The 113046-nt window shown below is 65.3% G+C and carries 113 protein-coding genes and 4 tRNA genes (2 of these 117 running past the window's edge); 92 read left to right on the top strand and 25 right to left on the bottom strand.

Going from position 1 to position 113046, the window contains the following annotated elements:
* The 6 genes from alaS to O6P39_RS18930 form a co-directional block, all read left to right on the top strand.
* On the top strand, positions 1-2267 hold the 3' portion of the coding sequence (alaS, locus tag O6P39_RS18955; RefSeq protein WP_275607990.1) for an alanine--tRNA ligase. 358 nt of this gene lie to the left of the window's left edge; only the last 2267 of its 2625 coding nucleotides appear in the window; its start codon lies off the left edge, out of view; it ends in the stop codon at positions 2265-2267.
* A 245-nt stretch (positions 2268-2512) separates the two neighbouring features.
* On the top strand, positions 2513-3748 hold the full coding sequence (locus tag O6P39_RS18950) for an aspartate kinase (protein ID WP_275607989.1): 1236 nt from the start codon (positions 2513-2515) through the stop codon (positions 3746-3748).
* Positions 3749-3933: 185 nt separating this feature from the next.
* Positions 3934-4119 carry a carbon storage regulator CsrA gene (gene csrA, locus O6P39_RS18945; protein WP_003085981.1) on the top strand — a complete coding sequence of 62 codons (186 nt, stop codon included), beginning with the start codon at positions 3934-3936 and terminating at the stop codon, positions 4117-4119.
* Positions 4120-4179: 60 nt separating this feature from the next.
* Positions 4180-4270 (top strand) — tRNA-Ser (locus O6P39_RS18940).
* 109 nt (positions 4271-4379) lie between these two features.
* Positions 4380-4456 (top strand) — tRNA-Arg (locus O6P39_RS18935).
* Positions 4457-4554: 98 nt separating this feature from the next.
* Positions 4555-4631: transfer RNA gene (locus O6P39_RS18930), tRNA-Arg, on the top strand.
* A 70-nt stretch (positions 4632-4701) separates the two neighbouring features.
* On the opposite strand, the gene bamE is transcribed toward O6P39_RS18930, so the two are convergent.
* Positions 4702-5214: an outer membrane protein assembly factor BamE gene (gene bamE / locus O6P39_RS18925; protein ID WP_275607988.1), complete on the bottom strand. Its 513-nt coding sequence runs from the start codon at positions 5212-5214 to the stop codon at positions 4702-4704.
* Positions 5215-5538: 324 nt separating this feature from the next.
* On the opposite strand from bamE, the gene mgtE reads away from it, so the two are divergent.
* On the top strand, positions 5539-6981 hold the full coding sequence (gene mgtE / locus O6P39_RS18920; protein ID WP_275607987.1) for a magnesium transporter: 1443 nt from the start codon (positions 5539-5541) through the stop codon (positions 6979-6981).
* A 117-nt stretch (positions 6982-7098) separates the two neighbouring features.
* Here the strand turns inward: mgtE and amrZ are convergent, their stop codons facing one another.
* Entirely contained in the window at positions 7099-7431 is a 333-nt protein-coding gene (amrZ, locus tag O6P39_RS18915; protein WP_015476477.1) for a transcriptional regulator AmrZ, read from the bottom strand.
* A gap of 482 nt (positions 7432-7913) precedes the next feature.
* Between amrZ and phnN the strand changes: the two genes are divergently transcribed.
* On the top strand, positions 7914-8477 hold the full coding sequence (gene phnN, locus O6P39_RS18910; protein ID WP_275607986.1) for a phosphonate metabolism protein/1,5-bisphosphokinase (PRPP-forming) PhnN: 564 nt from the start codon (positions 7914-7916) through the stop codon (positions 8475-8477).
* Positions 8478-8480: 3 nt separating this feature from the next.
* Here phnN and O6P39_RS18905 read toward each other — a convergent pair whose 3' ends face one another.
* Positions 8481-8966, bottom strand: a complete 486-nt coding sequence (locus tag O6P39_RS18905; RefSeq protein WP_275607985.1) for a GNAT family N-acetyltransferase — start codon at positions 8964-8966, stop codon at positions 8481-8483.
* Positions 8967-9059: 93 nt separating this feature from the next.
* Between O6P39_RS18905 and O6P39_RS18900 the strand changes: the two genes are divergently transcribed.
* Positions 9060-9136, top strand: a tRNA-Arg gene (locus O6P39_RS18900).
* A 113-nt stretch (positions 9137-9249) separates the two neighbouring features.
* Here the strand turns inward: O6P39_RS18900 and O6P39_RS18895 are convergent.
* On the bottom strand, positions 9250-10320 hold the full coding sequence (locus tag O6P39_RS18895) for a GGDEF domain-containing protein (protein ID WP_275607984.1): 1071 nt from the start codon (positions 10318-10320) through the stop codon (positions 9250-9252).
* A 196-nt stretch (positions 10321-10516) separates the two neighbouring features.
* On the opposite strand from O6P39_RS18895, the gene O6P39_RS18890 reads away from it, so the two are divergent.
* The 8 genes from O6P39_RS18890 (at position 10517) to O6P39_RS18855 (ending at position 21769) form a co-directional block, all read left to right on the top strand.
* Positions 10517-11368 carry a LysR family transcriptional regulator gene (locus O6P39_RS18890; protein WP_275607983.1) on the top strand — a complete coding sequence of 284 codons (852 nt, stop codon included), beginning with the start codon at positions 10517-10519 and terminating at the stop codon, positions 11366-11368.
* 681 nt (positions 11369-12049) lie between these two features.
* On the top strand, positions 12050-13105 hold the full coding sequence (locus O6P39_RS18885; protein WP_275607982.1) for a putative 2-aminoethylphosphonate ABC transporter ATP-binding protein: 1056 nt from the start codon (positions 12050-12052) through the stop codon (positions 13103-13105).
* A gap of 1 nt (position 13106) precedes the next feature.
* Entirely contained in the window at positions 13107-14822 is a 1716-nt protein-coding gene (locus tag O6P39_RS18880) for a putative 2-aminoethylphosphonate ABC transporter permease subunit (RefSeq protein WP_275607981.1), read from the top strand.
* A 95-nt stretch (positions 14823-14917) separates the two neighbouring features.
* Complete coding sequence (locus tag O6P39_RS18875; protein ID WP_275607980.1) at positions 14918-15943, top strand: putative 2-aminoethylphosphonate ABC transporter substrate-binding protein; 1026 nt, start codon at positions 14918-14920, stop codon at positions 15941-15943.
* A gap of 205 nt (positions 15944-16148) precedes the next feature.
* A complete protein-coding gene (locus tag O6P39_RS18870; protein WP_275607979.1) occupies positions 16149-17279 on the top strand; it encodes a TIGR03364 family FAD-dependent oxidoreductase in 1131 nt (376 codons plus the stop codon).
* A gap of 176 nt (positions 17280-17455) precedes the next feature.
* Positions 17456-18478: a transporter gene (locus tag O6P39_RS18865; protein WP_275607978.1), complete on the top strand. Its 1023-nt coding sequence runs from the start codon at positions 17456-17458 to the stop codon at positions 18476-18478.
* 465 nt (positions 18479-18943) lie between these two features.
* Positions 18944-20182, top strand: a complete 1239-nt coding sequence (locus tag O6P39_RS18860; RefSeq protein WP_275611986.1) for a glutamine synthetase family protein — start codon at positions 18944-18946, stop codon at positions 20180-20182.
* Positions 20183-20434: 252 nt separating this feature from the next.
* Positions 20435-21769 carry an MFS transporter gene (locus tag O6P39_RS18855; RefSeq protein ID WP_275607977.1) on the top strand — a complete coding sequence of 445 codons (1335 nt, stop codon included), beginning with the start codon at positions 20435-20437 and terminating at the stop codon, positions 21767-21769.
* A gap of 43 nt (positions 21770-21812) precedes the next feature.
* On the opposite strand, the gene O6P39_RS18850 is transcribed toward O6P39_RS18855, so the two are convergent.
* The 4 genes from O6P39_RS18850 to flgA form a co-directional block, all read right to left on the bottom strand.
* The gene (locus tag O6P39_RS18850; protein ID WP_275607976.1) at positions 21813-22562 is read right to left on the bottom strand and encodes a flagellar brake protein; all 750 of its coding nucleotides are present in this window, start codon (positions 22560-22562) and stop codon (positions 21813-21815) included.
* 99 nt (positions 22563-22661) lie between these two features.
* Positions 22662-23123: a flagellar export chaperone FlgN gene (gene flgN, locus O6P39_RS18845; protein WP_275607975.1), complete on the bottom strand. Its 462-nt coding sequence runs from the start codon at positions 23121-23123 to the stop codon at positions 22662-22664.
* Between the two features lie 47 nt (positions 23124-23170).
* Positions 23171-23485: a flagellar biosynthesis anti-sigma factor FlgM gene (flgM, locus tag O6P39_RS18840; RefSeq protein WP_275607974.1), complete on the bottom strand. Its 315-nt coding sequence runs from the start codon at positions 23483-23485 to the stop codon at positions 23171-23173.
* 132 nt (positions 23486-23617) lie between these two features.
* Positions 23618-24376, bottom strand: a complete 759-nt coding sequence (gene flgA / locus O6P39_RS18835; protein ID WP_275607973.1) for a flagellar basal body P-ring formation chaperone FlgA — start codon at positions 24374-24376, stop codon at positions 23618-23620.
* 66 nt (positions 24377-24442) lie between these two features.
* On the opposite strand from flgA, the gene O6P39_RS18830 reads away from it, so the two are divergent.
* The 28 genes from O6P39_RS18830 (at position 24443) to O6P39_RS18695 (ending at position 55698) form a co-directional block, all read left to right on the top strand.
* The gene (locus tag O6P39_RS18830; protein ID WP_275607972.1) at positions 24443-25381 is read left to right on the top strand and encodes a chemotaxis protein CheV; all 939 of its coding nucleotides are present in this window, start codon (positions 24443-24445) and stop codon (positions 25379-25381) included.
* A gap of 128 nt (positions 25382-25509) precedes the next feature.
* Positions 25510-26331 (top strand): protein-glutamate O-methyltransferase CheR, encoded by an 822-nt coding sequence (gene cheR, locus O6P39_RS18825; protein ID WP_275607971.1) that lies wholly within the window; start codon positions 25510-25512, stop codon positions 26329-26331.
* Positions 26332-27430: 1099 nt separating this feature from the next.
* Positions 27431-27838 carry a flagellar basal body rod protein FlgB gene (gene flgB / locus O6P39_RS18820; protein ID WP_275607970.1) on the top strand — a complete coding sequence of 136 codons (408 nt, stop codon included), beginning with the start codon at positions 27431-27433 and terminating at the stop codon, positions 27836-27838.
* Positions 27839-27843: 5 nt separating this feature from the next.
* Entirely contained in the window at positions 27844-28287 is a 444-nt protein-coding gene (flgC, locus tag O6P39_RS18815; RefSeq protein ID WP_275607969.1) for a flagellar basal body rod protein FlgC, read from the top strand.
* Between the two features lie 16 nt (positions 28288-28303).
* Positions 28304-28996: a flagellar hook assembly protein FlgD gene (gene flgD / locus O6P39_RS18810; RefSeq protein ID WP_275607968.1), complete on the top strand. Its 693-nt coding sequence runs from the start codon at positions 28304-28306 to the stop codon at positions 28994-28996.
* Positions 28997-29062: 66 nt separating this feature from the next.
* Positions 29063-30568 (top strand): flagellar hook protein FlgE, encoded by a 1506-nt coding sequence (locus O6P39_RS18805; protein WP_275607967.1) that lies wholly within the window; start codon positions 29063-29065, stop codon positions 30566-30568.
* A 220-nt stretch (positions 30569-30788) separates the two neighbouring features.
* On the top strand, positions 30789-31538 hold the full coding sequence (locus tag O6P39_RS18800; protein WP_275607966.1) for a flagellar basal body rod protein FlgF: 750 nt from the start codon (positions 30789-30791) through the stop codon (positions 31536-31538).
* Positions 31539-31584: 46 nt separating this feature from the next.
* On the top strand, positions 31585-32370 hold the full coding sequence (gene flgG, locus O6P39_RS18795) for a flagellar basal-body rod protein FlgG (RefSeq protein WP_275607965.1): 786 nt from the start codon (positions 31585-31587) through the stop codon (positions 32368-32370).
* A gap of 62 nt (positions 32371-32432) precedes the next feature.
* Complete coding sequence (gene flgH / locus O6P39_RS18790) at positions 32433-33125, top strand: flagellar basal body L-ring protein FlgH (protein ID WP_275607964.1); 693 nt, start codon at positions 32433-32435, stop codon at positions 33123-33125.
* Between the two features lie 95 nt (positions 33126-33220).
* Positions 33221-34303 (top strand): flagellar basal body P-ring protein FlgI, encoded by a 1083-nt coding sequence (locus O6P39_RS18785; RefSeq protein ID WP_275611985.1) that lies wholly within the window; start codon positions 33221-33223, stop codon positions 34301-34303.
* Positions 34304-34313: 10 nt separating this feature from the next.
* A complete protein-coding gene (flgJ, locus tag O6P39_RS18780) occupies positions 34314-35513 on the top strand; it encodes a flagellar assembly peptidoglycan hydrolase FlgJ (RefSeq protein WP_275607963.1) in 1200 nt (399 codons plus the stop codon).
* 12 nt (positions 35514-35525) lie between these two features.
* Complete coding sequence (gene flgK / locus O6P39_RS18775) at positions 35526-37553, top strand: flagellar hook-associated protein FlgK (RefSeq protein ID WP_275607962.1); 2028 nt, start codon at positions 35526-35528, stop codon at positions 37551-37553.
* A gap of 15 nt (positions 37554-37568) precedes the next feature.
* Positions 37569-38840, top strand: coding sequence for a flagellar hook-associated protein FlgL (gene flgL / locus O6P39_RS18770; protein WP_275607961.1), 1272 nt, complete (start codon positions 37569-37571; stop codon positions 38838-38840).
* Between the two features lie 268 nt (positions 38841-39108).
* Positions 39109-40611 carry a flagellin gene (locus O6P39_RS18765; RefSeq protein WP_275607960.1) on the top strand — a complete coding sequence of 501 codons (1503 nt, stop codon included), beginning with the start codon at positions 39109-39111 and terminating at the stop codon, positions 40609-40611.
* Positions 40612-40689: 78 nt separating this feature from the next.
* Entirely contained in the window at positions 40690-41025 is a 336-nt protein-coding gene (locus tag O6P39_RS18760; RefSeq protein WP_275607959.1) for a flagellar protein FlaG, read from the top strand.
* 85 nt (positions 41026-41110) lie between these two features.
* Entirely contained in the window at positions 41111-42562 is a 1452-nt protein-coding gene (gene fliD / locus O6P39_RS18755) for a flagellar filament capping protein FliD (protein WP_275607958.1), read from the top strand.
* A 128-nt stretch (positions 42563-42690) separates the two neighbouring features.
* Complete coding sequence (fliS, locus tag O6P39_RS18750; RefSeq protein WP_275607957.1) at positions 42691-43071, top strand: flagellar export chaperone FliS; 381 nt, start codon at positions 42691-42693, stop codon at positions 43069-43071.
* Positions 43072-43085: 14 nt separating this feature from the next.
* On the top strand, positions 43086-43382 hold the full coding sequence (locus O6P39_RS18745) for a flagellar protein FliT (RefSeq protein WP_275607956.1): 297 nt from the start codon (positions 43086-43088) through the stop codon (positions 43380-43382).
* A gap of 259 nt (positions 43383-43641) precedes the next feature.
* Positions 43642-45117, top strand: coding sequence for a sigma-54 dependent transcriptional regulator (locus tag O6P39_RS18740; protein ID WP_275607955.1), 1476 nt, complete (start codon positions 43642-43644; stop codon positions 45115-45117).
* Positions 45118-45240: 123 nt separating this feature from the next.
* Positions 45241-46464, top strand: coding sequence for an ATP-binding protein (locus tag O6P39_RS18735; protein ID WP_275611984.1), 1224 nt, complete (start codon positions 45241-45243; stop codon positions 46462-46464).
* A 5-nt stretch (positions 46465-46469) separates the two neighbouring features.
* Positions 46470-47888, top strand: a complete 1419-nt coding sequence (gene fleR / locus O6P39_RS18730) for a sigma-54-dependent response regulator transcription factor FleR (protein ID WP_275607954.1) — start codon at positions 46470-46472, stop codon at positions 47886-47888.
* A 1200-nt stretch (positions 47889-49088) separates the two neighbouring features.
* Positions 49089-49421 carry a flagellar hook-basal body complex protein FliE gene (gene fliE, locus O6P39_RS18725; protein WP_207888497.1) on the top strand — a complete coding sequence of 111 codons (333 nt, stop codon included), beginning with the start codon at positions 49089-49091 and terminating at the stop codon, positions 49419-49421.
* A gap of 11 nt (positions 49422-49432) precedes the next feature.
* Positions 49433-51214 (top strand): flagellar basal-body MS-ring/collar protein FliF, encoded by a 1782-nt coding sequence (fliF, locus tag O6P39_RS18720; protein WP_275607953.1) that lies wholly within the window; start codon positions 49433-49435, stop codon positions 51212-51214.
* A 6-nt stretch (positions 51215-51220) separates the two neighbouring features.
* Positions 51221-52237, top strand: a complete 1017-nt coding sequence (fliG, locus tag O6P39_RS18715; RefSeq protein ID WP_275607952.1) for a flagellar motor switch protein FliG — start codon at positions 51221-51223, stop codon at positions 52235-52237.
* Entirely contained in the window at positions 52238-53020 is a 783-nt protein-coding gene (fliH, locus tag O6P39_RS18710) for a flagellar assembly protein FliH (protein WP_275607951.1), read from the top strand.
* A complete protein-coding gene (gene fliI, locus O6P39_RS18705) occupies positions 53010-54365 on the top strand; it encodes a flagellar protein export ATPase FliI (RefSeq protein ID WP_275607950.1) in 1356 nt (451 codons plus the stop codon). Before fliH ends, fliI begins: the two co-directional genes overlap by 11 nt.
* Before the next feature lie 88 nt (positions 54366-54453).
* A complete protein-coding gene (gene fliJ, locus O6P39_RS18700) occupies positions 54454-54897 on the top strand; it encodes a flagellar export protein FliJ (protein WP_275607949.1) in 444 nt (147 codons plus the stop codon).
* Between the two features lie 147 nt (positions 54898-55044).
* A complete protein-coding gene (locus tag O6P39_RS18695; protein WP_275607948.1) occupies positions 55045-55698 on the top strand; it encodes a DUF1345 domain-containing protein in 654 nt (217 codons plus the stop codon).
* A 16-nt stretch (positions 55699-55714) separates the two neighbouring features.
* On the opposite strand, the gene O6P39_RS18690 is transcribed toward O6P39_RS18695, so the two are convergent.
* Positions 55715-56431 carry a TorF family putative porin gene (locus tag O6P39_RS18690; protein ID WP_275607947.1) on the bottom strand — a complete coding sequence of 239 codons (717 nt, stop codon included), beginning with the start codon at positions 56429-56431 and terminating at the stop codon, positions 55715-55717.
* 225 nt (positions 56432-56656) lie between these two features.
* On the opposite strand from O6P39_RS18690, the gene O6P39_RS18685 reads away from it, so the two are divergent.
* From O6P39_RS18685 to O6P39_RS18545, 29 genes are all read left to right on the top strand, one after another.
* Positions 56657-56962 (top strand): STAS domain-containing protein, encoded by a 306-nt coding sequence (locus O6P39_RS18685; protein ID WP_275607946.1) that lies wholly within the window; start codon positions 56657-56659, stop codon positions 56960-56962.
* 11 nt (positions 56963-56973) lie between these two features.
* The gene (locus O6P39_RS18680; RefSeq protein ID WP_275611983.1) at positions 56974-58689 is read left to right on the top strand and encodes a SpoIIE family protein phosphatase; all 1716 of its coding nucleotides are present in this window, start codon (positions 56974-56976) and stop codon (positions 58687-58689) included.
* A gap of 56 nt (positions 58690-58745) precedes the next feature.
* Positions 58746-59087, top strand: coding sequence for an Hpt domain-containing protein (locus tag O6P39_RS18675; protein WP_275607945.1), 342 nt, complete (start codon positions 58746-58748; stop codon positions 59085-59087).
* A gap of 81 nt (positions 59088-59168) precedes the next feature.
* A complete protein-coding gene (locus O6P39_RS18670) occupies positions 59169-60467 on the top strand; it encodes a flagellar hook-length control protein FliK (protein WP_275607944.1) in 1299 nt (432 codons plus the stop codon).
* Positions 60468-60817: 350 nt separating this feature from the next.
* Positions 60818-61339: a flagellar basal body-associated protein FliL gene (gene fliL, locus O6P39_RS18665; RefSeq protein ID WP_275607943.1), complete on the top strand. Its 522-nt coding sequence runs from the start codon at positions 60818-60820 to the stop codon at positions 61337-61339.
* Positions 61340-61348: 9 nt separating this feature from the next.
* Positions 61349-62320, top strand: a complete 972-nt coding sequence (gene fliM / locus O6P39_RS18660) for a flagellar motor switch protein FliM (RefSeq protein WP_152222002.1) — start codon at positions 61349-61351, stop codon at positions 62318-62320.
* Positions 62321-62335: 15 nt separating this feature from the next.
* Positions 62336-62806, top strand: coding sequence for a flagellar motor switch protein FliN (gene fliN, locus O6P39_RS18655; RefSeq protein WP_152222004.1), 471 nt, complete (start codon positions 62336-62338; stop codon positions 62804-62806).
* 52 nt (positions 62807-62858) lie between these two features.
* Positions 62859-63284 (top strand): flagellar biosynthetic protein FliO, encoded by a 426-nt coding sequence (gene fliO / locus O6P39_RS18650; RefSeq protein WP_275611982.1) that lies wholly within the window; start codon positions 62859-62861, stop codon positions 63282-63284.
* Between the two features lie 59 nt (positions 63285-63343).
* Positions 63344-64072 carry a flagellar type III secretion system pore protein FliP gene (gene fliP / locus O6P39_RS18645; RefSeq protein ID WP_275611981.1) on the top strand — a complete coding sequence of 243 codons (729 nt, stop codon included), beginning with the start codon at positions 63344-63346 and terminating at the stop codon, positions 64070-64072.
* Between the two features lie 166 nt (positions 64073-64238).
* Entirely contained in the window at positions 64239-64508 is a 270-nt protein-coding gene (fliQ, locus tag O6P39_RS18640; protein WP_275607942.1) for a flagellar biosynthesis protein FliQ, read from the top strand.
* Positions 64508-65284, top strand: coding sequence for a flagellar biosynthetic protein FliR (gene fliR / locus O6P39_RS18635; RefSeq protein ID WP_275607941.1), 777 nt, complete (start codon positions 64508-64510; stop codon positions 65282-65284). Before fliQ ends, fliR begins: the two co-directional genes overlap by 1 nt.
* Positions 65285-65290: 6 nt before the next feature.
* Positions 65291-66427, top strand: coding sequence for a flagellar biosynthesis protein FlhB (gene flhB, locus O6P39_RS18630; protein ID WP_275607940.1), 1137 nt, complete (start codon positions 65291-65293; stop codon positions 66425-66427).
* A gap of 123 nt (positions 66428-66550) precedes the next feature.
* Positions 66551-67816: a TPM domain-containing protein gene (locus tag O6P39_RS18625; protein ID WP_275607939.1), complete on the top strand. Its 1266-nt coding sequence runs from the start codon at positions 66551-66553 to the stop codon at positions 67814-67816.
* Between the two features lie 265 nt (positions 67817-68081).
* Positions 68082-70205, top strand: coding sequence for a flagellar biosynthesis protein FlhA (flhA, locus tag O6P39_RS18620; protein ID WP_275607938.1), 2124 nt, complete (start codon positions 68082-68084; stop codon positions 70203-70205).
* A gap of 15 nt (positions 70206-70220) precedes the next feature.
* The gene (flhF, locus tag O6P39_RS18615; protein WP_275607937.1) at positions 70221-71531 is read left to right on the top strand and encodes a flagellar biosynthesis protein FlhF; all 1311 of its coding nucleotides are present in this window, start codon (positions 70221-70223) and stop codon (positions 71529-71531) included.
* 168 nt (positions 71532-71699) lie between these two features.
* The gene (fleN, locus tag O6P39_RS18610) at positions 71700-72530 is read left to right on the top strand and encodes a flagellar synthesis regulator FleN (protein WP_015476555.1); all 831 of its coding nucleotides are present in this window, start codon (positions 71700-71702) and stop codon (positions 72528-72530) included.
* Entirely contained in the window at positions 72527-73276 is a 750-nt protein-coding gene (gene fliA / locus O6P39_RS18605; RefSeq protein ID WP_275607936.1) for an RNA polymerase sigma factor FliA, read from the top strand. The genes fleN and fliA overlap by 4 nt, the downstream gene beginning before the upstream one ends.
* Positions 73277-73452: 176 nt before the next feature.
* Positions 73453-73827 (top strand): chemotaxis response regulator CheY, encoded by a 375-nt coding sequence (locus tag O6P39_RS18600; protein ID WP_085988857.1) that lies wholly within the window; start codon positions 73453-73455, stop codon positions 73825-73827.
* A gap of 19 nt (positions 73828-73846) precedes the next feature.
* A complete protein-coding gene (locus tag O6P39_RS18595; protein ID WP_275607935.1) occupies positions 73847-74632 on the top strand; it encodes a protein phosphatase CheZ in 786 nt (261 codons plus the stop codon).
* Between the two features lie 31 nt (positions 74633-74663).
* Complete coding sequence (locus tag O6P39_RS18590) at positions 74664-76871, top strand: chemotaxis protein CheA (protein WP_275607934.1); 2208 nt, start codon at positions 74664-74666, stop codon at positions 76869-76871.
* Between the two features lie 56 nt (positions 76872-76927).
* Positions 76928-78046 (top strand): chemotaxis response regulator protein-glutamate methylesterase, encoded by a 1119-nt coding sequence (locus tag O6P39_RS18585; protein WP_275607933.1) that lies wholly within the window; start codon positions 76928-76930, stop codon positions 78044-78046.
* Positions 78046-78786 carry a flagellar motor protein gene (locus O6P39_RS18580; RefSeq protein WP_275607932.1) on the top strand — a complete coding sequence of 247 codons (741 nt, stop codon included), beginning with the start codon at positions 78046-78048 and terminating at the stop codon, positions 78784-78786. The genes O6P39_RS18585 and O6P39_RS18580 overlap by 1 nt, the downstream gene beginning before the upstream one ends.
* Positions 78787-78800: 14 nt before the next feature.
* Positions 78801-79685: a flagellar motor protein MotD gene (motD, locus tag O6P39_RS18575; protein ID WP_275607931.1), complete on the top strand. Its 885-nt coding sequence runs from the start codon at positions 78801-78803 to the stop codon at positions 79683-79685.
* 49 nt (positions 79686-79734) lie between these two features.
* Complete coding sequence (locus tag O6P39_RS18570) at positions 79735-80523, top strand: ParA family protein (RefSeq protein ID WP_275607930.1); 789 nt, start codon at positions 79735-79737, stop codon at positions 80521-80523.
* Positions 80524-80614: 91 nt separating this feature from the next.
* Complete coding sequence (locus O6P39_RS18565; RefSeq protein WP_275607929.1) at positions 80615-81529, top strand: CheW domain-containing protein; 915 nt, start codon at positions 80615-80617, stop codon at positions 81527-81529.
* Positions 81530-81597: 68 nt separating this feature from the next.
* Positions 81598-82077 carry a chemotaxis protein CheW gene (locus O6P39_RS18560; protein WP_015476565.1) on the top strand — a complete coding sequence of 160 codons (480 nt, stop codon included), beginning with the start codon at positions 81598-81600 and terminating at the stop codon, positions 82075-82077.
* Position 82078: 1 nt separating this feature from the next.
* On the top strand, positions 82079-82489 hold the full coding sequence (locus O6P39_RS18555) for a DUF2802 domain-containing protein (RefSeq protein ID WP_275607928.1): 411 nt from the start codon (positions 82079-82081) through the stop codon (positions 82487-82489).
* A gap of 193 nt (positions 82490-82682) precedes the next feature.
* Entirely contained in the window at positions 82683-83567 is an 885-nt protein-coding gene (locus tag O6P39_RS18550; protein ID WP_275607927.1) for a DMT family transporter, read from the top strand.
* A 119-nt stretch (positions 83568-83686) separates the two neighbouring features.
* Positions 83687-84172, top strand: coding sequence for a hypothetical protein (locus O6P39_RS18545; RefSeq protein WP_275607926.1), 486 nt, complete (start codon positions 83687-83689; stop codon positions 84170-84172).
* 6 nt (positions 84173-84178) lie between these two features.
* Here O6P39_RS18545 and O6P39_RS18540 read toward each other — a convergent pair whose 3' ends face one another.
* Both O6P39_RS18540 and O6P39_RS18535 read right to left on the bottom strand, forming a co-directional pair.
* Positions 84179-84514, bottom strand: a complete 336-nt coding sequence (locus tag O6P39_RS18540; RefSeq protein ID WP_275607925.1) for an EscU/YscU/HrcU family type III secretion system export apparatus switch protein — start codon at positions 84512-84514, stop codon at positions 84179-84181.
* The gene (locus O6P39_RS18535) at positions 84511-86100 is read right to left on the bottom strand and encodes a flagellar hook-length control protein FliK (RefSeq protein WP_275607924.1); all 1590 of its coding nucleotides are present in this window, start codon (positions 86098-86100) and stop codon (positions 84511-84513) included. Before O6P39_RS18535 ends, O6P39_RS18540 begins: the two co-directional genes overlap by 4 nt.
* Before the next feature lie 247 nt (positions 86101-86347).
* On the opposite strand from O6P39_RS18535, the gene ccmA reads away from it, so the two are divergent.
* From ccmA to O6P39_RS18485, 10 genes are all read left to right on the top strand, one after another.
* Complete coding sequence (gene ccmA, locus O6P39_RS18530) at positions 86348-87004, top strand: cytochrome c biogenesis heme-transporting ATPase CcmA (protein WP_275607923.1); 657 nt, start codon at positions 86348-86350, stop codon at positions 87002-87004.
* On the top strand, positions 87001-87672 hold the full coding sequence (gene ccmB, locus O6P39_RS18525; RefSeq protein ID WP_207888060.1) for a heme exporter protein CcmB: 672 nt from the start codon (positions 87001-87003) through the stop codon (positions 87670-87672). The genes ccmA and ccmB overlap by 4 nt, the downstream gene beginning before the upstream one ends.
* Positions 87673-87737: 65 nt before the next feature.
* Positions 87738-88484 carry a heme ABC transporter permease gene (locus O6P39_RS18520; protein ID WP_275607922.1) on the top strand — a complete coding sequence of 249 codons (747 nt, stop codon included), beginning with the start codon at positions 87738-87740 and terminating at the stop codon, positions 88482-88484.
* Positions 88481-88657, top strand: coding sequence for a heme exporter protein CcmD (gene ccmD / locus O6P39_RS18515; protein ID WP_275607921.1), 177 nt, complete (start codon positions 88481-88483; stop codon positions 88655-88657). Before O6P39_RS18520 ends, ccmD begins: the two co-directional genes overlap by 4 nt.
* A complete protein-coding gene (ccmE, locus tag O6P39_RS18510; protein WP_275607920.1) occupies positions 88654-89136 on the top strand; it encodes a cytochrome c maturation protein CcmE in 483 nt (160 codons plus the stop codon). The genes ccmD and ccmE overlap by 4 nt, the downstream gene beginning before the upstream one ends.
* A 2-nt stretch (positions 89137-89138) precedes the next feature.
* Positions 89139-91112: a heme lyase CcmF/NrfE family subunit gene (locus tag O6P39_RS18505; RefSeq protein WP_275607919.1), complete on the top strand. Its 1974-nt coding sequence runs from the start codon at positions 89139-89141 to the stop codon at positions 91110-91112.
* Between the two features lie 2 nt (positions 91113-91114).
* On the top strand, positions 91115-91657 hold the full coding sequence (locus O6P39_RS18500) for a DsbE family thiol:disulfide interchange protein (RefSeq protein ID WP_275607918.1): 543 nt from the start codon (positions 91115-91117) through the stop codon (positions 91655-91657).
* On the top strand, positions 91654-92124 hold the full coding sequence (locus O6P39_RS18495) for a cytochrome c-type biogenesis protein (protein WP_275607917.1): 471 nt from the start codon (positions 91654-91656) through the stop codon (positions 92122-92124). The genes O6P39_RS18500 and O6P39_RS18495 overlap by 4 nt, the downstream gene beginning before the upstream one ends.
* Positions 92121-93332 (top strand): c-type cytochrome biogenesis protein CcmI, encoded by a 1212-nt coding sequence (gene ccmI / locus O6P39_RS18490; protein WP_275607916.1) that lies wholly within the window; start codon positions 92121-92123, stop codon positions 93330-93332. Before O6P39_RS18495 ends, ccmI begins: the two co-directional genes overlap by 4 nt.
* Positions 93333-93355: 23 nt before the next feature.
* Entirely contained in the window at positions 93356-93772 is a 417-nt protein-coding gene (locus O6P39_RS18485; protein WP_275607915.1) for a hypothetical protein, read from the top strand.
* Between the two features lie 23 nt (positions 93773-93795).
* Here O6P39_RS18485 and O6P39_RS18480 read toward each other — a convergent pair whose 3' ends face one another.
* Together O6P39_RS18480 and O6P39_RS18475 are read right to left on the bottom strand one after the other, a co-directional pair.
* The gene (locus O6P39_RS18480; RefSeq protein WP_275607914.1) at positions 93796-94011 is read right to left on the bottom strand and encodes a hypothetical protein; all 216 of its coding nucleotides are present in this window, start codon (positions 94009-94011) and stop codon (positions 93796-93798) included.
* A gap of 802 nt (positions 94012-94813) precedes the next feature.
* Positions 94814-96016 carry a GGDEF domain-containing protein gene (locus O6P39_RS18475; protein ID WP_275607913.1) on the bottom strand — a complete coding sequence of 401 codons (1203 nt, stop codon included), beginning with the start codon at positions 96014-96016 and terminating at the stop codon, positions 94814-94816.
* A 219-nt stretch (positions 96017-96235) separates the two neighbouring features.
* Here O6P39_RS18475 and O6P39_RS18470 point away from each other — a divergent pair, with 219 nt between their 5' ends.
* The gene (locus tag O6P39_RS18470) at positions 96236-96964 is read left to right on the top strand and encodes a lipoate--protein ligase family protein (protein WP_275607912.1); all 729 of its coding nucleotides are present in this window, start codon (positions 96236-96238) and stop codon (positions 96962-96964) included.
* Positions 96965-97038: 74 nt separating this feature from the next.
* The gene (locus O6P39_RS18465) at positions 97039-98853 is read left to right on the top strand and encodes a monovalent cation:proton antiporter-2 (CPA2) family protein (protein ID WP_275607911.1); all 1815 of its coding nucleotides are present in this window, start codon (positions 97039-97041) and stop codon (positions 98851-98853) included.
* Positions 98854-98898: 45 nt separating this feature from the next.
* Here the strand turns inward: O6P39_RS18465 and O6P39_RS18460 are convergent, their stop codons facing one another.
* Together O6P39_RS18460 and O6P39_RS18455 are read right to left on the bottom strand one after the other, a co-directional pair.
* A complete protein-coding gene (locus tag O6P39_RS18460; protein WP_275607910.1) occupies positions 98899-99129 on the bottom strand; it encodes a hypothetical protein in 231 nt (76 codons plus the stop codon).
* A 195-nt stretch (positions 99130-99324) separates the two neighbouring features.
* Complete coding sequence (locus tag O6P39_RS18455; protein ID WP_275607909.1) at positions 99325-100011, bottom strand: RNA pseudouridine synthase; 687 nt, start codon at positions 100009-100011, stop codon at positions 99325-99327.
* Between the two features lie 103 nt (positions 100012-100114).
* Here O6P39_RS18455 and O6P39_RS18450 point away from each other — a divergent pair, with 103 nt between their 5' ends.
* Positions 100115-100738 carry a hypothetical protein gene (locus tag O6P39_RS18450; protein ID WP_275607908.1) on the top strand — a complete coding sequence of 208 codons (624 nt, stop codon included), beginning with the start codon at positions 100115-100117 and terminating at the stop codon, positions 100736-100738.
* 17 nt (positions 100739-100755) lie between these two features.
* Here O6P39_RS18450 and O6P39_RS18445 read toward each other — a convergent pair whose 3' ends face one another.
* Both O6P39_RS18445 and O6P39_RS18440 read right to left on the bottom strand, forming a co-directional pair.
* Positions 100756-101856 carry an AI-2E family transporter gene (locus O6P39_RS18445; RefSeq protein WP_275607907.1) on the bottom strand — a complete coding sequence of 367 codons (1101 nt, stop codon included), beginning with the start codon at positions 101854-101856 and terminating at the stop codon, positions 100756-100758.
* Positions 101857-102009: 153 nt separating this feature from the next.
* On the bottom strand, positions 102010-102201 hold the full coding sequence (locus O6P39_RS18440) for a hypothetical protein (protein ID WP_275607906.1): 192 nt from the start codon (positions 102199-102201) through the stop codon (positions 102010-102012).
* A gap of 161 nt (positions 102202-102362) precedes the next feature.
* Here O6P39_RS18440 and O6P39_RS18435 point away from each other — a divergent pair, with 161 nt between their 5' ends.
* Both O6P39_RS18435 and O6P39_RS18430 read left to right on the top strand, forming a co-directional pair.
* A complete protein-coding gene (locus tag O6P39_RS18435; RefSeq protein WP_275607905.1) occupies positions 102363-104135 on the top strand; it encodes an ABC transporter ATP-binding protein/permease in 1773 nt (590 codons plus the stop codon).
* Positions 104136-104288: 153 nt separating this feature from the next.
* Positions 104289-105125: a S1-like domain-containing RNA-binding protein gene (locus O6P39_RS18430; RefSeq protein ID WP_275607904.1), complete on the top strand. Its 837-nt coding sequence runs from the start codon at positions 104289-104291 to the stop codon at positions 105123-105125.
* 5 nt (positions 105126-105130) lie between these two features.
* Here the strand turns inward: O6P39_RS18430 and O6P39_RS18425 are convergent, their stop codons facing one another.
* Complete coding sequence (locus tag O6P39_RS18425; protein ID WP_275607903.1) at positions 105131-105544, bottom strand: DUF5064 family protein; 414 nt, start codon at positions 105542-105544, stop codon at positions 105131-105133.
* Between the two features lie 201 nt (positions 105545-105745).
* Complete coding sequence (locus tag O6P39_RS18420; protein WP_275607902.1) at positions 105746-106300, bottom strand: magnesium transporter; 555 nt, start codon at positions 106298-106300, stop codon at positions 105746-105748.
* A 219-nt stretch (positions 106301-106519) separates the two neighbouring features.
* Here O6P39_RS18420 and def point away from each other — a divergent pair, with 219 nt between their 5' ends.
* Positions 106520-107059 carry a peptide deformylase gene (gene def, locus O6P39_RS18415; RefSeq protein ID WP_275611980.1) on the top strand — a complete coding sequence of 180 codons (540 nt, stop codon included), beginning with the start codon at positions 106520-106522 and terminating at the stop codon, positions 107057-107059.
* Between the two features lie 181 nt (positions 107060-107240).
* Here the strand turns inward: def and O6P39_RS18410 are convergent, their stop codons facing one another.
* The 3 genes from O6P39_RS18410 to O6P39_RS18400 form a co-directional block, all read right to left on the bottom strand.
* Complete coding sequence (locus O6P39_RS18410) at positions 107241-107369, bottom strand: hypothetical protein (protein WP_256676115.1); 129 nt, start codon at positions 107367-107369, stop codon at positions 107241-107243.
* Positions 107370-107450: 81 nt separating this feature from the next.
* Positions 107451-107639, bottom strand: coding sequence for a hypothetical protein (locus O6P39_RS18405; protein WP_152222082.1), 189 nt, complete (start codon positions 107637-107639; stop codon positions 107451-107453).
* A gap of 11 nt (positions 107640-107650) precedes the next feature.
* Positions 107651-108097, bottom strand: coding sequence for a hypothetical protein (locus tag O6P39_RS18400; RefSeq protein WP_275607901.1), 447 nt, complete (start codon positions 108095-108097; stop codon positions 107651-107653).
* Positions 108098-108317: 220 nt separating this feature from the next.
* Between O6P39_RS18400 and O6P39_RS18395 the strand changes: the two genes are divergently transcribed.
* Both O6P39_RS18395 and O6P39_RS18390 read left to right on the top strand, forming a co-directional pair.
* A complete protein-coding gene (locus O6P39_RS18395; RefSeq protein WP_275607900.1) occupies positions 108318-108752 on the top strand; it encodes a PGDYG domain-containing protein in 435 nt (144 codons plus the stop codon).
* 164 nt (positions 108753-108916) lie between these two features.
* Positions 108917-109822, top strand: a complete 906-nt coding sequence (locus O6P39_RS18390; protein WP_275607899.1) for a YihY/virulence factor BrkB family protein — start codon at positions 108917-108919, stop codon at positions 109820-109822.
* Here O6P39_RS18390 and O6P39_RS18385 read toward each other — a convergent pair.
* The 3 genes from O6P39_RS18385 to O6P39_RS18375 form a co-directional block, all read right to left on the bottom strand.
* A complete protein-coding gene (locus O6P39_RS18385; protein ID WP_275607898.1) occupies positions 109819-110370 on the bottom strand; it encodes a hypothetical protein in 552 nt (183 codons plus the stop codon). The genes O6P39_RS18390 and O6P39_RS18385 overlap by 4 nt on opposite strands.
* Before the next feature lie 416 nt (positions 110371-110786).
* On the bottom strand, positions 110787-111911 hold the full coding sequence (locus tag O6P39_RS18380) for a PilT/PilU family type 4a pilus ATPase (RefSeq protein ID WP_275607897.1): 1125 nt from the start codon (positions 111909-111911) through the stop codon (positions 110787-110789).
* A gap of 245 nt (positions 111912-112156) precedes the next feature.
* Positions 112157-113046: the 3' portion of a hybrid sensor histidine kinase/response regulator gene (locus tag O6P39_RS18375; RefSeq protein ID WP_275607896.1), read on the bottom strand. Its footprint extends 871 nt past the window's final position; the window shows 890 of its 1761 coding nt (coding positions 872-1761); its start codon lies beyond the right edge, outside the window — the gene reads right to left on this strand; its stop codon occupies positions 112157-112159.

The raw sequence follows: 113046 nt of genomic DNA, 5'->3' as shown, positions 1-113046 counted from the left end.
ACCTGCCCAAGGAGAAGCTCTGGGTCACCGTCTACGCCACCGATGACGAGGCCTACGACATCTGGACCAAGGAAGTCGGCATTCCCGCCGAGCGCATGGTCCGCATCGGCGATAACAAGGGCGCTCCCTACGCGTCGGACAACTTCTGGGCGATGGGCGACACCGGTCCGTGCGGTCCGTGCACCGAGATCTTCTTCGACCACGGCGCGGACATCTGGGGCGGCCCGCCCGGCTCGCCGGAAGAAGACGGCGACCGCTACATCGAGATCTGGAACAACGTATTCATGCAGTTCAACCGCACCGCGGACGGCGTCATGCACCCGCTGCCGGCGCCGAGCGTGGATACCGGCATGGGCCTCGAGCGCATCAGTGCCGTGCTGCAGCACGTCCACTCGAACTACGAGATCGACCTGTTCCAGAGCCTGCTGAAGGCTTCCGCCGACGCCATCGGCTGCGCCAACGACGGCGCTCCGTCGCTGAAAGTCGTGGCCGACCACATCCGTTCCTGCGGCTTCCTGATCGCCGACGGCGTGCTGCCGTCCAACGAAGGCCGCGGCTACGTGCTGCGCCGCATCATCCGTCGCGCCTGCCGCCACGGTAACAAGCTGGGCGCCAAGGGCACCTTCTTCCACAAGATCGTTGCCGCGCTGGTTGGCGAGATGGGCGAAGCCTTCCCTGAGCTCAAGCAACAGCAGGCGCACATCGAGCGCGTGCTCAAGACCGAGGAAGAGCAGTTCGCCAAGACCCTGGAGCAGGGCCTGAAGATCCTCGAACAGGACCTGTCCGAGCTCAAGGGCAGTGTCATCCCCGGCAACGTGGTGTTCAAGCTGTACGACACCTACGGCTTCCCGGTCGACCTGACCAACGACATCGCCCGCGAGCGCAGCCTGACCCTCGACGAGGAAGGCTTCGAGCGCGAGATGGAGGCCCAGCGCGAGCGTGCCCGCTCCGCCAGCGCCTTCGGCATGGACTACAACAGCCTGGTGAAAGTCGATGGCGACACCCGCTTCCTCGGCTACCAGGGCGTCTCCGGCGCCGGCCAGATCATCGCCCTGTTCAAGGACGGCAAGGCCGTCGAGCAGCTGGGCGAAGGCGAGGAGGGTGTGGTCGTCCTCGACCAGACTCCGTTCTACGCCGAATCCGGTGGCCAGGTCGGCGACTGCGGCTACCTCGCCGGTGCCGGCGTGCGCTTCGACGTGCGTGACACCACCAAGGCTGGCGGTGCGCACCTGCACCACGGCGTGGTTGCCCAGGGCAGCCTGAACGTCGGTTCCGCGGTGAAGGCCGAGGTCGATGCTTCCGTGCGCCAGGCCACTGCGCTGAACCACTCCGCCACCCACCTGCTGCACTCCGCGCTGCGCCAGGTGCTGGGCGATCACGTCCAGCAGAAGGGCTCGCTGGTGAACAGCCAGCGCCTGCGCTTCGACTTCAGCCACTTCGAGGCGATCAAGCCGGAGCAGCTGAAGCAACTGGAAGACATCGTCAACGCCGAGATTCGCAAGAACACCGAAGTCGAGACCGAAGAGACCGACATCGACACCGCCAAGGCCAAGGGCGCCACGGCGCTGTTCGGCGAAAAGTACGGCGACCTGGTGCGCGTGCTGAGCATGGGCGGCGACTTCTCCGTCGAGCTGTGCGGTGGCACCCACGTGTCCCGTACCGGCGACATCGGCCTGTTCAAGATCACCAGCGAAGGCGGCGTGGCCTCCGGCGTACGCCGTATCGAGGCGGTTACCGGCGCTGCAGCGCTGGCCTACTTGAACGGTGCCGAAGAGCAGCTCAAGGAAGCGGCCGGCCTGGTCAAGGGCAGCCGTGACAACCTGCTGGACAAGCTGTCCGGCCTGATCGAGCGCAACCGTCAGCTGGAAAAGGAGCTGGAACAGCTCAAGGCCAAGGCCGCCAGCGCCGCCGGTGACGACTTGGCTTCCTCGGCCATCGAGGTCAGCGGCGCCAAGGTGCTCGCCGCGCGTCTCGACGGTGTGGACGGCAAGGCGCTGCTGGCGCTGGTCGACCAGCTCAAGAACAAGCTCGGCAGCGGCGTGATCCTGCTCGGCGGCGTGTTCGAGGAGAAGGTCGTGCTGGTTGCCGGCGTGACCCAGGACCTGACCGCCAAGCTCAAGGCTGGCGATCTGATGAAGCAGGCCGCTGCGGCTGTGGGCGGGAAGGGCGGTGGTCGCCCGGACATGGCCCAGGGCGGTGGCGTCGATGCCGGCAAGCTGGACGAGGCTCTGGCGCTGGCGCGTACATTTGTCGAACAGGGCCTCTAAGAACCTGCTTACGATCTGCTGCGCGTCGGCATAACGGCGTTGAAATCGGTTTCGGGATGCTCATTTACTGTGTGTAAACTCCGCTCCCTCAACCGATTTCGCCTTGTTCTGCTCTAGCTCGCGAGATCGTAAACAGGCTCTAAAGGCCCTGAAATACCGGGGTCCGCAGCGCGTCCGGCGGGCCTTGGCAGCATGCGGTGATGCATGTTAAATGGGCGCCCTTCAGGAATCAGGCGGCTTTTGAAATGGCTTTGATCGTACAGAAGTTTGGAGGGACCTCCGTCGGCACCGTCGAGCGAATCGAGCAGGTGGCCGAGAAGGTGAAGAAATTCCGTGAGGCGGGCGACGACATCGTCGTGGTGGTGTCCGCCATGAGCGGCGAGACCAATCGCCTGATTGGCCTGGCGAAACAGATCATGGACCAGCCGATTCCGCGCGAGCTGGACGTCATGGTTTCCACTGGCGAGCAGGTGACCATCGCGCTGCTGAGCATGGCGCTGATCAAGCGTGGCGTGCCGGCGGTGTCCTACACCGGCAACCAGGTGCGCATCCTGACCGACAGCTCGCACACCAAGGCGCGTATCCTGAGCATCGACGATGCCAACATTCGCGCAGACCTGAAGGCCGGCCGCGTCGTCGTGGTCGCAGGCTTCCAGGGTGTGGACGAGCACGGCAACATCACCACCCTCGGCCGTGGCGGTTCCGACACCACCGGCGTGGCCCTGGCCGCGGCGCTGAAGGCCGACGAGTGCCAGATCTACACTGATGTCGATGGCGTCTACACCACCGACCCGCGCGTAGTGCCGCAGGCGCAGCGCCTGGACAAGATCACCTTCGAGGAGATGCTGGAAATGGCCAGCCTCGGCTCCAAGGTCCTGCAGATCCGTTCGGTCGAATTCGCCGGCAAGTACAACGTCCCGCTGCGCGTGCTGCACAGCTTCCAGGAGGGTCCGGGCACCCTCATTACCCTTGATGAAGAGGAATCCATGGAACAGCCGATCATCTCCGGCATCGCCTTCAACCGCGACGAAGCCAAGCTGACCATCCGTGGCGTACCGGATACTCCCGGCGTTGCTTTCAAGATCCTTGGTCCGATCAGCGCTGCGAACATCGAAGTCGACATGATCGTGCAGAACGTTTCGCACGATAACACCACCGACTTCACCTTCACCGTGCACCGTAATGACTACCAGGCCGCCCTGGAAATCCTCAAGCAGACCGCCACCAGCATCGGTGCGCGCGAAGCCACTGGCGACACCAACATCGCCAAGGTTTCCATCGTCGGTGTCGGCATGCGTTCCCACGCCGGTGTCGCCAGCCGCATGTTCGAGGCGCTGGCCAAGGAATCCATCAACATCCAGATGATCTCCACCTCGGAAATCAAGGTTTCCGTCGTCATCGAAGAGAAGTACCTGGAGCTGGCGGTGCGTGCCCTGCACACGGCGTTCGAGCTCGACGCCCCGGCCCGACAGGGCGAGTAAGGGGAGTGATACCCGAAAGGCGCGGCTACCCCGCGCCTTTTGTCGTTTTTGACCAGGCACTAGGAACTTTCATTCCGACAGGACTGGTCAATACTTGGGTGAAGGATTCGCGCACTTGATCTACACGAATCTGCCACCATTTCTTTTTTGCAGACTGTTTATCCGTAATTCGTAAGGAGAAAGGAATGCTGATTCTGACTCGCCGGGTCGGAGAGACCCTGATGGTCGGTGATGACGTCACCGTGACTGTGTTGGGCGTCAAGGGAAATCAGGTGCGAATCGGTGTGAATGCGCCGAAGGAAGTCGCTGTGCACCGTGAGGAAATCTACCAGCGCATCCAGAAAGAGAAAGACCAAGAACCAAACCATTAATTTTTCTAAAATTTTTCTTTGCAAACGGGGAAAACATGGATATCATGCGCCCCGTGTTGCGGAGAGGTGGCCGAGTGGCCGAAGGCGCTCCCCTGCTAAGGGAGTACACCTCAAAAGGGTGTCGGGGGTTCGAATCCCCCCCTCTCCGCCATTGCATCCTCTGGTGCGATGAGTTGTCCGGTTACGTAAGTGACTGAAATGATTGAAAAATCTTGTTGACAACTCAGAAAAATCGCTCTAGAATTTGCGCCCTCATCAGCGCACTCATAGCTCAGCTGGATAGAGTACTCGGCTACGAACCGAGCGGTCGGAGGTTCGAATCCTCCTGAGTGCGCCATATACGAGGCAACGCGAAAGCGGGGCTTCAGTGGCGAAAGGGCTGAAAAGCCAATAGCTGCAACCAGTTGGTGAATCTGGTTAAACTTTACCGACGACGCACTCATAGCTCAGCTGGATAGAGTACTCGGCTACGAACCGAGCGGTCGGAGGTTCGAATCCTCCTGAGTGCGCCATATACGAAAGGGCCTGCAGAAATGCAGGCCCTTTTTCTTTGTGCGGCGAAAAACTTCCCCGCCAGGGTTCTCAGCGTTTCGCCTTGCCAGCCACGCAGCCATCCTCGTCGAAGGTCACGCTGCGCGCGCCGTGCCTCTTGTCCGCCTCATAGTGATAGCGCAGCGTTCCGTTGTTCTGGCTGACCTTGTCCGGCCTGCCGAGGGCGCTTTCCACGTCTCTGCGGGTCATCCCGGTCCTGATCCTGCCTTCGATGATCGCCTTGCGCCTGGCTGCGCCGGTAACGCGATTGCCGCAGCCGTTCTGCTGCTCGCCCACTACCACGACGCCTTCATCGTTCTCCTGGATTTTCCCGCGTGCCGCTGTGCGGGGTAGTGCTGCGGGCCTGGGGTTCGCCAGCGGTACCGGTTTGCCACTGCCTGGCGTGGGGTTGGAGGCTTCCTGTCGGTCCTGCTGCTGATCGGTGGAGCAGCCATACTGGCTGAAGAGGACTTTCCCCGTGGCGGATGTGCAGCGGAACACCGTTGCCGCTTCGCCGGTCGGTAGCAGAAGCAGGGTCGAAAACAGCAGGGCGGGCAGGCGCATGATGTCCTCCGTGAAGGCGGGCCTGCCAGGCAGCCTAGGACCAGGATTTGTAATCCGGCGCTGGGTGTCTTGTCGGGGATTTCGCGCGTCGAACCGAGCGATGAACCCGTACTGAGCTTTCGGGCGCAAGCGATTGTTCTTGCCGCTATTTTGTAACGCGTATTGCACCCCGGAGTGTTATCATTTCCCGCATCTGCCCTTGATGGGCGCATGGGACAACCACCATGGACTTACCCAGTAGTTACTCAGAACCCCGATTGCGTAAACACGACCTGATGTATTGATCCCCAATGGCGCGTTCTGCCACTGGGGGTGGAGCGTGCTATGACCGAAGTAGAAGCCAAGAAGCCGCAGGAAAGCCTGCAGGACCGCCTCAACCAGGTGGTCGACCTGCTGCACAAGCACAAGCTGGTGGAAGACCTGACGCACCGTCAGGAAGGCCAGCATCACGATCTCGTCGAAAACCTGGTCCACCGCCAGAACCTTGCCGAACTTCAGCGCAAGCTGGACGAGCTGCACCCGGCCGACATCGCCCACATCCTCGAATCCCTTCCGCTGGATGACCGCCTGACGGTCTGGCAGCTGGTCAAGGCCGAGCGCGACGGCGACATCCTCCTCGAAGTCTCCGACGCCGTGCGGGAAACCCTGATCGCCGACATGGACGATCACGAGATCCTCGCCGCGGCCAAGGACATGGATGCCGACGAACTCGCGGACCTGGCGCCGGAGCTGCCGCGCGACGTGGTCCATGAGCTGATGGAAAGCCTCGATGCGCAACAGCGCGAGCGCGTGCGTTCGGCGCTGTCCTACGAGGAGGACCAGGTCGGCGCGCTGATGGACTTCGAGATGGTCACCATCCGCGACGATGTCAGCCTGGAAGTGGTGCTGCGTTACCTGCGCCGCCTCAAGGAGCTGCCGGGCCATACCGACAAGCTCTTCGTGGTCGACTATGACGGCGTGCTCAAGGGTGTGCTGCCGATCAAGCGCCTGCTGGTGAATGATCCGGACAAGGACGTGGCCGAGGTCATGGCAACCGATCCGGTGACCTTCACCCCCGACGAGGACGGCTACGATGCCGCCCAGGCGTTCGAGCGCTATGACCTGATTTCCGCCCCGGTGGTGGACAAGAACGGCAAGCTGATTGGCCGTCTGACTATCGACGAGATGGTCGACCTGATCCGTGAGGAGAGCGAGAGCGAAGTGCTGAGCATGGCCGGTCTGCGCGAAGAGGAAGACATCTTCGCCTCGGTCTGGAAGTCGGTGCGCAACCGCTGGGCCTGGCTGGCCACCAACCTGATCACTGCCTTCATCGCCTCGCGGGTGATCGGCCTGTTCGAAGGCTCCATCGAGAAACTGGTGGCGCTGGCCGCGCTGATGCCCATCGTCGCTGGTATCGGCGGTAACTCCGGTAACCAGACCATCACCATGATCGTCCGCGCCATGGCGCTGGATCAGATCCAGACCAACAGCGCCAACCGCCTGCTGCGCAAGGAACTGGGCGTGGCCCTGGTGAACGGCCTGGTATGGGGTGGTGTGATCGGCCTTGTCGCCTTCTACCTGTATGGCAACTGGGAGCTGGGTGCGGTGATGACTGGCGCGATGACGCTGAACCTGCTGCTGGCGGCGCTGATGGGGGTACTGATCCCGATGACGCTGCTGCGCCTGGGGCGCGACCCGGCCATGGGTTCCAGCGTGATGATCACTGCCATGACCGACAGCGGCGGTTTCTTCATCTTCCTCGGGCTGGCGACGTTGTTCCTGATGTAAGCCGTCCCGCCGAAAAGGCCGCCCGCGAGGCGGCTTTTTTGTGCCCGCGATTTCCCTGGAAATTGCAGGCATGAAAAAGCCGGCTCAGGGCCGGCTGTTTTCGGCATTGCGTACGACTCAAGCGTCGTTTTGCGCCATTTCGGCGTCGTGCGCGATCAGGGCGATCAGCGCGTTCTGCTGGCGATGGGTCAACTGGCGGAAGCGTTGCAGCAATTCGCGTTCGTGCAGGCTCAGCTCGGGGCTGTCCAGGCGAATGCCGAGATTGTCCTGCAATGCGCCTTCCTGAAGCAGGCTCTGCTCCAGGCGCGCGATGATCTCGGAGTTCATGCTGCGATGGTGGCTACGAGCGACTTCAGCGATACGCTCGCGCATGCCTTCCGGCAGACGTACGACGAATTTGTCAGCGGTGCGGCTGGAGTAGGTAGGGGTTGCCTGTTTCAATGGGCGCATACATTAAACCTGTAAGTCAGGGAGGCCGATGCCATGGGTCAGCGTTCGTTCAGGCCCTTTGACAGCGGTTTCCGTTGGTCGTTCAGCGCGTCGTCAACGGTTTCGGAAAAAAACCAATAACTTGACGTCAAATCTGCGACATATTGTGGCTCGGGTGAAGGCTAAATGCCAGCACCAATCATCCGAAATGCGACGTCCTCGGCAGACCTTCCTTTCGACGGGTTCAAGTGACGTCAGGCCCGATATTGACAGCGTAGCCGAACTGCGGAGGGCTCCGCTCCGTCACTGCGACGGGGGGAGGCGTGTATCCGATGAGGGGGCGCGCATGATGGCACAGCGGGCAGGCCAGGGGCAGGGTTGACCGGTGTTAGCCGCATTTTCCGACAGCAATTCTTCTGACCTCCTGCGTGGCTGACGGTATCATCTGGCCCGCGGATCAGAAACGACGTAGCGCCGAGCCGCCGGCCCCTCCAGAGAGTGTCATGACCCCAGGCAGACTCATTTACCTGATGGGCCCATCGGGCTCCGGCAAGGACAGCCTGTTGCAAGCCGCCAGTGCTCCCCTGGCGGCGCGGGACTGCCGGATCGTCCGGCGCGTCATCACCCGTTCTGCCGAGGCGCGTGGCGAAGAGGCGCATTCGGTGAGTGTCGAGGAGTTCGCTCGGCTGGAGCAGACTGGCGCCTTCGCCATGAGCTGGCGCGCCAACGGCCTGCACTATGGCATCCCCCGCGAGATCGATGACTGGCTCGCCGCTGGCCACGACGTGTTGGTCAATGGTTCACGCAAGTACCTGCCCGAGGCGAGGCGCCGTTATCCGTGGCTGATCGCGGTATTGCTGCGGGTCGAGCCCGAGGTACTGCGGCAGCGCCTGCTGAAGCGGGGGCGCGAGACGCTGCCGGAGATCGAGGCGCGCCTTGCTCGTAACGCGCACTTCGCCGACGGCCTGCCCGGACCGCTGGTGGAGCTGGACAACTCGGTATCTCTCGACGTCACCGTCGGCCATCTGCTGGACCTGCTCGATCCGCCGGATGCCCAGGCGGGCTGAGCGTCAGTCCAGGCGCAGTGACAGGCTGACACCGTGAGGTGCGAACCCCATCGCCGCATAGAAGCGGTGGGCCATTTCCCGGTCCTGGTGGCTGGACAGCGCCAGCTTGTAGCAGCCCCAGCCGCTGGCCCATTCCACGGCGCGCCGGATCAGCGCCTGGCCGATGCCCTGGCCGCGGGCACGGCTGTCCACCACCATGTCTTCGAGAATCGCCGAGCGGGCGAAGCCGTGGGCGATGTGCTCGATGAGGTGCAGGGTGCAGGTGCCCAGCAGGATGCCGTCGCGTTCGGCCACCAGCGTGACCCGTGTCGGGCGCTGGTTGCCCAGTTCCAGCGCGAGCAGCGCGATGTCCGGGCTCGGATCCTGGAGGCCCAACTGCTGCAGCAGGGGCGCAAGGGCAGGGGCGTCGTCCGGCGTGGCGACACGCACGTCGAAGGTGGCGAAGGGCGAATCGGGCGTCGCTTCGTGGTCTGCTGGGCTGCTGTTCACGGTATTCCTCCCCTGTTGAAAAAATTATGGACCCGTCCGGTGGCAGCGGCATGACAAAATCGCCATCGCTCGTTAACATGCCGACCCGATCGTGTCCCGGTAGCTCAATTGGATAGAGCGTCCCCCTCCTAAGGGGAAGGTTGGAGGTTCGACCCCTCTCCGGGACACCAGCATGCCAAGGCCCGCACTCGCGGGCCTTTTGTTTTTTCAGGGGCGGTGAGGCTTTCGCTCGCCCTTGGAATACGACAGGTAATTCGTCGATGCGCTACGGTGCCGGTTGGACTCAGGGACTGTAGCTCACCCGGTTGCGTCCGTTGTGCTTGGCCTCGTAGAGCGCCTGGTCGGCCTTGATCAGGGCCTTGCTCAGGCTGCCGTTCGCGCCGAGGCGAGCGAGGCCGAGACTGATGGTGACCGATGGGGTGCCAGGCTGTTCGGCGACGGCGCGGCGCAGCCGATCCATGTGCTGGCTGGCTTGCTCGGCGCTGATGCCCCAGAGGTACAGGCCGAACTCCTCGCCACCCAGGCGGGCGAATTCGAAGCCGTCCATTTCGCTGCGGATCGCGTGCGCCACGCGGGTCAGTACCTCGTCGCCGACATCGTGTCCGTAGTTGTCGTTCACCCGCTTGAAGTGGTCGATGTCGACCATCGCCAGATAGCGCTCTTCGCTGGCGTCCTCACCCAGGCGCCGGCCGACACGGGCCATGAACGAGCGGCGGTTGGGCAGGTCGGTGAGTACGTCGAGATAGGCCTGGTCCACCAGCAGCCGGGCCATGGCGTAGTTGTGCAGCTTGGCTTGGCTCAGGTGATGGAAGATGTAGACCGTCAGGGCACTGATGAACAGTGGGTAGCAGATCAGCATGCTGCGCCGTTCGTCGAAGTGCGGCACGTCGCCCAGCAGCGGGTTGAGCAGCACCCAGGTCACCACCAGCACGGCGAAGAAAGCGGGGCGGTTCAGCGGCATGGCGGTGGCGCTGTAGAGGATGGTCGCCGCGGCAATCACCAGCCAGGTCGAGCGTAAGGCTTCGGGCAGCCCATCGATCACCAGGCGGGCTGCCACGCAGAAGACGGTGACGAAGATCAGGTTGATCACATAGAAATGCTGTGCCTTGCGCACCTTGGCGGACACCAGGGTGATGGCGGCGAAGGCGGCGAGAAAGATCAGCGAGCCGATGCCGAAGCCCTGAAAGGCCTGGAAGCTGACGATCAGGTCGAACAGGAACCACATGCCGATGCTGACGCAGAACACCAGCAGGCTGAGCCCGTGCAGCCGTTCGAAATCATGCTGGAGGAATTCGGCCCGTAGCTCGGGCGATATGCGTTGCTTCAGTACTTCGGATTCAATCGTCTTGAACATTTACCGCCCTGTGCACGAGTGGGTCGCCGGCGCGAGCATAGCCGAACGGCCGAAGCCCCGCGCGGGTCGCTCGTACAGGGCCGTTGCGCTGGTAGCCCGTTCGAAGGATCCCAGCACTTGCTGTAGCATCTCGCGATGCTGGCCTGCGCGCCTGGAAAGTGTGTTGAAGAATTCTACGAACGAGCGGATCTAGCGGATGCTGAGTGCAGAACTGAAGGCCTTCTATCGGGTTGCGAAGCTGGGCAGCATCACCCAGGCGGCGAAGAAGCTCGGCCTGAGCCAGCCCACCGTCACCACCCAGATCCGCAACCTGGAAAGCCAGTACGCGGTGGAGCTGTTCTACCGTGGCGGCCGCCGCCTGACCCTGAGCGACGAGGGCGCGCGCCTGTTGCCGATGGTCGAGGCGTTGCTGCGGCAGGAAGCCGACATCGAGTTCTACCTGCGCAATTGCGGGCAGATGCAGGGTGCGCTGCGCATCGGCGCCACTTCTCCTTATTACGTGCTCGGCCTGATCAAGACCTTCCGTGAGCGCTTCCCGCAGATCGAGGTGTCGGTGGAGATCGGCAACTCCCAGCAGGTGCTCGAAGCGCTGGTGGAGTGCCGGGTCGACCTGGCGGCGTCCTCGCAGCAGGTGGACGATGCGCGCCTGACCCGCGTGGTGCTCGGCAGCGACCCGTTGGTGCTGGCGGTGCATCGTAGCCATCCACTGGCGATGCAGCAGTCGGTGGCGTTGGGCGATCTGCGCAGTCACTGCCTGCTGATGCGCGAAGCGGGTTCCACCACCCGCCAGCTTACCGAGGCGATGTTGCAGGACGCCGGGGTTACCCCGGCCTCGATGCTGGAGATCGGCAGCCGCGAGTCGATCCGCGAGGCGGTGATCCGCAACCTGGGAGTGAGCATCATCGCCCGCCAGGAGGTGCCGGATAATCCGCAGCTGTGTGTGCTGGAGATCGTTGGCGCGCGGCGGATCGATGAGTACCTGTATTGCCTGAAGGATCGGCGGCAGGCGCGGTTGCCGAGTGCGTTTCTGGGGTTGGCGCAGGTGTAGGCGTGGGCGCCACGCCTGCGCATTCACCTGTAGGCGCGGATTCATCCGCGATGGATTTCGCGGACAAGGTCCGCTCCTACGGGAGCGCACGTACCGCGCAGGCTCTAACTCTTAGCTTCTGAGGACTTCCAGAGAAACATCCGCACACGCCGGAGCGCCCCTTCAGGAGGCCGAGTGGAATCGGAGTTTCAGGGGTTGAGCGACATGGATGTCGCGAGAGACGCGATGGGCCAGGGATGGCCCTTCGCGGCGTGCCCCTGAAACTCCGATGGAGCGAGGGAATTTTTCGCCTAAGCGAAAAACCGGATGCAGGGGCAAGCGCTTTGGTTACTTTCTTGGGGGCGGCCATCCGTCGTTTGAGAAAGTGACTCGCCCGAGGGGGCGAAACCCAATACATCCGAACACACAGAAGCGGCGCAGACACACCCAATTCCAAAGAAGAGCATCGCGGACGAAGTCCGCTCCTACGGGTGAGTCCTGCGCTTTTCTCGTAGAAACGGCACCCCGCGTAACCCAACCCATCGCAAAATTTTTCATCCCTATACCAAAATTTGCCTATGGATCTATCGGTGCACTTTTCCTCATCGCAATAGAGCCGTCGCATTCGCTCCCTAGCATGAACCTCGTCAAATCACGTCGCTGCCCACGGCGGCGTGAGCCAAAAGAACACGAGGTACCGCCATGCACACGACCATCGCCGGCACGCCGCTCAGCGTGCGCCACATCCGTAAACGCTTCGGCCAGTTCGTCGCCCTCGACGGCGTTTCGCTGGACGTCAAGGCGGGCGAGCTGGTCTGTCTGCTCGGTCCCTCCGGCTGCGGCAAGACCACGCTGCTGCGCTGCATCGCCGGCCTGGAGCGCCAGGACGAGGGCACCTTGCACTTGGGCCAGCGCGACGTGTCCCTGCTGCCGCCGCAGGCGCGCGACTACGGCATCCTGTTTCAGTCCTATGCGCTGTTCCCCAACCTGACCGTCGAGCAGAACATCGCCTACGGCCTGGCCAACGCCAGCAAGGACGAAGCCCGCCGCCGCGTAGCCGAGATGCTGGAGCTGGTTGGCCTCTCCGGCAGCGAGAAGAAGTACCCCGGCCAGCTCTCCGGCGGCCAGCAGCAGCGTGTGGCGATGGCCCGCGCGCTGGCGCCGAGCCCGTCGCTGCTGCTGCTCGACGAGCCGATGTCGGCGCTGGACGCTCGTGTGCGCGAGCACCTGTGTGGTGAGCTTCGCCAACTGCAGAAGAGCCTGGGCATCACCACCGTAATGGTGACCCACAACCAGGACGAAGCCATGCTGATGGCCGACCGCATCGCGGTGATGAACCACGGTCGCATCGAGCAGTACGGCACCGCCCAGGAGATCTACAGCACCCCGGCCACGCCCTTCGTCGCCGAGTTCGTCGGCCAGGGCAACTGGTTGCCGTTCGAGCGCGGCAATGATGGCCATGCGCGCGTCGGCAGCCTCAACCTGCGCCTGCAGAACCAGGCCGCGAGCGCCTCGGGTCGGCTGTTCTGCCGTCCGGAGGCGATCAGCGTGAACCCGGTGGTGCATCAGGAAAACCTGTTCCGCGCGCAGATCCGCGAAATCACCTTCCTCGGCAACCGCTGCCGCATGAGTTTCGAGCTGGAGCAGCTGCCGGGCCATCCGCTGCTGGCTGAACTGGCGCCGGAAGACATGCCGCGCCTGGGCACCCCGGATATCTGGGTATCCCTGCCGCCCCGCAGCCTGCAGGTGTTCGCCTGAGATGGATGCCGTGGTGAATCACAATCCGGCGCTGTCCGCCGGCAAGCTCCGTGGAGATCTGGGCGATCGCCTGTTCGTGCGCGGCGGCAAGTGCCTGCTGCTGGTCCTGCTCACCGTTGCGGTGCTGCTGCCGCTGCTGGCCATCTTCTGGCGCGGCTTCAGCAGTGCGGCGGGGCAGGGCGGTGGCGTTGCCGCGATGGGCGAACTGCTGCGCAGCGATAACTTCCACTGGCTTCTGGGCAACAGCCTGAAGGTTTCGCTGAGCGTGGCGTGCATCGTCGTGCCGGCGGCTTACCTGTTCGCCTACGCGCTGCAACGCACGCTGATCCCGGCCAAGGGCCTGTGGCGGGGGATTTCCCTGCTGCCGCTGCTGGCGCCCTCGATGCTGCCGGGCATCGCGCTGATCTACCTGTTCGGCAACCAGGGCCTGCTGCGCGGCTGGGTGCCGGACAACATCTACGGCTTCTGGGGCATCGTCCTGGGCGAAGCCATCTACACCTTCCCCCATGCGTTGATGATCCTGCTGTCCGCGCTGTCGCTGGCCGATGCGCGCCTGTTCGACGCCGCCTCCAGCATGGGCGCCAGCCCCTGGAAAGCCTTCCGCAGCATCACCTGGCCGGGCTCGCGGCAGGGTGTGTTCGCCGCCTTCTGCCTGGTGTTCACCCTGACCATCACCGACTTCGGCGTGCCGGTCGTGGTGGGCGGCGACTATCAGGTGCTGGCGCTGGAAGCCTACAAGGCGGTGGTCGGCCAGCAGCAGTTCGGCCGTGGCGCGCAGATCGGCATGATCCTCCTGCTGCCGGCGCTGCTCAGCTTCGCCGTGGACACCTGGCTGCGTCTGCGCCAGCGCGAGGCCATGAGCGGTCGCGCGCAGGTCTACCATCCCAAGCCGTCGCGCCGCCGCGATGCCGCCTTCCTCGCCGTCGTCGTGCTGATCTGCGCGGTGCTGCTGGGCGTGCTGGGCATGGCCGTGTACTCCTCGCTGGTGAAGTTCTGGCCGTACAACCTGTCGCTGTCGCTGCATCACTACGACTTCGACACCACCGCCGGCGGCGGCTGGCTGGCCTACCGCAACAGCCTGACCATGGCCGCCTGTACCGCCATCATCGGCAGCGCGGTGATTTTCACCGGCGCCTACCTGATGGAGAAGACCCGCGAGCAGCCATGGCTGAACCAGCTGCTGCGCATGCTCTGCTTCGTGCCGATGGCCGTTCCCGGCCTGGTGCTGGGCCTGGGCTACGTCTTCTTCTTCAACCTGCCGAGCAACCCGCTGCATGTGTTCTACGGCAGCATGGCGCTGCTGGTGGTGTGCACCATCGCCCACTACCTGACCACCGCGCAGATGACCGCCACCGCCGCGCTGCGCCAACTCGACGGCGAGTTCGAGGCTGCCGCGCTGTCGCTGAAGATGCCGCTGTGGCGCCACTACCTGCGCGTCACCGTGCCGATCTGCCTGCCGGCGCTGCTGGACATCATCCGCTACCTGTTCGTCTCGGCGATGACCACGGTGTCGGCGGCGATCTTCCTCTACAACCCGGACACCATCCTCGCCGCCGTCGCCGTGCTGAACATGGACGACTCCGGCAACGTCGGCGGCGCCGCCGCCATGTCCACCCTGATCCTGATCACTTCCGCCGCCGTGTCGCTGCTGCTGGCCGGCGCCTCGCGCGGCCTGCTGCGCCGCTCCCAGGCCTGGAGGAAGGGCGCGAACCCGTAACACCGCTGGACGCTGTCGCCTGGCATCTACCTGCCGGGCTCAACCCCTGACAAACCCGCCCCGAGCGGGGAACAAACACTGCCAAGGAGCTCCACATGTTCAAACGTCTTGCCCTCGCCGCCGCCGTGGTGGCCGGTTTCGCCGCACAGGCCCACGCCGCCGACACCGAACTGACCGTCTACACCGCCCTGGAACCGGAGCAGCTGACCGCCTACAAGCAGGCCTTCGAAGCCGAGAACCCGGACATCAAGATCAAGTGGGTACGCGACTCCACCGGCATCGTCACCGCCAAGCTGCTGGCCGAGAAGGACCGTCCGCAGGCCGACGCAGTGTGGGGCCTGGCCGCGTCCAGCCTGGCCATCCTCGACCAGCAGGGCATGTTGGAGAAGTACGCGCCCAAGCACCTGGACGCCATCGGCAAGAACTACCGTGACCCGGCCAACCCGCCGGCCTGGGTGGGCATGGACGTGTGGGCCGCCACCATCTGCTTCAACACCGTGGAAGCCGAGAAACTCGGCCTGGAAAAACCCATCAGTTGGCAGGACCTGACCAAGCCCGAGTACAAGGGCAAGATCGTCATGCCGAACCCGGCGTCCTCCGGCACCGGCTTCCTCGACGTCTCCGCCTGGCTGCAGACCTTCGGCGAGAAGCAGGGCTGGGCCTACATGGACGCCCTGCACGAGAACATCGGCCAGTACGTCCACTCCGGCTCCAAGCCGTGCAAGCTGGCCGCCGCCGGCGAATTCCCGATCGGCATCTCCTTCGAGTACCCGGCCGTGCAGCTCAAGCGCCAGGGCGCACCGCTGGACATCGTCCTGCCGAAGGAAGGCCTGGGCTGGGAAATCGAAGCCACCGGCATCGTCAAAGGCACCCAGCATGAAGCCGCGGCGAAGAAACTCGCCGACTTCTCCGCCAGCCCGAAAGCCATGGAGCTGTACAAGGAAAACTTCGCCGTGCTGGCCCAGCCGGGCATCGCCAAGCCGCAGACCGAACTGCCGGCCGACTACGAGCAGCGCCTGATCAAGAACGACTTCGCCTGGGCCTCGAAGAACCGCGACGAGATCCTCGCCGAATGGCGCAAGCGCTACGACGGCAAGTCGGAGAAGGTTGCGCAGAAGTAAGGTTCGGCGCTGGCGGCTCCCTCTCCCCAACCCTCTCCCTGAAGGGAGAGGGGGCTGTTCGGTGTGCTGGTTCGGTTTCAGCGTCTGCCTGTGCCTTTGATGGTTTCAGGATGAACTCAGGGTTTCTCTTCGCAGAGGAGAGCTCCCTCTCCCTTCAGGGAGAGGGCGGGGGAGAGGGGCTCTTCGCCACGCAGGAAATATCCCCATGACCCACACCCACTGCGACGTCGCCATCGTCGGCACCGGCATCCTCGGCCTTTCCCACGCGTACGCCGCCGCCCGCCGCGGCCTCTCCGTACGCGTCTTCGAGCGCACGGCTACGCCCCTGGGCGCCTCGGTGCGCAACTTCGGCCAGGCACTGGTTACCGGCCAGCCGCCGGGCGTGATGTCGGACCTGGCGCGCGCCAGTCGGCCGATCTGGGCGCAGTGGGCAGAGAGCGCCGGTTTCTCCCTGCGGCGCAATGGTTCGTTGCTGTTCGCCCGCAGCGAAGCCGAGGAGCATCTGCTGGAAGCCTTCTGCACCGGCCGCGCCAGGGAGCTGGATTACCGCGTGGGCCTGCTGCGCGGCAGTGAGCTGAACGACCTCTACCAGGGCCATTTCCGCCACCATCGCGCCGCGCTGCTGGGCTTCGACGACCAACAGTTGTATTCCCGCGAGGCGCTGCCGACGCTGATCGACTACCTGCGCCGCGAACTGGGTGTGCAGTTTCATTTCTCCACCCTGGTCCGCGACGTCGACACCGGCCTGCTGCGCACCACGGCGGGCACCTTCACTACCGGACAGGTGATCGTCTGCTCCGGTCATGACTACCAGACCTTGCTGGCCGAGGCCATCGCACCGCTGCAGCCGCAGGTGTGCCGCCTGCAGATGCTGCGTGTCCGCCCGCAGGTCGACTTCGGTCTCGCCCACTCGATCCTTACCGGCCTGAGCTGCGTGCATTACGGTGCCTTCTCCGACCTGCCCGAGGCCGAGGCGGTGCGCGAGCAGATTCGCCGCGAGACGCCGGAGCTGGAAGAGCAGGGCATTCACCTGCTGGTCAGCCCGACGCCCCATGGCGAGCTGATCATCGGCGACTCCCACCACTACGGCAACGACGCGGCGCCGTTCAATGCCGAGGCCGTGGACAAACTCATGCTGCAGCTGGCCGAGGACACCCTGGGCATGCGCGTGGAGGTGATCGAGCGCTGGCAGGGCGTTTACGGTTCGCGCGGACCGGGGCCGTTCTCGGTGCTGCAGGCGGCGGACGGCGTCACTGCCGTGCTGATGCATACCGGCGTGGGCATGAGCGTCGGTCCGGAGTTGGGTGAGCGCACTGTGGCGGCACTGTTTGGCTGACACATGTCTGTCACCTGCCGTTCATGGGGCTCTGTTAACACCAAGGGGCGGGCGTGATTTGCTCTTCGTAGGAGCGAGCTTGCTCGCGAACAGTCCGTGCCGTGCGGGTTCGCGAGCAAACTCGCTCCTGCAAGGCCGGTTCAAGTCCGCAGCACGGTCTCAAGAATCGCAGTCCCATGAACCACAGCATCGTCCAGAGTCACCAGGATTCCGACCTGTTCGGCCTGCTTTATGGCTTCAGCTTCCGCCCTGGCCAGCCCGGCCTGGAAATCGACTCGCCCACCGCGCTGCAGCGCCTGCGGGAGCCGCGCACCGAGGATGAGTTCCTCTGGCTGCACCTGAACCTGGCGCACGCGGCCTGCGAGCGCTGGATGAAGTCGCACCTGGAGCTGCCCGACTACTTCTTCGAGACCCTGCGCGAAGGCTCGCGCTCCACCCGCATCGAGCATGTCGACGGCGCGCTGCTGGCGGTAGTCAACGACGTGGTGTTCGACTTCGGCAGCCGCATGTCCTCGGATGTCTCCACCCTGTGGGTCTGCGCCCGCGGCCGCTTGCTGGTGACCGCCCGCGCCCAGCCGCTGCGCTCGGTCGATACCCTGCGTTCCTCGGTCAAGCACGGCGAAAGCTTCCGCTCTCCGCTGGAGCTGCTGGTGCATCTGCTGCGCGACCAGGGCGATATCCTCACCCGCATCCTGCGCGAGACCAGCATCAGCGTGGACCGCATCGAGGACCAGTTGCTGTCGGCGCGCCTGTCCGACAACCGCGCCGACCTGGGCGCCATGCGCCGCGTGCTGGTGCGCCTGCAGCGCCTGCTGGCGCTGGAGCCGGGCTCGCTGATGCGCCTGCTCAACCGCCCGCCGGTATGGCTGAAAGACGACGACGTGCGCGTGCTGCGCGAGGCCACCGAGGAATTCTCCCTGGTGATCAACGACCTCACCGCCCTGGGCGAGCGCATCAAGCTGCTGCAGGAAGAGATCGCCGCCAAGCTCAACGAGCAGAGCAACCGTACCCTGTTCACCCTCACCGTGGTCACGGTGCTGGCGCTGCCGATCAACATCATCGCCGGCTTCTTCGGCATGAACGTCGGCGGCATTCCGTTCTCCAGCGATCCGGAGGGGTTCTGGATTCTCGTCGTGCTGGTGGCCAGCTTCACCGGGCTGGCCGGGCGCTGGGCGTTTCGCAAGCGGGATGATTATTGAGACAAGGTTGCCTGAAACCTAGGGCGCATGACGCTCCGCGTTATACGCCGATTGGCCATGAGCACCTGCTTGCTCGGGGGCGGATAAGGAGCATTTGCCCGGTTCGTGTATGGCGCGGGCGATGGGCAAGGTGTATCGGCGTACAACCGCGGACGGTTGTACGCCCTACGTTACTGCTGGCAGCGGCGATCCCGGTGGGCGCACCGGGCTCCTACAAGGTTGGGCTCCCCTTGGCGATTTTTCCCGTAGGAAATTCCCTTCTCCGTACCGCTTGAAATATCGAACGCGTGGTGCGTATTTTGTACAGGCGGCGCAGCGTGCGCGGCCTCCTGTTACAAAGACGAAGTACAAGGATAAGAAGTCATGAGTAGCGATCTACGCAGCCCGCTCGCCGAGCGCCTGGCTGGAGTCGAAGAGATCGAGTGCGTCACCCCCGACCTCAACGGGGTGCCGCGTGGCAAGGTGATGACCGGGGAAGGATTCCTCACCGGCCGCCGCCTGCAGCTGGCGCGTGGTGTCCTGCTGCAGTGCATCATGGGCGGTTACCCGCCTGCGAGATTCTACGGCAGCGATGATGGCGACCTCGCCCTGGTCGCCGAGCCGACCCAGATCCATCGCCTGCCCTGGAGCGACGAGCCCCGCGCCTTTGCCATCTGCGATGCGGTGGAGCTCGACGGCCAGCCCTCCGGCCTGTCCACCCGCGGCCTGCTCAAGCGGGTGGTGGCGCGCTACGCCGAGCGCGGCTGGAGCCCGGTGGTGGCCACCGAGCTCGAATTCTTCGTCTTCGCTCCCAATCCCGACGCCAACGAGCCCTTCCAGGCTCCGCTCGGCCCGGACGGCCGCCGCGAGATCGGCCACTCGGCCTTCAGCGTATCCTCCAACAACGGCCTGCGTCCGTTCTTCCAGGACGTCTACCGCTGCATGGCGGCGGTGGGGCTGGAGCGCGACACCTTCATGCACGAGATGGGCACCAGCCAGTTCGAGATCAACTTCCTGCACGGCGACCCGGTGCTGCTGGCCGACCAGACCTTCCTGTTCAAGCACCTGCTCAAGGAGGTCGCGCTCAAGCATGGCCTGATCGTGGTGTGCATGGCCAAGCCGCTGGCGAAGACGCCGGGCAGCTCGATGCACATCCACCAGAGCATCGTCGATGGCGAAGGCCGCAATATCTTCACCGACGCCAACGGCGAAGCCACGCCGGCCTTCCGCCATTTCATCGGCGGCCAGCAGGCGTGCCTGGCGGACTTCACCCTGCTATTCGCCCCGAACGTGAACTCCTTCCAGCGCCTGTGCCATCCTTACGCCTCGCCGAACAACGCCTGCTGGTCCTACGACAACCGCGCCGCCGGCCTGCGCATTCCGGCCAGCGCGCCGGTGGCCCGTCGCGTGGAGAACCGTCTGCCGGGCGCCGACGCCAACCCGTACCTGGCGATTGCCGCCAGCCTCGCCGCTGGCCTGCACGGCATCGAGCGTGAACTGGAGCCGACCGAGGCGATCCAGGGTGAGTTCGAGGTGCCCGAGGCACTGCTGCTGCCGTGCACGATGTACGACGCCCTGCAGCGCCTCAAGCGCAGCCAGCTGGCGCGCGAGGTGTTCGGCAACGAGTTCATCGATGGCTACACCGCGACCAAGTCGATGGAGCTGACCAGCTTCTTCGACGAAATCACCCCGTGGGAGCGCCGCGTGCTGGCCGCCCAGGCCTGATCGCTGCGCGGGCACGCCGACACAGTCGCGCCGAAACACCGGCGCGGCTGCGATCGGTGGGCATTTCTCCGACATCCTCGTGCATCCCGCCGCCATCCTTCAGGATGCCCGACGGCACGCGCCGCGACCCCCTCTGTTCCAGGCCCGGCAGGCCTCTCGACGCGCCCTCCGGCAGGCTCTAAGGTGTCACGGCAAGTCCCGCTTTCCGTCACCCGGGTGCCGTCCCGGGGTTGTTCTGGGCCAGGAGGTCCGATGCTCCGGATCGTCACCGCTTTTCGCGCTCTGTACTTCGCCGCCGTCATGCTCCTGACCGGTTCCGGTCTACTCAGTACCTACCTCGCTTTGCGCCTGGGCGCGGAGAAGGTCGATGGGCTGTGGATCGGCGCCATGATGGCGGCCTACTACCTTGGCCTGGTGCTGGGCGGCAAGATCGGCCACCGGCTGATCGCCCGCGTCGGCCACATCCGTGCCTACGTTGCCTGCGGTGGCCTGGTGACGGCGGCGGTGCTGGGCATCGGCCTGTTGCCCTGGCTCGGCTTCTGGCTGGTGCTGCGGACGGCCATCGGCCTGGGCATGATGTGCCAGTACATGGTCATCGAGAGCTGGCTCAACGAACAGGCGGAGGCGCGCCAGCGCGGCCTGGTGTTCGCCGGCTACATGGTGTCGTCCTACCTTGGCCTGGTGCTCGGCCAGCTGGTGCTGGTGGTGCACCCGGGGCTGGGGCCGGAGCTGCCGATGATGATCGCGCTGTGCTTCGCCCTGTCGCTGATTCCGGTGGCGATCACCCACAAGGTCCACCCCGCGCCGTTGCGTCCGGCGCCGCTGGAGCCGCGCTTCTTCCTCAAGCGGGTGCCGCAGTCGCTGACCACGGTGCTGGTGTCGGGCCTGGTGATTGGCGCCTTCTACGGCCTCGCGCCGCTCTATGCCTCGCGGCAGGGATTGAGCACCGAGCAGATCGGTCTGTTCATGGGCGGCTGCATCTTCGCCGGCCTCCTGGTGCAATGGCCGTTGGGCTGGCTGTCGGACCGCTATGACCGCGCGGTACTGATCCGCAACGCGGCGATTCTGCTGCTGCTCTTCGCCTTGCCGCTGGCGCTGCTGCCGATGTTGCCGCTGCCGGACCTGTCGTTGTCCCTGGCGCTGCTGCTACCGATGGGCTTCCTGGTCTGCCTGGTACAATTCACCCTCTATCCGCTGGCGGTGGCGTTTTCCAACGACCATGTCGAGGGCGATCGCCGCGTATCGCTGACGGCGATGCTGCTGGTGACCTTCGGCGTCGGCGCCTGTATCGGGCCGCTGGCGGCCGGCGCGCTGATGAAGCTGTTCGGCGCGAACATGCTCTACGCCTTCGTCTGCGCCTGCTCGCTGATCCTGATCTGGCGCGTGCAGCCGGAGAAGGTCAGTGGCGTGCACCGAGTCGACGAGGCGCCGGTCAAGCACGTGGCCACGCCGGACAGCCTGGCGTCCTCGCCGCTGTCGGCAGCGCTCGATCCACGGGTCGATGACCGCGCAGTGGAGATACAGATGAAGGGCGCCGACAGTTCGGTGGCGGCGCCTGAAGCGGAAGAGGAAAGCCGGCCCGCATAGGGCCGCAAGGAAAGGGCGGCAAGCGCTTGCCGCCCAGGACGAACTAGAACAGCTCGTCCTTCTCGAAGCGCCGGGCCTCGCGCTGTAACTGGTAGACGAAGCGATCGATATTGCGCTGGACCAGGCCGCTGACCTGCTGGAAGCGCAGGCCGGCAAAGCTGAAGCCGACCTTTTCCTCGAAGTGCACGTGGCGCAGTTCCACTTCCAGGGTGATGGCGCCGAAGGGCAGGCGGGCAGTGAATCGCTCGTAGACTTGTCCCGGTTGCAGGCGGTCGCTGACATTGCCGTCCAGGCGAACCTTGCAGCCGGTGGCGGAGATATCGATCAGGCTGCCCTTGAGCGGGGCCTTGAGCTTGTCGCCGGCGATTTCCACCGCCACCGGCTGGCTCTGGCTGACGCCGGCGCGGTAGGCATTGCGACGCTGGTGGTAGAGCACCTCGTCCGGCACCGGTAGCCAGTAGCAGCGGGCGCCGTCGATCTCGGCGAAATAGGCGTTCTGCTTCGATTCCCAGGCGATGCGCACCCCCTCGTGGAAAGCCTCGATGCGCAGCGGTTCGCCGTTCTGCAGGAAACGCTCGCCGTCGTTGGGGATCAGTTCGTCCAGGGCGATCAGGTTGCGCTCGCGATTGACCTCGACGACGAAACTCTGGAAGCGCTGGCTGCGGCCTTCGAAGGTGACCACCAGGGGATCGTGGCTGTCCATGAGCGTCCGCAGGCTCGCATGGATTTCCACCGGAGCCTTGAGCACTTTCGGTGGTTGAGGGCCGTTTTCCTCGACAAACAGGTTGGCCACGGTCCGCGGATCTCCATCTAGATTGTGTTTGTTATAGGTATGGCACGGGGCTATGCCGATGCTGGCATTGTGCCCAAAGGCGGGCCGTCAGGCCAGTGCTCAGGCCTGGCTGAGCGGACGCTGGCGGCTGCTCTGGGTCGAGCTGCCACGGCGGTCGTAGAGATTGGGGGTGTCCTGCCCACGCAGGATGTCGAGCAGGCGGCCGGTGCTGGCCTGGCCTGCACGGATGATCCGGCCGTTGCGCTGGTTGGCGTCCTGGCACTGGTCGAGCAGGGCGCCCAGTTCGTCGCCACGTACCAGCAGCTCGCCGTTGCCACTGCGCTGGGCGAATTGCTCGAGGCCCTGGCGATCCACGCTGACACCGGCCTGCTGCAGGGCGGCGGCGCGCTCGCGGCCGTTGCGTTCGAGCTGCTGCATCAACGGTACCTTGCGTTCCAGCAGCTGTTGCAGCTGCGCCAGATCACGCGCTTGCAGCGCCTGGTATTCGTCGTCGATCAACTGCAGCAGCTGTCGGGCTGCGTCGATGTCACCGTTGATCAGGGAGAGCAGGGCATCGGACATCTTGGGCTCGGCACTTTTGCTAGCGGGTCCCCGGCGCGACGCTCAGGTCAGCGCTGGGATTCGAAATCGAGCAGCTTACTGGCGACTTTCTGACTGTCGACCTGGTAGCTGCCGTCGGCGATCGCCTGCTTGATGCGGGCCACTTTTTCCTTGTCGACCACGGGCTGGTCCTTCAGTTGATCGCTGACTTTCTGCAACTGCTGGGCGGTATCGCTGAGCTGTACCGATTCGCCGCTCTTGGCCGGGGCGGTGGTGGCGGCAGACTCGGCCGGGGCTTCGCTGCGACCGTTCTGCGCAGCCCCGCTACGGCCAGTGGTGGCTGGCGTAGAGGCCGGGTTCAGCCGGTTGAAGTCGATAACCATGTTGGAAACCTCTGGAGGTATTTGGACGCTTGCCAAGCTTTTCGGCCGGCTGGCGGAAAACTTTAGGCCGATTTTTTGCGCACCCGAGCACAGTTTAGTGAAGGCTGCGCCCATCATGCCAGACTCGGCGGACTACAGGCTGACTTCGACGGCGCCGGGCTCCACCACACGTGCCTTGACGATACGCTGCGAGCGCAGGTTGCGCACGCGGATCTGCTGTCCGGGCACGCCGTCGGACAGCGCCTCGCCGGGCATCATCACGTTGATGGCGCTGGTGCGCGCGCGGATCACCACCTGGTCTCCCTTGCGGATCGCCTCGGCCTGTTCGAGGAAGACCGGCGCAAGCACCTGGTCGTTCACCGTGGCGCGCTTGAGCTTGAGGCCGATCACCCGCTGCGGGTCGGTCAGGTAGCCCTGGGTCAACGGACCGACGTCGCGTTCCACCATGGAGATGTCGGCGGCGTCGATGACGTGGTCGCGCTTGAGCGGCTGGGTGGTGACGACGACCTGGCGGAACAGTTTCACCGTGGCCGGCACGAACACCGTCCAGGGCGAGCTGCCGTCGCAGCGCACCCGCACCGTGACGCGCCCGACCGGCTGCGCCGGGCTTTCCAGGGCTTGCGTCAAGTCCTTGTCGCACTGCGCCAGGCGCAGACGGGGATCGATGCGCGCCACTTCAATTTCATAGCGCGCTTCAATTCCGCTGCTCTGCAGATAATCTTCGACTTTGAATTCAAGAAAGCCCTGGGTCGAGCCGATAAGGATTTCAGGCGCGGTGAAGGCGTCGGCCCGCGTGGAGCCGGCACTGAGCGCAGCGCACACACCGAGCAGGGCGGCCATGAGGTCGCGCGCGCTTCGGAGCTGTCGGAAAAATGTCGTTGCCTGTTTCATGCAACGGGTTAAGCAATGGTCGTGCCGCCTGCCAGGTCAGGCGGCGTTGCGTGCAGGGGAGGCTCAATGGCCGGAGTCATGGATTCAGTCAACCAGCGGACGCAGCTGGTCGGCCAGAATCGTCTCGAGCTGCTGCTGTTCCGGCTGAACGGCAGCCAGTTGTACGGGATCAACGTGTTCAAGGTGAAAGAGGTACTGCAGTGCCCGCGCCTGACCGTGATGCCCAAGTCCAGCCAGGTGGTGCGCGGAGTGGCGAACATCCGCGGCGGCACCATTCCGATTCTCGATCTGTCGCTGGCCACCGGGCGCCAGGGGCTGCGCGACATCGGCAACAGTTTCGTGATCATCACCGAGTACAACACCAAGGTGCAGGGCTTCCTGGTGCATTCGGTGGAACGCATCGTCAACATGAACTGGGAGTCGATCCATCCGCCACCCAAGGGCACCGGCCGCGACCATTACCTGACGGCGGTCACCCGGGTCGACAACCAGTTGGTGGAAATCATCGACGTGGAGAAAATCCTCGCCGAAGTGGCGCCCACCCCGGAGGACATCTCCGAGGGCGTGCTGGATGCCGAGACCCAGGCCCGCGCGGTGAGCAAGCGCGTGCTGGTGGTGGACGACTCCTCGGTGGCGCGCAAGCAGCTGGTGCGTTGCCTGGAAACCGTCGGCGTCGAAGTGCTGGCGCTGGGCGACGGCCGCCAGGCGCTGGACTACCTGCGGCAGATGGTGGAGGCGGGCGGTCATCCGGGCAGCGACCTGCTGATGGTGATCTCGGACATCGAGATGCCGGAAATGGACGGTTACACGCTCACGGCGGAAATCCGTCACGACCCGCGCATGCAGGACCTGCATATTCTCCTGCATACTTCGCTGTCCGGGGTGTTCAACCAGGCCATGGTGAAGAAGGTCGGCGCTGACGACTTCCTCGCCAAGTTCCGTCCTGATGACCTGGCCGCCCGCGTGGCGGAGCGGATCAAGGCGGTGGATGGCACGGCGGCCTGAGTCCGCGAATTGAATCGAGCGGTGCCGGTGCCGCTCGGGGCCAAGGATTCGGCTATGGTTTTTTGAGCACCGGTCAGGCGTTTGCCGTCGTGTCGACGGCAAACGTCCATGAGTGAAGAGGTCTATCTGTGACATCCACCAATACTGAATTCGAGCTGTTCCGGGATTTCCTGGAGAAGACCTGCGGCATCCTCCTGGGCGCCAACAAGCAATACCTGGTCTCCAGCCGCTTGAACAAGTTGATGGAGCAGCAGGGCATCAAGTCCCTCGGCGAGCTGGTACAGAAGGTCCAGGCCCGCAGCCAGCTGCGCGAGCAGGTGGTGGATGCGATGACCACCAACGAAACCCTGTGGTTTCGCGATACCTATCCCTTCGAGGTGCTGAAGAACCGGGTGCTGCCGGAGATGATCAAGGCATCGCCCGGACAACGTTTGCGCATCTGGTCGGCGGCCTGTTCTTCGGGGCAGGAGCCTTACTCGCTGTCGATGTCCATCGACGAGTTCGAGCGCACCAACCTCGGCCAGCTCAAGGCGGGTGTACAGATCGTCGCCACTGACCTGTCCGGCTCCATGCTCACCGCGTGCAAGGCCGGCGAGTACGACAGCCTGGCGATCGGCCGTGGGCTGTCGCAGGATCGCCTGGTCCGCTACTTCGACCAGAAGACGCCGGGACGCTGGACGGTCAAGCCGGCGATCAAGAGCCGCGTGGAGTTCCGGGCACTGAACCTGCTGGACAGCTACGCCACGCTCGGCAAGTTCGACATGGTGTTCTGCCGCAACGTGCTCATCTATTTCTCCGCCGAGGTGAAGCGCGACATCCTGTTGCGTATCCACGCGACGTTGAAACCGGGTGGTTATCTGTTCCTCGGCGCGTCCGAGGCACTCAATGCGTTGCCGGATCATTACCAGATGGTTCAGTGCAGTCCGGGGATCATCTACAAGGCCAAGTAATTGGTCTTTTCCGCTGCTGGACTGAGGGCATTCTCTGTTCGCGGTGTTCCGGCCCTTCTTCGGGCGTATAACGTTTAATGCGTTATACGCCGTCTTGTTCGGTGTTTCTGCGCCGCAGCGGCGTGTGTTGGGAGATTATGTTTCGCCCCCTCGGGCGACCTACTTTGGCAAACGCCCCAAAGTAGGCAAAGGTCTCGTCCCGGCATCCGGGTCTTCGCTTCGCTCAGACTTCCCTCCTTCCGGTATCGCTCCGAGGGTCGGCGTAAAGGGCCGTCCCTGGCCCTTTACGCCTCTCGCGGCATCCATGCCGCTCGCCCCTCTGCGCAATACCTACACTCGGCCTCCTGACGGGACTCTGCGCGCGCCGGTGACTGTGGGTGTTCTTCGTAGGATGGCGTGGAGCGAAGCGATACCCATCTCGGCGGATAACGCTGCGCGTTATGCGCCCTACGGGTGTTCATCCTGAAGCGTGTATGCAGTGTCGAACCGTCGCGGACAAGGTCCGCTCCTACGGGAGCCAAAACAGCGAGGAGCAAGACGCTCTGCTTTTGTTCTGGCTCTTGAGGATTTCCAGAGAAACCTCCGCGCACTCCGAGCGCCCCTTCAGGAGGCCGAGTGGAATCGGAGTTTCAGGGGTTGAGCGGCATGGATGCCGCGAGAGCGTCGTTGGGCCATGGATGGCCCGTCGACGCGGGCCCCTGAAACTTCGATGGAGCGAGGGCATTTTTCGCCTAAGCGAAAAACCGGATGCAGGGGCAAGGCCTTTTGGTTCCTTTTGGGCCCCAAAAGGGACTCGCCCGAGGGGGCGAAACAAAATCTCTCAGTACACGCCGAAGCGGCGCAGAAATGCCCAACCCCACGCATCGCGGACGGAGTCCGCTCCTACGAAAAGCGACCGGGAGCGGCAATGATGGAAGAGCGCGGCAAGTTTGCCGCTTTATCCCCGGCGGCAAGGGAAACCGGTTGCCGCTTGCCGCTGTTTGCCGCCCTTTGCCGCTCCCGATTTTCTCTCAAGCCATTGAATTAAAAGGATATATAAATCTGGCACGCACCTTGCTGAAGTGTTGGCAAGCCCACACCGGCAAACAGGTTCGCGACCATGAGCATCAGCTTCGACAAAGCCCTCGGCATCCACCAGCAAGCACTGAGCTTCCGCTCCCAGCGCGCTGAAGTCCTGGCCAACAACCTGGCCAACGCCGACACGCCGAACTACAAGGCGCGCGACCTGGATTTCGCCTCGGTGCTGGCCGCCCAGTCCGACAAGCTCAAGAACGGCACCTTCAACGCTACCCGTACCAACGCGCACCACATCGCCGCCGAAGGCTTCGGCATGGGCGAGGATGCCCTCAAGTACCGCACGCCGTTCCAGCCCTCGATGGACCAGAACACCGTGGATGAGCAGATCGAGCAGTCCAACTACGCGGAAAACTCCGTGCAGTTCCAGGCCTCGTTCACCTTCCTCAACAACAAGTTCAAAGGGCTGATGAACGCCCTGCGCGGGGAGTAATCGCCATGTCGCTCGCCAGTGTCTTCAACATCGCCGGTACCGGCATGAGTGCCCAGACCACCCGTCTGAACACCACTGCCTCGAACATCGCCAACGCCGAGACCGTTTCTTCCAGCGTCGACCAGACCTACCGCGCCCGCCATCCGGTGTTCGCCACCATGTTCCAGCAGGCCCAGGGCGGCGACCAGGGTTCGCTGTTCGGCGACACCGACCATGCCGGTTCCGGCGTACAGGTGCTGGGCGTGGTCGAGGACAAGAGCTCGCTGATCCCGCGTTACGAGCCCAATCACCCGTCCGCCGACAAGGACGGCTATGTGTACTACCCGAACGTCAACGTGGTGGAAGAGATGGCCGACATGATCTCCGCCAGCCGCGCGTTCCAGACCAACGCGGAAATGATGAACACCGCCAAGCAGATGATGCAGAAGGTCCTGACCCTGGGTCAGTAAGCGCTGAGGAAGCACTATGAGCATCGATAACAGCAGCATCAACGGCGCCAACTCCGTACTGGACCAGTACTCGGTCAAGAAGGAGAGCAGCGGCACCACCGGCAAGAACAACCTTGGCAAGGACGAGTTCCTCAAGTTGCTGGTGGCGCAGATGAACAACCAGGACCCGATGTCGCCGCAGGAAAACGGCGAATTCATTGCCCAGCTGGCGCAGTTCAGCACCGTGGAAGGCATCCAGTCGCTGAACTCGAGCATGGACAGCATGCTCTCCAACTACCAGTCGTCCCAGGCCCTGCAAGCCTCGTCCCTGGTGGGACGCAAGGTCATCGTGCCGACCGACAAGTCGATGGTCGATACCGCCGAGACCTTCAAGGGCACCTACACGCTGCCGGTTTCCACGGCCAACAGCTGGGTCAACGTCTACGACGACAAGGGCACCCTGGTGAACCGCGTCGAGATGGGCCAGCAGACCGCCGGCAACGTCAACTTCATGTGGGACGGCAAGGATTCGAGCGGCAATCTCATGCCGCCGGGACGCTACAAGTTCGAGGCGCAGACCAACTACGAAGGCAAGACCTACGCCCTGACCACTTTCCTGCCGGCCAATGTCGACAGCGTGACCCTCGGGCAGAACGGCGGCGAGCTGACCCTGAACCTCGCGGGGCTCGGCAGCATCGGCCTTTCCAAAGTGCAGATCATCGGTCAGTAACCTGCCGCTGGCGGGCTTTTCGCCCGACCGAACAGATTCGTCGGCGATACCGACAAGGAGATAAAGATGTCTTTCAATATCGGGCTCAGCGGCATCAAGGCCGCCTCCAGTGACCTGAATACCACCGGCAACAACATCGCCAACGCCAGCACCGTCGGCTTCAAGCAGTCGCGCTCGGAGTTCTCCGATGTGTATGCCGCCTCCGTGCTGGGTTCCGGCAGCAACCCGGTCGGCAGCGGTGTGCTGCTGTCCAACGTTTCGCAGCTGTTCAACCAGGGCACCATCGATTCCACGCAGAACGCGCTGGACATGGCCATCAACGGCAACGGCTTCTTCGTTACCAGCAACAATGGTGCGGTGAGCTATACCCGTGCCGGTTACTTCGGTACCGACAAGAACGGCTACGTGGTGGACAACAACGGCTACCGCCTGCAGGGCTATGCGGTGAATGCCCAGGGCCAGCTGCAGAACGGCGTGGTCGGCGATCTGCACATCGAAACCGGCAACCAGGCGCCGAAGGCCACCAGCCAGATCGACCAGACCTTCAACCTGAACTCCACCAACACCACGCCGACGGTCACCCCGTTCAACCCCAACGACCCGACCACCTATAACTCGTCCACTTCGGTGAACATCTACGACAGCCAGGGCAACGCCCACGTGCTGACCCAGTACTTCACCAAGACCGGCCCCAACGACTGGACCATGAACGTGCTGGTGGATGGCCGTAACCCGGCCAATCCGACCGACGACACCACGGCCATCAGCGCTGCCACCACGGCGGCCGGTGTTGCCGGGGCGACGGCGGCGGATGTCTCCAATGCCGTGGCGGCCTCCACCGCAACGCCCGCCGCCAAGGCCGCTGCCGCTGCCGCCGCTGCGGCGGCCGGCGCGACTCCGGCCAGCGTGCTGGCTGCCGTCAGTGGGATGGGTAGCAGTCCGTACCAGGTCAACCTGAACTTCAGCGCAGCGGGCCAGCTGCTGACCCAGACCCCGGTGAACAACGGCACTGGCAATGCCTTCTCGGTGAATCCCACCGACGGCACACTGGTCATGGGTGACTGGGTTCCGGCCATCTCCGACGGCAAGACCCCGCCGACCTGGAGCGCCAACGGCGCCACCGCCAACGCCGGCGGCGTCACCCTGGACATCCGCAAGTCCACCCAGTACGCCACCGCCTTCGCGGTGAACAGCGTCAACCAGGACGGCTACACCACCGGCCAGCTCTCGGGTCTGGAGATCGATGACCAGGGCAACATCTTCGCCCGCTACACCAACGGCCAGTCCAAGGTGCAAGGGCAGGTGGTGCTGGCGAACTTCGCCAACGTCCAGGGCCTGACCCCGATCGGCAAGACCTCCTGGGTGCAGTCCTCGGAGTCCGGCGAGCCGGTGATCGGCACCCCGCGCTCGGGCACCCTCGGCGCGTTGCAGTCCGGCTCCCTGGAGGCTTCCAACGTCGATCTGTCCAGCGAGCTGGTGGACCTGATCGTCGCCCAGCGCAACTACCAGGCCAACGCCAAGACCATCCAGACCGAGGATGCGGTCACCCAGACCATCATCAACCTGCGGTAAGGAATCGCCCCTACAGAAAAGCCCAGGCGGCAAATCCCCCTTGCCGGTGGCGGCAGACCATCGCCGCCGGCGGCTTCGAAAGGCTCCTTCGGGAGCCTTTTATTTTTTAAAATCCTTTTATATCAGTGCTTTGGGTGTGAATTTCGATTCTGGCACGCCCCTTGCTGAATAGCCTCCAAGACACCCGCGACCGGCAATCGCCGCGGGCCTGGAGGATTCGATGGACAAGATGCTGTACGTCTCGATGAGCGGAGCGAGCCAGAACACCCTGGCGATGCGCGCTCACGCCAACAACCTGGCGAACATCTCCACCAACGGCTTCCGCCGTGACTTCGAGCAGGCGCGCTCGATGCAGGTGTTCGGCGACAGTTTCCCGGCGCGGGTCTACGCCATGACCGAGCGTCCGGCCACCGACTTCACCCCCGGCAGCCTGCAGGAAACCGGCCGCGACCTCGACGTCGCCGCCAAGGGCGATGCGTGGATCGCCGTGCAGGCGCCCGACGGTGGTGAAGCCTATGTCCGCACCGGCAGCCTGGAGATCGACGCCCTCGGCCAACTGCGCACCGGCGACGGTTTGCCGGTGATCGGCAATGGCGGGCCGATTGCCGTGCCGCCGCAGGAAAAGATCGACATCGGCGAAGACGGCACCATCAGCATCCGTGGCCTGGGCGACAGCCCCAGCGTGGTGGCCGAGGTGGACCGCATCAAGCTGGTCACCCCGGACCCGAAGAAGCTGGAGAAGGGCCTCGACGGCCTGGTGCGCATCAAGCAGGAGCCGGGTCAGCCGGCGCCGCAGGCCGATGCCAACGCCACGGTCGTGTCGGGCTTCCTCGAAGCGAGCAACGTCAATGCGGTGGAGGAGATGACTTCGATCCTCTCGCTGTCCCGCCAGTTCGAGCTCCACGTCAAGATGATGCGCACCGCCGAAGACGATTCGGCGGCCATGGCGCGGGTTTTGCAATTTAGCTAATCACCAGATCGAGGCGCCATGAATCCGGCGCCCGAGGAGAACGACGATGCTTTCGGCACTGTGGGTCAGCAAGACGGGGCTTTCGGCCCAGGACATGAACCTGACCACCATTTCCAACAACCTGGCGAACGTTTCGACCACGGGCTTCAAGCGCGACCGCGCGGAGTTCCAGGACCTGCTGTACCAGATCAAACGTCAGCCCGGCGCCAACTCCACCCAGGACAGCCAGTTGCCCTCCGGCCTGCAGCTGGGCACCGGTGTGCGCATCGTCGGCACCCAGAAGAACTTCACCGAAGGCAGCCTGCAGACCACCGACCAGCCGCTGGACATGGCGCTCAACGGTCGCGGCTTCTTCCAGGTACTGATGCCCGACGGCACCGTCGGCTACACCCGTGACGGCAGCTTCCACCTGAACTCCGACGGCCAGATCGTCACCGCCAACGGTTACGCGCTGGAGCCGGCCGTGGTCGTGCCCAACGAGACCCAGACCTTCACCGTCGGCCAGGACGGCACCGTCTCGGTGACCACCCCGGCCAACCCGCAGCCGCAGATCATCGGCAACATCCAGACCGCCGACTTCGTCAACCCGGCCGGCCTGCAGGCGATTGGCAACAACCTGTTCCTGGAAACCGGCTCCAGCGGCGCGCCGCAGGTCGGCACGCCGGGCCTGAACGGCCTGGGCACCGTGCAGCAGAACACCCTGGAAAACTCCAACGTCAACGTGGTCGAGGAGCTGGTGAACATGATCACCACCCAGCGCGCCTACGAGATGAACTCCAAGGTCATCTCCACCGCGGACCAGATGCTGTCCTTCGTGACCCAGAACTTGTAGTGAATGACGGAGCCCTCGGGCTCTGGTGAAACCGTAGTCGCTCTCCCCGAGAGGTAGCTGTAATGAACCGTTCCCACCTTCTTCCGCTGCTGGCCGTCGCCGCGCTGGCCGGGTGCGTCAGTCCTCCGCCGAAACCGGATGACCCCTATTACGCCCCGGTGATGCCGCGCACCCCGATTCCCGCCGCGCAGAATAACGGTTCGATCTACCAGAGCGGTTTCGACAACAACCTCTATGGCGACCGCAAGGCCTTCCGCGTGGGTGACATCATCACCATCACCCTCAACGAGAAGACCCAGGCCAGCAAGAAGGCCAACTCGGACATTTCCAAGGACAGCAAGACCAAGCTCGGCCTGACCTCGATGTTCGGTAGCGGCCTGACCACCGACAACCCCATCGGCGGCGGCGACCTCAGCCTGAGCGCCGAGTACGGTGGCTCTCGCGATGCCAAGGGCGACAGTCAGGCAGGGCAGAGCAACAGCCTGACCGGTTCGGTCACCGTCACCGTGGCCGAAGTCATGCCCAACGGCATCCTCGCCGTGCGCGGCGAGAAGTGGATGACCCTGAACACCGGCAACGAGCTGGTGCGCATCGCCGGCCTGATCCGCGCCGACGACATCGCCACCGACAACACCGTGTCCTCCACCCGCGTGGCCGATGCGCGCATCACCTACTCGGGCACCGGTGCGTTCGCCGATGCGAGCCAGCCGGGCTGGTTCGATCGCTTCTTCCTCAGCCCGCTGTTCCCGTTCTGAGCAGGGTGAATGTCATGGCCATTGTAGGAGCGAGCTTGCTCGCGAAATTCTCTGCCAAAGGTGTTCGCGAGCAAGCTCGCTCCTACATCTTCCTGATGCTCTGCGCGTTGCTGATGATTCCGGCCGCCCACGCCGAGCGCCTGAAGGACATCGCCACCATCCAGGGCGTGCGCAGCAACCAACTGATCGGCTACGGCCTGGTCGTGGGCCTCGACGGCAGCGGCGACCAGACCACCCAGACGCCCTTCACCCTGCAGACCTTCAACAACATGCTGGCGCAGTTCGGTATCAAGGTGCCGGCCAACGTCGGCAACGTGCAGCTCAAGAACGTCGCCGCGGTGTCGGTGCACGCCGACCTGCCGGCCTTCGCCAAGCCGGGCCAGACCATCGACATCACCGTCTCCTCCATCGGCAACGCCAAGAGCCTGCGCGGCGGCAGCCTGCTGATGACCCAGCTCAAGGGCATCGACGGCCAGACCTACGCCGTGGCCCAGGGCAACCTGGTGGTCGGCGGCTTCGACGCCGAGGGTCGCGATGGCTCGAAGATCACCGTCAACGTCCCCTCGGCTGGCCGCATCCCGGCCGGCGCCACCGTGGAGCGCGCGGTGCCGAGCGGCTTCGACCAGGGCAACAGCCTGACCCTGAACCTCAACCGCCCGGACTTCACCACCGCCAAGCACATCGTCGATCGCATCAACGAACTGCTCGGCCCGGGTGTCGCCCAGGCCATCGACGGCGGCTCGGTACGGGTCAGCGCGCCGCTGGACCCGAACCAGCGCGTGGACTACATGTCGGTCCTGGAAAACCTCGACGTGCAGGCCGGCGAAGCGGTGGCCAAGGTCATCATCAACTCGCGCACCGGCACCATCGTGATCGGCCAGAACGTGCGCGTGTCGCCGGCCGCAGTGACCCACGGCAGCCTCACAGTGACCATCACCGAAGACCCGATCGTCAGCCAGCCCGGCCCGTTCTCCAACGGCCAGACCGCCGTGGTGCCGCGCTCGCGGGTGAACGCCGACCAGGAAGCCAAGCCGATGTTCAAGTTCGGCCCGGGCACCACGCTGGATGAAATCGTCCGCGCCGTTAACCAGGTGGGCGCCGCGCCCAGCGACCTGATGGCGATCCTCGAAGCCCTGAAACAGGCCGGCGCGCTGCAGGCCGACCTGATCGTGATCTGAGGACGCCGCCGTGGATGCCAAACTCTTCTCCGCCGGTTCCTCCGGCACCAATTCCGGGGCCTACACCGACCTCAATCGCCTGGCACAGCTGAAGAACGGCGCCGGGCGCGACAGCGAAGGCAACATTCGCAAGGTCGCCCAGGAATTCGAATCGCTGTTCATGAACGAAATGCTCAAGTCGATGCGCTCGGCCAACGACGTGCTCGCCGAAGGCAACTTCATGAACACCGCGACCACCAAGCAATACCAGGAAATGTACGACCAGCAGCTGGCCGTCAGCCTCTCCACCAAGGGCCATGGCATCGGCCTGTCGGACGTGCTGACCCGCCAGCTGTCGCACATGAACAGCGGCAAGCGCACGGGCGCCGCGAACCCCTTCGCCAAGGTCGCCCAGACCTCCGCCTGGCCATCCACCACCGGCGTCAACGCCAGCGGCAAGCCCTTGCCGCAACCGGCCGAAGGCCGCGACGACTCCAAGCTGCTCAACGCCCGTCGCTTGTCCCTGCCGGGCAAGCTGGCCGATCGCGTGATGGCCGGCATCGTGCCGGGCGCCGCCACTGCGGACGAGCAGGGCAAGCCCCTGGCCGGCAACGACTGGCAGACCGCCAAGTCCTACGCCAATGCCGTGGACGCCATCGACGCCGCCGCCGGCGCCCAGGATGTCAGCGGCCGCCGCTACGCCCAGCCGCCGCTGGCGCCGGGCAAGTCGGCCTTCGGCTCGGCGGACGAATTCGTTGCCACCATGCTGCCGATGGCGCAGAAGGCCGCCCAGCGCATCGGCGTCGATCCGCGCTACCTGGTGGCCCAGGCCGCGCTGGAAACCGGCTGGGGCAAATCCATCATTCGCGACCAGGACGGCTCCAGCAGCCACAACCTGTTCGGTATCAAGTCCGGTTCCAGCTGGGACGGCGACTCCGCGCGGGCGGTGACCAGCGAATACGTGAACGGCAAGAAAGTGAAGGAAGTCGCGGCATTCCGCTCCTACGACTCCTTCGAGCAGAGCTTCAACGACTACGTGAGCTTCCTGCAGAACAACGACCGTTATTCGGACGCGCTGGACTCCACCGAGCGCCCCGAACAGTTCATGAAGGAACTGCAGCGCGCCGGCTATGCCACCGACCCGAACTACGCCCGCAAGGTTGCGCAGATCGCCAAGCAGATGCAGGTGTACCAGGCAGTCGCCGCGGCGGACACTCCGCCCCTGGGATAAGGAAATAGGAACATGAGCGATCTACTGTCCATTGGCCTGTCTGGCCTGCGTTCGAGCCAGACCTCGTTGACGGTGACCGGCCACAACATCACCAACGTCAACACCCCCGGCTATTCCCGTCAGCAATCGGTGCAGCAGACCGGCATCCCGCAGTACAGCGGCGCCGGCTACATCGGTTCGGGCAGCCAGGTGGTCGACGTGCGCCGGCTGGCCAGTGACTTCCTGTTCTCCCAGGTGCGCACCGCCACCAGCCAAAGCAATGAACTGAGCGCCTTCCAGGGACAGATCGAACAGCTCGACGCCTTGCTGTCGGACACCACCACCGGCATCAGCCCGGCGCTGCAGAAGTTCTTCGCCGCGCTGCAGACCGCCGCCGCCAATCCCTCCGCCACAGAGGGCCGCGAGGCGCTGCTGGCGGAAGCGCAGGGGGTGTCGAAGTCCTTCAACACCCTGTACGACCAACTCGACAAGCAGAACAGCCTGATCAACCAGCAGCTCGGCTCGCTGGCCAACCAGGTCAATTCCCTGGCGACCAGCGTGGCGAGCTACAACGACGCCATCGCCAAGGCCAAGGCTGCCGGCGGCCAGCCCAACGACCTGATCGACGCCCGCGAGGAGACCATCCGCAAGCTCTCCGAGCTGATCGGCGTGCAGGCCGTGCCCCAGGACGACAGCAGCGTCAACCTGTTCATCGGCACCGGCCAGCCGCTGGTGGTGGGCACCACCACTTCCGCATTGCAGGTAGTGCCGGGCGCCGACGACCCGACCCGCTTCCAGGTGCAACTGGTCAGCGGCAGCGCCGTGCAGACCATCACCAGCCAGGTTTCCGGCGGCCAGATGGGCGGCCTGCTGGCTTATCGCGATACCGCGCTGGATGCCTCGTACAACAAGCTTGGGCAGATCGCCGTGACCTTCGCCGATGTCGTCAACAAGCAGCTTGGCCAGGGCCTGGACCTGTCCGGCAATGCCGGCAGCAAGCTGTTCGGCGACATCAACGACCCGACCATCACTGCGCTGCGGGTCGTCGCCTTGTCCGGCAACACCGGCACCGTCAGCCCCAGCCTGAACATCACCGATACCAGCAAGCTCGGCGTCAGCGACTACCGCCTGGAATACGACGGCACCAACTTCACCGCGCGGCGTCTCTCCGACAACGCGCCAATCAACGTCACCGTGAGCGGCACCGGTCCCTACACCCTGAGCTTCGCCGACGGCAGCGGTGGCGACCAGGGCTTCCAGGTGACCATGAACAGCCTGCCGCCGGCCGGCGACGGCTTCACCCTGCAGCCCACCCGCCGTGGCGCTGCAGACATCGAGACGGTGCTGACCAAGGGCGACCAACTGGCCTTCGCCGGCACCGCGCGCAGCGAAGCCACCACCAACAACCGGGGCACCGGAGCCATCGGCCAGCCCAAGCTCACCAGCGGCCCGTCGCCAGTGGTGAAGGGCGACCTGCAGAACCTGTTCGGCGCGGGTGGCCTGAGCCTGAGCTTCGATTCCACCACCAATACCCTGACCGGCACGCTGCCGCCCGGCGCCACGCTGAACTACGTGTCGCCCTCGACCAGCGGCCTGACCTCCGGGCAGACCAACACCTTGCGCCTGGACTACACCGACCCGGGCACCGGCAACCAATACAGCTACGAATTCACCCTGAGCGGCGTGCCCCAGGCCGGCGACAGCTTCACCCTGGGCATGAACACCAAGGGTATCTCCGACAACAGCAACGCCCTGGCGCTCTCCGGACTGCAGAGCAAGCCCACCGTCGGGGGCACCGGCAGCACCGGCGCCAGCTTCAATGATTCCTACGGCGGCCTGGTGGAGCGCATCGGCACCCTGACCGCGCAGGTGCGCAACAACGCCGACGCCAGCGCCACCGTACTCAAGCAGGCCCAGGACAACCGCGACTCGCTGTCGGGCGTGAACCTGGACGAAGAGGCGGCCAACCTCATCCAGTTCCAGCAGTACTACAGCGCGTCGGCCCAGGTGATCCAGGTCGCCCGTTCGCTGTTCGACACGTTGATCGGCGCGTTCCGCTGATAGAGGAAGTTGACCATGCGCATCTCCACCATCCAGGCATATAACAACTCGGTCGGCGGCCTGCAGAAGAACTACGGCAACGTCACCCGCACCCAGGAGCAGATCAGCACCGGCAAACGCATCCTCACCCCGGCGGACGACCCGGTGGCCTCGGTGCGCCTGCTGCAGCTGAGCCAGGAGCAGTCGCTCAACGATCAGTACAAGAGCAACATTACGGCGGCGAAGAACAGCCTTAACTCGGAGGAGTCGATTCTCAACTCCGTGGGTAATGTTATTCAGCGTATTCGCGAGATCGCTGTGCAGGCGGGCGATGGTGCCCAGGACAGCAGCGACAAGGGCGCCCTGGCGACCGAGCTCAAGCAGCGCGAAGACGAATTGCTCAATCTGCTCAACAGCAAGGATGCCAGCGGCAAGTACCTGTTCTCGGGCAGTCAGGGCGACAAGCAACCCTTCGTGCGCAATCCTGATGGCTCGTATTCCTACCAGGGAGACGAAAGCCAGCGCCAGGTGCCGATCGCAAGTAGCACCTTGCTGAGCATCAGCGATAGCGGCAAGGCGTTGTTCGATGATGTGACCAACGTCAACCGCGTAACGACTTCGGGGGGCGCCGCCAATACCGGAACGGGGCGCATCTCCTTGGGGACTGTGATCGACAAGCAGGCTTACGACGGCAGCTTCCCTTCCAGCGTGCCACCAGCGGCCAGCGATGGTATCGGCATCCGTTTTCTCGATAACGTCAATTACGAGGTTTACGACCTCAATGACCCGGCACTGCCCGGGGGGTATACCGCGCTTTCGACGGGCGCCATCGACAGCGATGACAAGACTCAGGACAAGATCACCTACGGTGGCGTCAGTGTCATCATCGACGGTCATCCGGCGGCGGGGGACGATTTCAGCATCAAGCGGGATCCGTCCAGCGAGAAGAAGGGGCTGCTCAACGTGGTCGCCGACCTGCGCAAGGCACTGGAGGGGGCTACCGACAACCAGGAAGGCAGCTACGCCATTCGCGACGCGACAGGGATCGCCATGACCAACCTGGATGCCGCCAGTAGCCAGGTGCTCTCCGGGCGCGGGCAGATCGGGGCGCGACTCAATACCATCGACTCCACCGAGACCTTTATCGACGACGTGAAACTGGTGAACACCGGCGTCATCTCCGACCTGCAGGACCTGGACTATGCCGAGGCGCTGTCGCGCTTGTCGATGCAGTCCACCGTCCTCCAGGCCGCGCAGCAGAGTTATGTGAAGATCAGCGGGCTGAGCCTGTTCAACTTCCTCAACTGAGTTCGCCCAGCAAACGAAAAAGCCCACGTGCCTAAAGCCGTGGGCTTTTTTGTCGATAACCCGAATGATCGCAGTTATTCACTGGAAAGTGTCGGTAAGTGGCTGCAAGTGTTTGATCTGGAAGATGAAAAAAATCTCTTGAATTTTTTCTAAAGCTCCCCGGATCAACGCCGATACATAAGTCGAATGCGAATTCTTGGTGTCCCTGAGCAAGCAGGCCGAGATATCGCAAGCTCAGGAACGAACAGGACCTCTGAAGGAGACCATCATGGCCCTTACCGTCAATACCAACATTGCTTCCCTGAACACCCAGCGTAACCTGAACAACTCGTCCAGCTCCCTGGGCACCTCGCTGCAGCGTCTGTCCACTGGCTTCCGCATCAACAGCGCCAAGGACGATGCCGCCGGCCTGCAGATCTCCAACCGCCTGTCCAGCCAGATCAGCGGCTTGAACGTTGCCGTGCGCAACGCCAACGACGGCATCTCCCTGGCGCAGACCGCTGAAGGCGCCCTACAGCAGTCCACCAATATCCTGCAGCGCATGCGTGACCTGTCCCTGCAATCGGCCAACGGCAGCAACGACTCTACTGACCGCGCCGCCCTGCAGAAAGAAGTAGGCGCCCTGCAAAGCGAACTGAACCGTATCGCTGACACCACTACCTTCGGTGGTCGCAAGCTGCTCGACGGCTCCTTCGGTTCCACCGCCTTCCAGGTCGGTGCGAATGCCAACGAGACAATCAACGTCTCCATCGGTGATGCCAGTGCCACCAAGATCGGTGCCTACACTTCCGACAAGGCGGGTACTGCCGGTAGTGGCTTTGGTCGCGCTACTACTGCAGTAGCAGCAGCTACTATGGCGGACTTTAAGATTGCATCGAACGGCAAGCAGTACGACGTGCAGGACATCGCAGCTGGTGACACTGCCGCCGCTATTGTGAGTAAGGTCAATAATGCCGGTTCTCCGGTCAAGGCGTCGGCTCGTACTGATGCTGTCCTGACCCAGACCGCTAACGCGAAGAGCTTCGACCTGAAGATCGAAGTTTTCAACTCTGATACCGGGGCGGCCAGCGCAGACTCCACCATCGATCTGAAAACTGTGACTTCCTTCGATCAGGTGGTCAGCGCGGTCAACTCCAGCGGTGCTGGCATCACTGCCAAGAAAAACGGCGACGGCACCTTGGAGCTGAGTTCCGCTACCGGTGCGACCTTTAAGATCACTGGTAAGAGTTACACTGACGTAGGGGGCACCACTGCAGGTGTCGCCGCCGATATGACTATGCAGGTTCGTTCCGCCGAGGATTCTGACGGTGACAACCTGGGCGATTTGTCCGCCGCTGCCGACATTGGTGCCGGCACTGCTTTTGCCAACGGGGCGATCAAGTTCAGTTCATCGGCTGCCTATTCTCTGTCGGGCACCAACGTGGCTCTGCTGACCGGCGAAGCTTCCGGCTCCCTGTCGAAAATCAGCGACGTTGACGTCAGCACCGCCTACGGCGCGCAGAATGCCATCGACGTAATCGACGCGGCCATCGCCTACATCGACTCCCAGCGTTCCGACCTGGGTGCCGTGCAGAACCGCTTCGACAACACCATCTCCAACCTGCAGAGCATTGCCGAGAACGCCGACAACGCCCGCAGCCGCATCAAGGACACCGACTTCGCCGCTGAAACCGCGAACCTGTCCAAGAACCAAGTGCTGCAACAGGCCGGTACTGCGATCCTGGCCCAGGCCAACCAGTTGCCGCAGTCGGTACTCAGCCTGCTGCGCTGATCGACGGCAGCGAGTTGACGTGACCACAGGAGGAGGGGGCGACCCTTCCTCCTTTTCGGCTTTTACGAGGATCGGAAGATGGATGTGAGTAAGGTTACTTCCATTGCCGGGCTGGGATCGTTCGAGCGGACGCCGAGTATTCGTCCGGTCCGGGAGGCAGTTACCCCCGACCAGGCGGCCGATCAGCAGGACTCGAAATCGCTGGACTCCGCTGTATCCGACATCCAGTCGTTCGTGCAGGGGATCCGGCGCAATCTCAACTTCAGCATCGACGACGCCACCGGTGAGGTGGTGGTGAAGGTGATTGATGCCGAGTCCGGCAAGGTCGTGCGGCAAATGCCTTCCGAGGAAGTGCTGAAACTTGCCGCCCGGCTCGACGATATTCGCAGTCTGATGTTCGAAACCCGCGCCTGAGGCGAGGTGTGTAACACTGGCACGAAGCCTGCAGGTCTGCGCGGTGACCGGTGGAGCCGGAACAGGATTTTGACGGAGGTGTGAAATGGGGATGACCATCACGGGTACGGGCACTGGCCTGAACATCGACAATATCGTTCAGACCATGGTGGCTGCCGAAAAGGCGCCCAAGCAGAACCAGCTCGATACCCTGGAAAAAGCCACCACCACCAAGATCACCGGAATCGGCTCGCTCAAGAGTGCCTTGAGCACGTTCCAGACGGCGCTGGAAGCGCTGAATAAGACCGCTAATTTCCAGGCCCGCTCGGCTACTTCTTCCAAGAATGACCTGATCGGCGTCACCGCCACCGACAAGGCCGGCATCGGCAGCTATCAGATCGAAGTCAAGCAGTTGGCCGCTGCCAGCAAGGTTGCGCTCGCCGCGATTCCTGCCAACGGCGACAAAGCTGCAACCTTTGGCCAGGGCACCTTGAGCATCAAGCTCGGCGACACTGCGCTGCCGGACATCAAGATCGACAGCAGCAACAACACCCTGGCTGGCGTGCGCGACGCCATCAATACCGCCGGCAAGGATGCGGGAGTCTCCGCCACTATCATCACCGACGAGCATGGTTCTCGCCTGGTGCTGAGCAGTTCCAAGACCGGCGCCGGCAAGGATATTTCCGTAGCGGTCAGCGGTGATGACGGTAGCGGTAGCGCCAAGCTGACCGACCTTGCCTTCACTCCGCCGGCGGTTCCCACCGACCCGACTATCCAGGATCCGCCCGCCGTCAGCGATCCTTCCGGCGCGCGCATGCTGGTGCGTTCCAAGAGTGCCGAGCTGACCGTCGATGGCCTGAAAATCACCAGCGAATCCAACACCGTCACCGATGCCCTCGAAGGCGTGACCCTGAATCTCAAGGGTGTGACCGAAGCTAGCACCCCGGTGACAGTGGGTGTGAGCCTGGACCAGTCGGGGGTCAAGAAGAACATCCAGTCCTTCGTCGACGCCTACAACGCACTGGTCAGCACCATCAATTCGCAGACCAAGGTCACCAAGGTTGGCGACGACAAGGCGCCGGTGACAGGGGCACTGGTCGGTGACGCGACGGCGCGCGCTATCTCCGCATCCCTCCATCAGGAGCTGGTGAATGTCCAGGGTGACGGCAAGATCCGTGCGTTGGCGGATCTTGGCATTACCACCCAGACCGACGGCACGCTGGCCATCGACAGCACCAAACTGGACAAGGCAGTGACCGGCAACTTCGATGAAATAACCGCGTTGTTCACGGGGGATAACGGCCTGGCTGCCCGCCTGACCGATCGTGTGAAGCCTTATACCATCACTAACGGTATCCTCGATCAGCGCAACAGTTCGTTGCAGGCAACGCTCAAGAGCGTGGATAAGCAGCAGGTGACGTTGGACGCCCGCATGACTGCCTTGCAGGAGCGCCTGTACAAACAGTTCAACGCGATGGATGCCTTGGTCAGTCAGCTCACCCAGACCACCAACAGCCTGACCAGCCAACTGGCCAGCCTGCCGTTCGCCAAGGGCTGATCTGGTAACTGCTGCATCGTGCCCGGCTTTGCGCCGGGCGCGACGAAAAAAATCTCAAGAAGCCTTCAAGCTCCTGCTTCACTGGCCGATACCTTGGTCAGTAGATGAATTCCCCGCAGGAGCCTGCCATGTACGCCATGAGAGCCATGAAGCAATACCAGCAAGTCAGCCTGGAAGCGCGCGTCGCCGAAGCGTCGCCGCACAGCCTGATCCAGATGCTGATGCAGGGTGGCCTGGAGCGCATGGCGCAGGCCCGTGGTGCCATCGAGCGTGGTCAGTTGGCCGAGCGTGGCGAGCTGATCAGCAAGGCCATCGGCATCGTCGGCGGTCTGCGCGAGGCGCTGAACCTGGAGCTGGGCGGCGAACTGGCGTTGAACCTCGATCGACTTTACGGTTACATGACCGAGCGCCTGCTGGAGGCCAACCGCAGTGGCGATGCCGCGATCCTCGACGAGGTGTCCGGCCTGCTGCGTGAAGTGAAATCGGGCTGGGATGCGATCGCCGCCTGAAGGAAGGACGAGTCATGAATCAGGCCATGCAACAACTCAACGAAACCCGCGCCGCGCTCTCCGCCGCGATGCACAACAAGGACTGGGACGCCATCGGCGAACTGGACCGCATGTGCCGCGAGCAGGTGGATGTGGCCATGCAGGACGCCGAGCGCGACGAGCAGGCCCTGCGTGACACCATGGAGCAGCTGCTGGCGCTCTACGCTGAGCTGGTCAAGGTCTGTACCGCCCAGCGTACCGCCATCGGCGAGGAACTGACCGCCGTGCGTCGCTCCAGCCAGGGCGCCAAGGTCTACCAGATGTTCGGCTGATCCGGTCGGATCAGCTTCCCCCGGCGGCCCGCGGGCCGCCGCCGTGTTTGTGCGAACCGCTCCTCGGTTCGATTGCCATGATCCGGGTCAACGCCCTTCGTCGGGCAGTATCAAAAAAAGCACGCCATAAATTTGACTCTTCCCGTGTTTTTGACTTTACTAGTGGCCAAATGCTGGCGATCACGGGGAATTGTGTCATCGCCAGGCTCGTGTCAGCAGCCGTTCGACGGCCTCAAAGCCCCGGGATGACAAGCTAAAGATGTGGCGCGAAACCAAGATTCTCCTGATCGACGACAACCAGGAACGGTGCCGTGACCTCTCGGTCATCATCGGCTTCCTGGGCGAAGACCAGATAGCCTGCGGTAGCCACGACTGGCGCCAGGCGGTCGACGCGCTGCCCAACGGCAGCCGCGACGTGCTCTGCGTGCTGCTCGGCAACGTGGAAAGCAAGGGCGGGGCGCTGGAGCTGCTCAAGCAGGTGGCCGCCTGGGATGAATACCTGCCCGTGCTGCTGATCGGCGAGCCTGCGCCTGCCGACTGGCCCGAAGAGCTGCGCCGCCGCGTGCTGGCCAGCCTGGAAATGCCGCCCAGCTACAACAAGCTGCTCGACTCCCTGCACCGCGCCCAGGTCTACCGCGAGATGTACGACCAGGCCCGCGAGCGCGGCCGCCAGCGCGAGCCCAACCTGTTCCGCAGCCTGGTCGGCACCAGCCGTGCCATCCAGCAGGTGCGGCAGATGATGCAGCAGGTCGCCGACACCGACGCCAGCGTGCTGATCCTCGGCGAGTCCGGCACCGGCAAGGAAGTGGTGGCGCGCAACCTTCACTACCATTCCAAGCGTCGCGATGCGCCCTTCGTGCCGGTCAACTGCGGCGCGATCCCGGCGGAGCTGCTGGAAAGCGAACTGTTCGGCCATGAGAAGGGCGCCTTCACAGGCGCTATCACCAGCCGGGCAGGGCGCTTCGAACTGGCCAACGGCGGCACCCTGTTCCTCGACGAGATCGGCGACATGCCGCTGCCGATGCAGGTCAAGCTGCTACGCGTACTGCAGGAGCGCACCTTCGAGCGCGTGGGCAGCAACAAGACGCAGAACGTGGACGTGCGCATCATCGCCGCGACCCACAAGAACCTCGAAAAGATGATCGAGGACGGCAGCTTCCGCGAGGACCTGTACTACCGCCTCAACGTCTTCCCCATCGAGATGGCCCCGCTGCGCGAGCGCGTGGAGGACATCCCGCTGCTGATGAACGAGCTGATCTCGCGCATGGAGCACGAGAAGCGCGGTTCGATCCGCTTCAACTCCGCCGCCATCATGTCGCTCTGCCGCCACGACTGGCCGGGCAACGTGCGCGAGCTGGCGAACCTCGTCGAGCGCCTGGCGATCATGCATCCCTACGGCGTGATCGGCGTGGGCGAGCTGCCGAAGAAATTCCGTCACGTCGACGACGAGGACGAGCAACTGGCGAGCAGCCTGCGCGAGGAGCTGGAAGAGCGCGCGGCGATCACCGCCGGACTGCCGGGCCTCGACTCGCCGGCCATGCTGCCGGCCGAGGGCATCGACCTGAAGGACTACCTGGCGAACCTGGAACAGGGCCTGATCCAGCAGGCGCTGGACGATGCCAGTGGCGTGGTCGCCCGTGCCGCCGAACGCCTGCGCATCCGCCGCACCACCCTGGTGGAGAAAATGCGCAAGTACGGCATGAGCCGTCGCGAGGAGGAGATGGCGGAGGATTGACGCCTCCGTCATGCTCATTCCTCTAACTCGTTGAAAATAAACGAGTAAATTTTAGGCACGCGGTTTGCTAAGACTCATCCGACCGACAGTTCTACGACGTCGGACGGATGAGAGAACCGCATGATGCCAGTCGCCCAACGCCAGTCCGAAACCACCACCCTTGCGTCTGTTGCAGAGAACAGGCCGGTGGAGGAGAGCAGCCGCGCGAATCTGGAACAGGCTTTCGCCCTGTTCAACCAGATGTCCAACCAGCTCAGTGAGTCCTACAGCCTGCTGGAGGCGCGCGTCACCGAGCTCAAGGGCCAGCTGGCCCTGGTCAGCGCCCAGCGCATGCAGGAGCTGGCCGAGAAGGAGCGTCTGGCCAATCGCCTGCAAAGCCTGCTCGACGTGCTGCCCGGCGGTGTCATCGTGCTCGATGCCCAGGGGGTGGTGCGCGACGCCAACCCGGTGGCCTGCGCGCTGCTCGGCAAGCCGCTGGTGGGTATGCTCTGGCGCGAGGTGATCGCCCGCAGCTTCGCTCCTCGCGCCGACGACGGCCATGAAGTTTCCCTGCGCGATGGTCGCCGCGTGTCCATCGCCATCCGCTCGCTGAACGGCGAGCCCGGCCAGCTCATCCTGCTCAACGACCTGACGGAAACCCGTCGCCTGCAGGACCAGCTGGCGCGCCACGAGCGCCTTTCCGCGCTGGGCCGCATGGTTGCTTCGCTGGCCCACCAGATTCGCACGCCGCTGTCCGCCGCCATGCTCTATGCCAGTCACCTGAGCGAGCAGGAGCTGCCGCTGGAACAGCAACAGCGCTTTGCCGGGCGGATCAAGGAGCGTCTGCACGAACTGGAGAACCAGGTCCGCGACATGCTGGTGTTCGCCCGGGGCGAACTGCCGCTGCCGGATCGCCTGGCGCCGACACAGCTGTTCACCAGCCTGCGGGCCGCTGCCGAATCCCACGTTGCCGGCCTGAACGTCCGTTGGCAGTGCGACGCCCGCGTGGGCGAGCTGCTGTGCAACCGCGACACCCTGGTCGGCACGCTGCTCAACCTGGTGGAGAACGCCATCCAGGCCGCCGGCCGCGACGTGCGCCTGAAGGTGCACCTGTATGCGCGCGGCGACAGCCTGCGCCTGTCCATCAGCGACAACGGCCCGGGCATGAGCGCCGAAACCCTGGCGCGCCTGGGCGAACCCTTCTTCACCACCAAGACCACCGGCACCGGCCTCGGGCTGGCCGTGGTCAAGGCCGTTGCCAAGGCCCACCAGGGCGAGCTGCGCCTGCGCTCGCGCCCTGGCCGTGGTACCTGCGCCACCCTGATCCTGCCGCTGATCGTGGCTCAATCCATCGCTCACAAGGAATGAACACCATGGCCGCCAAAGTCCTGCTGGTCGAAGACGACCGCGCCCTGCGTGAAGCCCTGTCCGACACCCTGATGCTCGGTGGGCACGACTTCGTCGCCGTCGATTGCGCCGAGGCCGCGCTGCCGGCCCTGGAGAAAGACGCCTTCAGCCTGGTTATCAGCGATGTGAACATGCCGGGCATGGACGGGCACCAGTTGCTCGGCCTGATCCGCGCACGCCATCCGCAACTGCCGGTGCTGCTGATGACCGCCTACGGCGCGGTGGACCGCGCGGTGGAAGCCATGCGCCAGGGGGCGGCGGATTACCTGGTCAAACCCTTCGAGCCGAAGGCCCTGCTGGAGCTGGTGGCGCGTCATGCGCTGGGTACCGTCGCCAGCAGCGAAGGCGACGGTCCGGTGGCGCTGGAGCCGGCCAGCCGGCAACTGCTGGAGCTGGCCGCCCGTGTCGCCCGCAGCGACTCCACCGTGCTGATCTCCGGCGAGTCCGGCACCGGCAAGGAAGTGCTGGCGCAGTACATCCACCAGCAGTCGCCGCGCGCCGGCAAACCCTTCGTCGCGATCAACTGCGCGGCGATTCCGGACAACATGCTCGAAGCCACCCTGTTCGGTCACGAGAAGGGCGCTTTCACCGGTGCCATCGCCGCCCAGCCGGGCAAGTTCGAACTGGCCGACGGCGGCACCATCCTGCTCGACGAAATCTCCGAAATGCCGCTGGGTCTGCAGGCCAAGCTGCTGCGTGTGTTGCAGGAGCGCGAGGTGGAGCGCGTCGGTGCGCGCAAGCCGATCAGCCTGGACATCCGCGTGCTCGCCACCACCAACCGTGACCTGCTGGACGAAGTGGCGGCGGGGCGTTTCCGCGAGGACCTGTACTACCGCCTTTCGGTATTCCCCCTGGCTTGGCGCCCGCTGCGCGAGCGTCCGGCGGACATTCTGCCGTTGGCCGAGCGTCTGCTGGCCAAGTACACCCGCAAGATGAACCTTGCGCCGGTCAGTCTCGGCGCCGACGCCCGCGCAGCCCTGCTGGCGCACCCGTGGCCGGGCAACGTGCGTGAGCTGGACAACGCCATCCAGCGTTCGCTGATCCTGCAGCAGGGCGGCCAGGTGCAGGCCGCCGACCTGTGCCTGACCGCACCCATCGGCCATGCGCCGCGTCCGGTGCTTGCTGCCGTGCCGGCGCAATCGGTGCCGCAGGCTGCTCCGGCGAGCGTCGAAATTCCGTCACCCTCCGTGCTGGAGGCGGGCGCCCTGGGGGAGGACCTCAAGCGCCGTGAGTTCCAGATGATCATCGATACCCTGCGCAGTGAGCGCGGCCGCCGCAAGGAGGCTGCCGAGCGCCTGGGGATAAGCCCGCGGACCCTGCGTTACAAGCTGGCGCAGATGCGCGATGCGGGGATGGATGTGGAGGCGTATCTGTACGCCAGTTGATGGTTTGACTTGTTCCCCTCTTGGCCCGCCGTTGTGCGGGCTTTTCTTTTGGGGACTCTGAGGGGGCAGCCCGTAGGAGCGGACTTTGTCCGCGATGCTTTTGGTTGTTGTTTGGGGGTTCAGCGTCGCTGCGGTGTGCTCGGATGTTTCTTGTTTCGCCCCCTCGGGCGAGTCACTTCTTCCAAACGCCGAAGAAGTAACCAAGAAGGCTTGCCCCTGCATCCGGTTTTTCGCTTAGGCGAAAAATTCCCTCGCTCCATCGAAGTTTCAGGGGCCCGCGTCGACGGGCCATCCATGGCCCAACGACGCTCTCGCGGCATCCATGCCGCTCAACCCCTGAAACTCCGATTCCACTCGGCCTCCTGATGGGGCGCTCCGGAGTGTGCGGATATTTCTCTGGAAGTCTTTAAAGCCAGAGCCAGAGCCAGAGCCAGAGCCAGAGCCAGAGCCAGAGCCAGAGCCAGAGCCAGAGCCAGAGCCAGAGCCAGAGCCAGAGCCAGAGCCAGAGCCAGAGCTATGCGGTGCGTATGCCTTCGTAGGAGAGACGGGGGCGCCTAGCCCTTGTCCGCGAAATCCGTGCTGACAGGGAGGTGCCCGGGTTTGTCGCCAACCTGTAGGAGCGAGCTTGCTCGCGAACCGAGGCTGATCGCGGACGGAGTCCGCTCCAACAAGAGCCACATGTATCCGTAGGAGCGGACTCCGTCCGCGATGCTCTTGCTTTTCGTAGGGAATAACGCGCAGCGTTATCCGCCGAGATGGGTATCGCTTCGCTCCACGCCATCCTGCGAAGAACACCCACCGTCACCGTCACCGGCGCCGGATGTCGGGGCAAGCCCTTTTTGTTCCTTTTGGGGTCCTATAAAGGGACTCGCCCGAGGGGCGAAACAAAATCTCCCAGCACACACCGATGCGGCGCAGAAACGCCGAGCAAGACGGCGGATAAAGCTCGAGGCGTTATGCGACCTTGCTCCAGGCAGGCGAGATACGTAGGTATTTTCCTGTTGGAGCGGACTCATCCGCGATGGATTTCGCGGATAAGATCCGCTCCTGCGGGAGCCGCGCCTTACGGCTCCGAACACCCCATCCCAGAGCCTTCCCATCAAAAAATCCCCATTCCCCAAACCTGGCACCCAAGTTGCAATCCCCTGTGCAAAGCGCCGCGCGGCGTCAAAAAACCGCGGCCAGTCGGAGGGGTAGGTAATGAGTCAGGGTGTCGAATTCAATCGTCTGCTGCTGGAGATGCGCTCCATGCAGATGGAGGCCATGGCCAAGTCGAAGGCGCAGGCTGCGCAACCGGCCGAGCCGGGCGCGCCGAGCTTCTCGCAGATGCTCACCCAGGCGGTCGACAAGGTGAACGGCACCCAGCAGGTCGCCACCGACATGGCCACCGCCTTCGAAGTCGGCCAGAGCGGCGTGGATCTCACCGACGTGATGATCGCTTCGCAGAAAGCCAGTGTGTCCTTCCAGGCCATGACCCAGGTACGCAACAAGCTCGTCCAGGCGTACCAGGACATCATGCAGATGCCGGTCTGAGGTAGCAGGTCATGGCTGACGCCACCGTAGACAGTCAGGTTCCCGCCAAGCTCGGCGCAGCGAAAAAACCGTTGCTGGGCCTGACCTTCCTCGAAAACCTCGCGGACATGCCCGTGCTGCGCCAGGTCGGCCTGCTGGTTGGCCTGGCCGCGAGCATCGCCGTCGGCTTCGGCATGGTGCTCTGGTCGCAGCAGCCGGACTACAAGCCGCTGTACGGCAGCCTCAACGGCGTCGACGCCAACAAGGTGGTCGAGGCGCTGAGCGCCGCCGACATTCCCTACAAGGTCGAACCCAATTCCGGTGCGCTGCTGGTGAAGGCCGACGACCTCGGCCGCGCACGCATGAAAGTCGCCAGCGCCGGCGTTGCGCCGACCGACAACAACGTCGGCTTCGAGATCCTCGACAAGGAACAGGCCCTGGGCACCAGCCAGTTCATGGAAGCGACCAATTACCGTCGCGGCCTGGAAGGCGAGCTGGCGCGCACCATCTCCAGCCTGAACAACGTCAAGGGCGCCCGCGTGCACCTGGCGATCCCGAAGAGCTCGGTGTTCGTCCGTGACGACCGCAAGCCCAGCGCCTCGGTGCTGGTCGAGCTGTACCCGGGCCGCAACCTGGAGCCGAGCCAGGTGATGGCGATCGTCAACCTGGTGGCGACCAGCGTGCCGGAACTGGACAAGTCCCAGGTCACCGTCGTCGACCAGAAGGGCACCCTGCTGTCCGACCAGCAGGAGCTCTCCGAGCTGACCATGGCCGGCAAGCAGTTCGATTACACCCGCCGCATGGAAAGCAACCTCAACCAGCGCGTGCACAGCATCCTGCAACCGGTACTGGGCAATGGCCGCTACAAGGCCGAAGTCTCCGCCGACGTCGACTTCAGCGCGGTGGAGTCCACCTCCGAATCCTACAACCCGGACCAGCCGGCGCTGCGCAGCGAGCAGACCAACAACGAGGAACGGCAGAACAGCAACGGCCCGCAAGGCGTGCCGGGGGCGCTGTCGAACCAGCCGCCGGGGCCCGCCAACGCGCCGCAGACCACTGCGCAGAACGCGCCGTCCGACTACGTCGCGCCGGGTCAGCCGCTGAAGGATGCCAACGGCCAGCCGATCATGGACCCGAAGACCGGCCGGCCGGAACTGGCGCCGTATCCCACCGACAAGCGCCAGCAGAACACCCGCAACTATGAGCTGGATCGCTCGGTGAGCTACACCAAGCAGCAGCAGGGCCGCCTGCGCCGGCTTTCCGTCGCGGTGGTGCTGGATGACCGGATGATCACCGACGCCAAGACCGGCGAGGTGACCCACAAGCCATGGACCGCCGATGAATTGTCGCGCTTCACCCGCCTGGTGCAGGACGCCGTCGGCTACGACGCCAGCCGTGGCGACAGCGTCAGCGTGATCAACGCGCCGTTCGCCCCGGAGCAGGGCGAGGAAATCGTCTCCCCGCCGTTCTACTCGCAGCCCTGGTTCTGGGATGTGGTCAAGCAGGTGCTGGGCATTGTCTTCATCCTGGTGCTGGTACTGGGCGTGCTGCGTCCGGTGCTGAACAACCTGTCGGGCAACAAGGGCAAGGCCCTGGTGGCCGGCGGCGCGGGCGCTGACGGACTGGGCGAGCTGGGTGGCCTCGACGGCGAGCTGTCGGACGACCGCGTCAGCCTCGGCGGCCCCGCCAGTATTCTGTTGCCGAGCCCGTCCGAGGGTTACGATGCGCAGCTCAATGCGATCAAGAGCCTGGTCGCGCAGGACCCCGGGCGTGTGGCTCAGGTGGTGAAAGAGTGGATCAATTCCGATGAGTAACCGCACATGAGCGAACCTCGGGCGAACGCCAAACTGAGCAAGGTCGACAAGGCCGCCATCCTCCTGCTGTCCCTCGGCGAGACCGACGCGGCGCAGGTGCTGCGGCACATGGGCCCCAAGGAAGTGCAGAAGGTCGGCGTGGCCATGGCGCAGATGCGCAACGTGCACCGTGAGCAGGTCGAGCAGGTGATGGGCGAGTTCGTCGAGATCGTCGGCGACCAGACCAGCCTGGGCGTCGGCGCCGACAGCTACATCCGCAAGATGCTCACCCAGGCCCTGGGCGAGGACAAGGCCAACAACCTGATCGACCGCATCCTGCTGGGCGGCAACACCAGCGGCCTGGACAGCCTGAAGTGGATGGAGCCGCGCGCCGTGGCCGACGTAATCCGCTACGAGCACCCGCAGATCCAGGCCATCGTGGTCGCCTACCTCGATCCGGACCAGGCCGCCGAAGTGCTCGGCCACTTCGACCACAAGGTGCGCCTGGACATCGTCCTGCGCGTGTCCTCGCTGAACACCGTGCAGCCGTCCGCGCTCAAGGAGCTGAACCTGATCCTGGAGAAGCAGTTCGCCGGCAACGCCAACTCCACCCGCACCACCATGGGCGGCGTGAAGCGCGCGGCGGACATCATGAACTTCCTCGACAGCTCGGTCGAAGGCACGCTGATGGACGCCATCCGCGAGGTGGACGAAGACCTCTCGGGCCAGATCGAAGACCTCATGTTCGTCTTCGACAACCTCGCCGACGTCGACGACCGCGGCATCCAGGCGCTGCTGCGCGAGGTGTCCTCCGACGTGCTGGTGCTGGCGCTCAAGGGTTCCGACGAGGCGATCCGCGAGAAGATCTTCCGCAACATGTCCAAGCGTGCCGCCGAACTGCTGCGCGACGACCTGGAGGCCAAGGGCCCGGTGCGCGTCAGCGAAGTGGAAAGCGCGCAGAAGGAAATCCTCACCATTGCACGGCGCATGGCCGAGTCGGGCGAGATCGTGCTCGGCGGCAAGGGCGGCGAGGAGATGATCTAAGTGGTGCCCCCGGCCAAAGACGAGCAGGAGCTCAGCGAGCTGATCCGCGCGCGCGATGTCTCGGGCTTCGACCGCTGGTCGCTGCCCAGCTTCGACCCGATCAAGCCGCTGCCCGAACCCGAGCCGCAACCCGAACCTGTGGCCGAGGAGCCGCAGATCGAGGAAGTGCCGGAGGAAGAGGTCAAGCCGCTGACGCTGGAGGAACTCGAGGCGATCCGCCAGGACGCCTACAACGAGGGCTTCTCCACCGGTGAGAAAGACGGCTTCCACGCCGGCCAGTTGAAGGCGCGTCAGGAAGCTGACGCGGCCCTGCAGCCGCGCCTGCAGAGCCTGGAAACCCTGATGGGGCAGCTGCTGGATCCGATCGCCGAGCAGGACCAGATGCTCGAGGCGGGCATGCTCAGCCTGGTGACCCACGTGGTGCGCCAGGTGGTGCAACGCGAGCTGGCCACCGATTCCAGTCAGATTCGCCAGGTGTTGCGCGAGGCGTTGAAGCTGCTGCCAATGGGCGCCGGCAATATCCGCATCCAGGTCAACCCGCAGGACTTCGAATTGGTGAAGGCCCTGCGCGATCGCCACGAGGAAAGCTGGCGGATCATCGAGGACGACAGCTTGCTGCCCGGCGGTTGCCGCATTGAAACCGAACACTCGCGCATCGACGCGAGCATCGAGACGCGCCTGGCCCAGGCGGTCAAGCAGCTCTTCGAGCAGCAGCGCGACCAGGCGACCCACGCGCTGGCGCCGGACCTGCACCTCGACCTGGGCACGCCCGATGCGCCTTGACCGGGTCAGCTTCGCCCGCCGCCTTCAAGGCTATAGCGAGGCGGTGAACCTGCCGGCGCAGCCGGTGGTGGAGGGCCGCCTGCTGCGCATGGTCGGGCTGACCCTGGAGGCCGAAGGCCTGCAGGCCTCGGTCGGCAGTCGCTGCCAGGTGATCAACGACGGCGGCTATCACCCGGTGCAGGTGGAAGCCGAGGTGATGGGGTTCTCCGGCAGCAAGATCTACCTGATGCCGGTGGGCAGCCTCGCCGGCATCGCCCCCGGTGCTCGTGTGGTGCCGCTGCCGGACTCCGGCCGCCTGCCCATGGGCATGTCCATGCTCGGCCGCGTGCTCGATGGCGTCGGCCGCGCGCTGGACGGCAAGGGCGGCATGCGTGCCGAGGACTGGGTGCCGATGGAAGGGCCGATCATCAACCCCCTGGCGCGCGACCCGATCCACGAGCCGATGGACGTCGGCATCCGTTCGATCAACTCCCTGCTCACCGTCGGCCGCGGCCAGCGCCTGGGTCTGTTCGCCGGTACCGGTGTGGGCAAGTCGGTGCTGCTGGGCATGATGACCAAGTTCACCAAGGCCGACATCATCGTGGTCGGGCTGATCGGCGAACGGGGCCGCGAGGTGAAGGAATTCATCGAGCACATCCTCGGTGAAGAGGGCCTCAAGCGCTCCGTGGTGGTCGCATCGCCCGCGGACGACGCGCCGCTGATGCGCCTGCGTGCCGCGCAGTACTGCACGCGCATCGCCGAATACTTCCGAGACAAGGGCAAGAACGTCCTGCTGCTGATGGACTCCCTGACCCGCTACGCCCAGGCCCAGCGCGAGATCGCCCTGGCCATCGGCGAGCCGCCGGCGACCAAGGGCTATCCGCCGTCGGTGTTCGCCAAGCTGCCGCGCCTGGTGGAGCGCGCCGGCAACGGCGAGAAGGGCGGCGGCTCGATCACCGCTTTCTACACCGTGCTCAGCGAGGGTGACGACCAGCAGGACCCGATCGCCGACGCCGCCCGGGGCGTGCTCGACGGTCACTTCGTGCTGTCGCGCCGGCTGGCCGAGGAAGGCCATTACCCGGCCATCGACATCGAAGCCTCGATCAGCCGGGTGATGCCCCAGGTCACCAGCCCCGAACACCTGCGCGACGCCCAGCGCTTCAAGCAGCTGTGGTCGCGCTACCAGCAGAGCCGCGACCTGATCAGCGTCGGCGCCTACGTGGCCGGCGGCGACGCCGAGACGGACCTGGCGATCCAGCGCTTCCCGATCATGCGCCAGTTCCTCCGCCAGAGCCTGGACGAGAGCCAGAACCTCGACGACAGCCGATTGCTGCTCGATGCCGTGGTCAGTGGCAAGGCCGGCTGATGCGCATGATCCCCGGCACTGAGCTTTTCGCTCCCTCTTCCTTAAGGGAGAGGGTTGGGGAGAGGGCCGCACGGCAGAGGGCTAACCTGTGAACCGCCGCGCCGAACGCCTCGCCCCGGTGGTGGACATGGCCCTCAAGGCCGAGCGGGAAGCCGCGCGCCAGCTCGGCCTGGTGCAGAACCAGCTGCTGCAGGCGCAGCGCAAGCTCGCCGAGCTCGAACGCTATCGCCTGGACTACCAGCAGCAGTGGATTCGCAATGGCCAGCAGGGCGTCACCGGGCAGTGGCTGATCAACTACCAGCGCTTCCTCTCGCAACTGGAAACCGCCGTCGAGCAGCAGAACCGTGCCGTGGAGTGGCACCAGGGCAGCGTCGACAAGGCCCGCGCGGCCTGGCAGGAGAAGTACGCCCGCCTGGAAGGCCTGCGCAAACTGGTGGAGCGCTATCGCGAGGAAGCGCGTGCGGCCGCCGACAAGTACGAGCAGAAGCAGCTCGACGAATTCGCCCAGCGCCTGAAACCCTCGCCGGAGTGAGCGGGGGCGCGTGCTAGGCTCCAGTCAGTCTCTCGATTGGAATGCCCGCACCATGCTTGTCCCACCGTCCGAGCCCGATTTTTCCCGTTGCCTGCGCCTGCGGCACCTCGCGCTCGACGGCGAGCCCATGCCGCTGGAGCGCACGCCATGCTGCGCCTGAATCGCGCCTTCCTGAGCGCCCACCCGCGTTTGATCGCCGCCTTCGCCGGCGGCCTGCTGGTGACGCTGGCCTGCTACCGCCTGGAACCGATGGTCCGGGTGCTGGTGGGATGGAACAGCATGGCCTGGCTGTACGTGCTGCTGATCGGCTGGCTGGCCTGGCGTGCCGAACCGCAGGAGGTGCGGCGCCTGGCCGAAGTCGAGGATGAGAACGCCGAAGCGGTGCTGGTGCTGATCAGCGTTGCCGCGCTGGCCAGCCTGGTGGCGATCGTCTTCGAACTGGCTGCCGCCGGTCATGCAGAGGGGGGTGAAAAACTCTGGCGCTACGCCTTCACTGCCAGCACCGTGCTGGGTTCCTGGTTCCTCATCGGCATGGTGTTCACCATGCACTATGCGCGGATGTTTTACTCCTCCGAGGACGGCGAACCGGTGCTGCGTTTTCCGGATGGGGAGACGAGCCCGGACTACTGGGACTTCCTCTACTTCTCCTTCACCCTGAGCGTGGCGGTGCAGACTTCCGACGTGGCGGTCGCCTCGCGGGCCATGCGCAAGGTGGTGCTGGCGCACTCGGTGATCGGCTTCCTGTTCAACACGGCGATCCTCGGGCTGGCGATCAACCTGGGCGCGGGGCTGATCGGGTAGGGGGCTTGCCGCCACGTTAGAACAGTGGCTTCGACGCCTTGAACATCACCGCCGTGTCGCAATAGGTGTTGTGCCCGGAGTACGCGCTGCAATCGCTGCCGGTCAGGCTGCTGCCGCTGTAGGAGAAGTTCAGGTCGAGGCCCAGCCAGGGGCGGCTGAGGTTCACCGACCAGTCCCCGAAGCCGCTGACGCTGCCGCCACCGCTCAGGCTCACCGGTTCAGCGAGGTTGTAGGTGGAGTACTTGAACGACACATCGAAGCCCAGGTCCGGCTCCAGCCCCAGGTCGGTGAACAGGGTGGCGCTGCTGCGGCCGCCCTGGCTACTGTAGGCCGCGCCGAGACGGCTGCCGAACACCGAGAGGCCGCCATACAGCGCCTGGCTGTCGAAGTCCGGTTGCTCGGGGCGGGTATAGCGCAGGGTGCCCAGCTCATAGCCCAGCCGGCCATCCCCCAGTGGATGCTTGAAGCCGGCGTAGCTGTCGATCTCCAGCGGTTTTTCCTGCTCCAGGTTCGAGGTCCAGCTGCCGACGTACCAGCCGCTGGCATGGCTGGCGTCCACGCCGCCCTGGGCGCTGTTCGCCTGGCCGGGCCGGACCAGCCCCTGGGCCATGCTGCGGGTCGGCGCATTGGCGAACTTCAACTCGAAATCACCCAGCTCGCGCTGCATCACCTGGGCATGCGCAACCGGCAGCGTGCTGACAGCGCAGGCCACGACGAGAATGGACTTGTACATGCTCCCCCTCCATTGCCTGGTGCGGCCCGACGTAGACGCATCGCCGTGGACCGAACCTTCGAAGGGTAACGGCATTTGCCACGCCCGTGGGGACCGGTGGTCCATTTCAGCGGAGTTCGGCAAGACCGGGTGATGGCGTTCCAATGGCTGCCAAGGTTGCCGCTGTCATGAGTTGCTGCTACATCTTCAAACTCCTGCGTGCCGATCATCGATAAGGAGAATCCCATGGCCATCACTTCCGTTCCTTCCGCTGACGGCCAGGAGCTGACCATCGTGGTCCAGGGTCGCTTCGATTTCGGTGCGCACCAGGAATTCCGCGACGCCTACGAACGCGTCGACATCACGCCCAAGCGCTATGTGGTCGATCTCAAGGGCGCCACCTACCTGGACAGCTCGGCGCTGGGCATGCTGCTCCTGCTGCGCGACCACGCCGGCGGCGAGAACGCACAGATCAGCCTGGAACACTGCAACGCCGACGTGCGCAAGATCCTCGCCATCTCCAACTTCGAGCAGCTGTTCAAGATCAGCTGAACTCGACTGTCCTGCATCCGAGAGCGGCCATGGCTGATTTCCTCACGGTCCTGATCGCCGACGACAACGCCGCCGATCGCCTGCTGCTGTCCACCATCGTCAGCCGCCAGGGGCATCGGGTGATCACCGCGTCCAATGGCCTGGAGGCCCTGGCGCTGTTCGCCCAGGAGCGCCCGCAACTGGTGCTGATGGATGCGCTGATGCCGGTGATGGACGGCTTCGAAGCGGCGCGACGGATTCGCCGGCAGGCCGGTGAGGAGCTGGTGCCGATCATCTTCCTCACCTCGCTGAGCGAAACCGAGGCGCTGGTGCAGAGCCTGGAGGCGGGCGGCGACGATTTCCTCTCCAAGCCCTACAACCGGGTCATCCTCGAAGCCAAGATCCGCGCCATGGGCCGCCTGCACCACCTGCAGCGGATGGTGCTGGAGCAGCGCGACCTGATCGCCCGGCACAACGAGCACCTGCTCAACGAGCAGCGAGTGGCCAAGGCGGTGTTCGACAAGGTGGCGCACTCGGGCTGCCTCAACGCGGCGAACATCCGCTACCTGCAATCGCCCTTCGCGCTGTTCAACGGCGACCTGCTGCTGGCCGCGTTCAAACCCTCCGGCGGCATGCACGTGCTGCTCGGCGACTTCACCGGCCACGGCTTGCCGGCGGCCATCGGCGCCATGCCGCTGGCCGAGGTGTTCTACGGCATGACCGCCAAGGGCTACCCGATGGCGGACATCCTTCGCGAGATGAACGCCAAGCTCAAGCGCATCCTGCCGGTGGGGGTGTTCTGCTGCGCGGCGATGCTCAACCTGAGCTTCCAGCGCGGCCTGGTGGAAGTGTGGAACGGCGGATTGCCCAATGGCTACCTGCTGCGCCACGACAAGCGCGAAGCGCTGCCGCTGGTGTCGCGCCATCTGCCGCTGGGTATCCTCGATGCGGCTGCGTTCAACGAGCACTACGAGGTCTACGCCATGGAGGAGGGCGACCGCGTGTTCCTCTTCTCCGATGGCGTGACCGAGGCGCGCAACGCCGCCGGCGAGATGTTCGGCGAGCAGCGTCTGCGCGAGGTCTATGAGGCGGAGGCTGTGCCGTCGCGCCTGTTCGATAGCATCCAGACGGCGCTGGCGCGTTTCCGTGGCGAGGTGCAGGACGACGTCAGCATGCTGGAGGTTGTGCTGGTGCCGGAGCATTCGCTGCAGCGGCCGCCGCTGGCGTTCTCCGACAGCGGCCTGAGCAGCCCGCTGGACTGGTCCGCCAGCTTCGAGTTCCGTGCGCCGACCCTGCGGCACTTCAATCCGCTGCCGTTCCTGCTGCAACTGCTGATGGAGGTGCAGGACCTGCGGCCCAAGGGCGGCGCGCTCTACACCGTGCTCGCCGAGCTGTATTCCAACGCCCTGGAGCACGGCGTGATGGGCCTGGATTCCTCGCTCAAGTGCGATGCCTCCGGGTTCGCCCGCTACTACCAGCAGCGCAGCCAGCGCCTGGCGCAGCTGCGCGACGGCTTCGTGCGCTTCCATCTCGACCTCGCGCCCCACGGCGAGGGCGGGCGCTTGCTGGTGCGGGTGGAGGACAGCGGCGATGGCTTCGACGTCGGCGCGGTGCTGGCTTCCCAACGCGCCGCCGGCAGCCTCTGCGGGCGCGGCTTGACGCTGGTGCGGCAACTGGCCGATCGCTGCCAATGGTCGGGTGATGGCAAATCGGTGTCCGTGGAGTTCTTCTGGTCGGCTCAGGCATAATCCGGCCTTCGCTTGCCATCCAGCCCTGTGGCGAGCAGTCCTACCGGGAGTGCCGAATGTCCGTGCCGCATCTCGATGACGCCGTGCAGCGCAACCTGCTGGAGATCATGGAAGACGAGTATCCGCTGCTGGTGGAGACTTTCCTGAGTGATTCCGAGGAGCGTCTGAGCAGCATTCGCGCGGCTTTCACCGCCGCCGACGGCGCCGCATTGCGCCATGCTGCGCACAGCTTCAAGGGCAGCTGCGGGAACATGGGCGCCACCGTGCTGAGCGGGCTGTGCAAGCAGCTCGAAGACGCCGCCCGGCACAACGACCTGGCTGCCGCACAGGGGCTGATCGCGAAGGTCGAGCACGAGTTCACCATCGTTCGCACGCTGTTGCTGCCCGGTCGCGCCTGATCCTCTCCGCCAGATCAAACAGAGAATTGGCCCGCCCCTTGCTATCTCCGTGATGGATATTCACATCAACGGAGAACTCCGATGGCTGTCGCCCCGGATATTTTATTGACGCCCACGCCGGACCCCAGGCCCAAGGCGGCGCTCTCCAAGCCTGCGCAGAATTCGCCCGACCCCGCCAACGACAGGGGTTCCAGCTTTGCCGACGTCTACGCGCAGGAGAAGCGCCCGGCGGCCAGCGAGCGCCCCGACAAGGCGGCCAAGCCCAAGGCCGAGAAGCCCAAGGACGCCTCCGACAAGGACGCCAAGACCAGCGATTCCAAGGATGCCGCTGCCGCCGACAAGCCAGCGGTTGCCGATGACGGCAAGGCCTTGCCGGCCGACGGCGAGACCAAGGTGGCCGATAGCGAGGAGAAGCCCGAGGCCACTCTCGACCCGCTGCTGATGCTGGGCATGACCGGCCAGTTGCCGGCCCCGACCAGCGAAGCGCCGCCCCTGGTGATCAGCACTGGCGTGGGCCAGCAGACCGTGGCCAGTACGGACGGCGACCTGGAAAAGCTCAACGCACTGCCGGGCGTGACCCTGGCCCTCGACCAGGGCGCGCAGGACCAGGCGCAGCAGCTCCAGCAGACGCAGGTGGCCGGTGACGTGGCTGCCAAGGGCGCTGACAAGCCGGTGGAAGGCAACGGCAAGGCCGACCTGTCGGCAATGCTTTCGGCGTTGACCCCGGATACGACGGCGAAGGCTGCCGACGGCAAGCTGGCCGAAGGTGCACTGCAGGCCAGCGCGGACCTGGGCCAGGCCTTGCCGGAGCTCCAGTCCCAGGCCAAGCCCGAGGCGCCACGCAACGAGTCCTTCGCCGCGCGGCTGGAGTCGCTGACCCAGGCACTGAATACGCCGCAGGCCATGACCAACCGTCCGGTGAACCCGCTGGTGCCGGGGCAGCCGGTGTCGGTGCAGCAGAACGGCTGGACCGACCAGGTGGTGGACCGGGTGATGTGGATGTCGTCGCAGAACCTCAAGTCCGCCGAGATCCAGATGGACCCGGCCGACCTCGGGCGCCTGGAAGTGCGCATCCACATGAGCGCCGACCAGACCCAGGTGAACTTCGTCAGCGCCAACGCCAACGTACGCGAAGCGCTGGACAGCCAGCAGCACCGCCTGCGCGAGATGTTCAGCCAGCAGGGCATGGGGCAGCTCGACGTCAACGTCTCCGACCAGTCCGCCCGAGGCTGGCAACAGCAACAGGGCGGCGATGATCGCGGTGGCTCGCGCCGGGTCGCCGGCTCCGATGGCGACGACGAGCCGATGATCAGCGGCGTGTCCGAGATCCGCCCGCAGGTGGCGGCGCAGGGCAGGGGGCTGGTGGATTACTACGCCTGATGCTCAAGCCGTAGGGCGTACAACCGTTCGCGGTTGTACGCCGATACACCATGCCTGTCTGCCGCCCCTGGGGCGAGCCGGACGCCCAGTTCATACCCGAGCAGGCCGGCGGCCACGGTTAATCGGCGTATAACGCGGAGCGTTATACGCCCTACGCCTAGGGCAACTCTTGCGTGGCGTGTGCGATCGCGCGTCGATGTGCCTCGGAAATTTCTCTCCCCGCCCCGTGACTTCCTCCGTCTAGCCTGTAATATCCGCGGCGGCGCCAGTCCGACAATTCCAAACTGGCACAGCCCTTGCTCCTACCCCGGTATCTGCGCATCGCGCCGGAAAAGTGACGGATATTTGGCATGGCCAAGAAAGATCAGACGCCTCCCTTCCCAGACGGACAGGCCCCCGGCAAGGGCAAACTGAAGCTCATCATTCTCATCGCCCTGGCATTCCTGCTGGCGGTGGGGCTGTCGGTCGGCGGCACCTGGTTCTTCCTGAGCAAGCACGCCAAGCCCGCCGAGGCGGAGGCGAAGGCCGAGGAAGGCGCCGCACCGGGCAAGAAACAGGCGATCTACGAAATCCTCGCGCCGTCCTTCGTGGTCAACTTCAATCAGAACGGCCGCCAGCGTTACCTGCAGGTGGCGGTGGCGCTCATGGGCCGCGACCAGGCGCATATGGATGCGCTGCGCGAGCAGATGCCGCTGGTGCGCAACCAGCTGGTGATGCTGTTCTCCAGCCAGAATTTCGACTCGCTGGTGACCCCGGTGGGCAAGGAGATGCTGCGCCAGCAGGCGACCTCCAGCCTTCAGGAACTGGCGAAGAAGGCGACCGGTCAGTTGACCGTGGAACAAGTGCTTTTCACCAACTTCGTATTGCAGTAGGTACCCGCCATGGCCATGCAGGATCTACTTTCCCAGGACGAGATCGACGCGCTGCTCCACGGCGTCGACGACGGCCTCGTGGAAACCGAGTCCGACGTCGAGCCGGGGGCGATCAAGTCCTACGACCTGACCAGCCAGGACCGCATCGTCCGGGGCCGCATGCCGACCCTGGAGATGATCAACGAGCGCTTCGCCCGTTACACCCGCATCAGCATGTTCAACCTGCTGCGCCGCTCGGCGGATGTCGCCGTGGGCGGCGTGCAGGTGATGAAGTTCGGCGAGTACGTGCACTCGCTGTACGTGCCCACCAGCCTCAATCTGGTGAAGATGAAGCCGCTGCGCGGCACCGGCCTGTTCATCCTCGACGCCAAGCTGGTGTTCAAGCTGGTGGACAACTTCTTCGGCGGCGACGGTCGTCACGCCAAGATCGAGGGCCGCGAGTTCACCCCCACCGAACTGCGGGTGGTGCGCATGGTCATCGAGCAGGCCTTCGTCGACCTCGCCGAAGCCTGGCACGCGGTGATGCCGATCACCTTCGAGTACGTGAACTCCGAGGTGAACCCGGCGATGGCCAACATCGTCAGCCCCAGCGAAGTGGTGGTGGTCTCCACCTTCCACATCGAGCTGGACGGCGGCGGCGGCGACCTGCACATCACCCTGCCGTACTCGATGATCGAGCCGATCCGCGAGATGCTCGATGCCGGCTTCCAGTCCGACGTGGACGACCAGGACGAGCGTTGGATCAACGCCCTGCGCGAGGACATCCTCGACGTCAGCGTGCCGCTGGGCGCCACCGTCGTGCGCCGCCAGCTCAAGCTGCGCGACATCCTGCACATGCAGCCCGGCGACGTGATCCCGGTGGAGCTGCCCGAACACATGATCATGCGCGCCAACGGCGTGCCTTCCTTCAAGGTCAAGCTGGGTTCGCACAAGGGCAACCTGGCCTTGCAGATTCTCGATCCGCTCGAGCGCCCGCGCTGAGCAAGAGGACCCACCATGGCAGACGAAGACAACGTGACTCCCGAAGAACAGGCCCTGGCCGATGAGTGGGCCGCCGCGCTCTCCGAATCGGGCGACGCCAACCAGGACGACATCGACGCACTGATGGCCCAGGGCGGCGCCACCCCGGTGGCACCGGCCGCGCCGCGCGCGCCGATGGAAGAGTTCGGCATGGCGCCCAAGGCGCCGACCATCGCCGGCCTGGAAGGGCCGAACCTGGACGTGATCCTGGATATCCCGGTGACCATTTCCATGGAGGTCGGCAACACCGACATCAGCATCCGCAACCTGCTGCAGCTCAACCAGGGCTCGGTGATCGAACTCGATCGCCTGGCCGGCGAGCCGCTGGACGTGCTGGTCAACGGCACCCTGATCGCCCACGGCGAGGTGGTGGTGGTGAACGAGAAGTTCGGCATCCGCCTCACCGACGTGATCAGTCCCAGCGAACGCATCAAGAAGCTGCGCTGACATGGCCCGCCTGTCCGCGATCCTCAGTGCATTGCCTCTGGCGGGGCTGTCCATGCTGGCGTTCGGCGACGACGCCAAGGCGCCGGTGTCGACGCCGGCCATCGTCCACGCCAGCTCCGCCCCGAGCATGATCACCGGCAGCGCCGGCGCGCAGTTGCTGCAACTGCTGCTGGGGCTGGTGCTGGTGGTTGGCCTGATCTTCCTGCTTGCCTGGCTGGTGCGCCGGGTGCAGCAGGTCGGCCCGCGCGGTAACCAGGCGATCCGCCTGGTTTCCAGCCAGGCCCTCGGCCCGCGCGATCGGCTGGTGCTGGTGCAGGTGGGCGAGGAGCAGATCCTGCTTGGCCTGACGCCGGGTCGCATCACCCCGCTGCACGTCTTGCGCCAGCCGGTGCATGCCGCCGAGTCGGAGCCGGTGCAGCCGGAATTCGCCCAGCGCCTGCTGGAGTTGCTGAACAAGGACAAGGGCCGCCCGCAGTGACCCGTTCGCCGAATATTTCCGCTCTGCTCGGCGCGCTCAAACGCGGCGCACCGCTGCTTCTGGGGCTGCTGGCGCTGGCCGTGCCGCAGGCCTTCGCCGCCGATCCGACGCAGATCTCGGCGATCACCGTGACCACCAACGCGCAGGGGCAGCAGGAGTACTCGGTCAGCCTGCAGATCCTGCTGATCATGACGGCGCTGAGCTTCATCCCGGCGTTCGTCATGCTGATGACCAGCTTCACCCGGATCATCATCGTCTTCTCCATCCTGCGCCAGGCGCTGGGCCTGCAGAGCACGCCGTCGAACCAGGTGCTGATCGGCCTTGCGCTGTTCCTCACCCTGTTCGTCATGGCGCCGGTGTTCGACAAGATCAACGCCAACGCGTTGCAGCCCTACCTCAACGAGCAGATTCCCGCCCAGGAGGCGCTCAGCCGCGCCGAAGTGCCGCTCAAGGCGTTCATGCTGGCGCAGACCCGGCAGTCGGACCTGGAACTGTTCGTGCGCCTGTCCAAGCGCACCGACATCCAGAGCGCCGACGCCACGCCCCTGACCATCCTGGTCCCGGCGTTCGTCACCTCGGAGTTGAAGACTGCGTTCCAGATCGGCTTCATGATCTTCATCCCGTTCCTGATCATCGACCTGGTGGTGTCCAGCGTGCTGATGGCGATGGGCATGATGATGCTGTCGCCGCTGATCATCTCGTTACCGTTCAAGATCATGCTGTTCGTGCTGGTGGACGGCTGGGCGCTGATCATCGGCACGCTCGCCGGCAGTTTCGGGACGGTGTAGCGATGTCGATTCCCGTCGGCGCAATGGTATCCGGTGGCACCGTAGGATGGCGTGGAGCGAAGCGATACCCATCGATCTCCGGGCCGACTCCGCTGATGGATATCGCAAGCTCCACCCATCCTACGAATGGGCTTCCCACTGGGGCCGCTGTGCAAGAGGAGCAACCATGACTCCCGAAGTTGCCGTAGACCTGTTCCGCGAAGCGCTCTGGCTGACGGCGATGATCGTCGCCATCCTGATCCTGCCCAGCCTGCTGGTGGGCCTGGTGGTGGCGATGTTCCAGGCCGCCACCCAGATCAACGAGCAGACCCTGAGCTTCCTGCCGCGCCTGATCGTGGTGCTGCTAACCCTGATCGTGCTGGGGCCCTGGCTGATACGGCAGCTGATGGAGTACACCCAGACGCTGATCAGCAGCATCCCGACGCTGATCGGCTGATGCTGGAACTCACCAACGCGCAGATCGGCGGCTGGGTCGGGGCCTTCCTGTTCCCGCTGTTCCGCATCGCCGCGCTGCTGATGGTGATGCCGATCTTCGGCACACAGCTGGTGCCGACCCGCGTGCGCCTCTACCTGGCCCTGGCGATCGCCGTGGTGCTGGTGCCGAACCTGCCACCCATGCCGCAGGTGGATGCGCTGAGCGTCAAGGCCATGCTGCTGATCGGCGAGCAGATCCTCATCGGCGCCATGCTCGGCTTCACCCTGCAGCTGATGTTCCATGCCTTCGTCATCGCCGGGCAGATCATCTCCATGCAGATGGGCCTGGGCTTCGCCTCCATGATCGACCCCACCAACGGCATCTCGGTGCCGGTGCTCGGGCAGTTCTTCACGATGCTGGTGACCCTGCTTTTCCTGGCCATGAACGGCCACCTGGTGGTGTTCGAGGTGCTGGCCGAAAGCTTCGTCACCCTGCCGGTGGGCGAGGGGTTGTCGGGCAACCACCTGATCACCGTCGCCGGCAAGCTCGGCTGGGTGATCGGCGCCGGGTTGCTGCTGGCGCTGCCGGCGGTCACCGCGCTGCTGGTGGTCAACCTGGCATTCGGCGCCATGACCCGCGCCGCGCCACAGCTGAACATCTTCTCCATCGGCTTCCCGCTGACTCTGATCATGGGCTTCATCATCGTCTGGATCGGCAGCGCCGACATTCTGTCGCAGTACCAGTCCCTCGCCAGCGAGGGCCTGCAACTGCTCCGTGAACTGGTTCGAGCGAGGTAGCCAGCGATGGCGGAAAGCGAGAGCGGTCAGGACAAGACAGAGGAACCTACAGAGAAACGGCGCCGGGAGGCGCGCGAGAAAGGCCAGCTGCCGCGTTCGCGGGAGCTGAACACCCTCGCTGTGCTCGTCGCCGGCGCCGGCGGCCTGCTGATCTATGGCGCGGGCCTGGCGGACGCACTGATGCGCCTGATGCGCGGCAGCTTCGAGCTGTCCCGCGAGACGGTGATGAACAGCGACAACATGCTCCGGCTGCTGGCCAATGCCGCGCAGATCGCCGGAGAGGGGCTGTGGCCGATCCTCGCGCTGCTGCTGGTGGCGGCGCTGCTCGGGCCGGTGGCTCTGGGCGGCTGGCTGTTCTCCAGCGAGGCGCTGGCGCCCAAGTTCAGCCGCCTGAACCCGCTGGAAGGGCTCAAGCGGATGTTCTCGGCCAAGTCCCTGCTGGAGCTGTTCAAGGCGCTGATCAAGTTCACCGTGGTGCTCGCCGTGGCGATCCTGGTGTTGCAGTCGGACAAGGACGACCTGCTGGCGATGGCCCACGAGCCCACCGAGCAGGCGCTGGTGCATTGCGCCCGGGTGGTCGGCTGGAGCGCCTTCTGGCTGGCCTGCAGCCTGCTGCTGATTGCCGCCGTGGACGTGCCCTACCAGCTCTGGGACAACCGCCAGAAGCTGATGATGACCAAGCAGGAAGTGCGCGACGAGTACAAGGACTCCGAGGGCAAGCCGGAGGTCAAGGCCAAGGTCCGCCAGATGCAGCGCGAGATGGCGCAGCGGCGGATGATGCAGGCGGTGCCGGACGCCGACGTGGTGATCACCAACCCGACGCACTTCGCCGTCGCCCTCAAGTACGACCCCGGTGCCTCCGGCGCGCCGCGCCTGCTGGCCAAGGGCAACGACTTCATGGCGCTGAAGATCCGCGAGGTGGCCCAGGAGCACAAGGTCACGGTGCTGGAGTCCCCGGCGCTGGCGCGGGCGGTGTACTACTCCACCGAACTGGGCCACGAGATTCCCGCCGGTCTCTACCTCGCGGTTGCCCAGGTGCTGGCCTACGTGTACCAGCTCAAGCAGTTCCGCGCCGGCAAGGGCAAGCGTCCGGGGCCGATGCCGGACCTGCCGATTCCGCCGGACCTGCGGCGGGACGAGTGAGGCCTGCATCGGTCCGGCGAACGGTTCTGCGGTTTCTGTTCGAGCGTACTATCTGTCTCCAGCATTACGCTTCCCATGGCCGACTCGATTGCGTCGGCCTCACTGCCTTCAGGGATGGAAGGAATGAACGACTGGATTCGCCTCGTATTCTGCCTGCTCATGCTGTTGAGCGCCCCCGTGGTCCACGCCGGAGCATTCAGCGAAGAGCCGGTGGCCGAGTCAGTCGCCGCCGACGCCGCGCGGGAACCTTTTGCGCAGACGGTGGCCGTGCCCGTGCTGGAGCGTCCAGTCACCGACCTGACGATGACCCTGGATGCGGTCTGGATCGCGGCCATGGAGCAACGCCTGCTCGCTCTGCAGCAGCGCAAGGGCTCGCAGATCGCCGTGCTGATGGTGCCCAGCACCGGTGAGGACAGTATCGAGCAATACGCCACGCGGGTGTTCGAACAGTGGCGCCTGGGGCGCCAGGGCGTGGACGACGGCGTGCTGGTGCTGGTGGCCAAGGACGACCGGACGATGCGCATCGAGGTGGGCTACGGACTGGAGGGTGCCATTCCCGATGTCACGGCCGGTCGCATCATTCGCGATGAGATGGTCCCGGCGTTTCGCCAGGGCGACTTCGCCGGCGGCATCGAGCGCGCGGTGGGCGTCCTGGAGCGGTTGATCGATGGCGAAACGCTGCCGGAGGAGCGTCATGACAGCGGCCTGACCCGCGAGGGCTGGATGCTGCTGATTGCCCTGGGCTGTGGCGCGGTGGCAGGCGTGGCGTTGCGCCGCAAACTGCTGGCCGCCCGCGTGGTCGTCGGCGTGTCGACAGGGCTGATGGTGCTGCTGGCGTTCGGCGCCGGGCTCAAGACCGCGCCATTGTTCTTCATGGTCGTGTCGTTCTGCATGGTGCTGGGCGGGGCCGTCGGCGCCCTGGCGGCGTCTTCGCGCAAGTCCGCCTGGATCGTCGGCGCCATCGTCGGCTATCTCGTGGCGCTGTCGGTGGGTGCCAGCCGGTACGGCGCCGAGGTGCTGCTGTATGGCCTGGCAGGCCCCATCGGCCTGACCCTTGGGCTGGCGTTGCTGTGTTTGCCCTTCGTCCTTGCCCATGCCGCCTGGAAGCGCAGCCGGCTGGAGTTCCTCATTCGCCTGGCATTGGCTTCGGGTATCGGTGCGTTCGTCATGACCATCACCGGTATCGTCGAGCACCTCGGCGAGTTCCCGGAGTCGCTGGCGCTGTTGCCGATGCTGTACTTCCCGATGCTGTTCGCCTTCATCATCGGCCGAGGCTCCAGTTCGGGCTCCGGTTCCAGTGGTGGCGGAAGTTCGTCATCCAGTAGCGGTAGCGGCTATTCCGGCGGCGGTGGCTCCAGTGGCGGAGGCGGCGCTTCAGGGAGCTGGTGAGGTAGGGCGTATAACGCTCCGCGTTATACGCCGATTGGCCTTGGTTTCGGGGTGCTCCGGGCCGGACTGGGGCATCGTCGGAATGCGTGGTGTATCGGCGTACAACCGCGAACGGTTGTACGCCCTACGGGCCTCTGGAACGGGTATTTCCGCCGCTTCGAAAAAGTTGGAACGCTTCCTGCTAAATCCCCTGCAAACGCCCTCCTGGGCGTCAAAAGTTTGATCCGGCGGGCGCAAGATCCGCCGCAGGGCAGGGGAGTCAAGGGTGGACCGCACGCAACTGATCAGCAACGTTCGCAGCAATCTGGCGGGCCTGGGCCGGGGCAATCTCGGCGTGCCGCTGCTGCTGCTGGCCATGCTGGGCATGATGACCCTGCCGATTCCGCCGTTCCTGCTGGACGTGCTGTTCACCTTCAACATCGCCCTGTCCATCGTGGTCCTGCTGGTCTGCGTGTATGCGCTGCGGCCGCTGGACTTCGCCGTGTTCCCGACCATCCTGCTGGTTGCGACACTGCTGCGCCTGGCGCTGAACGTCGCCTCCACCCGCGTGGTGCTGCTCCACGGGCATGACGGCCACGCCGCCGCCGGCAAGGTGATCCAGGCCTTCGGCGAGGTGGTGATCGGCGGCAACTACGTGGTCGGTATCGTGGTCTTCGCGATCCTCATGATCATCAACTTCGTGGTGGTCACCAAGGGCGCCGGGCGTATCTCCGAAGTGAGCGCGCGCTTCACCCTCGATGCCATGCCCGGCAAGCAGATGGCCATCGACGCCGACCTCAACGCCGGACTGATCGAGCAGGCGGAAGCCAAGAAGCGCCGCGCCGAAGTGGCCCAGGAAGCCGACTTCTATGGCTCCATGGACGGTGCCAGCAAGTTCGTTCGCGGTGACGCCGTCGCCGGCCTGCTGATCCTCTTCATCAACCTCATCGGTGGCGTGGCCATCGGCATGCTCCAGCACTCGATGAGCTTCGGCGATGCCGGCAAGGTCTACGCCCTGCTGACCATCGGCGACGGTCTGGTGGCGCAGCTGCCGTCGCTGCTGCTGTCCACCGCCGCGGCGATCATGGTGACCCGCGTGTCCAGCGCCGAGGACATGGGCCAGCAGGTCAACCGGCAGATGTTCGCCTCGCCCAAGGCGCTGGCCATCTCCGCCGCGATCCTGATCGCCATGGGCCTGGTGCCGGGCATGCCGCACATTTCCTTCGTCGGCCTGGGCGGCCTGGCCGCTGGCGGCGCTTACCTGATCTGGCAGCGCCAGCGCCAGGCGGCGCAGCAGGCCGAGCAGGAAACCCAGCGCCAGCAGGAGCTGCTGCCGGCCCAGCGCGCCCAGGAAGCCAAGGAGCTGGGCTGGGACGACGTGACCCCGGTGGACATGGTCGGCCTGGAAGTCGGCTACCGCCTGATTCCGCTGGTGGACCGCAACCAGGGTGGCCAACTGCTGGCGCGGATCAAGGGCGTGCGCAAGAAGCTGTCCCAGGACCTGGGCTTCCTGATGCCGTCGGTGCACATCCGCGACAACCTCGACCTGCTGCCCAACGCCTATCGTTTGACGCTGATGGGTGTCAGCGTGGCCGAAGCCGAGATCTACCCGGACCGCGAGCTGGCGATCAACCCCGGCCAGGTGTTCGGTACCTTGAACGGCATCGCCGGCAAGGACCCGGCCTTCGGTCTGGAAGCCGTGTGGATCGAGGCCTCGCAGCGCGACCAGGCGCAGTCCCTGGGCTACACCGTGGTCGACGCCAGCACCGTGGTTGCCACCCACCTCAACCAGGTGCTGCACAAGCACGCCCACGAACTGCTTGGCCACGAGGAAGTCCAGCAACTGATGCAACTGCTGGCCAAGACCTCGCCCAAGCTCGCCGAAGAGCTGGTGCCGGGGATGATTTCCCTGTCGACCCTGCTCAAGGTCCTGCAGGCGCTGCTGCAGGAGCAGGTGCCGGTGCGCGACATCCGCACCATCGCCGAGGCCATCGCCAACGTTGCCGCCAAGAGTCAAGATCCCGCCGCCATGGTGGCGGCAGTTCGCGTCGCGCTGTCCCGCGCAATCGTGCAAACCATTGTGGGACTAGAGCCGGAGCTGCCTGTGATCACTCTGGAACCCAGGTTGGAACAGATATTGCTGAACAGTCTGCAGAAGGCCGGACAGGGCTCCGAAGACGGCATGTTGCTGGAGCCCGGAATGGCGGAAAAGCTGCAACGCTCGATGGTCGAGGCGGCGCAGCGCCAGGAAATGCTCGGCAAGCCGGCAATCCTGCTGGTGGCCGGTCCCGTCCGCGCGATGATGTCCCGATTCGCGCGGATGGCGGTCCCCACCATGCACGTGCTGGCTTACCAGGAAATCCCGGACAACAAACAAGTGACGATCGTCGCCACCGTTGGGCAGAACTGATTGAGGTCGCAGGCCATGCAGGTAAAACGCTTCTTCGCCGCCGATATGCGTCAGGCCATGAAACTGGTCCGTGACGAGCTGGGCCCGGACGCCGCGATCATCGGCAATCGCCGTGTCGCCGGTGGCGTGGAACTGACCGCGGCGCTGGACTACCAGGCCCCGGCGGCGGCCAGCAAGCCGAACCCGGCGCTGGAAGCCGAGCTGCGCAAGACCCAGGCGCGCATCGCCCAGGCCAGGGCCGAGCTGAGCGAGCCGACCCGCATGAGCGAGGCCGTGAGCAAGGACCGTCAAATGTACGACGCGCCGGCGCCGCGCCGCAGTGCTGCCGAGACCCTGGCGGAAGCCATGGCCGCCCCGGTTGCGCCGGCTGCCGCCAACGTCGGCCAGCAGGCGCTGGAAGCCATGCGCTTCGAGCTCAACGGTCTGCGTGAACTGATCGAAGTGCAGTTGGGCTCCATCGCCTGGAACCAGCTGCAGAACCAGCGTCCGAAACAGGCCAACCTGTGGCGCCGCCTGCAGCGCATGGGCCTGCCGGCGGACCTGTCGCGCAGCCTGCTGGAGAAGGTGGCCTCCATCGCCGATCCGAAGCAGGCCTGGCGCATGCTGCTGGCGCACCTGGCGCGCTCCATCAACACTCCGGAAATCGACCTGCTGGAGCAGGGCGGGGTGGTTGCGCTGGTCGGCCCGGCCGGCATGGGCAAGACCACCACCCTGGCCAAGCTGGCGGCGCGCTACGTACTGAAATACGGTGCGCAGAGCATTGCCCTGGTGTCCATGGACAGCTTCCGCATCGGCGCCCAGGAGCAGATCAAGACCCTTGGCCGCATCCTCAACGTTCCGGTGACCCTGGTCGATCCGGGTCAGTCGCTGATCCAGGCCATGGCGCCGCTGGCGCGCAAGCGCCTGGTGCTGATCGATACCGCCGGCCTGCCCGCCAACGATCCGGCGCTGCGCATGCAGCTCGAAGCCCTGGCGGCGCAGAGCCTGAATGTGAAGAACTACCTGGTGCTGGCCGCGACCAGCCAGAGCCAGGTACTCAAGGCCGCCTGGCAGAACTATCGTTCGTGCGGATTGACCGGGTGCATCCTGACCAAGCTGGACGAGGCTGGCAGCCTTGGCGAGGCGCTCGCTCTGGCAATTGGCCAGCGTCTCCCGGTAGCCTATCTGGCGGACGGCCCGAAGATTCCGGATGATCTGCAGGTTGCGCGCAGCCACCAGCTGGTCAGTCGCGCGGTGAGCCTGCAGGCGCCGGAAGAGCCGAGCGAGGACGCCATGGCCGACCTGTTCGCCGGCCTGTACCAGCAGCCGGTGCGCCGCGCCAGCTGAACGAATTGAACGGCCCCGTGGTGGGGTGACGGGCGGCCAGGTGGGCTGCCCGGCGAGGCGGATGCTCTGGGAGACGATCCGCGAACGCCGGAAGCGGTAGAGCACCGCGGCCGGCAGGGCCGCAGCGCCAGGGGGCGCGGCGGCTGAATGACGAGACAAGGTATTGATATGGGCATGCATCCTGTACAGGTAATCGCAGTCACCGGTGGCAAGGGTGGTGTCGGCAAGACCAACGTGTCGGTGAACCTGTCGCTGGCGCTGGCCGACCTCGGCCGCCGCGTCATGCTGCTGGACGCCGACCTGGGCCTGGCGAACGTCGACGTGCTGCTGGGCCTGACCCCCAAGCGCACCCTGGCCGATGTCATCGAAGGCGAGTGCGACCTGCGCGACGTGATCCTCCAGGGCCCCGGCGGCGTTCGCATCGTTCCGGCGGCCTCCGGCACGCAGAGCATGGTGCACCTCACCCCCATGCAGCACGCCGGCCTGATCCAGGCCTTCAGCGACATCAGCGACAACATCGACGTGCTGGTGGTGGACACCGCCGCCGGCATCGGCGACTCGGTGGTGAGCTTCGTCCGTGCCGCGCAGGAAGTGCTGCTGGTCGTCTGCGATGAACCCACTTCGATCACCGACGCCTACGCTTTGATCAAGCTGCTCAACCGCGACTACGGCATGACCCGCTTCCGCGTGCTGGCGAACATGGCCCACAGCCCCCAGGAGGGCCGCAACCTGTTCGCCAAGCTGACCAAGGTCACCGACCGATTCCTCGACGTGGCGCTGCAATACGTGGGCGCCATTCCGTACGACGAGTCGGTGCGCAAGGCGGTGCAGAAGCAGCGTTCGGTGTATGAGGCGTTCCCGCGCAGCAAGGCTTCCCTGGCCTTCCGTGCGATAGCGCAGAAAGTCGACAGCTGGCCGCTGCCGGCCAACCCGCGTGGGCACCTGGAGTTCTTCGTCGAGCGCCTGGTGCAGCATCCCACCACGGGTTCGGCCGTATGATGACGGCCTCCGGAGCGCGTATGTACAGCAAGGCGCAGGCGCAAAACTCCCAGGACCAACTGATCCAGCGGTACGCGCCGCTGGTCAAACGTATCGCCTACCACCTGCTGGGCCGCTTGCCGGCCAGCGTGCAGGTGGAGGACCTGATGCAGGCCGGCATGATCGGCCTGCTGGAAGCGGCGAAGAAATACGACGCCGGCAAGGGCGCGAGCTTCGAGACCTACGCCGGCATCCGCATCCGCGGCGCCATGCTCGACGAGGTGCGCAAGGGCGATTGGGCCCCGCGTTCGGTGCACCGCAATACCCGCATGGTCAGCGACGCGATCCGCACCGTCGAGGCCAGAACCGGTCGTGACGCTAAAGATCAGGAAGTCGCTGCCGAACTCAATATGAGTCTCGAAGAGTATTACGGCATTCTCAGCGACACCCAGGGCAGCCGCTTGTACAGCTTCGACGATCTGCTGCAGGACGGCGAGCAGGGCAGTGGCCTGGCCGAAGACGCTTCGCACCAGGGCAACGAGCCCTCCCACGGCCTGGAAGACGAACGCTTCCAGGCGGCGCTGGCCGACGCCATCACCAAGCTGCCCGAGCGTGAGCGGCTGGTGCTGGCCCTGTACTACGACGAGGAACTCAACCTCAAGGAGATCGGCGAAGTGCTGGGGGTCAGCGAGTCCCGGGTCAGCCAGCTGCACAGCCAATGCGCCGCGCGCCTGCGGGCACGTCTGGCGGAGTGGCGCGCGCACTGAGGTTCGGGTAGTTTCGCGTCGGATTTTTCTCAGGCTTCAGACGCAGGTTTCAGAATTCTTCCGGGCGACGTCCCTTTGACGCCGCCCACACGGGATGAGCGCACGGCGCTCGATGAATTGACGGCACGCCCGCCAGGACGTGCCTGGTATCGATGGAGGTCGGTTTGGACAAGAATATGAAAATTCTCATCGTGGACGACTTCTCCACGATGAGGCGCATCATCAAGAACCTCCTGCGGGACCTGGGGTTCACCAACACCGCAGAAGCCGACGACGGCACCACTGCGCTGCCGATGCTGCACAGCGGCAACTTCGACTTCCTCGTCACCGACTGGAACATGCCCGGCATGACCGGCATCGACCTGCTGCGCGCGGTCCGCGCCGACGAGCGCCTCAAGCACCTGCCGGTGCTGATGGTCACCGCCGAGGCCAAGCGCGACCAGATCATCGAAGCGGCCCAGGCCGGGGTCAACGGTTATGTGGTCAAGCCTTTCACCGCTCAGGTGCTGAAAGAAAAGATCGAGAAGATTTTCGAGCGGGTCGGCAGCTGAGGCTGGCAGAGAGGGCGTCATGGATCTCGTCAACGAATCCGCGGGTGACTTCGAGTCGACCCTGAAAAAACACGCGCGCGAATTGGTCGATTGCCTGGATCGTGGTGAAGTCCAGACCGCCGTGCAGCTGATTTCCGAGCTCAACCAGGCGCGCGATCGCGGGCTCTACCAGGAAGTCGGCAAGCTCACCCGCGAGCTGCACAACGCCATCGTCAACTTCCAGATCGATCCCAATTCCCGCCACGCCGAGGAAATGTCGCAGATCGCCGACGCCACCGATCGTCTTTCCTACGTGGTGAAGATGACCGAGAAGGCGGCCAACCGCACCATGGACCTGGTGGAAGAGTGCACCCCGGTGGTGATGCACATCGAAACCCAGGCCAAGGAGCTGCAGGAAGACTGGGCGCGCTTCATGCGCCGCGAACTGGGGCCCGAGGCCTTCCGTGACCTGGCCAAGCGCGTCGAGCAGTTCCTCTACATCAGCGCCCAGGACAGCCGCAAGCTCTCCGCGCACCTCAATGACATCCTCCTGGCGCAGGACTTCCAGGACCTCACCGGGCAGGTGATCAAGCGCGTCACCAAGCTGGTCACCGAGGTCGAGTCGAACCTGGTCAAGCTGGTCTGGATGGCCGGCCAGGTGGACCGCTACGCCGGTATCGAGCATGACTACCAGGGCATGAGCGAGGCCGTCGAAAAAGAAAGATCGTCCAAGGGTGAAGGTCCGCAGATCGCTGCCGATACAAGAAAAGACGTCGTATCCGGTCAGGACGACGTTGATGACCTGTTGTCCAGCCTGGGTTTTTAAGCGTCGCCTGACGCTGTAGAGGGAGCACCGAATGAGCTTCGACGCCGATGACGAGATCCTCCAGGACTTCCTGGTGGAGGCCGGCGAGATCCTCGAGCAACTGTCCGAGCAACTGGTCGAGCTGGAAAGCCGACCCGATGACATGGACCTGCTCAATGCGATTTTCCGTGGGTTCCATACCGTCAAGGGCGGAGCCGGCTTCCTCCAGCTGAACGCGCTGGTGGAGTGCTGCCACATCGCCGAAAACGTCTTCGACATGCTGCGCAAGGGCGAACGCCGCGTGGATGCCGAACTCATGGACGTGATGCTGCAGGCGCTGGATACCGTCAACGTCATGTTCCAGCAGGTGCGTGACGCGCAGGAGCCGACCCCGGCTACGCCGGAGCTGCTCGCTGCCCTGTCGCGCCTGGCTGATCCGAACGCCGCGCCGGCCGAAGCTCCGGCGGCCGCCGAGCCCTTAGTCGAGCCAGCGCCGGCGGCTCCGGCGGCCTACGGCGACATCACCGATGCCGAGTTCGAGCAACTGATGGATGCGCTCGAACCCGCCGCCGACGCCCCCGCGGCATCGGCGGGTGCCGGTGGCGACGACATCACCGACGACGAATTCGAGGCGCTGCTCGACCAGTTGCACGGCAAGGGTCAGTTCGGCGGCGTCCAGTCGCCCGCCAGCGCCGCGCCCGCCGCGAGCGAAGCCGCTCCGGCCGCCAGTTCGGGTGACGACATCACCGACGACGAGTTCGAAGCGCTGCTCGACCAGCTGCATGGCAAGGGCCAGTTCACCGGCGCGAAGGAAGAGCCGGCCGTTGCTGCGCCTGTGGATAAAGCAGAGAAATCCACCGAGGCTTCCACTGCCGGCGGCAACGACAACATCACCGACGACGAATTCGAGAAGCTGCTCGACGAGCTGCATGGCAAGGGCCAGTTCACCGGCGCGAAGGAAGAACCGGTCGCCGCCGCCAAACCGGCCGCCGCGCCGCCGCCGGCCAAGCCTGCCGCACCGGCGAAGGCCCAGGCCGCCAAGCCGGCCGAGGCGCCGCGCCCGGTCGCCGCTGCCGAGAAGCCGGCCAGCGAAGCGGAAACCACCGTGCGGGTGGACACCGCGCGCCTCGACGAAATCATGAACATGGTCGGCGAACTGGTGCTGGTGCGTAACCGCCTGGTGCGCCTGGGCGCCAACAGCGGTGATGAGGCGATGGCCAAGGCCGTGTCGAACCTCGACGTGGTCACTGCCGACCTGCAGTCGGCGGTCATGAAGACCCGCATGCAGCCGATCAAGAAGGTCTTCGGCCGCTTCCCCCGTCAGGTCCGCGACCTCGCGCGCAACCTGAAGAAAGAGATCAACCTGGAGCTGATCGGCGAAGAGACCGACCTGGACAAGAACCTGGTCGAGGCTCTGGCCGACCCGCTGGTGCACCTGGTGCGCAACGCGGTGGATCACGGCATCGAAGGCCCGAACGAGCGCGAAGCCGCCGGCAAGGCGCGCTCCGGCCGGGTGGTACTGTCCGCCGAACAGGAAGGCGACCACATCCTGCTGTCGATCTCCGACGACGGCAAAGGCATGGACCCGGACGTGCTGCGCGCCAAGGCCGTGGAGAAGGGCCTGCTGGACAAGGACGCGGCTGACCGCCTCTCCGAGTCCGACTGCTACAACCTGATCTTCGCTCCGGGCTTCTCGACCAAGACCGAGATTTCCGACGTCTCCGGCCGCGGTGTCGGCATGGACGTGGTGAAGACCAAGATTTCCCAGCTCAACGGCATCATCAATATCTATTCCACCAAGGGCCAGGGCTCGAAGATCGTCATCAAGGTCCCGTTGACCTTGGCGATCATGCCGACCCTGATGGTGATGCTGGGCAACCAGGCCTTCGCCTTCCCGCTGGTGAACGTCAACGAAATCTTCCACCTCGACCTGTCGAACACCAACGTGGTCGACGGCCAGGAAGTGGTGATCGTCCGCGACAAGGCCCTGCCGCTGTTCTACCTCAAGCGCTGGCTGGTGCCGGGCGCCCAGTACGAGGAGCCGGGCGAGGGGCATGTGGTGATCCTCTCGGTGGGCACCCAGCGCATCGGCTTCGTGGTCGACCAGTTGGTGGGCCAGGAAGAGGTGGTGATCAAGCCGCTGGGCAAGATGCTGCAGGGCACCCCGGGCATGGCCGGGGCAACCATCACCGGTGACGGGCGGATCGCCCTGATCCTCGATGTGCCGAGCATGCTCAAGCGCTACGCGCGGCGTATCTGATTCTTGCGCGCGCGGGGACGCCCGCGCGCGTGGCAAGGCTTCATTCAGGAGTGTCTATGGCTGTCAAAGTCCTGGTGGTGGACGATTCGGGATTCTTCCGCCGTCGTGTCTCGGAGATTCTCTCCGCCGATCCGCAGATCCAGGTGGTCGGCACGGCCACCAATGGCCGCGAGGCGATCGACCAGGTGCTGGCGCTCAAGCCCGACGTGATCACCATGGACTACGAGATGCCGTTGATGGACGGCATCACCGCCGTGCGAACCATCATGCAGCGTTGCCCGACCCCCGTGCTGATGTTCTCCTCGCTGACCCATGAGGGCGCGCGGGTGACCCTGGACGCGCTGGATGCCGGCGCGGTCGACTACCTGCCGAAGAACTTCGAGGACATCTCGCGCAACCCGGACAAGGTCCGCCAGTTGCTGTGCGAGAAGGTCCACACCATCGCCAGGAGCAACCGCCGCTTCGCCGCCTACGCCTCGTATTCCACGAGCGCTCCGGCTTCCGCCCCGGCGCCTGCCGGCAGCGCGCTGCGCCAGACCGCTCCCGCTTCGTCGGGTGGCGGCCATGCGCCGGCCGCCCCGGCCCCGGCGACCTCCGCCGCCCCAAAGCGTAAGCCCTACCGGCTGGTGGCCATCGGTACTTCCACCGGTGGGCCGGTGGCGCTGCAGCGGGTCCTGACCCAGCTGCCTGCCAACTTCCCCGCGCCGCTGGTGCTGATCCAGCACATGCCGGCGGCCTTCACCAAGGCTTTCGCCGAGCGCCTGGACAAGCTGTGCAAGATCACCGTCAAGGAAGCCGAGGACGGCGACCTGCTGCGCCCCGGCGTGGCCCTGCTGGCCCCCGGCGGCAAGCAGATGATGGTCGACGCCCGTGGCGCCGTGCGCATCCTGCCCGGCGATGAGCGCCTCAACTACAAGCCCTGTGTCGACGTGACCTTCGGTTCCGCGTCCAAGGCCTACGGCGACAAGGTGCTGGCGGTGGTCCTCACCGGCATGGGCGCCGATGGCCGCGAAGGCGCGCGCATGCTCAAGCAGGGCGGCAGCCAGGTGTGGGCGCAGGATGAAGCCAGCTGCGTGATCTACGGCATGCCCATGGCGATCGCCAAGGCCGGCCTGGCGGATGCGGTGTACAGCCTGGACGACATCGGTCGCCATCTCACCGAGGCCTGCGGCTGATGGATGTCCTCAGCATTGTCGGCCTGATCCTCGCGCTGGTCGCCATCGTCGGTGGCAACTTCCTCGAGGGCGGGCATGTCGGCGCGCTGGCCAACGGCCCGGCGGCGCTGATCGTGATGGGCGGCACCCTGGCCGCCGCACTGCTGCAGACCCCGGTGGCGGTGCTCAAGCGCTCGGTGCAGATGCTGCGCTGGATCATCCTGCCGCCCAAGGTGGACCTGGTCGGCGGCATCAACCATGTCGTGGGCTGGAGCATGACCGCGCGCAAGGAAGGCCTGCTGGGGCTGGAAACCGTCGCCGACGCTGAACACGATCCTTATGCGCGCAAGGGCCTGCAACTGCTGGTGGATGGCGCCGAGCCGGAGGCCATCCGCAGCATCCTCGAAGTCGACCTGTACAACCAGGAAACCCGCGACCTGGCGGCAGCCAAGGTGTTCGAAGCCATGGGCGGCTACTCGCCGACCATCGGTATCATCGGCGCGGTGATGGGCCTGATCCACGTGATGGGCAATCTCGCCGACCCCAGCCAATTGGGCAGCGGCATTGCCGTGGCCTTCGTCGCCACCATCTATGGCGTGGGCCTGGCCAACCTGCTGCTGCTGCCGGTGGGCAACAAGCTGAAGAGCATCGTGCACCGCCAGTCCTGCTACCGCGAGATGCTGATGGAGGGCCTGCTGTCCATCGCCGAGGGCGAGAACCCGCGCTCCATCGAACTGAAGCTGCAAGGCTTCGTCGGCTGAGGGAGCACACGCAGATGGCTCGCCGCAGACGTCACGAGGAACACGAGAATCACGAACGCTGGCTGGTGTCCTACGCGGACTTCATCACCCTGCTGTTCGCCTTCTTCGTGGTGATGTACTCGATCTCCTCGATCAACCAGGGCAAGTACAAGATCCTCTCGGAAACCTTGACCGGCGTGTTCAACCAGCCGGATCGCGCGGTCCGCCCGATCCCCATCGGCGAGGAACGGCCGCGCACCCAGCAGCCGGACCAGTCGCTCAACGAACCGATGGATGACGGCCAGGCCCAGGGCAGTCCGGATACCCTGGAACAGATCGCCAGCAGCATGCGCGAGGCGTTCGGCGAGCTGATCAAGAGCGACCAGGTCAGCGTGCGCGGCAACGAGTTCTGGATCGAGATCACCCTCAATTCCAGCCTGCTGTTCCCCAGCGGCGATGCGATTCCCAACGACACCGCGTTCAACATCGTCGAGAAGGTCGCCAGGATTCTGGCGCCTTACCGCAACCCGGTGCATGTCGAAGGCTTTACCGACAACGTGCCGATCCACAACAGCCAGTACCCGACCAACTGGGAGCTGTCGGCCGCCCGCGCCGCGAGCATCGTGCGCATGCTCGCCCAGGACGGGCTGGATGCCGGCCGATTGGCCGCGGTGGGCTATGGTGAATTCCAACCGGTAGCGGACAATGCGACGGCCGAAGGGCGCGCCCGCAACCGCCGGGTGGTGCTGGTGATCTCCCGCAACCTCGAGGTACGTCGCGCGGTGAGCGGCGTGGGCAGCGGCAAGGCGCAGCCGGACCCGGCGTTGCGACATGCTGGCACGCAACCTGCACCAGTGGTTGCCAGCGAGGCGCCCGGCAGTGGCGCCGTCAAATCTTCGTCATCGGCGGCAGGGGAGTGAGCGGCATGACACCCCTGAACCGATCCTGTGCCAGCGGGGAGCCAGCACTATGAAAGTCTGGGCGGTAGCCAACCAGAAAGGTGGCGTCGGCAAGACCACATCCTCCATCGCCCTGGCGGGCCTGTTGGCCGACGCCGGCAAGCGCGTGCTGATCGTCGACCTCGACCCGCACGGCTCGATGACCAGTTACTTCGGCCACGACCCGGACTCCCTGGAGCACAGCGTCTTCGACCTGTTCCTGCACCAGGGCAACGTCCCCGAGGGGTTGCCGGAGTCGCTGCTGCTGCCCACCAGCCACGAGAACGTGCGCCTGCTGCCGTCGAGCACTGCGCTGGCCACCCTGGAGCGCCAGTCGCCGGGGCAGAACGGTCTTGGCCTGGTGATCGCCAAGAGCCTGGCGCAGCTGTGGAACCAATTCGATTACGCGATCATCGACAGCCCGCCGCTGCTCGGCGTGCTGATGGTCAACGCGATGGCGGCCAGCCAGCACCTGGTGATCCCGGTGCAGACCGAGTTCCTCGCCTTGAAGGGCCTGGAGCGCATGGTCAACACCCTGAAGATGGTCAACCGCTCGCGCAAGCAGGCGCTGCCGTTCACCATCGTGCCGACCCTGTTCGACCGCCGCACCCAGGCTTCGCTGGGCGCGCTGCGGGTGTTGCGCGACACCTATCCCGATACGCTCTGGCAGGCGTTCGTCCCGGTGGACACCAAGCTGCGCGACGCCAGCCGCCACGGCCTGGTGCCGTCGCGCAACGATGCCAACAGCCGGGGCGTGATCGCCTACCGCGCGCTGCTCAAGCATCTGCTGGCGCAGGTGCCGGCGGCGCAGGTGGCCTGAGCATGGCGAGCATGAATTTCCGACGGGATGGTTCAAGTCCCGTCATCCGGCGGCCGATAGGCTGGAATGTTCTTTTGCGCGGTCATCAATCATGAGTCGTTCCGCTACCGCCACCCGTCCCCAGCTCGCGCTGCAGTCTTACCTGGATGCGCTGCTGCAGGATGCTTTCGAAGAGTTCGCAGGCGACCCCACCCCGGCTCCCGTTGCCGCGCCCGAAGCGCCGGCGCCGGTCGCCCTGGCCAGCGTCGAACCCGTCGCGCCGGAGGTCGTCGAGGCCCAGCCGTCCCTGGTGGAGCCGCAACGCGACAGCGTCAGCCTGGATGAATTCGAAGCCGCGGTGTTCGAGGAGCAGGTGCGCGATGCCCGCCTGAACTTCGCCCGCGAACCCGTTGCGCGGACGCTGGAGCCCGAGCCCGAACCGATGCTGGCGCCGCCCGCCGAGGTAGTGCCGCCGGCGCAGGGCGCGCAGGTCATCGAGCTGCGCCAGCCGGGCAGCGCCGAGCTGCCATCCGCGCCGCTGGCGCTGCTGGATAACGGTCGCCCGGTGTGGGCCGCCGAACCCTTCGAATGCCTGCTGTTCGACGTCGCCGGGCTGACCCTGGCGGTGCCGCTGGTCTGCCTGGGCTCGATCTACCCGCTGGCGGGCCACGAGCTGACCCCGCTGTTCGGTCAGCCTGACTGGTTCCTCGGTATCCTGCCGGGCAACCAGGGAGGCAACCTGAAGGTGCTGGATACCGCGCGCTGGGTGATGCCCGAGCGCTACCGCGACGACTATCGCGAAGGCTTGCAGTATGTGATTTCCGTGCAGGGCTACGAGTGGGGGCTGGCGGTGCACCAGGTCAGCCGCTCGATCCGCCTGGACCCGTCCGAGGTGAAGTGGCGCACCCAACGCCAGCAGCGCCCGTGGCTGGCCGGCACGGTGATCGAGCAGATGTGCGCGTTGCTGGATGTCTCGGCACTGGCCGAGCTGATCGCCAGCGGCGCAACGCGGCGCCCTCAGCACTGAGTGCGTCGATCCGTTAAACGAAAGCCACCACGCCGCCGCCGGCGTGGTACCAGAAGAGGCGAGGGGATATGAAGAAAACGTCTGCGCAAGGTGCCGAAGATCCGATTCTGCAGTGGGTCACCTTCCGCCTGGACAACGAGACCTACGGCATCAACGTGATGCAGGTCCAGGAAGTGCTGCGCTACACCGAGATCGCGCCGGTGCCCGGTGCCCCGAGCTACGTGCTGGGCATCATCAACCTGCGCGGCAACGTGGTGACCGTGATTGACACCCGCCAGCGCTTCGGCCTGGACCCGGCGCCGGTTTCCGACAACACCCGCATCGTCATCATCGAGGCGGACAAGCAGGTGGTGGGCATCCTGGTCGACAGCGTCGCCGAGGTGGTCTACCTGCGCCAGTCCGAGATCGAGACCGCGCCGAACGTTGGCAACGAGGAGTCGGCCAAGTTCATCCAGGGCGTGTGCAACAAGAACGGCGAGCTGCTGATCCTGGTCGAGCTGGACAAGATGATGACCGAGGAAGAGTGGTCGGAGCTGGAGAGCATCTGACGTGCTGTTGATTGCACTGGCGATCCTTGGCCTGGCCTGCGTGGGCCTTGCCGGGACCTGCGTCTGGCTGGCGGGGCGGCAGCGCGTCCAGCAGGCGCAGACGGCGGCGCAGGCCCAGCAGGTCGATGCGCTCGAACAGCGCCTGAAGGAGCTGGGCAAGCGCATCGAGTCCTACCAGCAGGTCAACGTCCGCATGGGCGAGGAACTGCGCGACCTGGGCAAGCAGCTCGCGCCGCTGCCCGAGCGGGTGACGCGCATGGAGCAGCGCGATCCCGCCAGCCTGTCCTTCAGCCAGGCCGCGCGCCTGGTCGGCATGGGCGCTTCCGCTTCCGACCTGACCCAGAGCTGCGGGCTGTCCCAGGCCGAGGCCGAACTGGTCGCGCGCCTGCATCAGGGCAAAGAGCGCGAGTAGCGTTGCGACCTTGGCGAGCGCGCCTGCGACTCGCCGGGACGCGCTGCTCGACAAAGGCTCCGGGCCGGTGCAACGTGAGCCCCCTTTGTCCGCGCCAATACCGATGAACCCTGTGTGCCGCCATGCCCTTGGCGGCTGAGTCTGCGTGGTGTGCGCATGTCGTTGATCTGCTCAGGGAAAGGCGCTGACCCGCATGCACCGCCCGCATCTTGATTCGCGCCTTCCCGGTATCGCCTGTCTGCTGGTCACCGCAACTGGCTGGGCGATCAACTGGCCCGCCATGAAGCTGCTCCTGCAGGTCTGGCCGCCGTTGTTCTCCCGCGGGCTGGCGGGGGTGATCGCCGCCGTCGTACTGGTCGCCATCGCCGCGCTGCAAGGGCAGCGGCTGATCCCGGAACGCCAGGCGTTGCCCCGGCTCACAGCGGCCGCCTTTACCAACGTCTTCGCCTGGATGGGCTTTTCCACGCTGGCCATGAAGTGGATCAACGTCAGCGAAGGCGTGCTGCTGGTGTACACGATGCCGATCTGGGTCACGCTGCTGGCCTGGCCGCTGCGCGGCATACGCCCCACGGCGAGCGGCTTTGCCGCGCTGCTGCTGGGGTTGGCCGGTGTCACAGTGCTGCTGAGTGCCCACGGCCTCTCCATCGCTCCGGGGCAGGCGCTAGGTGTTGGCTTTGCGCTGGCCGCCGCCGTGCTGTTCGCGCTGGGGACGGTGCTCAATGGCGGACCATTCCCGCTGGCACCGATCGTCTCGACGGCGTGGCAGGTCGGGCTGGGGTGCCTGCCGATGCTGGTGTTCGGCATTGCCTTCGAGCATCCACGCCTGGATGCCCTCGGGCCCGGTCCGCTTGCCTGCATGGTCTACATGACGTTCGTCCCCATGGGCGTCTGCTACCTGACCTGGTTCGCGGCACTGCAGCGCCTTCCGGCTTCCGTGGCGGCAACCGGCATGCTGCTGGTGCCCCTGCTGGGCGTGCTGTCCGCCGCCGTCATGCTGGGCGATGCCATCGGCGCGCGGGAAATCCTCGCCATGACCCTGACACTGAGCGGTGTGGCCTTGGTGTTGAAGCGGCGCTGAGGGTCGGCGGCTGGCTCGTTGTAGTCCATTTGCTACGCGTGTTTCGGACTTGTCTGATAAGAAAGCCTTCAGAGCGCCGTTAGATTGGCCCCGTCGAAACTTCCGAGAGGGCCACCGATATGGCCGCCATTTCGCGACGGGCCATGGTGCTGTGTTCGCATCCGGGCCGCCTGCTGGACTACAGCGTGCTGCTCAATCGCCTGGAGTTCTATCACCTGAGCCTGTGCCAGGACCTGGATGAAGTGCGCAAGGCGCTGTCCAGTCAGCAACGCTACAGCCTGTTCATCCACGATGACTTCGTGCCCGGCGCCAGCGAGCTGATGAGCCTGAAGTCGCTTGGCCAGGGCAACGCCTTCCGCCAGTTCGTCCTGGTCGGGAGCTACAGCCCTGAGCAGAAGAGCGGGTTGTACCAGTGGGCATGGCGCAATCGCGTGCCGTTGCTGCAGGTGCTGGACAAGCCGCTGTCGCTGGCGCAGCTGCGCGAAGTTACCAGCAGCATGGTGCTCTACCACAGCGAGGACGAGCAGCCGATTCGCTCGTCCGTGGGCGAAATCCGCGATTACCAGGCGCCGGCCGAGGCGCGTCGCAGCGCTGGTCGCCGCTGAGCGGACTCAATCGGCCCAGCTGTCGGGCCCTTCCAGCAGCGGGGTAGCATCACCCACAGGCGCGGCTCCATTGAGCGGGCTCTTGCCCTTGAGGTACCAGGCGAAGGCGATGATCTCGGCGATGGTGCGATAGAGCGCCTCGGGAATCGCCTCGCCCAGCTCCAGCCGCGCCAACAGGCGCACCAGGTCGGCGTTCTCGTAGATCGGCACTTCATGGTGGCGGGCGATGGCGAGGATGGTTTCGGCCAGCTCGTCATCTCCCTTGGCGGTGAGGGTCGGGGCTGTCTGTCCGTCGTAGTTGAGGGCGATGACCTGGCGGGGGGCTTTCTTCGATTTGCTCATGCGGTTTCATCCACCCAGCGTTGTTCCACGGCGGTGCGCTTGCCCTGGGGCGGCTTGCCCTGGCTGCAGGACAGTTCGCCAACCGTGAGGCCGGCGTCGTTCAGGCGCTGGCGCAGAGTGCCCAGTTCTCGATCGATCAGGCTGGCGGTGCTGGCGTGTTCGGCCCACAGCTGGCTGGCGATGCTGCCGTGGGCGAGGGTGGCCTGAACCTGCAGCGGGCCGAGCGGATCGAGGTCGAAGGCCAGTTCCACGCGCCAGAGCGTGTCACGCTGCTGCTCGCGCTCGCTGGCCTGCCGTTCTTCCTGCTGGATGCGCACCTGCAGCGGTACCAGTTGCTGTTGCTGGCGCAGGGGGATTTCCATCTGCCAGGTGTTGAGCAGGGTGCCGTCGGGCAGAACTTCGTTCTGCGACAGGCTGGACAGCTGATGGGTTTGCAGGCGCGCTACGGCGGCGGCGGCCAGCTTGAGCAGGGATTCCAGGTCGCCGTCCTCTTCCAGCTGGTGAGCCAGGCGGCTGGGCAGCGGGAAGCTGACGGCGGGCGGCGTGCGTCCACCGGTCTGGCCGAGCACGCCGAGGGCGTTGCGCACGAAGGCCGGCAGCGATTGCGCCAGATTGCTGGCACCGGCCAGGGCGTTGCCCGAAAGATTCCCCAGCACCGAGGCGGCGGTGCCGTTCTGCGCCGGCAACAGTTGGGCGATTAGGCGCAGCAGGTTGGCCTTGAGGTCCTGCGGCAGGCCTTCGGCGCCGCGCAGCAACTGGGCTTCGAGGAAGACGCCGCTCTGCTGGATGGCCTGGGCCACGCCCTTGGCGCTGCCAAGCTGGTGGGCGTCGGGGAGGGCGCTGAGCAACTTGTCCACCGCCTGGCGCAGCTCGGGGCTGAGCGATTGGCCGCGTCCGGCGCCCTGGAGTGCATGGAACAAGCCTTCCAGCGACCCTTGCCGGGTCTGCTGGCTGGCCAGTTGTCGGCTGAGGTCGAGCTGATCCAGGCGGCTGGTCAGCGGCAGGAACTGCAGGGCCTGCTGGTCCTGTACCCGCGCGCTGAGCAGGCTGCCCAACGGCAGCGGGTGGGGCGACTCAAGGCTGAGCTGGCGTCCCGCCAACGGCGTGTTCAACAGGCTGACCAGCACCTTGTAGATGACCTGGTCCGCCTTGCCCTGGGCGATCAGTTGGCTGGCTTCGACCTTGCCTTGCAGCAGTGTGCCTACCGGCAACAGGTCGAGGTCCAGGCTTTCCAGCGGCGCCTGGCCGGTCATGGCCTGATTCGCCGTGGCCTGGGTCAGCAGGGTGGCGGCGAGGTTGGTCTGCGACAGCGCCGACAATTGCAGCGTGCTGCCCTGGGGCAGGGCCTGCGGGCTTTCCGCACTGACCAGGGTCTGCTGCCCGCTGGCCAGCGTCAGGCGCAGCAGGAGCTGGAAGCTGACCTGGGTGTCGCGTACCGCGACCACCTCGGCCTGGGCCTTTTCGCCCGGCGGCAGCAGGTCGCCCAGGCTCTGGGCGAGCTTGAGGGTCAGTTCCGCAGAGCTTGGGGCGCTGCGTGAGGGTGGTGTGGGCGGGAGCGGGCGGGAGGCGCCAATTTCGCTCGGCATCGGGGACCTGCCTGGACAGCGGGACGGGTTGACGCCCAGTGTATCGGCGCGTGTTGCGGGCACTTTAGACCGTCCGGCGGCCAGGCGAGCGCCGGGTGCGCTGTTTTGACGTTACACCCTGTCGAAAAACCTGACGTCGGGCGTAGGAACGCCTGTGTATAATGCGCCGCCCGTGGCGCGCTTGGCGGCCCGGAGCGGTATGGCCGCTTTTTTGCACTACTGACTGTTTTCTGCCCGACGGTTGCCGATGCCCTTGACCCATCCACTTCTCGAAACCGTGGCGCTCGCCTGCGAGCGGGACTGGCGCATGCTGTTCGAGCGTCTCGATTTGCGACTGGGCGCAGGCGAGATGCTACAGATCGTCGGCCCCAACGGCAGCGGCAAGACCAGCCTGCTGCGGCTGCTCAGCGGGCTGATGCAGCCCACCGCCGGCGAGGTGCTGCTCAACGGCAAGCCGCTGGGCGAGCAGCGCGGCGAACTGGCCCGTCTGCTGCTGTGGATCGGCCACGCCGCCGGCATCAAGGGCCTGCTGACCGCCGAAGAGAACCTTGCCTGGCTCTGCGCCCTGCACCAACCGGCCAGCCACGATGCCATCTGGGAGGCCCTGGCCGCCGTCGGCCTGCGGGGCTTCGAGGATGTTCCCTGCCACACCCTGTCCGCTGGCCAGCAGCGCCGTGTGGCCCTGGCGCGCCTGTACCTGGACGCGCCGCCGCTGTGGATTCTCGACGAGCCCTTCACCGCCCTCGACAAGCAGGGCGTGGCGCAGCTGGAAGAACACTTGGCCGGCCACTGCGAGCGCGGCGGTCTGGTGGTGCTGACCACCCACCACACCCTGGAACGCATGCCCGCCGGCTACCGGGCGCTCGATCTTGGCCAGCACGCACGGGAGGTCACGGCGCGATGAGCAACGTCTTCACCCTGCTGCTGGCCCGCGAGACCCGCCTGCTGTTCCGCCGTCCGGCGGAGTTGGCTAATCCTTTGGTCTTCTTTGCCATCGTCATCGCGCTGTTCCCATTGGCGGTCGGCCCCGAATCGGAGATGCTCAAGAATCTCTCGCCGGGCCTGGTCTGGGTCGCGGCGCTGCTGGCGGTTCTGCTGTCGCTGGACGGCCTGTTCCGCAGCGATTTCGAGGATGGTTCGCTGGAGCAGTGGGTCCTTTCGCCGCACCCCCTGCCACTTCTGGTACTGGCCAAGGTGCTGGCACACTGGCTGATTTCCGGGCTGGCGCTGGTGCTGCTGTCGCCGCTGTTCGCCCTCATGCTGGGGCTGCCGGCGCGCTGCCTGCCCGACCTGCTGTTGTCGCTGCTCCTGGGCACCCCGGTTTTGAGCCTGCTGGGTGCGGTGGGCGCGGCGCTGACGGTGGGACTCAAGCGCGGCGGCCTGCTGCTGGCGCTGCTGATCCTGCCGCTGTACATACCGGTGTTGATCCTCGGTAGCGGCGCGCTGCAGGCCTCCCTGCAAGGCCTGCCAACCGCCGGGCACCTGTTGTGGCTGGCCAGCCTGACGGCGTTAGCATTGACGCTGACGCCCTTTGCCATCGCCGCCGGGCTGAAGATCAGCGTCGGCGAGTGAACGAACGATCGCCGGCCTGGGAAGCAGGACCGGCGGCAGACGAGAGCTTTGAATTACAGAGCCTGATGATGAACTGGACTTGGTTTCACAAGCTTGGGTCGCCCAAGTGGTTCTACGAGATCAGCGGACGCTGGATGCCCTGGTTCGCCGTCGCCGCGATCCTGTTGATGAGCGTCGGCATCGTCTGGGGCCTGGCCTTCGCGCCGCCGGATTACCAGCAGGGCAACAGCTTCCGCATCATCTATATCCACGTGCCGGCGGCGTTCCTCGCCCAGTCCTGCTACGTCATGCTGGCGGTGGCCGGCGCCATTGGCCTGATCTGGAAGATGAAGATCGCCGACGTCGCCGTGCAGTGCGCCGCGCCCATCGGCGCCTGGATGACCTTCGTCGCGCTGGTCACCGGCGCCATCTGGGGCAAGCCGACCTGGGGTGCCTGGTGGGTGTGGGACGCGCGCCTGACCTCGATGCTGATCCTGCTGTTTCTCTATTTCGGCGTCATCGCCCTCGGCCAGGCGATCACCAACCGCGACAGCGCGGCCAAGGCCTGCGCAGTGCTGGCCATCGTCGGCGTGGTGAACATCCCGATCATCAAGTACTCGGTGGACTGGTGGAACACTCTGCACCAGCCAGCGACCTTCACCCTCACCGAGAAGCCGCCGATGCCGCCGGAGATGTGGATTCCGCTGCTGCTGATGGTCGCCGGGTTCTACTGCTTCTTCGCCGTGGTGCTGCTGATGCGCATGCGCCTGGAAGTGCTCAAGCGCGAAGCCCGCGCGAGCTGGGTCAAGGCTGAGGTGGAGCGCGCGCTATGAGTTTCCAGTCCTTCGGTGATTTCCTCGCCATGGGCCACCATGGCCCCTATGTGTGGTCGGCTTACGCCATCAGCCTGGCGGTGCTGGCGATCAATGTCGCCTCGCCCATGCTGGCGCGCCGTCGTTACCTGCAAGAAGAGGCGCGTCGTCTGCGCCGGGAGGCCAACAAGTGAATCCGGTTCGCAAGAAGCGCCTGTACATCGTCCTCGCCATCGTCGCCGGCGTGGGCGTGGCCGTCAGCCTCGCGCTGTCGGCCCTGCAGCAGAACATCAACCTGTTCTACACCCCGACCCAGATCGCCAACGGTGAGGCGCCGCACGACACCCGCATCCGCGCTGGCGGCATGGTGGAGAAGGGCTCGCTCAAGCGCTCGGCGGACTCGCTGGACGTGGAATTCGTGGTCACCGACTTCGCCAAGGAAGTCACGGTGAAGTACCGCGGCATCCTTCCGGACCTGTTCCGCGAAGGGCAGGGCATCGTCGCCCTGGGCAAGATCGACGCCAATGGCGTGCTGACCGCCGACGAAGTGCTGGCCAAGCACGACGAGAAATATATGCCGCCGGAAGTCACCAAGGCGCTCAAGGACAGCGGCAAGCTGGAACACTACGAGGCCAGCCAGGCCGGTAGCGGCGCCGCGCAGGGGAGCAACTGAACATGGTTCCCGAACTCGGTCACCTCTCGCTGATCCTGGCGCTGTGCATGGCGCTGGTGATGTCCTTCTTCCCGCTGGTCGGCGCCTGGCGCGGCGACCGCCAGTGGATGAGCCTGGCGCGCCCGGCCGCCTGGGGGCAGTTCGCCTTCCTGGCGTTCTCCTTCGGCTGCCTGGCCTGGGCGTTCCTCCACGATGATTTCTCGGTGGCCTACGTCGCCAGCAACTCCAACAGCGCGCTGCCGTGGTTCTACAAGTTCAGCGCCGTGTGGGGGGCCCACGAAGGCTCGCTGCTGCTCTGGGCGCTGATCCTCGGCGGCTGGACCTTCGCCGTGTCGATCTTCTCCCGCCAGCTGCCGGAAGTGATGCTGGCCCGCGTGCTGGCGGTGATGGGGATGATCAGCACCGGCTTCCTGCTGTTCCTGATCATCACCTCCAACCCCTTCAGCCGCCTGCTGCCGCAGATGCCGGCGGACGGCAACGACCTCAACCCGTTGCTGCAGGACCCCGGCCTGATCATTCACCCGCCGATGCTCTACATGGGCTACGTGGGCTTCTCGGTGGCCTTCGCCTTCGCCATCGCCGCCTTGCTCGGCGGCCGCCTCGACGCAGCCTGGGCGCGCTGGTCGCGGCCCTGGACCCTGGTGGCCTGGACCTTCCTCGGCATTGGCATCGTGCTCGGCTCCTGGTGGGCGTACTACGAGCTGGGCTGGGGCGGCTGGTGGTTCTGGGACCCGGTGGAAAACGCCTCCTTCATGCCCTGGCTGGTGGGCACCGCGCTGATCCATTCGCTGGCGGTGACCGAGAAGCGCGGCGTGTTCAAGAGCTGGACAGTGCTGCTGGCCATCGCGGCCTTCTCGCTTAGCCTGCTGGGCACCTTCCTGGTCCGCTCGGGCGTACTGACTTCGGTGCATGCCTTCGCCTCCGACCCCGAGCGTGGCGTGTTCATCCTGGCCTTCCTGCTGGTGGTGGTCGGCGGCTCGCTTACCCTGTTCGCCCTGCGCGCGCCGGTGGTCAAGAGCCAGGTCGGCTTCGCCCTGTGGTCCCGCGAGACCCTGCTGCTGCTGAACAACCTGGTGCTGGTGGTGACCGCCTCGATGATCCTGCTGGGCACCCTCTATCCGCTGGTGCTCGATGCCATCAGCGGCGCCAAGCTGTCGGTCGGCCCGCCGTACTTCAACGCGCTGTTCGTGCCGCTGATCGCCATCCTCATGCTGGCCCTGGCGGTCGGCGTGCTGGTGCGCTGGAAGGACACCCCGACCCGCTGGCTGCGCAACATGCTCACTCCCGTCCTGATCGGTACCGTGGTGCTCGGCGCCGCCGGTAGCTTCCTGTACGGCGAGCTGCACTGGGAAGTGCTGACGGTGTTCATGCTGGCCGCCTGGGTGGTGCTGGCCGGTGTGCGCGACTTCTTCGACAAGGTCCGCCACAAGGGCGTGATCGCCGGTGCCGCGGGCCTGAACCGCAGCTACTGGGGTATGCAACTGGCGCACCTCGGCATCGCCGTCTGCGCCATCGGTGTGGTGCTCACCAGCCAGTTCAGCGCCCAGCGCGACCTGCGCATGGCGCCGGGCGAGTCGGTGGAGCTGGCTGGCTACCAGTTCCGCTTCGAGGGCACTCACCACTTCGAAGGCCCGAACTTCACTTCCGACAAGGGCACCATCGTCGTGACCCGCGACGGCTCGGAAGTCGCCACGCTGCACCCGGAAAAACGCCTGTACAGCGTGCAGAACTCGATGATGACCGAGGCCGGCATCCACGGCAGCCTGACCCGCGACCTCTACGTTGCTCTGGGTGAGCCGCTGGACAACGGCGCCTGGGCGGTGCGGGTGCACATCAAGCCGTTCGTGCGCTTCATCTGGCTGGGCGGCCTGCTGATGGCCCTGGGCGGCGTGCTGGCGGCGCTGGATCGTCGCTATCGCCTGAAAGTGAAAACGCGTGTACGCGAGGCCCTGGGCCTCGCCGGACAGGGAGCCTGAGTGTGAAGCGTGCGATCCTGCTGTTGCCCCTGGCGATCTTCCTGGTCGTCGCGGTATTCCTCTATAACGCCTTGTGGAAAGACCCCAGCGAGCTGCCGTCGGCGCTGATCGGCAAGCCGTTCCCGGCGTTCTCCCTGCCCAGCGTCACCGAACCGGGCAAGACCTACACCGAGGCCGACCTCAAGGGCAAGCCGGCGCTGGTCAACGTCTGGGGCACCTGGTGCCCGACCTGCCGCTTCGAGCACCCTGTGCTGACCGATCTGGCCGCCAAGGGTGTTGTGATCTATGGCATCAACTACAAGGACGATGCCGTCGCCGCGCAGAAGTGGCTGAACGAACTGCACAACCCCTACCTGCTGAACATCGCCGATGCCACCGGCACCCTGGGCGTCGACCTGGGCGTATACGGCGCGCCGGAGACCTACATCATCGACAAGGACGGCATCATCCGGCACAAGCTGGTCGGTGCCGTCGACGAGAAGGTCTGGCGCGAACAGCTGGCGCCGATCTACCAGGGTCTGGTGGACGAGGCGCAGGGCAAATGAAACGTCTTCTCGCCGCCGCCGCGCTCGGCCTTGCCCTTACCGGCATCGCCCAGGCGGCCATCGATACCTACGAGTTCGCCAACGACGCCGAGCGCCAGCGCTTCCGCGACCTGACCACCGAGCTGCGCTGCCCCAAGTGCCAGAACCAGGACATCGCCGACTCCAACGCGCCGATCGCCGCTGACCTGCGCAAGCAGATCTACGCCCAGCTTCAGCAGGGCAAGAGCAACCAGCAGATCGTCGACTACATGGTCGACCGCTACGGCGAGTTCGTGCGCTACAAGCCTGAAGTCAGCGAGCGCACCTGGCTGCTCTGGTTCGGCCCGGCGGCCTTCCTGCTGCTGGGTGTGGGCGTGATCGGCGTCATCGTCGCCCGTCGCCGCCGCCCGGTCGCCGCCACCTCCACCACGCTGTCCGCCGAGGAGCAGGCACGTCTCGACCAATTGCTGGATAACCAAGACAAATGATCGACTTCTGGCTCGCCGCCGGCCTGCTGTTGCTGGTGGCCCTGGCATTCCTGCTGATCCCTCTGCTGCGTGGCCGTCGCGCCCAGGCCGAGGAAGACCGCACCGCCCTCAACGTCGCCCTGTACCAGGAGCGTCTGGCCGAACTGACCGCCCAGCGTGATGCCGGCACCCTCGACGATGCCCAGCTCGAAGCCGGCCGCGCCGAGGCTGCCCGCGAGCTGCTGGCCGATACCGAAGGTGCCTCCGAGGACCGCCGCAGCCGTCTCGGCCGCGCCGCGCCGCTGCTGGTGGTGCTGCTCCTGCCGTTCCTCGCGCTGGGCCTGTACCTGCACTGGGGCGCCAGCGACAAGGTGGCCCTGGCCCGCGAGTTCGCCACCGCGCCGCATTCCATGGAAGAAATGACCGCCCGCCTGGAGCGCGCGGTGCAGGCGCAGCCGGACTCCGCCGAAGGCTGGTACTTCCTCGGTCGAACCTACATGACCCAGAACCGCGCCGCCGACGCCGCCAAGGCCTTCGAGCAGGCCGCGCGCCTTTCCGGCCGACAGCCGGAAGTGCTCGGCCAGTGGGCCCAGGCGCTGTACTTCGCCGGCAACAAGTCGCTCAGCCCGGAAGTGCGCGCGCTGGCGGATGAAGCGTTGAAGAAGGACCCGCAGGAAGTCACCACCCTCGGCCTGCTCGGCATCGCCGCCTTCGAGGACGAGAAGTTCGCCGATGCGGTCGATTACTGGGGCCGCCTGGTCGCGATACTGCCGGCCGATGATCCGTCCCGCGAAGCCATCGCCGGAGGCATCGAACGTGCCCGCCAGCGCATGGTCGAGAAGGGCGAGACGCCTCCCACCGCACCTGCCGCCCCGGCCACTGCCGGCGTGACGTTGAAGGTGAAGGTCGACCTGAGCGCCGCCGTGAAGGGCCAGGTCAAGCCGGACGATAGCGTGTTCGTCTTCGCCCGCGCGGTAAGCGGTCCGCCGATGCCGTTGGCGGTGAAGCGCCTGAAGGTCTCCGACCTGCCCAGCGAAGTGGCGCTCAGCGACGCCGATGCGATGATGCCGCAGCTCAAGCTCTCGGCCTTCCCGCAGGTGCAGTTGGTGGCGCGGATTTCCCGTGCTGGCAATGCGACGGCCGGGGAGTGGATCGGACGCAGTGAAGCGTTGTCTACTGCCCAGGCTGGCGAGCAGGCAGTGACCATCGACAGCCCGGACCAGCGCTGAAACAGATAGAAGAGGGTAGGGTGATGAAGGTTAGATTGCTGGCGCTGAGCGCCTTGCTGGTACTGGGTGGCTGCGTGGTGCAACCGCCGCAGCCGGAGCAGCCATCGGGGCCGACAACGGCACCAACGCAGCCGGGTACCACGACCACCAAGCCGCCGGTCAAGTCGTCTTCCTCGCCGATCACCCCGCAGCCGAGCAAGCAACAGCCGACCTCCAAGCGCCCGCCCCAGTTCGCCCCGCCGCCCGGCGGCAAGGGCCGCTGGGATGCCAGCCTGGGGGTCTATGTGATGCAGGGGCAGAAAGACACCTATTACCGCCAGCGCACCTACTACCACTGGGATAACGGCTGGTACTGGAGCGTCGGGCCGCAAGGGCCCTGGACCGAGACCGACAGCACCGGCGTGCCGCCGGGGCTGACGCGCAAGTACAGCGCGCCGTAAGTCTCTGTAGTGCCGAGGGGCGCTCAGGTTGCGGATAGGCTCTGTTCCTGCAGGGGAGCATGGCTGTCGTAGGAGCGGACTTTGTCCGCGATGCTTTTGTTTCTTGTTTCTTGTTTCTTGTTTCTTGTTTGGGTGTCCAGCGCCGCTTCGGCGTGCTCGGATGTATTTTGTTTCGCCCCCTCGGGCGAGTTCCTTTTGTCAAACGACACAAAAGGAACCAAAAGGTCTTGCCCCATCATCCGGGTCTCGCTTCGCGAGACTCCCCTCGTTCCATCGAAGTTTCAGGGGCCCGCGTCGACGGGCCATCCATGGCCCAACGACGCTCTCGCGGCATCCATGCCGCTCAACCCCTGAAACTCCGATTCCACTCGGCCTCCTGAAGGGGCGCTCCGGTGCGTGCGGATATTTCTCTGGAAATCTTCAAGAGCCAGAGCGGTCATGCTCTTCGTAGGAGCGGACCTTGTCCGCGAAATCCATCGCGACGGAATCCGTGCTGACAGGGAAGCGTCTGGGTTTATCGCCAACCTGTAGGAGCGAGCTTGCTCGCGAACCGCCTGACGCTGATGTGGCCGGGTAATTCTGTTCGCGAGCAAGAACTAGGCGTCCCCCTCGCTCCTACGAAAAGCAGTCCATGCACGAAGCAGCCAACGTTGCAGGCGCGCGCAGAGTCCCGTCAGGAGGCCGAGTGGAGGTATTGCGCAGAGGGGCGAGCGGCATGGATGCCGCGAGAGGACTAGGCGTCGCCGCTAAGAGGGCCAGGGATGGCCCTTCTACGCCGACCCTCGGAGCGATACCGGAGCGAGGGAAACGGAGCGAAGCGAATCAGTCCGGCGAAGCCGGGCCCGGATGTCGGGACGAGCCCTTTGGTTACTTTCTTGGGGCGGCCATCCGTCGTTTGAGAAAGTGACTCGCCCGAGGGGGCGAAACAAAATCTTCCAGCCCACACCGAAGCGACGCTGAACACCCAAAGAAAAGCATCGCCCGCTCCTACGCAGAGCAGCAGGCGTAAGGACGGCCGGAGGATGTAACGCTACCCAGCCCTCAATCAAACGTCCCCATCTGCGCCCCCACCTCGATCAACTCCACCCGATTGCGCCCACTGGCCTTGGCCCGGTACAGCGCCTTGTCCGCGGCAGCATAGAGCAGCTCATAGGTGCCAGGTATACCAGCCTCCAGGCTGGCTATGCCGAAGCTGGCGGTCAGGTAGAGCAGGCCGTCCTTCATCGGCAACGGGGTTTCCTCCAGCAGCTTGCGGACCTTCTCGGCGATGCTGCGGGCCTGCGACTGGCCCGTGTCGGGCAACAGCAGCAGAAACTCCTCCCCGCCCAGCCGCGCCACGCTGTCGCCACTGCGGGTGTAGTTGCGCAGCAGGTTGGCGGCATGGCGGATCACTTCGTCGCCCAGTGGGTGGCCGTACCGGTCATTGATGAACTTGAAATGATCCAGGTCCACCATCAGCAGGCTGACCGGCGCCGGCTGCCGGGATACCCGTGACAGCTCCATGGTCACCAACTGGTCGAACTGCCGTCGGTTGAACAGCCCGGTCAGCGGATCATGGCCGGCGAGGTATTCCAGCTGGCGGTTCTTTTCTTCCAGCTCCTGCCTCTGCTGGCGAAGGAACTGGCGCTGGCGCAGGTTGCGTACGTGGCCATGCCAGAGGATCAGCGACAGGATCAGGCCGATGCCGCAGATGGTCAGTCCACCCATCTGGTTGGACAGGCGCAGCTCCGGAGTTGCCTGGGTCAGCATCATCGTCACTTCGAAGGCGCTGAGCGCGAGGATGTAGAGGGTGATGGCATGGCGCGGACGCATCAGGATGATCAGGGCTGCGCCCACGGAACTCATCAGGAAGGGGGTGATGCTGCTGGTGACCTGCTGGTCCGCGCCGGTGATGGCGATGCCGAAGCCGAGCAGGACGGTGGCGGCCAGCAGGCTCAGGAGTTTCATGTACCACAGCGGCGCATTGCGCTGGGGGCGCGAGGCGAGCCAGGCGAGCAGGCCCAGGGCGCTGAACAGGATGGCGATGGTGGCGTGGATGCGGATGATGTCCAGGCGCCAGCCGTCGTGCTCCGGACTTGAGCCCTGCAGGTTGAGCCAGAACACCAGGATGTGGATGAGATCGAAAGCCACGGCGAACGCCGAGGCGAAATACAGCCGTCGCAGGTTTTCCCGGGCAACCGGCAACGCCATCGCGTTATTGACGGCGATGGAGTGCTGCAACTGCTGGAGCCATGTCCTGGACACGATTACTGCCCCTCCCTGGCCCATTCGGGCAGTTGGAGCATAGACAGCGGTGATGGCACTGTCGTGGCAAGGGGGAGAAGAAGTGCTCGGGTTGTTCACTGCCGCACACTGACGCTACCTTCGAAAAGTCGCTATGGCCGCAACTACCCGTCTCTGATCATTGTCGGATTCGCCTGCTGCGGGCATAGTCCGCCCCCCTGGATGCTGAAGGAATCGGTCATGAACAGAGTGCAATGCCTGCCGGTGGAAGAGGGCCTGGATGCCGAGCGGGCCCTGCTGGACGATGCCTTCCATGGCCGCCGGGACAGTGGACTGCTGTTCTGGCGCCCGCTCCAGCAGGCGCTGGTGATGCCACGCCGGCTCAGCCGGCTGGACGGTTTCAGCACGGCGGAACAGACCTGTGCCGGCCTGGGCTGGCCGATTGCACTGCGTGACACCGGCGGTGAGCCCGTGCCGCAATCGCCCGCCGTGCTCAACGTCGCCCTGGTCTACGCGATTCCGCCGACGGACAACGAGCAGACGCGCATCGAAACCGCCTATCAGCGCCTGTGCCAGCCGCTCTGTGACTGGCTGGCCGCGCTTGGCCTGGACCCGGGGCTGGGCGAGGTGGAAGGGGCCTTCTGCGATGGCCGCTACAACGTCAACCTGACGGGGCGAAAATTGGTCGGCACAGCCCAGCGCTGGCGCCGTCGCCCCAGCGACGGCCGTTACGTGGTGCTAGCCCACGGCGCGATCCTGATGGAAAACCAGCGCGAGCCGATGGTCGAGGTGGTGAACGCCTTCTACCAGGACTGCGGGCTCGACGCGCGCTGCCGCGCCACCAGCCATGTGGCGCTGGACGAGCGCCACGCACAGCCGTGGGGCCAGGTGGAAGCGTTGGCCGGGCAGTTCCAACGCCACCTGCTGGCCGAGGGCGTGGCCCTCGATGCCGGATTTGAAGGCACTTGAATCGAAAGCTGCCGGATTTGAACGACGTGGGTGGAGCTTCGTTTAGCCCCACCCCTTCCAAGGAGTCTTGATACATGGAACATGGGACGAATTACCTGCAGTCGGCAGTGGTCTTCCTGCTCGCTGCGGTATTCATGGTGCCGCTGGCCAAGCGCATGCAACTGGGGGCCGTGCTCGGCTACCTGTTGGCCGGCGTGTTCATCGGCCCTTCGCTGCTGGGGTTGATCGACAACCCGGAAAGCGTCGCCAGCCTGTCCGAGCTGGGCGTGGTGCTGCTGCTGTTCATCATCGGTCTTGAGCTTTCGCCCAAGCGCCTGTGGGTGATGCGCAAGCAGGTGTTCGGCGTGGGCCTGGCTCAGGTGCTGCTCACCGCGCTGGCGCTGGGCAGCCTTGGTGTGCTGGCGTTCGATCTGCCGGTGAACGCCGCGGTGGTGATCGGTGGCGGCCTGGCCCTGTCGTCCACCGCTTTCGGCCTGCAGATCCTCGCCGAGCGCAAGGAACTGAACAGTCCCTATGGCCGCCTGGCCTTCGCCATCCTGCTGTTCCAGGACATCGCGGCCATCCCGCTGATTGCCATGATCCCACTGCTGGGTGCGCGCGCCGATTCGGCGGCGGCCGGCGGCGATCTGGCTCACGTCATGGAAGTGGTCGGCAGCATCGCCGTGGTGGTGATCGGCGGGCGCTTCCTGCTGCGTCCGGTGTTCCGCTCGGTGGCGCGTACCGGCCAGGCCGACCTGTCCACCGCCACCGCGCTGCTGGTGGTGGTGGGCACCGCCTGGCTGATGGAAGAGGCGGGTGTCTCCATGGGCCTGGGCGCGTTCCTCGCCGGCCTGCTGCTGGCGGACTCGGAATACCGTCACGAGCTGGAAGCGCAGATCGAGCCATTCAAGGGGCTGCTGCTGGGGCTGTTCTTCATCAGCGTCGGCATGAGCGCCGACCTCAGCCTGTTCCAGAGCGAGCCGCTGCGGGTCATCGGCCTGACTCTGCTGCTGGTGGGCATCAAGCTGCCGCTGCTGTTCCTCATCGGCCGACTTGCCGGTGGCCTGGACAAGGTCTCGGCTCTACGCCTGGGCGTGCTGCTGGGGGCCGGCGGCGAGTTCGCCTTCGTGGTGTTCAAGCTGGCGCGGGCCCAGGGCCTGATGGATGCCGACCTGCATGCGCTGCTGGTGCTGGGCATCACCCTGTCGATGGCGATGACACCGCTGCTGGTGCTGGCCCTGGCGCGCAACATCAAGCCCAAGCCGGCTGCCCTGCGCGAGCCGCCGCCGGAGTACCGCCAGCTGCCCGACGACGCGCCCCGCGTAGTGATTGCAGGCATGGGCCGGATGGGCCAGGTGGTCGCCCGTATCATGCGCGCCCAGGGCGTGCCCTTCGTCGCGCTGGACACCTCGGTGGACACCATCGAGCTGACCCGCAGCTACGGCAACATCCCGATCTTCTATGGCGACCCGCTGCGCCCGGAAATCCTCCGCGCCGCCCAGGTGGAAAAGGCCGAGTTCTTCGTGGTCGCCACCGACGATCCGCAGACCAACATCGAGACCGCACGGCTGGTGCGCAAGCTCTATCCGCACATGAAGATCATCGGCCGCGCGCGCAACCGCCAGCACGTCTACCACCTGCTCGATGCCGATGCCAACCCGGTGCGCGAGACCTTCCACTCCAGCCTGGAAATGAGCCGCCTGCTGCTGACCGGACTTGGGCTGAGCGAGGAGCAGGTCGCGGCGCGTATCCGCCGCTTCAAGCGCCACGACGAAGCGGTGCTGATGGCCCAGTACCGTGTGTACGACGACGAGAAGGCGGTGATCCAGACCGCCCGCGAGGCGCGCAAGGAGTTGGAGACGTTGTTCGAGGCGGACCACCTGGAAGACCAGGGTATCGGCCATTCCTGAAGCGGGGCGCGACTGCGTCCGACAGGCTTTGTGGTTGGGGCGGCCTCAGGCCGCCTTCGCCAGCGCCGGTTGTTGCACGAGGGCCGGGCGCGGCTTGCGGACCTGCGGCCGGCGACGTTCGGGAATGGTGATCGGTTGGCCCGGCGAACGCAGGGTCAGCACCGCGACCACGCTGGCCAGCACGACGGTGGCCAGGATCACGCTGGCCAGGACGACGTAGAGCAGCAGCTCCACCAGGGAGCCAACCAGCAGCAGGAAGTCCAGTACGATTTGCATGATCCAATCCTCGTTAGAGCCGTGGGCGAATGTCGCGGGTTTCGGGGTCCTGCGAGCTGATGGGGTGAAGATGCCGCCTGGGCCCGGCGAAGAGAACTGAAAGCGCCTGCTGTTCACTATCGATGCCATCGATAGCAGCGCAAAACTGCGTACTAGGGCGGCTCCCCACGTTGCGCGGGGAGCCCGGAGCGTCCCTTAGAAGCGTTCGCCCGGCTGCAGGTAGCGCCAGTGGCCGACCGGCAGCTTGGCCATGGCCACGCCGCCCAGGCGGATTCGGCGGATCGCTTCGACGCGCAGCCCGGCTTCCCGGCACAGCTTGCCGATCAGCCCCGGGCGCACTTGCTTGCCGGCGATGCGCAGACGCTTCTCGCTCTGCCAGCTGGCCTTCAGCGGAAGGCCCTGGACCATCTGCTTCAGGCCATGGGCATCCAGCTCGCCGCTGACCTCGATCACATACTCATGCTCGACCCGCGCGGCATCGTCCACCAGTTTGCGAATGACGCCGAAATTCTGGGTGAACACCAGCAGTCCACTGGCGCCGTCCTCCAGCGGGGTGGTCGGGCGTTGCTGGCGGAAGTGCTTGCGCAACAGGCGTTGCGACGAGGGATCTTCGCTCCAGCGTTGCTCTTCCCGCAGCAGCGCCACCGCATCTTCGACGCTGTAGCCGGCGGGCTTGTGCAGCAGCAGGGTGACCGGCGGCAGGGGCTCGGGCATGGCGCCGGGCAACAGTGCGATGTGCTGGGCGTCGACCTTGAACTGTGGCTCTTCCACCGTCGCGCCATCCACCGTCACCCAGCCGCCTTCGATGTACAGCTCGGCTTCGCGGCGCGAGCAGGGCAGCAGCTCGGCGAGGCGCTTGGACAGGCGGATGGGTTCGGACATGACGGAAGACCGCAGCAGGAAAAGGGGCACCATTGTAACCGCAAGCCACTGGAATGATCCGCACACCTGCCGGTCAGACCTACAAACGGACGGGGACGGAACGATGCGGATAACCCTGATCGACGGGCTGCACTGGGATGTGGACGAGCGCGGCAGTGGCGGCCTGATCAACAAGCGCGGTGACAAGGTGCACCTGCGCCAGGGCGACATGGACGGCGCCTGCGGCCCCTATTGCCTGGTGATGGCGATGCTGGCGCGCAACCAGCTGGGCCGCCGCCAGGCCAAGGGGCTGGCGCCGGTGGATTCGCGCACGCGCTACGGGCGTCTGATGCAGGCACTGGAGCAGCGCGAGACGCTGATCCGCGTCGGCACCACCGGCGACGATCTGTTGGAGCTGCTCAAGGTGATCAGCGACAAGGAGTTCCAGGTCGTAAGGGGCAGCGGTCGGCGCATGGTCGAGCTGACCCGCCGTTACCTGGAGGCGAACGTCCCGGTGGTGCTGGGCTTCCACGGCCGCAAGGACAGCGACATCCGCCACTGGGGGCTGGCGGTGGGCATGAGCGAGGAGGCGTTCTTCCTCCTCGATCCGGCCCATGACCTGCAGCGCGGCCTGGCCTGGAACGCGGTGCTGACGGCCCGCGCCAACGGCTCGCGGTTCGGCTACCGCTACCTCAATCCGAAAGGCACCTGGGCGGTGACGCTGAAGGAAATGGTCGCGCTGCCCTGAGGACCGGCGAGGGCGCTTCAGTGTGTCGGGTTGGCGGGCGGCTCGGCCAGCGTTTCGCGCTCGCGCACCCAGGACATGAACAGTTCGTAGCCCAGGGCCAGGACCACCGGGCCGACGAACAGGCCGATGATGCCGTTGCTGAGCATGCCGCCCAGGGCGCCGATGAGGATCACGGCCATCGGCACCTTGGCGCCGCGGCCGAACAACAGCGGCTTGAGCACGTTGTCGCTGAGGCCGCCGATGACAGTCCACACGGTGAACAGGATGCTCACCAGCAGCGAATCACCGGTCATGAACACGTAGATGATCGCCGGCAGGGTGATCAGCACGACCGGCAACTGGGTGATGCCCAGCAGCAGTACGCCCAGGGACAGCAGGCCGGCGCCGGGGATGCCCATGACGATGAAGCCGAGGCCGAGGATCATGGTCTGGATGAACGCCACGCCCACCACGCCCTGGGCCACCGCGCGGATGGTTCCGGTGCACAACTCGGCAAGGCCGGGGCCGCGCTCCGGGCCGGAGATACGGATGGCGATGTCGCAGGCAGTGCGGCTACCCAGCGCGCCGTAGGCCATGATCACGCCGGCGATGACGAAGGCGGCGAGGAACTGCATCAGCCCCATGCCGACGCCCGCCGCCTGGCCGGCGATCTTCTTCGCCACGCCTTGCAGATGCGGGGCCAGTTGGTGCGCCACGCCCATGAAGTCGGTGGCCACGCGATGCCAGAAGCGAAAGACGTACTGCCCGATCACTGGCCAGTTCTGTACCGAGTCCGGAGGCAGCGGAATCTGCAGGGTGCGGTTCTGGATCGCCTGCACCAGGTCGCGTACGGACTCGGCCATGGACAGTCCGATCACCACCACCGGTACCAGCAGGATCACCAGGCCCAGCAGCACGATCAGCGTCGCCGCGCTGTTCGGCCGTTCGCCCAGGGCGCGGCTGCACATCTGGTGCAGCGGGTAGAGGGTGATGGCGAGGATCACCGACCACAGCATCAGGTCGAGGAAGGGGTGGAAGATCCTGAAGCAGAAGAGGGCCAGCAGCAGAATCAGACCGGCGCGGATGAGCACATCCAGCAAATTGCGGGACAGCAGCTTTTCCGGGGGCGGGGGTAACATCGAGGGGCTCCTTGCATCGGTGGCCGGGGTGGCCAGGTCCTGACTAGTGGCGGACTCTGCCCGAGAGCAAGGTGTGGAGGCAATAAAAGATGGCGGGAATTGCGTGGGGAAACGGGCAGCCTGCCGGGGACCGGCAGGCTTGCCGAAAGGGGGTTACTTCTTGCCGAGGCTGATGTGGCGGCTCGGTGCGCCGTAGTTCTGACCGGTGACGCCCTTGGCGATCTGCTGGATCTCGCCGCCGGACTTCAGGAAGGCGGCAATCTGGGCGTCCAGGGACTCGCTGGTGGCGGTCGCTGCGGGGGCCTTGGGAGCGGCTTTCTGGCGGGTGGAGGGCTTGGAGGTCATGTCTGCCATACCTGTCTTCGCAAATTGGCCGGCCATTGTACACGAAATGAGCATCCTTCGGGGCGCTAATGGCATGAATGGTTCCAAGCCGCGCCGATCGTCGCCTGGGCGGCGTCCAGGGTGCTACGCTCGTGGGCCCTGATGTGCGCATCGAGTCGTCCATGCCCCTGCTGTCGTCCCGCCAGCGCAACGCCCTGCGCCTGGCCCGCTCGTTCCTCGCCCCGTATCGCTGGCGCGCCCTGGGGGCGCTGGTCGCCCTGCTGTTCACCGCCGCGATCACCCTGTCGCTGGGCCAGGGTATCCGCATGCTGGTGGACCAGGGCTTCGTCACCCAGTCCGAGCCGCTGCTCAATCGGGCCATCGGGGTCTTCTTCGTCCTGGTGGCGGGGCTCGCGGTGGGCACTTTCGTGCGCTTCTACCTGGTGTCGTGGATCGGCGAGCGCTTCGTCGCCGACATCCGCCGGCGGGTGTTCGACCACCTGATCGAGCTGCATCCGGGCTTCTACGAGAACAACCGCGCCTCGGAAATCCAGTCGCGCCTGACCGCCGATACCACGCTGCTGCAGACGGTGATCGGCTCGTCGCTGTCGATGGCTCTGCGCAACACGCTGATGCTGATCGGCGGCGTGGCGCTGATGTTCATCACCAACGCCAAGCTGACCAGCATCGTGGTTGCCGCGCTGCCCCTGGTGATCGCGCCGATCCTGCTGTTCGGCCGCCGCGTGCGCAGCCTGTCGCGGCTGAGCCAGGACCGCGTCGCGGATGTCGGCAGCTACGTCGGCGAGACACTCGGGCAGATCAAGACGGTGCAGGCCTACAACCACCAGGCGCAGGATCGCCAGCGCTTCGGCGCCACCGTCGAGCAGGCTTTCGATACCGCGCGGCGGCGCATCATGCAACGCTCCTGGCTGGTCAGCGTGGTGATCCTGCTGGTGCTGGGCGCGGTGGGCGTGATGCTCTGGGTCGGCGGCATGGATGTGATCGCCGGGCGGATCACCGCCGGCGAGCTGGCGGCCTTCGTGTTCTACAGCCTGATCGTCGGCATGGCCTTCGGCACCTTGAGCGAGGTTATCGGCGAACTGCAGCGTGCTGCCGGTGCGGCCGAGCGTATCGCCGAGCTGCTGCGGGCGCGCAGCGATATCCACAGGCCAGCCAGCGACGTGCTGCAACTGCCGCAGCGAGTCAGCGGCAGCCTCTCGCTGGAAGGGGTGCGCTTTGCCTATCCGTCGCGCCCGGAACAGTGGGCCATCGACAGCATCGACCTGCGCGTCGAGGCGGGGGAAACCCTGGCGCTGGTCGGGCCCTCCGGCGCCGGCAAGTCCACGCTGTTCGACCTGTTGCTGCGCTTCTACGATCCGCAGCAAGGCTGCATCCGCATCGACGGCCAGCCCATCGCACAGCTCGACCCAGCCGACTTGCGCCGCAACTATGCCCTGGTGTCGCAGAACCCGGCGCTGTTCTTTGGCAGCGTGGAGGAGAACATCCGCTACGGTCGACCCGATGCCTCCGACGCCGACGTCGAAGCCGCCGCCCGCGCGGCCCACGCACACGAATTCATCCTGCGTTTGCCGCAGGGCTACCAAACCCACCTGGGGGAGAGCGGCCAGGGGCTTTCCGGCGGCCAGCGCCAGCGCCTGGCGATCGCCCGCGCGCTGCTGGTGGACGCGCCGATCCTGCTGCTGGACGAAGCCACCAGCGCGCTCGACGCGGAAAGCGAACACCTGATCCAGCAAGCCCTGCCGGGGCTGATGAGCGGCCGCACCACACTGGTGATCGCGCACCGGCTGGCCACGGTGCTGAACGCCGATCGTATCGCGGTGATCGACCATGGCCGGCTGGTGGCGCTGGGGCGGCACGCCGAGTTGGTGACCAGCAGCCCGCTGTATGCGCGACTGGCCGAGCTACAGTTCGGTCAGGCGGAACAGAACCTGTAGGCGCGAGCTTGCTCGCGAACCGTCTGATACCGGAGCCGCCGGTGTGAGTTCGCGAGCAAGCTCGCTCCTACCATCCTGCGGCGTTCGGCGGCTGAAGGCGCATCCTGGCGCCATTGCGCGTAGAATGCCCGCCCCGTTCACGAGGTAAGCGTCATGGCAGTCATAGGTCGGTTTAATTCGTTGCAGGTGGCCAAGCACACCGATTTCGGTCTCTACCTGGATGGGGAGAGCCACGGCGAAATCCTGCTGCCCAAGCGTTACGTGCCGAAGAACGAACCCACCGAAGTGGGCGACTGGCTCAACGTGTTCATCTACCTGGACAGCGAAGACCGCCTGATCGCCACCACCCAGAAGCCCAAGGTGCAGGTCGGCGGCTTCGCCAGCCTCAAGGTGGTGGAGGTCAACCGCGTCGGCCTGTTCCTCGACTGGGGCCTGCCCAAGGACCTGCTGCTGCCGCACTCGGAAGAGAAGCGCCCGCTGCAGGTCGGTGACTACTGCGTGGTCTACGTCTACCTCGACGAGCGCACCCGCCGCATCACCGCCACCGCGCGCCTGGACCGCTACCTGGACAACACCCCGGCCCGCTACAAGGCTGGCCAGCAGGTGGACCTGCTCGTCGTGGAACGCACCGACCTGGGCTACAAGGCCATCATCGACGGCAAGCACTGGGGCCTGATCCACAAGAACGAAGTCTTCAAGTTCATGCGCAACGGCCTGCGCGAGACCGGCTACATCAAGGAAATGCGCGCCGACGGCAAGATCAGCCTGAGCCTGCAACCGGCCGGTGCGGGGCTTTCCGACGCGCTGAGCGAGCAGATTCTCCAGGCTCTGCGCGAGGCCGGCGGCAAACTCGCCCTCAGCGACAAGAGCCCGCCGGAGCTGATCGCGCAGCAGTTTGGCGTCAGCAAGGGCAACTTCAAGAAGGCCATCGGCGGCCTGTACAAACAGGGGCTGATCACCATCCTCGACGACGGCATCGAGTTGGTTTGAACGGTCTAGCCGCGCCCGCGCACGATGGATTCGGCCACTGCGCAACGCTGTTGCACCGGCGCAAGTGACGCCATGCGTTGCAGGTCCACCGGTTTGCCGGGTTCGGCTCTGAGCTGGCGGCGCAGGTCGTCGAAGACCTGATCGTGTTCCTTGCGAAAGCGCATCACCGGCCCTGGGCGCAGGCGCAGGCCGTGGCGGCGCAGCAGGCGGGTGGCGCTGCTGGCGAAGTTGAAGGCGAGGTCGCCGGGCAGCTCGAAGTCATCCTTGAACGGCTGGCCGTCGATCTCGCCGTCCAGCTGGAATCGCACCCGCGCATCACGGCTGGCCGGGTTCTCCACCTGGTAGCTCAGGCGGATGAGGTACTGCTGGCGGTCGATGCCCGGGATGGATTGAATGATGACCTGGGTGGGGCGGGTCATAGGGGCCTCCTGACGAGTGCTGGCGCCGCAAGCCGGCGTGAAAGCGTGGCCTGACGTGACGCTCGATACACGGGTTGTCTACGACCTAGTTTCGAGGTTGGGCGCGCTCGTCGGTCTGATATGCATCAAGGAGGGCCGATTCCGGCCGCAGGAGGCCTCTCCGCGGCGCACGGGCGGCGCGGAAGGGGAGGCGCCCGAGCGTCACATCATGTGACGGAAGCGATTCCAGGCGTGCTCGACGGAGACCAGCCAACTCGGCATCGCCGAGCCGAAGCCGGCGATTTCCAGGCGCGGGTGGCTGCGCACCACCATGTCCAGCAGGGGCTCCTGGTCGGGTTTCACGTCGACGAAGAACACATGCTGGCCCGCATGCAGGCTGGGCTCGAAGCGGCGCGCATCACCGCTGGGGCGCTGCAGGCCGACGAAGCTGCCTTCCCACAGGCTGAAGCCCAGCAGCACCGCGGCGAGGAACAGTACCGGAATCCAGCCCGCGGCGGATTGCGTCCAGCCGCTCAGGTAGCCCACCAGCAGCACCAGCACCGCCAGCGCGGCGCCGATCAGCAGGCCGACCTTGCCCCAGTGCACCACGTCCCGCCTCATCATCGATGGCACCTGGTGCAATCGATGGTCCTTCAACTCGGCATCCTGGTCGCTCAGCACGTGCATCTGCTCCATGCTGATACCGCTTTGCGCGAGTTCCTGTTCGACGGTTTCCAGGTCGTCCAGGTTGTCACTGATGTAGTAATGCCTGTTCATGACGAACCTCCGCCCCCAACCGGTCATACCCCCAGGGTTTGACACCGATTTGCCGTGATTTTCGGCAGATCGCCGCCATTTGCTGAATTTCGTCAGAGTTGAGTCTAGCACCGGCGGGGTGCCCTCCGTGGCGCGAGGGCCCAGTGGTCACCTGGCTTGCGCGATGCCCGCGCATGGCCGAGGATGCCGCTTTCCAGCGAGACTCAGGGCGAGGGCGAGATGATCCGCGAGATTCTCAAGATGGGTGATGAACGCCTGCTGCGCGTGGCGCCGCCGGTGCCCGCGTCGATGTTCGGCAGCGCGGAGCTGCAGACGCTGATCGACGACATGTTCGAGACCATGCACCACGTTGGCGGCGTCGGCTTGGCCGCTCCGCAGATCGGCGTGGACCTGCAACTGGTGATCTTCGGTTTCGAGCGCAGCGAGCGCTATCCGGATGCTCCGGCGGTGCCACCGACCATCCTGCTCAACCCGGTGATCACGCCGCTGAGCGAGGAACTGGAGGAGGGGTGGGAGGGTTGCCTGTCGGTGGCAGGCCTGCGCGGTGCGGTGAACCGCTACCGTTCGATCCGCTACCAGGGCGTCGACCCGCAGGGGCAGCCGATCGACCGCAGCGTCGAGGGTTTCCACGCCCGCGTGGTGCAGCACGAGTGCGATCACCTGATCGGCCGGCTGTATCCGTCGCGGATCACCGACTTCAGCAAGTTCGGCTTTACCGAAGTGCTGTTCCCGGGGCTCGATCCGAAGGCGGATGATTGAGGTTGACCGCCGATTGGGCCGTGTCTGCGGCTCCGTGCATGGCCCCGGAACGATCCGAGGCCAAGGTCAAACGGCGTAAGACGTCGAACGTTATACGCCCTACGCTTCAATGACGGGCGGGGTGGAGTTCGATAAGCGGATAGCCTCTCCCAAGGCTATCCGCGTGACGAGGGGCGAGCCCTCAGGACGGTTGCTGCGGGGTGCCCAGCAGCGTCTTGCCGGATTTCTTCTGCCGCTTGGCCATACGCTTTTCGTGTGCGGTTTTCAGCGGCTTCTTCTTGCTTTGCTTCTTCGCGTCGAGACCTTTCATGGCGTGTCCTCCGACGGGACGCCCTCGATCCGAGAGCGGACAGCTACAGCATAGCCTTCGCACGGCGTGCCGCTTCGCCGTTCAGCCGGTGGCGAGGCGTTCCAGCTCGCGGCGGACCATCGCCGCGTAGTGGGGCGGAGTCAGGCGATAGAGCTCCGTGGCCACCCAGGGCAGCCAGCGCGCGCCCATGGCCTCGCGCTCGGCCAGCAGGCGCCGGGCTTCGGCCTCGGCGCGCTGGGCGTGTTCCTGGTGGTAGTCGGCGCGGCTCATGGGGCGGGTGTTCAACTCTTGGCGCAGCTCAGGGCCTGCGGGTCGATGGTGATGCTGGCCAGCGGCTTGCCGTCGCTGCCGGTGTATTCGTGGGTCACGCTCAGGTGATGTTCGCGGAAGCGCTGCAGCAGCTCGGTCTGCTGGCAGGTGGTGCTTTCCAGCTGGGATTTCAGGCCGTTCTCGAACTTGGCCCGAGCGCCCAGGTCCATCTGGTCCATGCGCAGACTGGAAATCGCGTAGCGGTAATACAGCATCTTCTTCGCCGGGTCGAGCTGCACGCTGTTGAGGGTGGTGACCTTGTCCACCTGGTGCGGCAGGTTGGTGCGGGTGACCTGGTCGAAGTAGGCCACCGAGTCCTGGAGGAACTTGGCTTCGTCGGCGGCTTCGTCGGCCTGTACGGCCAGGCTGCTCAGCAGCAGGAGGGGCAGGGCGAGGCGGGGGATCAGACGGATCGGCATGCGATTTTCCTGTACGGCAATTAGGATTGGGGCGCACAAGCGCCAGGGAGTTTATAGGCCATGACGCGGCGTTCTGCTGGCTGTTTGGCGAGCCAACCATTGCGTGGGGGCCCGCTCGCGGAGCCTGGCCATTCCGGTTAATCTGGCGGACCGCACGATCCGGGCGCCGGCCCGGTTTCATCCGTCACGCATTTTCGGAGGCAGGCCCGCTGCCGTTGCCATGCTCGAACTGACCCAACTCGACCTCTCCACCGATTCCGCCGCGCAACGTGTGGTCAAGGATGAAACCGTCACCGTCGAATTCGCCGCAACGCCGGGCGAGCTGATGAGCCTCGAAGGCCCGAACCGTTACGCGCCGGGCGATGCAATCATCACCAGCGCGACGGGGGAGCGCTGGGTGGTCTCCCGTGAACGTTTCGACCCGAAATATCTGCCCGTCGACGCGGCGCTCGCGCACGGCCGGCCCGGTGCCTATCGCAATCGCCCGGCGGTGGTGCTCGCACGGCGCATGGACGAGCCGTTCGCCCTCGTGCGCTCGGCGGGCGGCGATCGTCTCACCGGTGCGGCTGGCGACTGGGTCATGCAGTACGCGCCCGGCGACTACGGTGTGGTGAAGGCGGAGCGTTTCGCCAAGGTCTATCGGCTGGCCGACTGAGTCGTCCGCGCGCAACTTCCGTCTGGCACCGAAGGCTGCCCAGCGGCTATGGTCTGTCCTGGCGGGCGCTCTGCGCCGCGCTTGTCATTGCAACTTTGCCCGCGCCGCGCAGGTCCACCCTGCAGCCAGCGGTCGGCGGGCGGCCAGCAGAAGGACGGAGCGGGATGCGATTCGTGGACATGCGGGGGCTCAGCCTGGGGCCCTGGAAACTGATCAGCCTGACGGTGAAGGAGTTTCTCGACGATGAGATGCCCACCTACGCCGCCGCGCTGGCCTACCAGGGGTTGTTCTCGCTGTTCCCCTTCCTGCTGTTCCTCATCGCCCTGCTGGGCTTCCTGCACCTGCCGGAGTTCTTCGACTGGCTGCGGGGGCAGGCCGACTACGTACTGCCGGCGCAGGCGCTGGAGCAGGTCAACCCGGTCATCGATCAGTTGCAGCAGCGCCAGGGCGGCCTGCTGTCGATCGGTATCATCGTGGCGCTGTGGTCGTCCTCGGCGGCGGTGCGTTCGCTGATGACCGCGCTGAATGCAGCCTATGACGTGCGCGAGGCGCGCCCGGCGTGGAAGCGCATTCCGCTGTCGCTGCTCTACACCTTCGGCATCGTCGGCATGCTGCTGGTCATCGCCGCGCTGATGATCCTCGGCCCGCAGGTCATGGGCTGGATCGCCGCGCGAGTGGGGCTGGAGGATTTCGTGGTGCTGCTGTGGAGCGTGCTGCGCTGGCCGGTCATCGTCCTGCTGATGATGATGGCGGTGGCCGTGATCTATTACGTCACGCCCAATGTGAAGCAGAAGTTCCGTTTCATCACCCCCGGCTCGATGCTCGCGGTGGTGCTGTGGATCTGCGCGTCCCTGGGCTTTGGTTTCTACGTGAAGAACTTCGCCGACTACAACGCCATGTACGGCAGCGTCGGCGCCATCATCGTCCTGCTGCTGTACTTCTACATTTCCTCTGCGGTACTGCTGCTGGGCGCGGAGCTCAATGCGGTGATCGAGCACCATCTGCCCCACGGCAAGAGTCCCGGCGAGCGAACCTTCGAGCAGGCCTCGCCGGAACCGGACGAGCGCTAGCGCCGGACCTGCTGGCTGGCGAGGGCGGAAGGCTTGGCCAGCAGGTTGTCGACCACCGCCAGGGACTGCTCGAACGAGGGATAGCCGCTGCGGGCGACGTCCAGACCCGAGTAGGCCCGCTGGTAGCGCTGGGCCTTGCCCGGGTTGGCCGCGTCCACCAGGTAGGGCTCGGACCAGATCTTGTACAGCAGCGCAACGGCGTAGGGCTGGCCTGCATCGGCGGCCTGCTCCAGCAGCGGCAGCACTTCGTTTACCTGCGGGCCTTCCTTGATCTTCAGCAGCGCCTTGTAAAAGCTCACCTCGCCGCGTTCATCGTAGGGTTGGGCACGATCGAGCAGGGCGTTCGCCAGCTCGTAGTTGTCCAGGTCGCCGGACGCGATCAACAGCTTGGCCTGCAGCATGTCGTTCCGGTAGAGCAGGCGTTCGACATGGCAGCGCTGCCCACTCATGGAGGCGTCGCACGGTGTGGTGGTGGAGCTGGAACAGCCGGCCAGCAGCAACGACAGGCTCAGAATGGCCGGCAGGTAAGGCGGTTGAGACAAGCCCATGTAAATCCCCCAGGGGCGAATGGCAGGGTTCGACCGGTCTGTGTGCGCCGGTTCTGTCTATTGGCCATCAGCATAGTCGCTTGCCTCTCAAGCAGCTTCGAAAGTGGGCTGCTACGGAAGGGCCGATGAGGGACTAGATCCGTGCGTGGGGGCCGGTTAGCGGATTGAGGTGGGAAGGGCGAAGTAGCTCGCAGGATGGGTGGAGCGAAGCGATACCCATGCTGTCGGCGCACGGTATTGATGGGTTTCGCTTCGCTCTACGACATCCTACAGGGACGCCAAAGACAGCACCGTAGGGCGTACAACCGTTCGCGGTTGTACGCCGTTACACCCTGCTCCGTCGTCGGCGCCGAAGCTGAACCGAGGGCAAGCGCCATCAGTTTCCACGAGGGAGCGGATTCTTGTCCGCGCCCGCTTCAGGCGCCGAACACCGGTCCCACGCTGTCGTCGTCCATCCCGCGTTCCAGCTTGATCTTCAGCGCCAGGTCCGTGCGCGAGTCGGCGAACTTGAGCGCGTCGGAGACGCTGATGCGGCCTTCCTCCAGCAGTCTGTAGAGGCTCTGGTCGAAGCTCTGCATGCCGCTTTCCAGGGCGCGCTCCACTGCGCCCTTGAGCTCCGGCAGCTCGTCGCGCTGGATGATGCCGCGGATGTGCGGCGTGCCCAGCATCAGCTCCACTGCTACCGCGCGGCGCTGGCGCGTGCCGGGGACCAGGCGCTGGCCGATCAGCGCCAGCAGGTTCTGCGACAGGTCGGCCAGCACCTGCGGCCGAGCTTCATCGGGGAAGAAACGGGTGATGCGCTCGATGGCATGGCGGCAACTGGTGCCGTGCAGGGTGGCCACGCACAGGTGGCCGGTTTCGGCGTAGTGCAGGGCGTTCTGCATGGTTGGCGCGTCGCGGATTTCGCCGAGCATGATCACGTCCGGCGCCTCGCGCAGCACGTTGCGCAGGGCATCGGCGTAGCTGTGGGTATCCAGGCCGACCTCGCGCTGATCGATGATCGATTTCTGGTGTGAGTGGAGGAATTCGATCGGGTCTTCGATGCAGACGATATGCCCGGAGCGGTGGCGGTTGCGGAAGTCCAGCATGCTCGCCAGGGTGGTGGACTTGCCCGAACCGGCCGCGCCGACCACCAGGATCAGCCCGCGATCCTGCATCGCCAGCTTGTCGAGGACCGGTGGCAGGCCGAGGCTGGCCACGTCCGGGATCACCTGCTTGATCAGCCGTACCACCATCGCCACTTCGCCGCGCTGGTAGTAGATGTTGGCGCGGAAACGGCCGAGCTCCGGCACGGTGATCGCCAGGTTCATCTCCAGGTCACGCTCGAACTCCGTCACCTGCTCGGGCGTCATCAGCTGCCAGGCCAGGGTCTTCACCTCGCCACTGGCCAGCACGCGCTCGCCGACCGGCCGGCTGTGCCCCTCGACCTTGATGTGCGGCGGTGCGCCGACGCTGAAGAACATGTCGGAGCCGGCGTTCTGCGGCAGCTGGCTCAGGTAGGTGAAGACATCGGGCAGGTCGCTGGTGCTGGTATTGCTCATGGGAACGTCCTTCGGGCGGCGGTGGGCCCCTGCAAGAAGGGCGCGTCTGTACTCAGACTAGCCGGAGGTGCAGGTTGTAGGACGCAAGCGTAGGAAAGGTACGAAGAGCGCGCCTTGACCCACCGCAGGGGGCGCGTGAGGATGCGGAGTACAGGGCCTGCGGATGAACTGGCCGGCAGCCTGGGGCGTCTGCCATCCCGCCGGCGGTGTTGCGGTGCCGGTGTTGTGGGGAAGCTGCGTCGGCCCTAGGCCATTTCCGACGGTTGCCGGCAGGCGTTGATCGCCTCGCGCAGTTGCTCGGTGTCCACCGGCTTGTGCAGCAGGCGATAGCCGTGAGCGGTCGCCTCGCGAAGGCGTTCCGGAGAAGTGTCGCCGGTGATGATCAGTGCCGGCACCTGGCGCGACAGGTAGCTGCGGATGCGGCGGATCGCATCCTCGCCGGTCTGTCCTTCGCCCAGCCGGTAGTCGGTGAGGATCAGATGGACGGGGGCCGGGCCGCGATGACTGGCCTCGATGTGCCGCTGGCAGGCCTGCAGCGCCGTGGTGCCCGGATAGACGCGATGACCCCAGACCTCCAGCAGGTTGCCCAGGGCGTGCAGCACGTCTCGCTCGTCGTCCACCACCATGATGCCCAGGCTGTCGGTACCGAACTCTTCGGCGCAGGCGTGGATGACCGGGCAGGGCGCCGGAGCGCATACCAGCGGCAATCGGACCGCGAACAGCGAGCCGCGTCCGGGCCGGGATTGCAGGCGCAGGCCGTGGCCGAGCAGACGGGCAGTGTGACGGACTATCGCCAATCCCAGGCCGAGGCCCTGCTTGCGGTCGCGCTCGGCGTTGTGCAGCTGGACGAACTCCTCGAAGACCATCTCCTGCTGCTCGGAAGGAATGCCGATGCCGGTGTCCAGCACCTGGATTTCCACCTCCTCGCCGTGGCGGCGGCACCCCAGCAGCACGCCGCCGCTCCGGGTGTAGCGGAAGGCGTTGGCCAGCAGGTTGTCCAGCAATCGCTTGAGCAGCACCGGATCGCTGTCCACCCATAGCCGGCTGCTGCACACCCGCCAGTGGAGGCCGCGCTCGGCGGCGGTGCCGGCGAACTCCAGTTGCAGGTCGGTGAACAGCCGTTGCAGGGCGATGG

Origin of the sequence: Pseudomonas sp. PSE14 (assembly GCF_029203285.1) — a bacterium.
Taxonomy (GTDB): domain Bacteria; phylum Pseudomonadota; class Gammaproteobacteria; order Pseudomonadales; family Pseudomonadaceae; genus Pseudomonas.
The sequence above is the reverse complement of the archived record's forward strand: the minus strand, read 5'-3'. Positions and strand labels throughout refer to the sequence as shown.

Coding starts and splice junctions, on each gene's coding strand:
- fliN (WP_152222004.1), top strand. CDS start 62,336: ATGGCAGACGAAGACAACGTGACTCCCGAAGAACAGGCCCTGGCCGAT.
- fliS (WP_275607957.1), top strand. CDS start 42,691: ATGTACGCCATGAGAGCCATGAAGCAATACCAGCAAGTCAGCCTGGAA.
- O6P39_RS18535 (WP_275607924.1), bottom strand. CDS start 86,100: ATGCCGAGCGAAATTGGCGCCTCCCGCCCGCTCCCGCCCACACCACCC.
- def (WP_275611980.1), top strand. CDS start 106,520: ATGATCCGCGAGATTCTCAAGATGGGTGATGAACGCCTGCTGCGCGTG.
- phnN (WP_275607986.1), top strand. CDS start 7,914: ATGACCCCAGGCAGACTCATTTACCTGATGGGCCCATCGGGCTCCGGC.
- fliM (WP_152222002.1), top strand. CDS start 61,349: ATGGCCATGCAGGATCTACTTTCCCAGGACGAGATCGACGCGCTGCTC.
- O6P39_RS18380 (WP_275607897.1), bottom strand. CDS start 111,911: ATGAGCAATACCAGCACCAGCGACCTGCCCGATGTCTTCACCTACCTG.
- ccmA (WP_275607923.1), top strand. CDS start 86,348: ATGCCCTTGACCCATCCACTTCTCGAAACCGTGGCGCTCGCCTGCGAG.
- O6P39_RS18485 (WP_275607915.1), top strand. CDS start 93,356: ATGAAGGTTAGATTGCTGGCGCTGAGCGCCTTGCTGGTACTGGGTGGC.
- flgK (WP_275607962.1), top strand. CDS start 35,526: ATGAGCGATCTACTGTCCATTGGCCTGTCTGGCCTGCGTTCGAGCCAG.
- flgC (WP_275607969.1), top strand. CDS start 27,844: ATGTCGCTCGCCAGTGTCTTCAACATCGCCGGTACCGGCATGAGTGCC.
- O6P39_RS18570 (WP_275607930.1), top strand. CDS start 79,735: ATGAAAGTCTGGGCGGTAGCCAACCAGAAAGGTGGCGTCGGCAAGACC.
- flgM (WP_275607974.1), bottom strand. CDS start 23,485: ATGGTTATCGACTTCAACCGGCTGAACCCGGCCTCTACGCCAGCCACC.
- O6P39_RS18685 (WP_275607946.1), top strand. CDS start 56,657: ATGGCCATCACTTCCGTTCCTTCCGCTGACGGCCAGGAGCTGACCATC.
- flgG (WP_275607965.1), top strand. CDS start 31,585: ATGCTTTCGGCACTGTGGGTCAGCAAGACGGGGCTTTCGGCCCAGGAC.
- O6P39_RS18405 (WP_152222082.1), bottom strand. CDS start 107,639: ATGAGCCGCGCCGACTACCACCAGGAACACGCCCAGCGCGCCGAGGCC.
- O6P39_RS18690 (WP_275607947.1), bottom strand. CDS start 56,431: ATGTACAAGTCCATTCTCGTCGTGGCCTGCGCTGTCAGCACGCTGCCG.
- O6P39_RS18455 (WP_275607909.1), bottom strand. CDS start 100,011: ATGTCCGAACCCATCCGCCTGTCCAAGCGCCTCGCCGAGCTGCTGCCC.
- fliD (WP_275607958.1), top strand. CDS start 41,111: ATGGGGATGACCATCACGGGTACGGGCACTGGCCTGAACATCGACAAT.
- O6P39_RS18460 (WP_275607910.1), bottom strand. CDS start 99,129: ATGCAAATCGTACTGGACTTCCTGCTGCTGGTTGGCTCCCTGGTGGAG.
- O6P39_RS18420 (WP_275607902.1), bottom strand. CDS start 106,300: ATGAACAGGCATTACTACATCAGTGACAACCTGGACGACCTGGAAACC.
- O6P39_RS18410 (WP_256676115.1), bottom strand. CDS start 107,369: ATGAAAGGTCTCGACGCGAAGAAGCAAAGCAAGAAGAAGCCGCTGAAA.
- fliA (WP_275607936.1), top strand. CDS start 72,527: ATGATGACGGCCTCCGGAGCGCGTATGTACAGCAAGGCGCAGGCGCAA.
- O6P39_RS18950 (WP_275607989.1), top strand. CDS start 2,513: ATGGCTTTGATCGTACAGAAGTTTGGAGGGACCTCCGTCGGCACCGTC.
- O6P39_RS18465 (WP_275607911.1), top strand. CDS start 97,039: ATGGAACATGGGACGAATTACCTGCAGTCGGCAGTGGTCTTCCTGCTC.
- O6P39_RS18385 (WP_275607898.1), bottom strand. CDS start 110,370: ATGGGCTTGTCTCAACCGCCTTACCTGCCGGCCATTCTGAGCCTGTCG.
- fliF (WP_275607953.1), top strand. CDS start 49,433: ATGGCTGACGCCACCGTAGACAGTCAGGTTCCCGCCAAGCTCGGCGCA.
- fliI (WP_275607950.1), top strand. CDS start 53,010: ATGCGCCTTGACCGGGTCAGCTTCGCCCGCCGCCTTCAAGGCTATAGC.
- O6P39_RS18545 (WP_275607926.1), top strand. CDS start 83,687: ATGGCCGCCATTTCGCGACGGGCCATGGTGCTGTGTTCGCATCCGGGC.
- fliR (WP_275607941.1), top strand. CDS start 64,508: ATGCTGGAACTCACCAACGCGCAGATCGGCGGCTGGGTCGGGGCCTTC.
- O6P39_RS18435 (WP_275607905.1), top strand. CDS start 102,363: ATGCCCCTGCTGTCGTCCCGCCAGCGCAACGCCCTGCGCCTGGCCCGC.
- O6P39_RS18480 (WP_275607914.1), bottom strand. CDS start 94,011: ATGATGGGGCAAGACCTTTTGGTTCCTTTTGTGTCGTTTGACAAAAGG.
- O6P39_RS18860 (WP_275611986.1), top strand. CDS start 18,944: ATGACCGGGGAAGGATTCCTCACCGGCCGCCGCCTGCAGCTGGCGCGT.
- flhF (WP_275607937.1), top strand. CDS start 70,221: ATGCAGGTAAAACGCTTCTTCGCCGCCGATATGCGTCAGGCCATGAAA.
- O6P39_RS18875 (WP_275607980.1), top strand. CDS start 14,918: ATGTTCAAACGTCTTGCCCTCGCCGCCGCCGTGGTGGCCGGTTTCGCC.
- O6P39_RS18745 (WP_275607956.1), top strand. CDS start 43,086: ATGAATCAGGCCATGCAACAACTCAACGAAACCCGCGCCGCGCTCTCC.
- O6P39_RS18675 (WP_275607945.1), top strand. CDS start 58,746: ATGTCCGTGCCGCATCTCGATGACGCCGTGCAGCGCAACCTGCTGGAG.
- O6P39_RS18470 (WP_275607912.1), top strand. CDS start 96,236: ATGAACAGAGTGCAATGCCTGCCGGTGGAAGAGGGCCTGGATGCCGAG.
- O6P39_RS18595 (WP_275607935.1), top strand. CDS start 73,847: ATGGATCTCGTCAACGAATCCGCGGGTGACTTCGAGTCGACCCTGAAA.
- O6P39_RS18760 (WP_275607959.1), top strand. CDS start 40,690: ATGGATGTGAGTAAGGTTACTTCCATTGCCGGGCTGGGATCGTTCGAG.
- bamE (WP_275607988.1), bottom strand. CDS start 5,214: ATGCGCCTGCCCGCCCTGCTGTTTTCGACCCTGCTTCTGCTACCGACC.
- O6P39_RS18520 (WP_275607922.1), top strand. CDS start 87,738: ATGATGAACTGGACTTGGTTTCACAAGCTTGGGTCGCCCAAGTGGTTC.
- O6P39_RS18565 (WP_275607929.1), top strand. CDS start 80,615: ATGAGTCGTTCCGCTACCGCCACCCGTCCCCAGCTCGCGCTGCAGTCT.
- O6P39_RS18400 (WP_275607901.1), bottom strand. CDS start 108,097: ATGCCGATCCGTCTGATCCCCCGCCTCGCCCTGCCCCTCCTGCTGCTG.
- O6P39_RS18550 (WP_275607927.1), top strand. CDS start 82,683: ATGCACCGCCCGCATCTTGATTCGCGCCTTCCCGGTATCGCCTGTCTG.
- O6P39_RS18430 (WP_275607904.1), top strand. CDS start 104,289: ATGGCAGTCATAGGTCGGTTTAATTCGTTGCAGGTGGCCAAGCACACC.
- O6P39_RS18695 (WP_275607948.1), top strand. CDS start 55,045: ATGCTGCGCCTGAATCGCGCCTTCCTGAGCGCCCACCCGCGTTTGATC.
- O6P39_RS18505 (WP_275607919.1), top strand. CDS start 89,139: ATGGTTCCCGAACTCGGTCACCTCTCGCTGATCCTGGCGCTGTGCATG.
- O6P39_RS18800 (WP_275607966.1), top strand. CDS start 30,789: ATGGACAAGATGCTGTACGTCTCGATGAGCGGAGCGAGCCAGAACACC.
- O6P39_RS18885 (WP_275607982.1), top strand. CDS start 12,050: ATGCACACGACCATCGCCGGCACGCCGCTCAGCGTGCGCCACATCCGT.
- O6P39_RS18445 (WP_275607907.1), bottom strand. CDS start 101,856: ATGTTACCCCCGCCCCCGGAAAAGCTGCTGTCCCGCAATTTGCTGGAT.
- motD (WP_275607931.1), top strand. CDS start 78,801: ATGGCTCGCCGCAGACGTCACGAGGAACACGAGAATCACGAACGCTGG.
- O6P39_RS18585 (WP_275607933.1), top strand. CDS start 76,928: ATGGCTGTCAAAGTCCTGGTGGTGGACGATTCGGGATTCTTCCGCCGT.
- O6P39_RS18895 (WP_275607984.1), bottom strand. CDS start 10,320: ATGTTCAAGACGATTGAATCCGAAGTACTGAAGCAACGCATATCGCCC.
- O6P39_RS18440 (WP_275607906.1), bottom strand. CDS start 102,201: ATGACCTCCAAGCCCTCCACCCGCCAGAAAGCCGCTCCCAAGGCCCCC.
- O6P39_RS18450 (WP_275607908.1), top strand. CDS start 100,115: ATGCGGATAACCCTGATCGACGGGCTGCACTGGGATGTGGACGAGCGC.
- O6P39_RS18855 (WP_275607977.1), top strand. CDS start 20,435: ATGCTCCGGATCGTCACCGCTTTTCGCGCTCTGTACTTCGCCGCCGTC.
- fliL (WP_275607943.1), top strand. CDS start 60,818: ATGGCCAAGAAAGATCAGACGCCTCCCTTCCCAGACGGACAGGCCCCC.
- O6P39_RS18600 (WP_085988857.1), top strand. CDS start 73,453: ATGAAAATTCTCATCGTGGACGACTTCTCCACGATGAGGCGCATCATC.
- csrA (WP_003085981.1), top strand. CDS start 3,934: ATGCTGATTCTGACTCGCCGGGTCGGAGAGACCCTGATGGTCGGTGAT.
- O6P39_RS18735 (WP_275611984.1), top strand. CDS start 45,241: ATGCCAGTCGCCCAACGCCAGTCCGAAACCACCACCCTTGCGTCTGTT.
- flgA (WP_275607973.1), bottom strand. CDS start 24,376: ATGAAACAGGCAACGACATTTTTCCGACAGCTCCGAAGCGCGCGCGAC.
- flgN (WP_275607975.1), bottom strand. CDS start 23,123: ATGTCCGATGCCCTGCTCTCCCTGATCAACGGTGACATCGACGCAGCC.
- fliE (WP_207888497.1), top strand. CDS start 49,089: ATGAGTCAGGGTGTCGAATTCAATCGTCTGCTGCTGGAGATGCGCTCC.
- fliQ (WP_275607942.1), top strand. CDS start 64,239: ATGACTCCCGAAGTTGCCGTAGACCTGTTCCGCGAAGCGCTCTGGCTG.
- O6P39_RS18890 (WP_275607983.1), top strand. CDS start 10,517: ATGCTGAGTGCAGAACTGAAGGCCTTCTATCGGGTTGCGAAGCTGGGC.
- fleR (WP_275607954.1), top strand. CDS start 46,470: ATGGCCGCCAAAGTCCTGCTGGTCGAAGACGACCGCGCCCTGCGTGAA.
- O6P39_RS18670 (WP_275607944.1), top strand. CDS start 59,169: ATGGCTGTCGCCCCGGATATTTTATTGACGCCCACGCCGGACCCCAGG.
- flgL (WP_275607961.1), top strand. CDS start 37,569: ATGCGCATCTCCACCATCCAGGCATATAACAACTCGGTCGGCGGCCTG.
- O6P39_RS18495 (WP_275607917.1), top strand. CDS start 91,654: ATGAAACGTCTTCTCGCCGCCGCCGCGCTCGGCCTTGCCCTTACCGGC.
- O6P39_RS18740 (WP_275607955.1), top strand. CDS start 43,642: ATGTGGCGCGAAACCAAGATTCTCCTGATCGACGACAACCAGGAACGG.
- flgD (WP_275607968.1), top strand. CDS start 28,304: ATGAGCATCGATAACAGCAGCATCAACGGCGCCAACTCCGTACTGGAC.
- O6P39_RS18870 (WP_275607979.1), top strand. CDS start 16,149: ATGACCCACACCCACTGCGACGTCGCCATCGTCGGCACCGGCATCCTC.
- flhB (WP_275607940.1), top strand. CDS start 65,291: ATGGCGGAAAGCGAGAGCGGTCAGGACAAGACAGAGGAACCTACAGAG.
- O6P39_RS18805 (WP_275607967.1), top strand. CDS start 29,063: ATGTCTTTCAATATCGGGCTCAGCGGCATCAAGGCCGCCTCCAGTGAC.
- O6P39_RS18390 (WP_275607899.1), top strand. CDS start 108,917: ATGCGATTCGTGGACATGCGGGGGCTCAGCCTGGGGCCCTGGAAACTG.
- fliO (WP_275611982.1), top strand. CDS start 62,859: ATGCTGGCGTTCGGCGACGACGCCAAGGCGCCGGTGTCGACGCCGGCC.
- mgtE (WP_275607987.1), top strand. CDS start 5,539: ATGACCGAAGTAGAAGCCAAGAAGCCGCAGGAAAGCCTGCAGGACCGC.
- O6P39_RS18880 (WP_275607981.1), top strand. CDS start 13,107: ATGGATGCCGTGGTGAATCACAATCCGGCGCTGTCCGCCGGCAAGCTC.
- O6P39_RS18625 (WP_275607939.1), top strand. CDS start 66,551: ATGAACGACTGGATTCGCCTCGTATTCTGCCTGCTCATGCTGTTGAGC.
- O6P39_RS18395 (WP_275607900.1), top strand. CDS start 108,318: ATGCTCGAACTGACCCAACTCGACCTCTCCACCGATTCCGCCGCGCAA.
- fleN (WP_015476555.1), top strand. CDS start 71,700: ATGGGCATGCATCCTGTACAGGTAATCGCAGTCACCGGTGGCAAGGGT.
- O6P39_RS18580 (WP_275607932.1), top strand. CDS start 78,046: ATGGATGTCCTCAGCATTGTCGGCCTGATCCTCGCGCTGGTCGCCATC.
- flgH (WP_275607964.1), top strand. CDS start 32,433: ATGAACCGTTCCCACCTTCTTCCGCTGCTGGCCGTCGCCGCGCTGGCC.
- O6P39_RS18540 (WP_275607925.1), bottom strand. CDS start 84,514: ATGAGCAAATCGAAGAAAGCCCCCCGCCAGGTCATCGCCCTCAACTAC.
- O6P39_RS18765 (WP_275607960.1), top strand. CDS start 39,109: ATGGCCCTTACCGTCAATACCAACATTGCTTCCCTGAACACCCAGCGT.
- ccmB (WP_207888060.1), top strand. CDS start 87,001: ATGAGCAACGTCTTCACCCTGCTGCTGGCCCGCGAGACCCGCCTGCTG.
- ccmI (WP_275607916.1), top strand. CDS start 92,121: ATGATCGACTTCTGGCTCGCCGCCGGCCTGCTGTTGCTGGTGGCCCTG.
- O6P39_RS18830 (WP_275607972.1), top strand. CDS start 24,443: ATGGCCGGAGTCATGGATTCAGTCAACCAGCGGACGCAGCTGGTCGGC.
- O6P39_RS18560 (WP_015476565.1), top strand. CDS start 81,598: ATGAAGAAAACGTCTGCGCAAGGTGCCGAAGATCCGATTCTGCAGTGG.
- flgB (WP_275607970.1), top strand. CDS start 27,431: ATGAGCATCAGCTTCGACAAAGCCCTCGGCATCCACCAGCAAGCACTG.
- O6P39_RS18425 (WP_275607903.1), bottom strand. CDS start 105,544: ATGACCCGCCCCACCCAGGTCATCATTCAATCCATCCCGGGCATCGAC.
- ccmD (WP_275607921.1), top strand. CDS start 88,481: ATGAGTTTCCAGTCCTTCGGTGATTTCCTCGCCATGGGCCACCATGGC.
- O6P39_RS18590 (WP_275607934.1), top strand. CDS start 74,664: ATGAGCTTCGACGCCGATGACGAGATCCTCCAGGACTTCCTGGTGGAG.
- O6P39_RS18865 (WP_275607978.1), top strand. CDS start 17,456: ATGAACCACAGCATCGTCCAGAGTCACCAGGATTCCGACCTGTTCGGC.
- fliG (WP_275607952.1), top strand. CDS start 51,221: ATGAGCGAACCTCGGGCGAACGCCAAACTGAGCAAGGTCGACAAGGCC.
- amrZ (WP_015476477.1), bottom strand. CDS start 7,431: ATGCGCCCATTGAAACAGGCAACCCCTACCTACTCCAGCCGCACCGCT.
- O6P39_RS18785 (WP_275611985.1), top strand. CDS start 33,221: ATGCTCTGCGCGTTGCTGATGATTCCGGCCGCCCACGCCGAGCGCCTG.